105 protein-coding genes, 1 pseudogene and 1 riboswitch (2 of these 107 cut by a window edge) are annotated in these 115343 nt (G+C 50.0%); of the genes and pseudogenes, 51 read left to right on the top strand and 55 right to left on the bottom strand.

Annotated features, from left to right (window positions below):
- Positions 1 to 585, bottom strand: the 5' portion of a protein-coding gene (locus BWI93_RS02680; RefSeq protein ID WP_094808633.1) for an aldo/keto reductase. It extends 396 nt beyond the left edge of the window; only the first 585 of its 981 coding nucleotides appear in the window; the start codon lies at positions 583 to 585; the stop codon falls past the left edge of the window.
- Positions 586 to 715: 130 nt separating this feature from the next.
- Positions 716 to 1582 (bottom strand): AraC family transcriptional regulator, encoded by an 867-nt coding sequence (locus BWI93_RS02675; protein WP_094808621.1) that lies wholly within the window; start codon positions 1580 to 1582, stop codon positions 716 to 718.
- Between the two features lie 312 nt (positions 1583 to 1894).
- Between BWI93_RS02675 and BWI93_RS02670 the strand changes: the two genes are divergently transcribed.
- The 4 genes from BWI93_RS02670 to BWI93_RS02655 all read left to right on the top strand — a co-directional run bounded on the left by BWI93_RS02670 (position 1895) and on the right by BWI93_RS02655 (position 4190).
- Positions 1895 to 2521: a hypothetical protein gene (locus tag BWI93_RS02670; RefSeq protein ID WP_094808620.1), complete on the top strand. Its 627-nt coding sequence runs from the start codon at positions 1895 to 1897 to the stop codon at positions 2519 to 2521.
- Positions 2522 to 2606: 85 nt separating this feature from the next.
- A complete protein-coding gene (locus BWI93_RS02665) occupies positions 2607 to 3590 on the top strand; it encodes a S8 family serine peptidase (protein ID WP_141217328.1) in 984 nt (327 codons plus the stop codon).
- A gap of 77 nt (positions 3591 to 3667) precedes the next feature.
- The gene (locus BWI93_RS02660) at positions 3668 to 3922 is read left to right on the top strand and encodes a hypothetical protein (RefSeq protein WP_094808618.1); all 255 of its coding nucleotides are present in this window, start codon (positions 3668 to 3670) and stop codon (positions 3920 to 3922) included.
- Positions 3923 to 3929: 7 nt separating this feature from the next.
- A complete protein-coding gene (locus tag BWI93_RS02655; RefSeq protein WP_094808617.1) occupies positions 3930 to 4190 on the top strand; it encodes a hypothetical protein in 261 nt (86 codons plus the stop codon).
- Positions 4191 to 4454: 264 nt separating this feature from the next.
- Here the strand turns inward: BWI93_RS02655 and BWI93_RS02650 are convergent, their stop codons facing one another.
- Both BWI93_RS02650 and BWI93_RS02645 read right to left on the bottom strand, forming a co-directional pair.
- The gene (locus BWI93_RS02650) at positions 4455 to 4796 is read right to left on the bottom strand and encodes a hypothetical protein (protein WP_094808616.1); all 342 of its coding nucleotides are present in this window, start codon (positions 4794 to 4796) and stop codon (positions 4455 to 4457) included.
- Entirely contained in the window at positions 4772 to 5203 is a 432-nt protein-coding gene (locus tag BWI93_RS02645) for an alpha/beta fold hydrolase (protein WP_094808615.1), read from the bottom strand. The genes BWI93_RS02650 and BWI93_RS02645 overlap by 25 nt, the downstream gene beginning before the upstream one ends.
- A gap of 121 nt (positions 5204 to 5324) precedes the next feature.
- Here BWI93_RS02645 and BWI93_RS02640 point away from each other — a divergent pair, with 121 nt between their 5' ends.
- From BWI93_RS02640 to BWI93_RS02630, 3 genes are all read left to right on the top strand, one after another.
- Complete coding sequence (locus tag BWI93_RS02640) at positions 5325 to 5666, top strand: helix-turn-helix domain-containing protein (protein WP_094808614.1); 342 nt, start codon at positions 5325 to 5327, stop codon at positions 5664 to 5666.
- Positions 5667 to 5967: 301 nt separating this feature from the next.
- Positions 5968 to 6227: riboswitch (cobalamin riboswitch) on the top strand.
- Positions 6228 to 6568: 341 nt separating this feature from the next.
- Entirely contained in the window at positions 6569 to 8761 is a 2193-nt protein-coding gene (locus BWI93_RS02635) for a TonB-dependent receptor (protein WP_141217327.1), read from the top strand.
- Positions 8762 to 8807: 46 nt separating this feature from the next.
- Positions 8808 to 10346: a PepSY domain-containing protein gene (locus tag BWI93_RS02630; protein ID WP_217902216.1), complete on the top strand. Its 1539-nt coding sequence runs from the start codon at positions 8808 to 8810 to the stop codon at positions 10344 to 10346.
- Positions 10347 to 10418: 72 nt separating this feature from the next.
- Here the strand turns inward: BWI93_RS02630 and BWI93_RS02625 are convergent, their stop codons facing one another.
- On the bottom strand, positions 10419 to 11150 hold the full coding sequence (locus BWI93_RS02625; RefSeq protein ID WP_233207918.1) for a DUF1080 domain-containing protein: 732 nt from the start codon (positions 11148 to 11150) through the stop codon (positions 10419 to 10421).
- A gap of 406 nt (positions 11151 to 11556) precedes the next feature.
- On the opposite strand from BWI93_RS02625, the gene BWI93_RS02620 reads away from it, so the two are divergent.
- The 3 genes from BWI93_RS02620 to BWI93_RS27610 all read left to right on the top strand — a co-directional run bounded on the left by BWI93_RS02620 (position 11557) and on the right by BWI93_RS27610 (position 15117).
- Positions 11557 to 12516, top strand: a complete 960-nt coding sequence (locus BWI93_RS02620) for a DUF4421 family protein (RefSeq protein WP_094808611.1) — start codon at positions 11557 to 11559, stop codon at positions 12514 to 12516.
- Positions 12517 to 13933: 1417 nt separating this feature from the next.
- Positions 13934 to 14605, top strand: coding sequence for a response regulator transcription factor (locus BWI93_RS02615; protein ID WP_094808610.1), 672 nt, complete (start codon positions 13934 to 13936; stop codon positions 14603 to 14605).
- 335 nt (positions 14606 to 14940) lie between these two features.
- Positions 14941 to 15117, top strand: coding sequence for a hypothetical protein (locus tag BWI93_RS27610; protein WP_176454106.1), 177 nt, complete (start codon positions 14941 to 14943; stop codon positions 15115 to 15117).
- Positions 15118 to 15127: 10 nt separating this feature from the next.
- Here the strand turns inward: BWI93_RS27610 and BWI93_RS02610 are convergent, their stop codons facing one another.
- From BWI93_RS02610 to purL, 4 genes are all read right to left on the bottom strand, one after another.
- The gene (locus BWI93_RS02610) at positions 15128 to 15862 is read right to left on the bottom strand and encodes a LytTR family DNA-binding domain-containing protein (RefSeq protein ID WP_094808609.1); all 735 of its coding nucleotides are present in this window, start codon (positions 15860 to 15862) and stop codon (positions 15128 to 15130) included.
- Positions 15859 to 16647, bottom strand: a complete 789-nt coding sequence (locus tag BWI93_RS02605) for a sensor histidine kinase (RefSeq protein ID WP_176454105.1) — start codon at positions 16645 to 16647, stop codon at positions 15859 to 15861. The genes BWI93_RS02610 and BWI93_RS02605 overlap by 4 nt, the downstream gene beginning before the upstream one ends.
- A gap of 11 nt (positions 16648 to 16658) precedes the next feature.
- Entirely contained in the window at positions 16659 to 16883 is a 225-nt protein-coding gene (locus tag BWI93_RS02600) for a hypothetical protein (protein WP_141217326.1), read from the bottom strand.
- Positions 16884 to 17009: 126 nt separating this feature from the next.
- Complete coding sequence (gene purL, locus BWI93_RS02595; RefSeq protein WP_094808606.1) at positions 17010 to 20666, bottom strand: phosphoribosylformylglycinamidine synthase; 3657 nt, start codon at positions 20664 to 20666, stop codon at positions 17010 to 17012.
- A gap of 359 nt (positions 20667 to 21025) precedes the next feature.
- Between purL and BWI93_RS02585 the strand changes: the two genes are divergently transcribed.
- Entirely contained in the window at positions 21026 to 22882 is a 1857-nt protein-coding gene (locus BWI93_RS02585; RefSeq protein ID WP_094808604.1) for a glycosyl hydrolase family 65 protein, read from the top strand.
- A 63-nt stretch (positions 22883 to 22945) separates the two neighbouring features.
- On the opposite strand, the gene BWI93_RS02580 is transcribed toward BWI93_RS02585, so the two are convergent.
- The 5 genes from BWI93_RS02580 to BWI93_RS02560 all read right to left on the bottom strand — a co-directional run bounded on the left by BWI93_RS02580 (position 22946) and on the right by BWI93_RS02560 (position 25579).
- Complete coding sequence (locus tag BWI93_RS02580) at positions 22946 to 23551, bottom strand: MarR family winged helix-turn-helix transcriptional regulator (protein ID WP_094808603.1); 606 nt, start codon at positions 23549 to 23551, stop codon at positions 22946 to 22948.
- Entirely contained in the window at positions 23552 to 23818 is a 267-nt protein-coding gene (locus BWI93_RS02575; RefSeq protein ID WP_094808602.1) for a hypothetical protein, read from the bottom strand.
- A 78-nt stretch (positions 23819 to 23896) separates the two neighbouring features.
- Positions 23897 to 24664: a hypothetical protein gene (locus BWI93_RS02570; RefSeq protein WP_094808601.1), complete on the bottom strand. Its 768-nt coding sequence runs from the start codon at positions 24662 to 24664 to the stop codon at positions 23897 to 23899.
- A 41-nt stretch (positions 24665 to 24705) separates the two neighbouring features.
- Positions 24706 to 24969 carry a DUF2024 family protein gene (locus BWI93_RS02565; RefSeq protein ID WP_094808600.1) on the bottom strand — a complete coding sequence of 88 codons (264 nt, stop codon included), beginning with the start codon at positions 24967 to 24969 and terminating at the stop codon, positions 24706 to 24708.
- A gap of 22 nt (positions 24970 to 24991) precedes the next feature.
- A complete protein-coding gene (locus BWI93_RS02560) occupies positions 24992 to 25579 on the bottom strand; it encodes a protoglobin domain-containing protein (protein WP_094808599.1) in 588 nt (195 codons plus the stop codon).
- Between the two features lie 461 nt (positions 25580 to 26040).
- On the opposite strand from BWI93_RS02560, the gene BWI93_RS02555 reads away from it, so the two are divergent.
- From BWI93_RS02555 to BWI93_RS02545, 3 genes are all read left to right on the top strand, one after another.
- Positions 26041 to 26511 carry a cupin domain-containing protein gene (locus tag BWI93_RS02555; protein ID WP_233207919.1) on the top strand — a complete coding sequence of 157 codons (471 nt, stop codon included), beginning with the start codon at positions 26041 to 26043 and terminating at the stop codon, positions 26509 to 26511.
- A gap of 49 nt (positions 26512 to 26560) precedes the next feature.
- Positions 26561 to 27442: a dihydrodipicolinate synthase family protein gene (locus BWI93_RS02550; RefSeq protein WP_094808597.1), complete on the top strand. Its 882-nt coding sequence runs from the start codon at positions 26561 to 26563 to the stop codon at positions 27440 to 27442.
- Positions 27443 to 28063: 621 nt separating this feature from the next.
- A complete protein-coding gene (locus BWI93_RS02545) occupies positions 28064 to 28324 on the top strand; it encodes a hypothetical protein (protein ID WP_094808596.1) in 261 nt (86 codons plus the stop codon).
- Between the two features lie 4 nt (positions 28325 to 28328).
- On the opposite strand, the gene BWI93_RS02540 is transcribed toward BWI93_RS02545, so the two are convergent.
- Together BWI93_RS02540 and BWI93_RS02535 are read right to left on the bottom strand one after the other, a co-directional pair.
- Positions 28329 to 29102 (bottom strand): PLP-dependent aminotransferase family protein, encoded by a 774-nt coding sequence (locus tag BWI93_RS02540; protein WP_094808595.1) that lies wholly within the window; start codon positions 29100 to 29102, stop codon positions 28329 to 28331.
- Complete coding sequence (locus tag BWI93_RS02535; protein WP_094808594.1) at positions 29078 to 29773, bottom strand: PLP-dependent aminotransferase family protein; 696 nt, start codon at positions 29771 to 29773, stop codon at positions 29078 to 29080. Before BWI93_RS02535 ends, BWI93_RS02540 begins: the two co-directional genes overlap by 25 nt.
- A gap of 352 nt (positions 29774 to 30125) precedes the next feature.
- Between BWI93_RS02535 and BWI93_RS02530 the strand changes: the two genes are divergently transcribed.
- A complete protein-coding gene (locus BWI93_RS02530; RefSeq protein ID WP_094808593.1) occupies positions 30126 to 30845 on the top strand; it encodes a YggS family pyridoxal phosphate-dependent enzyme in 720 nt (239 codons plus the stop codon).
- A gap of 178 nt (positions 30846 to 31023) precedes the next feature.
- Positions 31024 to 31932: a hydrogen peroxide-inducible genes activator gene (locus BWI93_RS02525; protein WP_094808592.1), complete on the top strand. Its 909-nt coding sequence runs from the start codon at positions 31024 to 31026 to the stop codon at positions 31930 to 31932.
- A gap of 52 nt (positions 31933 to 31984) precedes the next feature.
- Here the strand turns inward: BWI93_RS02525 and BWI93_RS02520 are convergent, their stop codons facing one another.
- Positions 31985 to 33463, bottom strand: a complete 1479-nt coding sequence (locus tag BWI93_RS02520) for a catalase (RefSeq protein WP_094808591.1) — start codon at positions 33461 to 33463, stop codon at positions 31985 to 31987.
- A 267-nt stretch (positions 33464 to 33730) separates the two neighbouring features.
- On the opposite strand from BWI93_RS02520, the gene BWI93_RS02515 reads away from it, so the two are divergent.
- From BWI93_RS02515 to BWI93_RS02460, 12 genes and pseudogenes are all read left to right on the top strand, one after another.
- A complete protein-coding gene (locus tag BWI93_RS02515) occupies positions 33731 to 34342 on the top strand; it encodes an RNA polymerase sigma factor (protein ID WP_094808590.1) in 612 nt (203 codons plus the stop codon).
- A gap of 196 nt (positions 34343 to 34538) precedes the next feature.
- Positions 34539 to 35003 (top strand): FecR domain-containing protein, encoded by a 465-nt coding sequence (locus BWI93_RS02510; RefSeq protein WP_141217325.1) that lies wholly within the window; start codon positions 34539 to 34541, stop codon positions 35001 to 35003.
- Entirely contained in the window at positions 34985 to 35446 is a 462-nt protein-coding gene (locus tag BWI93_RS02505) for a FecR family protein (protein WP_094808588.1), read from the top strand. The genes BWI93_RS02510 and BWI93_RS02505 overlap by 19 nt, the downstream gene beginning before the upstream one ends.
- Before the next feature lie 75 nt (positions 35447 to 35521).
- Positions 35522 to 36166: pseudogene (locus BWI93_RS28450) on the top strand (carboxypeptidase-like regulatory domain-containing protein); the annotation flags it as partial.
- A 110-nt stretch (positions 36167 to 36276) separates the two neighbouring features.
- Complete coding sequence (locus BWI93_RS02495; protein ID WP_094808586.1) at positions 36277 to 38961, top strand: TonB-dependent receptor; 2685 nt, start codon at positions 36277 to 36279, stop codon at positions 38959 to 38961.
- A gap of 20 nt (positions 38962 to 38981) precedes the next feature.
- On the top strand, positions 38982 to 40454 hold the full coding sequence (locus BWI93_RS02490; protein WP_094808585.1) for a RagB/SusD family nutrient uptake outer membrane protein: 1473 nt from the start codon (positions 38982 to 38984) through the stop codon (positions 40452 to 40454).
- A gap of 83 nt (positions 40455 to 40537) precedes the next feature.
- Positions 40538 to 43246 (top strand): c-type cytochrome, encoded by a 2709-nt coding sequence (locus BWI93_RS02485; protein WP_255157687.1) that lies wholly within the window; start codon positions 40538 to 40540, stop codon positions 43244 to 43246.
- Between the two features lie 7 nt (positions 43247 to 43253).
- Positions 43254 to 44003 carry a DUF1080 domain-containing protein gene (locus BWI93_RS02480; RefSeq protein ID WP_094808584.1) on the top strand — a complete coding sequence of 250 codons (750 nt, stop codon included), beginning with the start codon at positions 43254 to 43256 and terminating at the stop codon, positions 44001 to 44003.
- A 3-nt stretch (positions 44004 to 44006) separates the two neighbouring features.
- Positions 44007 to 45068 (top strand): aldose 1-epimerase family protein, encoded by a 1062-nt coding sequence (locus BWI93_RS02475; RefSeq protein WP_094808583.1) that lies wholly within the window; start codon positions 44007 to 44009, stop codon positions 45066 to 45068.
- A 5-nt stretch (positions 45069 to 45073) separates the two neighbouring features.
- Positions 45074 to 46294: a class I mannose-6-phosphate isomerase gene (locus BWI93_RS02470; RefSeq protein WP_094808582.1), complete on the top strand. Its 1221-nt coding sequence runs from the start codon at positions 45074 to 45076 to the stop codon at positions 46292 to 46294.
- 32 nt (positions 46295 to 46326) lie between these two features.
- Entirely contained in the window at positions 46327 to 47355 is a 1029-nt protein-coding gene (locus tag BWI93_RS02465) for a sugar phosphate isomerase/epimerase (protein WP_094808581.1), read from the top strand.
- Positions 47356 to 47374: 19 nt separating this feature from the next.
- Positions 47375 to 48535, top strand: a complete 1161-nt coding sequence (locus BWI93_RS02460; RefSeq protein ID WP_094808580.1) for a Gfo/Idh/MocA family protein — start codon at positions 47375 to 47377, stop codon at positions 48533 to 48535.
- Between the two features lie 168 nt (positions 48536 to 48703).
- On the opposite strand, the gene BWI93_RS02455 is transcribed toward BWI93_RS02460, so the two are convergent.
- From BWI93_RS02455 to BWI93_RS02430, 6 genes are all read right to left on the bottom strand, one after another.
- Complete coding sequence (locus BWI93_RS02455) at positions 48704 to 51238, bottom strand: PAS domain-containing sensor histidine kinase (RefSeq protein WP_094808579.1); 2535 nt, start codon at positions 51236 to 51238, stop codon at positions 48704 to 48706.
- Positions 51239 to 51733: 495 nt separating this feature from the next.
- Complete coding sequence (locus tag BWI93_RS02450) at positions 51734 to 54130, bottom strand: penicillin acylase family protein (RefSeq protein WP_255157686.1); 2397 nt, start codon at positions 54128 to 54130, stop codon at positions 51734 to 51736.
- Positions 54131 to 54200: 70 nt separating this feature from the next.
- Positions 54201 to 55289, bottom strand: coding sequence for a S9 family peptidase (locus tag BWI93_RS02445; protein ID WP_094808578.1), 1089 nt, complete (start codon positions 55287 to 55289; stop codon positions 54201 to 54203).
- Positions 55290 to 55426: 137 nt separating this feature from the next.
- Entirely contained in the window at positions 55427 to 57571 is a 2145-nt protein-coding gene (locus BWI93_RS02440) for a penicillin acylase family protein (RefSeq protein ID WP_255157685.1), read from the bottom strand.
- Positions 57572 to 57960: 389 nt separating this feature from the next.
- Complete coding sequence (locus tag BWI93_RS02435) at positions 57961 to 58845, bottom strand: SDR family oxidoreductase (RefSeq protein ID WP_094808576.1); 885 nt, start codon at positions 58843 to 58845, stop codon at positions 57961 to 57963.
- A gap of 109 nt (positions 58846 to 58954) precedes the next feature.
- Positions 58955 to 59545 (bottom strand): Crp/Fnr family transcriptional regulator, encoded by a 591-nt coding sequence (locus BWI93_RS02430; RefSeq protein ID WP_094808630.1) that lies wholly within the window; start codon positions 59543 to 59545, stop codon positions 58955 to 58957.
- A gap of 233 nt (positions 59546 to 59778) precedes the next feature.
- Here BWI93_RS02430 and BWI93_RS02425 point away from each other — a divergent pair, with 233 nt between their 5' ends.
- Positions 59779 to 60171, top strand: a complete 393-nt coding sequence (locus BWI93_RS02425; protein ID WP_094808575.1) for a RidA family protein — start codon at positions 59779 to 59781, stop codon at positions 60169 to 60171.
- 90 nt (positions 60172 to 60261) lie between these two features.
- Here the strand turns inward: BWI93_RS02425 and BWI93_RS02420 are convergent, their stop codons facing one another.
- From BWI93_RS02420 to BWI93_RS02380, 9 genes are all read right to left on the bottom strand, one after another.
- Positions 60262 to 61320, bottom strand: a complete 1059-nt coding sequence (locus BWI93_RS02420; protein ID WP_094808574.1) for an acyltransferase — start codon at positions 61318 to 61320, stop codon at positions 60262 to 60264.
- A gap of 158 nt (positions 61321 to 61478) precedes the next feature.
- On the bottom strand, positions 61479 to 62357 hold the full coding sequence (locus BWI93_RS02415; protein ID WP_094808573.1) for a PHB depolymerase family esterase: 879 nt from the start codon (positions 62355 to 62357) through the stop codon (positions 61479 to 61481).
- Between the two features lie 84 nt (positions 62358 to 62441).
- Positions 62442 to 65594 (bottom strand): M1 family aminopeptidase, encoded by a 3153-nt coding sequence (locus BWI93_RS02410; RefSeq protein ID WP_094808572.1) that lies wholly within the window; start codon positions 65592 to 65594, stop codon positions 62442 to 62444.
- On the bottom strand, positions 65591 to 66463 hold the full coding sequence (locus BWI93_RS02405; RefSeq protein ID WP_094808571.1) for an ABC transporter ATP-binding protein: 873 nt from the start codon (positions 66461 to 66463) through the stop codon (positions 65591 to 65593). Before BWI93_RS02405 ends, BWI93_RS02410 begins: the two co-directional genes overlap by 4 nt.
- Positions 66464 to 66535: 72 nt before the next feature.
- The gene (locus BWI93_RS02400; RefSeq protein ID WP_094808570.1) at positions 66536 to 66745 is read right to left on the bottom strand and encodes a helix-turn-helix transcriptional regulator; all 210 of its coding nucleotides are present in this window, start codon (positions 66743 to 66745) and stop codon (positions 66536 to 66538) included.
- 1 nt (position 66746) lies between these two features.
- Positions 66747 to 67259, bottom strand: a complete 513-nt coding sequence (locus tag BWI93_RS02395; protein WP_094808569.1) for a DUF2975 domain-containing protein — start codon at positions 67257 to 67259, stop codon at positions 66747 to 66749.
- 105 nt (positions 67260 to 67364) lie between these two features.
- Positions 67365 to 67841 (bottom strand): RES family NAD+ phosphorylase, encoded by a 477-nt coding sequence (locus BWI93_RS02390; RefSeq protein WP_094808568.1) that lies wholly within the window; start codon positions 67839 to 67841, stop codon positions 67365 to 67367.
- A 4-nt stretch (positions 67842 to 67845) separates the two neighbouring features.
- On the bottom strand, positions 67846 to 68343 hold the full coding sequence (locus BWI93_RS02385) for an antitoxin Xre-like helix-turn-helix domain-containing protein (protein WP_094808567.1): 498 nt from the start codon (positions 68341 to 68343) through the stop codon (positions 67846 to 67848).
- Between the two features lie 181 nt (positions 68344 to 68524).
- Positions 68525 to 68890 carry a VOC family protein gene (locus BWI93_RS02380; protein ID WP_094808566.1) on the bottom strand — a complete coding sequence of 122 codons (366 nt, stop codon included), beginning with the start codon at positions 68888 to 68890 and terminating at the stop codon, positions 68525 to 68527.
- 327 nt (positions 68891 to 69217) lie between these two features.
- On the opposite strand from BWI93_RS02380, the gene BWI93_RS02375 reads away from it, so the two are divergent.
- From BWI93_RS02375 to BWI93_RS02365, 3 genes are all read left to right on the top strand, one after another.
- Positions 69218 to 70096 carry an AraC family transcriptional regulator gene (locus BWI93_RS02375; protein WP_094808565.1) on the top strand — a complete coding sequence of 293 codons (879 nt, stop codon included), beginning with the start codon at positions 69218 to 69220 and terminating at the stop codon, positions 70094 to 70096.
- A gap of 70 nt (positions 70097 to 70166) precedes the next feature.
- On the top strand, positions 70167 to 70904 hold the full coding sequence (locus BWI93_RS02370) for an SDR family oxidoreductase (protein ID WP_094808564.1): 738 nt from the start codon (positions 70167 to 70169) through the stop codon (positions 70902 to 70904).
- A gap of 204 nt (positions 70905 to 71108) precedes the next feature.
- Positions 71109 to 71519, top strand: a complete 411-nt coding sequence (locus BWI93_RS02365; protein WP_094808563.1) for a DUF1810 domain-containing protein — start codon at positions 71109 to 71111, stop codon at positions 71517 to 71519.
- A 299-nt stretch (positions 71520 to 71818) separates the two neighbouring features.
- Here BWI93_RS02365 and BWI93_RS02360 read toward each other — a convergent pair whose 3' ends face one another.
- A complete protein-coding gene (locus BWI93_RS02360) occupies positions 71819 to 72220 on the bottom strand; it encodes a DoxX family protein (RefSeq protein ID WP_094808562.1) in 402 nt (133 codons plus the stop codon).
- Between the two features lie 116 nt (positions 72221 to 72336).
- On the opposite strand from BWI93_RS02360, the gene BWI93_RS02355 reads away from it, so the two are divergent.
- Together BWI93_RS02355 and sugE are read left to right on the top strand one after the other, a co-directional pair.
- Complete coding sequence (locus BWI93_RS02355) at positions 72337 to 72678, top strand: helix-turn-helix domain-containing protein (RefSeq protein ID WP_094808561.1); 342 nt, start codon at positions 72337 to 72339, stop codon at positions 72676 to 72678.
- Between the two features lie 219 nt (positions 72679 to 72897).
- Positions 72898 to 73218 carry a quaternary ammonium compound efflux SMR transporter SugE gene (sugE, locus tag BWI93_RS02350; RefSeq protein ID WP_094808560.1) on the top strand — a complete coding sequence of 107 codons (321 nt, stop codon included), beginning with the start codon at positions 72898 to 72900 and terminating at the stop codon, positions 73216 to 73218.
- A 109-nt stretch (positions 73219 to 73327) separates the two neighbouring features.
- On the opposite strand, the gene BWI93_RS02345 is transcribed toward sugE, so the two are convergent.
- Together BWI93_RS02345 and BWI93_RS02340 are read right to left on the bottom strand one after the other, a co-directional pair.
- Positions 73328 to 74845, bottom strand: a complete 1518-nt coding sequence (locus tag BWI93_RS02345) for a T9SS type A sorting domain-containing protein (protein ID WP_094808559.1) — start codon at positions 74843 to 74845, stop codon at positions 73328 to 73330.
- A 45-nt stretch (positions 74846 to 74890) separates the two neighbouring features.
- On the bottom strand, positions 74891 to 76447 hold the full coding sequence (locus BWI93_RS02340) for a tail fiber domain-containing protein (RefSeq protein ID WP_094808558.1): 1557 nt from the start codon (positions 76445 to 76447) through the stop codon (positions 74891 to 74893).
- A gap of 424 nt (positions 76448 to 76871) precedes the next feature.
- Here BWI93_RS02340 and BWI93_RS02335 point away from each other — a divergent pair, with 424 nt between their 5' ends.
- Both BWI93_RS02335 and BWI93_RS29340 read left to right on the top strand, forming a co-directional pair.
- Positions 76872 to 77780 carry an LLM class flavin-dependent oxidoreductase gene (locus BWI93_RS02335; RefSeq protein WP_369679082.1) on the top strand — a complete coding sequence of 303 codons (909 nt, stop codon included), beginning with the start codon at positions 76872 to 76874 and terminating at the stop codon, positions 77778 to 77780.
- Positions 77759 to 77974: a hypothetical protein gene (locus BWI93_RS29340; RefSeq protein WP_369679081.1), complete on the top strand. Its 216-nt coding sequence runs from the start codon at positions 77759 to 77761 to the stop codon at positions 77972 to 77974. The genes BWI93_RS02335 and BWI93_RS29340 overlap by 22 nt, the downstream gene beginning before the upstream one ends.
- Positions 77975 to 78089: 115 nt before the next feature.
- Here the strand turns inward: BWI93_RS29340 and BWI93_RS02330 are convergent, their stop codons facing one another.
- Genes BWI93_RS02330 through BWI93_RS02320 form a run of 3 tightly spaced genes read right to left on the bottom strand, consistent with a single transcriptional unit; the run spans position 78090 to position 81716 of the window.
- The gene (locus BWI93_RS02330) at positions 78090 to 79328 is read right to left on the bottom strand and encodes a lipopolysaccharide assembly protein LapB (RefSeq protein WP_094808557.1); all 1239 of its coding nucleotides are present in this window, start codon (positions 79326 to 79328) and stop codon (positions 78090 to 78092) included.
- A gap of 23 nt (positions 79329 to 79351) precedes the next feature.
- Positions 79352 to 80383, bottom strand: a complete 1032-nt coding sequence (locus BWI93_RS02325; RefSeq protein WP_094808556.1) for a lipopolysaccharide assembly protein LapB — start codon at positions 80381 to 80383, stop codon at positions 79352 to 79354.
- Position 80384: 1 nt separating this feature from the next.
- Positions 80385 to 81716 (bottom strand): AAA family ATPase, encoded by a 1332-nt coding sequence (locus BWI93_RS02320; RefSeq protein WP_094808555.1) that lies wholly within the window; start codon positions 81714 to 81716, stop codon positions 80385 to 80387.
- 214 nt (positions 81717 to 81930) lie between these two features.
- On the opposite strand from BWI93_RS02320, the gene BWI93_RS02315 reads away from it, so the two are divergent.
- From BWI93_RS02315 to BWI93_RS02295, 5 genes are all read left to right on the top strand, one after another.
- Complete coding sequence (locus tag BWI93_RS02315) at positions 81931 to 82689, top strand: AraC family transcriptional regulator (protein WP_094808554.1); 759 nt, start codon at positions 81931 to 81933, stop codon at positions 82687 to 82689.
- Positions 82690 to 82718: 29 nt separating this feature from the next.
- Entirely contained in the window at positions 82719 to 83861 is a 1143-nt protein-coding gene (locus tag BWI93_RS02310) for an NAD(P)/FAD-dependent oxidoreductase (protein WP_094808553.1), read from the top strand.
- Positions 83862 to 84420: 559 nt separating this feature from the next.
- Positions 84421 to 85695, top strand: coding sequence for a sialidase family protein (locus tag BWI93_RS02305; RefSeq protein ID WP_094808552.1), 1275 nt, complete (start codon positions 84421 to 84423; stop codon positions 85693 to 85695).
- 111 nt (positions 85696 to 85806) lie between these two features.
- Positions 85807 to 86703, top strand: a complete 897-nt coding sequence (locus BWI93_RS02300; protein WP_094808551.1) for a hypothetical protein — start codon at positions 85807 to 85809, stop codon at positions 86701 to 86703.
- A gap of 98 nt (positions 86704 to 86801) precedes the next feature.
- Entirely contained in the window at positions 86802 to 87443 is a 642-nt protein-coding gene (locus BWI93_RS02295) for an HAD hydrolase-like protein (RefSeq protein WP_094808550.1), read from the top strand.
- Here the strand turns inward: BWI93_RS02295 and BWI93_RS02290 are convergent.
- The gene (locus BWI93_RS02290) at positions 87440 to 88135 is read right to left on the bottom strand and encodes a LytTR family DNA-binding domain-containing protein (RefSeq protein WP_094808549.1); all 696 of its coding nucleotides are present in this window, start codon (positions 88133 to 88135) and stop codon (positions 87440 to 87442) included. The two genes, BWI93_RS02295 and BWI93_RS02290, sit on opposite strands and share 4 nt — an antisense overlap.
- A gap of 1 nt (position 88136) precedes the next feature.
- Positions 88137 to 89159 (bottom strand): sensor histidine kinase, encoded by a 1023-nt coding sequence (locus BWI93_RS02285; RefSeq protein WP_176454102.1) that lies wholly within the window; start codon positions 89157 to 89159, stop codon positions 88137 to 88139.
- 221 nt (positions 89160 to 89380) lie between these two features.
- On the opposite strand from BWI93_RS02285, the gene BWI93_RS02280 reads away from it, so the two are divergent.
- Positions 89381 to 91798: a TonB-dependent receptor gene (locus tag BWI93_RS02280; RefSeq protein ID WP_094808547.1), complete on the top strand. Its 2418-nt coding sequence runs from the start codon at positions 89381 to 89383 to the stop codon at positions 91796 to 91798.
- 331 nt (positions 91799 to 92129) lie between these two features.
- Here BWI93_RS02280 and BWI93_RS02275 read toward each other — a convergent pair whose 3' ends face one another.
- The 3 genes from BWI93_RS02275 to BWI93_RS02265 all read right to left on the bottom strand — a co-directional run bounded on the left by BWI93_RS02275 (position 92130) and on the right by BWI93_RS02265 (position 95105).
- Positions 92130 to 92573 carry a hypothetical protein gene (locus BWI93_RS02275; protein WP_141217324.1) on the bottom strand — a complete coding sequence of 148 codons (444 nt, stop codon included), beginning with the start codon at positions 92571 to 92573 and terminating at the stop codon, positions 92130 to 92132.
- A gap of 193 nt (positions 92574 to 92766) precedes the next feature.
- Entirely contained in the window at positions 92767 to 93858 is a 1092-nt protein-coding gene (locus tag BWI93_RS02270; RefSeq protein WP_094808545.1) for a sensor histidine kinase, read from the bottom strand.
- A gap of 131 nt (positions 93859 to 93989) precedes the next feature.
- The gene (locus tag BWI93_RS02265) at positions 93990 to 95105 is read right to left on the bottom strand and encodes a sensor histidine kinase (protein ID WP_094808544.1); all 1116 of its coding nucleotides are present in this window, start codon (positions 95103 to 95105) and stop codon (positions 93990 to 93992) included.
- Positions 95106 to 95452: 347 nt separating this feature from the next.
- Here BWI93_RS02265 and BWI93_RS02260 point away from each other — a divergent pair, with 347 nt between their 5' ends.
- The 3 genes from BWI93_RS02260 (at position 95453) to BWI93_RS02250 (ending at position 97363) form a co-directional block, all read left to right on the top strand.
- The gene (locus BWI93_RS02260; protein WP_094808543.1) at positions 95453 to 95941 is read left to right on the top strand and encodes a MarR family winged helix-turn-helix transcriptional regulator; all 489 of its coding nucleotides are present in this window, start codon (positions 95453 to 95455) and stop codon (positions 95939 to 95941) included.
- Positions 95942 to 96173: 232 nt separating this feature from the next.
- Positions 96174 to 96404: a hypothetical protein gene (locus tag BWI93_RS02255; protein WP_094808542.1), complete on the top strand. Its 231-nt coding sequence runs from the start codon at positions 96174 to 96176 to the stop codon at positions 96402 to 96404.
- Between the two features lie 344 nt (positions 96405 to 96748).
- Positions 96749 to 97363 carry an outer membrane beta-barrel protein gene (locus tag BWI93_RS02250; protein WP_094808541.1) on the top strand — a complete coding sequence of 205 codons (615 nt, stop codon included), beginning with the start codon at positions 96749 to 96751 and terminating at the stop codon, positions 97361 to 97363.
- 76 nt (positions 97364 to 97439) lie between these two features.
- Here BWI93_RS02250 and BWI93_RS02245 read toward each other — a convergent pair whose 3' ends face one another.
- Both BWI93_RS02245 and BWI93_RS02240 read right to left on the bottom strand, forming a co-directional pair.
- Positions 97440 to 97880 carry a DUF2141 domain-containing protein gene (locus BWI93_RS02245; RefSeq protein WP_141217323.1) on the bottom strand — a complete coding sequence of 147 codons (441 nt, stop codon included), beginning with the start codon at positions 97878 to 97880 and terminating at the stop codon, positions 97440 to 97442.
- A gap of 196 nt (positions 97881 to 98076) precedes the next feature.
- On the bottom strand, positions 98077 to 98913 hold the full coding sequence (locus tag BWI93_RS02240) for an AraC family transcriptional regulator (protein ID WP_094808539.1): 837 nt from the start codon (positions 98911 to 98913) through the stop codon (positions 98077 to 98079).
- Between the two features lie 110 nt (positions 98914 to 99023).
- On the opposite strand from BWI93_RS02240, the gene BWI93_RS02235 reads away from it, so the two are divergent.
- Together BWI93_RS02235 and BWI93_RS02230 are read left to right on the top strand one after the other, a co-directional pair.
- Positions 99024 to 99893: a DUF1080 domain-containing protein gene (locus tag BWI93_RS02235; RefSeq protein ID WP_094808538.1), complete on the top strand. Its 870-nt coding sequence runs from the start codon at positions 99024 to 99026 to the stop codon at positions 99891 to 99893.
- 252 nt (positions 99894 to 100145) lie between these two features.
- Positions 100146 to 100853 carry an AAA family ATPase gene (locus BWI93_RS02230; RefSeq protein ID WP_094808537.1) on the top strand — a complete coding sequence of 236 codons (708 nt, stop codon included), beginning with the start codon at positions 100146 to 100148 and terminating at the stop codon, positions 100851 to 100853.
- Positions 100854 to 100989: 136 nt separating this feature from the next.
- On the opposite strand, the gene BWI93_RS02225 is transcribed toward BWI93_RS02230, so the two are convergent.
- The 4 genes from BWI93_RS02225 to BWI93_RS02210 form a co-directional block, all read right to left on the bottom strand.
- Positions 100990 to 101556, bottom strand: a complete 567-nt coding sequence (locus BWI93_RS02225; RefSeq protein ID WP_094808536.1) for a sugar O-acetyltransferase — start codon at positions 101554 to 101556, stop codon at positions 100990 to 100992.
- Between the two features lie 33 nt (positions 101557 to 101589).
- Positions 101590 to 102132, bottom strand: coding sequence for a DUF1349 domain-containing protein (locus tag BWI93_RS02220; protein WP_094808629.1), 543 nt, complete (start codon positions 102130 to 102132; stop codon positions 101590 to 101592).
- A 236-nt stretch (positions 102133 to 102368) separates the two neighbouring features.
- Complete coding sequence (locus BWI93_RS02215; RefSeq protein ID WP_094808535.1) at positions 102369 to 102956, bottom strand: Crp/Fnr family transcriptional regulator; 588 nt, start codon at positions 102954 to 102956, stop codon at positions 102369 to 102371.
- Positions 102957 to 103163: 207 nt separating this feature from the next.
- Complete coding sequence (locus BWI93_RS02210; RefSeq protein WP_094808534.1) at positions 103164 to 103376, bottom strand: hypothetical protein; 213 nt, start codon at positions 103374 to 103376, stop codon at positions 103164 to 103166.
- A 287-nt stretch (positions 103377 to 103663) separates the two neighbouring features.
- On the opposite strand from BWI93_RS02210, the gene BWI93_RS02205 reads away from it, so the two are divergent.
- The 3 genes from BWI93_RS02205 to BWI93_RS02195 all read left to right on the top strand — a co-directional run bounded on the left by BWI93_RS02205 (position 103664) and on the right by BWI93_RS02195 (position 106000).
- A complete protein-coding gene (locus BWI93_RS02205; RefSeq protein WP_094808533.1) occupies positions 103664 to 104107 on the top strand; it encodes a MarR family winged helix-turn-helix transcriptional regulator in 444 nt (147 codons plus the stop codon).
- Between the two features lie 13 nt (positions 104108 to 104120).
- Complete coding sequence (locus tag BWI93_RS02200) at positions 104121 to 105254, top strand: epoxide hydrolase family protein (protein ID WP_094808532.1); 1134 nt, start codon at positions 104121 to 104123, stop codon at positions 105252 to 105254.
- Positions 105255 to 105355: 101 nt separating this feature from the next.
- Positions 105356 to 106000, top strand: coding sequence for an antibiotic biosynthesis monooxygenase (locus tag BWI93_RS02195; protein WP_094808531.1), 645 nt, complete (start codon positions 105356 to 105358; stop codon positions 105998 to 106000).
- Here BWI93_RS02195 and BWI93_RS02190 read toward each other — a convergent pair.
- The 6 genes from BWI93_RS02190 to BWI93_RS02170 form a co-directional block, all read right to left on the bottom strand.
- Positions 105909 to 107051: a glycoside hydrolase family 88 protein gene (locus tag BWI93_RS02190; protein WP_094808530.1), complete on the bottom strand. Its 1143-nt coding sequence runs from the start codon at positions 107049 to 107051 to the stop codon at positions 105909 to 105911. The genes BWI93_RS02195 and BWI93_RS02190 overlap by 92 nt on opposite strands.
- Positions 107052 to 107096: 45 nt before the next feature.
- Positions 107097 to 108080, bottom strand: coding sequence for a glycoside hydrolase family 43 protein (locus BWI93_RS02185; RefSeq protein WP_094808529.1), 984 nt, complete (start codon positions 108078 to 108080; stop codon positions 107097 to 107099).
- A 74-nt stretch (positions 108081 to 108154) separates the two neighbouring features.
- On the bottom strand, positions 108155 to 109087 hold the full coding sequence (locus tag BWI93_RS28445; protein ID WP_255157684.1) for a RagB/SusD family nutrient uptake outer membrane protein: 933 nt from the start codon (positions 109085 to 109087) through the stop codon (positions 108155 to 108157).
- Positions 109018 to 109788: a RagB/SusD family nutrient uptake outer membrane protein gene (locus tag BWI93_RS28440; RefSeq protein WP_255157683.1), complete on the bottom strand. Its 771-nt coding sequence runs from the start codon at positions 109786 to 109788 to the stop codon at positions 109018 to 109020. Before BWI93_RS28440 ends, BWI93_RS28445 begins: the two co-directional genes overlap by 70 nt.
- Positions 109789 to 109812: 24 nt before the next feature.
- Positions 109813 to 112824: a TonB-dependent receptor gene (locus BWI93_RS02175; RefSeq protein WP_094808528.1), complete on the bottom strand. Its 3012-nt coding sequence runs from the start codon at positions 112822 to 112824 to the stop codon at positions 109813 to 109815.
- Between the two features lie 276 nt (positions 112825 to 113100).
- Positions 113101 to 115002, bottom strand: coding sequence for a family 43 glycosylhydrolase (locus tag BWI93_RS02170; RefSeq protein WP_094808527.1), 1902 nt, complete (start codon positions 115000 to 115002; stop codon positions 113101 to 113103).
- A gap of 186 nt (positions 115003 to 115188) precedes the next feature.
- On the opposite strand from BWI93_RS02170, the gene BWI93_RS02165 reads away from it, so the two are divergent.
- Positions 115189 to 115343 carry the 5' end (the start) of a two-component regulator propeller domain-containing protein gene (locus BWI93_RS02165; RefSeq protein ID WP_094808526.1) on the top strand. Its footprint extends 4039 nt past the window's final position, so the window shows 155 of its 4194 coding nt (coding positions 1-155); the start codon lies at positions 115189 to 115191; its stop codon lies off the right edge, out of view.

Raw genomic sequence — 115343 nt, 5'->3', positions numbered from 1 at the left:
ACCAATGCCCAATGCTTCGCATACGGGAATAACGTCCGGTTCAAACTTCCGCTCCATCATCGAGTACTCACTCTGAATGGCCGTCAGAGGGGTGATGGCGTGAGCCCGCCGGATTTCTTCGACTGTAGCCTGCGACTGACCCCAACCCCGTATTTTTCCTTCCTGGATGAATTCGCCCATGCAGTACGCAATGTCTTCCACCGGAATATCTTTATTGATGCGGTGCTGGTAGTACAATTCGACGTGATCCGTACCCAATCGCTTGAGGGAAGCTTCCAGACGGTTGCGTAACGCCTGCATCAAACGTTCCCGGGAATGGCCTTCCCAGTCTTTCTGCAGTAAAAACTTGGTTGCGATTGCCACCTGATTACGCAGGGGTTGCAAGGCTTCGCCAACCAGTCGCTCATTGGCTCCCATGGCGTAAATTTCAGCGGTATCGAAGAAAGTACAGCCCAGTTCAAAAGCCCGGCGAATCAGCTGGATCGCTTCTTGCGGGGCCGGGGCTGAACCATAGCCCATGCTCAAGCCCATACAGCCATAGCCAATGGCGGATACTTCCAATCGGTTTAGTGTTCTCTTTTCCATGATTTTCATTGACTTATCGTTCAATAGCAAGGGCTCGTAGGTGGGCTTCCCTGCTACTAGTTTGATAGGACAAATCTCCATTTAAAAGGGAGGAAATGAATAAAGAGAATCAAACCGAAAAGTATGATTTTCAAACTTTACGCGTTCGAAGGAGATTAGGCGTACGGCCGGTGATTCGTTTAAAGTAATTGTGAAAGTAGGTGGGGTATTCAAACCCGAGGCTGTACGCAATGTCCGCGACACTCCAGTCCGTGTGTTGTAAAAGGGCTTTGGCTTCCGCCGTGATTCGCTCGGCCAGGTGGACGGAAGTCGGCTTTCCAGTACTTTCCTTAACGGAACGATTAAGGTAGTTGACGTGTACCGAGAGGGCTTCGGCAAAATCCTGAGGCGTTCGGAAACGAAGCGGACTAACGGGACTTTCAATAGGGAACTGCCTTTCCAGCAGATCCAGAAAAAGCTGGGTCAGCCGCGTAGCTCCGTTCTTGGTTGAAAGCGTAGGCAGGGGCGGCTGAATGCGTAAAGCTTCCCGTAAAATCAGCTCCAGACAGGTTTTCAACAAGTCTTCCTTGTATTCGTAATCGCTGGTATAAACGGATCGCATTTTTTGAAATAGACTGCTCATGAATTCCGTCTGCTCAGAACTAAGCGAAAGAACGGGCGAACCATCGAACCGAAACAAGGGTGAGTGCTGGAGCAATTCCGTACGTTCCCGACCCGCCAGAAAAGTTTCCGTAAAGACGCAGGCGAATCCCTTTCGTTCCGTGCGGTGTTCTACCGCATGAGGCACCCGGGGGTTGAGCAGAATGAGGTTACTGCCGCTCAGATCGATCTTTTGTCCGCCGTAATTCAGCGTCATTTCCCCGCTGATCAAAACGATTTTATAAAAATCCCGCCGACCATGGGGTTGGGCAGGGTTGGCCACTCCGGCTATTGGGTAGACTTTAAAACCTTTGAAGTCTGTCGTAGTCGGGGTGGGTGAGGTCGAGGAAATGTTCATCCGGCAAAGGTAATAAAATCAAACCTTACCATTCGCTTCGCTGTGAATCAATAGAATGCGGTTTGAATCTTCTATTACAGCTTTTGCCGTACCTGTTCTCCTCACAAAAGCTGTATCAAACACCGGCAGGTAGAGAAAGCAAGTAATGCCCCTACTGAAAAGGACACTCCCTTTCGTACGCATTTCATATTCCTGAAAAGCAGGAGCGATGGTGTTACCATCCGTGGGTGCGGTTGCGACTAAGAGTTTGATTTTGCCAGCAAGTGTTTACAAGTCTGATACTATTCTTCAACCTTTTAACCTGTTTAACTGATGGCTAAAACAACCAAGCCTTTCCCGGGCGAACCGCCGACTGCCGGCGGCCCGGAAGGTCCGCAACGGACGCAGGTAGTCGTGATTGTCCGGCCCAGTTTCTCGCCGGAGCAGGGAGCCACCCTATTGGCGAATACCCCGGCAGCAGAATCCGTATCGTTCCGGCCTTTGTTCAACGATACCCCCGCAAGGCTATCCACCTTGGAAACCTCCGCGGAATCCGCTCCTGATTTAAGCGTATACTACGTTACGGAAGTGCCCGCTGAGCAGGCAGACCCTCTGATTCAGTCCTTATTGCAACGGGAAGAAGTTGAGGGAGCTTACGTACAGCCGCAGGCCACGTTGCCTTTCATTGAAACAGCGGTACGGTCCGCCGCTCCGGATCCTTCCGTACCGGTTACCCCTAGTTTTGTCGATCGACAGGGCTATTTGCAGGCATCGCCCCAGGGCGTTGATGCAGTGTTTGCTTGGACGTATCCGGGTGGACGGGGAGCGAATGTGCAGGTGATCGACATTGAAGGGGCTGGAATTTTACGCACGAAGATCTGGCTCAGAACTCGGGCGGATTACTCAGCGGCGTACAGCGAGCCGATTGGCAAAACCACGGAACAGCCGTACTGGGTGTAATCGGTGGAGATACCAATACGATTGGGGTAACGGGCATTAGCCGGATGCTAACCTGCGGGCTATTTCGGTGTACCGGGATGCGGCCATGACCTATAACCTACCCCAGGTGATCCAGCTGGCAGCCGATAGCCTCCGGCCGGGAGACATCATCCTGATTGAACAGCAGTATTCGCACCCAACCCTGGGCCTTACGACCGTGGAATGGTGGCCTGCCGATTTTGACGCCATTCGCTATGCCGTCAGTCGGGGTGTCATTGTGGTCGAAGCTGCCGGCAATGGCAACAACAACCTCGATGCGGCGGGCTATAATACGGCTTTGACGGGTTTTCCGGCGACCTGGCGGAATCCGTTTAACCGGGCCAACCGGGACTCGGGGGCCGTGGTAGTAGGAGCAGGAAATCCGCCTCCCGGTACGCACGGACGCAACGCCGAGACGGGTAGTGGAGAAGTATACACCGACCGGGCACGCTGCAATTTTTCCAACTTTGGTTCCATGATCGACGTGCAGGGATGGGGTTGGGAAGTGACGACCACGGGGTACGGGGATTTACAGGGAGGACCCGAAAACGAACAGTATACCGATACGTTCAACGGTACGTCGAGTGCTTCGCCGATCGTTGTCGGAACCCTGGCCTGTTTGCAGGGCATTCTTCGGGCTTACGGTCGCATCCCGCTGACGCCCGCCCGGGCCCGGGAAGTACTCCGCACGACGGGTTCTCCCCAACAGGCCGCAACCGGACGTCCGCTCACGCAACGGATCGGTAATCGTCCCAACTTACGCCAGTTGATTCCGCTCGTCTTACAAACCAATACCTGGTCGGGCGTGCAGTTTACGGGCAGTTTGGGGGCCAATGCTACAGGTCGCTGGTATACGTTCAATTGGCCCGCTCACTGGCACGTCGTATGGACGGCCGTTCCTACTACGCCGGTACCCGGTGCTCCGCAGCTTAAAATCAAAACGCAGGTAGAGCGGGCTTCGGATGGCTTCATTACCTATTGGCTCAATGTAACCAATCTCAGTAACCGGCCCCTGAATTTTGAAGGGAGGTTTACGGTACTGGGCTGGTAGTCTCAACCTGCTGAAACAATGGGGTCTGATAACCCGGATACAAATTTTTCTTAACCTTATTTCAAACCTTCACGATCATGAGAGTTGGTGTTCAATTTACGGGTACGGTAGCGGCCAATGCCTCCGCCCAGTGGTATACGTTCAACTGGCCGGCTAGCTGGCACGTCATCTGGCATGTGGTACCTACGTCACCACGGACTGGAGCCCCCCAGGTGGAATGGGAAACCCGCGTAGAACGGGCTAACGCCACGTACGTAACCTATTGGGTATTAATCAAAAATCTGACCAACGTACCCGTCAATATCGAGGCCCGGTACGCGGTTTTGAACTAGCATCGCCATGAAAATAACCATTGAAGTAGATCCCAAAACCGAAGTCGTTCCCGGCTCAGTAACGTCGGACTCAACGCCGAGTTACGCCGGCGGAGAGCCCCAGGGAACAGATCCCGCGAGCAGTAATACCGGTACGACTACGACCTCGGGCGACCAGCCAGCCGGGGAACCTCCCGTCTGGCTATTGGAGGCCATTGAAAACGCTCCCCGTCCGTCAACTGCGGAGGAGCCGATGGGGACCTCTGCGGGTACAGTCCGACTCGACTAAATTAGCGTTTTTGCGGATAGTACCTGAGTTTTTCAACGATTCTGTATGGTTCTTAGAATTCTGTCGAGAGCCGTAGGTTCGATCGGTTGGGCAGGAATGGATTGCATCCGTTCCTGCCCTCGTCGTTTAATAAAACACAACCTAAGACTCGATCTCTGAAAGGTTTTCCGGAGTACTTGACTCCTATATATTCCTGAGGAATTGAAGGAAATGCTTCATAACTGATTAATACTCAAGATACAGTTACGAACGAATCCTCAGCCATTACTTCCCCAGTACCAGCTCCAGTTTTTTTACCAGATTTTCGGGTTGTTCCCGCATGGAGTAATGGCCGCCTTCGAAGGGGTAAATCTTCCAGTTTCTGGCCCTGGCCCGACTTAGGCCCATGGCGTCCGTATGGCTATCACTTTTGCCGTTTTTCGTCATGACAATGAAAGCAGTTGGAATGTATTTAACCCGTGGATTGCTAATTCTTAGCGGCTCCGTATAAGTTTTAATGGGCTGAGGTACGTCCATGGGCGGCGTGGGTTTGGTAGGACCGAAGGGATAGGTCATCACGCTGTCTTTGATGTGCGATACCATCAGGCGTCCCAGATCGGACCACACACATCCCTGGCACTTTCCCCATCATTGGGTACCATTGCGTCCAGGTACACGAGTTGACGGATGCGGTCGGGTACCTGCTCCGCCACGCCCGCTATGACCATGCCGCCGTAACTATGTCCGACGAGAATTACGTTGTGCAGGTCTTCAAACCGGATCACATTGACAATATCGGAGATGTATGTACTGAGGTTGACGTTGGCATTGGACAAATGCACGCGTTCGCCCAAACCCGTAAGCGTTGGTCGGTAGACTTTATCCCCTTTAGCCGTTAGTAAGGCATCCACTTTAGCGTAATCCCATCCACCCGACCAGGCCCCGTGCACGAGCAGAAAGGTTCGTGGCGTACGTGACTGGGCCAGACTGACGGTGGATACTAGAAACGCGAGTAGAAAAAACAGATTTTTCATGAATGATCTTGTTCAATAATGTGAATGCGACAAAACTAGCTACATTCACTTTCGAAAAGATAGCTGTTACCTGTGGGTAAGTAGTTACCTGGGAGTAAGTACGTATGAACCATTACCAAACATGAAAAGCACCGAACCCGCTTGCCAGTATGAATTGAAAGTAGCCAAAGATGCCATGGAAGTCATTCAGGGCAAATGGCGGATTCCCATTATCATCTCCCTGACGTATGGCAACAAACGCTTCGGTGAAATCCAGCGGGATATTCCGGAGATCTCGCCCAAAATGCTTTCGCAGGAACTAAAGGCACTGGAAGAAAATCAGCTCATTACCCGTACGCTGTATGATAGTATGCCCGTCACGGTAGAATACGCTCTGACCCCTCTGGGCCTGTCCATGAAAGACCTGTTGGTCGAATTACGCAACTGGGGGAAGCATTTCAGAAAAGAGATTGTGGGCAAATAAGAAGCGTTACCTTCACTTCTATACTGAATCGTCTCTACCAATCCTTGGAGTCAGGGACGGGTTTAAGAGCTGAAAACAGGAGCGACACTGAAATGGCTGCAAACGCCTAAATTAGCCGCTCGGCGGGTAAAACGATAGAAGCCTTCCTATTGACTTTCCTCTTTTGCAGGGCCTGGCTAAACCGTAGTTAATCGGGCTAAACCTGAGTAAGGTTGAACAAGGACATTAGGTAATGTTACCTCTTCCTTCTTTAATCTATCATTTTTAGCCTACCTTCGCGGCCTCATTCAAGTTCTTTACTTCTTATTCCACGGAAAAAGGTTCTGTCGAAAGACAGATTAATAGGGAATCGTGTGTAAATCACGAGCTGTCGTGCAACTGTAAGTTCTACGCAGTTTGCGGTTGACCGTTTCCGTTTTCAATACTTGTATAATTGAAAACTGTAAACGGAAAACTGTACACTGCACACGTTTCAGACAACTGAGCCACTGTATCATTCGGTATGGGAAGGCGTCTGAAATGGAACAAGTCAGGAGACCTGCCTTTTTCTTAGCTGATCATGCTTTCACGGTTTAGAGCGTTATCAAGGGGAGCTTTGCTTTGTTGTAGGGGCACCACTGTGCCGATATGCGTATGCCCGTGCGTAAGCTTTCCTGATTTCCTCTGTATTCCTGTCTCATCATTAGCGAGAACGCAAGCGAAGAACTTTTAACCTTTTAGTTAAAAGTTATGCTCCCCATTTCTACTTCACGATTAAGTAGCAAAGCCCTTTTTACCACCTGGGTACTCCTCTGCGGTGTACTCTTAAAGGCATTCCCGCAACACAAAAACGGTTCGCTGGAAGGGCGAATTGAAACGGAAACCCAGGAACCCATACCCGGCATTTCTATTCGTCTGGACCTATGGGCCTGGGAGCAATCACCCAGGCCGACGGCAGTTTTAAGTTGCAGGCAATTCCGGCGGGAGCGTATACCCTCACGCTGAGCGGTATCGGGTACGAAGTGCGTCAGGTTCAGGTACAGGTCAAAGCCGGCGAAACCCTGCCCCTGCATTATCAGCTTAACCAGAAAACCCACGAGCTTTCGGTCGTGACGGTAACCAGTCAGCGAAACCGCTCCTTTTCGGCGATTAACAAAATCGATGTTCCGCTGCGGGATCTGCCTTTGTCTACCAGCTCGGTCAGCTCAAAAACCATCGAGCAACGCGGCATTGATGATCTGGGGGATGCCATGAAAAATACTACGGGCGTTCGTTCCAACAACACCTACGGCGGTTTTCAGCACTTCACCATTCGCGGGTTCAGCAATTTCGTGGTACTGATGGATGGCGTTCGGGATGAGCGACATAACATTTCCACCAGTGCCCCCAACACGAATTTAGCCAACGTCGAACGCATCGAAGTACTGAAAGGCCCGGCTTCCGTCCTCTTTGGGCACTCGGCTCTGGGTGGTATCATCAACATCGTGCGGAAACAGCCTACGGCCGATTTCAGGGCTAATTTTTCCGCGACTTACGGGAGTTTCAATACCCGTCGGATGCGGGCTGGTGCGGGTGGTTCGATCAACCCGAAGCTTCGGTACCGGATGGATTTCGGGGTGTCGAATACCGATGGTTTCCGGCAGGCGGGTATCTCTACTAACAATGCCTACGTGGCCCTGGAATATACACCCACCCGCAAGGACTACTTTTATTTGTCGTTAGGAGCCAATAAAGATGTGTACCGCACGGATTCGGGTATTCCCGTTTTGGCGGGCGGCGTGCTGGTTCCCGGCATGGATCTAATGACGCGTTACAACGACCCCGCTGATTTTTTAAAGCATACGCGAACGGATGTTCAGTTTCGCTACGTGCGGCAGCTTATGGCCAACCTGAAACTTTCCAATCAGCTCTCGTATTCGGACGATAACATCGATTATTTTTCAACGGAAGAACTGACGCTCAATACCCGGCGGGATTCCATTACCCGCTCGTTTCCCTACTACTTCAATCACCTCACCAAGCCCTTACAAAATCAGCTGGAGCTGACCTACGATCTCAACACCGCCAAGGTTTCGCAGAAGATTTTGCTGGGGTATTCGCTTAGCGTACTGGACCGTAAAACGTATAACGGTACGATTTTTGGTCCCGGCAAAGGAGCAACCATTCCCGTACAAAACCCGATTGAAAACCAGGGATATATCGATTACTACGATACCTATTACCGGGCTACGGATGAAACGGTACACGGAATATACTTACAGGATTTCATCCGGTTTTCCGAGAAAATCAAGGCATTAGTCGGGTTGCGTTACGATGTATTCAAAGGCGAATATTACACCGATCAGGTGGACAAAGACCGCCGGGTAACCAACTACGGAGCGAAATCAACCATAGCCCGGAATGCCCTGACCTATCGGCTGGGCCTAGTCTATCAGCCCATTGAACCTTTATCCGTTTACGCCTCGTACTCAACGTATTTCAAACCCTCTCGCCGGGTAGCTCCAAATGGGGAGACGTTCGATCCAGAAACGGGTTATCAGGCTGAAGTGGGCTCCCGACTGGAGCTGTCATCAAAATTTGCCGCTTCGGCTTCGGTGTACTACATGCGAAAAGACAATCAGGTGGAAGGTCTGCCCGGTGGCGTGTTCAAACGCGTAGGTTCGGCGGAATCGAGAGGCTTCGAAGTGGAGGCTCAGGGCAATCCCGTCGCGGGCCTTGATTTGACGGTGGGTTATACCTTCACCAAAGCCCAGTATTTACCCTACGCCAGTGCGGAGGTAAACCCCGTGGCGGGTAAAACGGCGGTACTGGCTCCGAAGCATCTGGTAAATGCCTGGCTAAACTACACGGTTCAGCAAAAAACCTTGAAAGGGCTGAATGCCGGGGTGGGCTTCAACTATCAAAGCGAAGCCTTCGCCAACTCGGCGAATACGTACGTTTTGCCGTCCTATCGAACCGTCGATGTGGCCCTTGGGTATCAGCTGAACCGCGTGGGCATTCGGGCGAATGTGAATAACCTGTTTAACGAACGCTATTTCACCAACGTGATCTTAACCCGGCAGTTTTATCCCGGAGCCACCCGTAATTACCTGCTGACGCTTAGTTACCAACTTTAACCTTTCAGCCGCGGACTTTTGGAGTCTGCGGCTTTGTATATCTTTCGTGAAAACAGTCATTAAAGCCATTCGGCTCGTTCATCGCTACCTGGGATTTGCCTTGAGTCTACTGTTTCTGGTCTGGTTTCTGTCGGGACTGATGATGATGTACGTGTCGTATCCGACGCTCAAATCACACCAGAAGCTGCAACAAACGCCTCCGATTGATTTGACAACCTGCCTGTTAACGCCGGCAGAAGCGATTACTAGAGCAGGAGTAACGGATTCCATCAAATCCATTCGCTTAGGTATGGTACTGAATCGGCCCGTATATCGGATCGTTACCCTACAAAACCGCCAGCTTAGTATCTACGCGGATAACCCGGCTATTTTGCCCTATGCCAGTGAAAGCTTTGCTCGTCAATTGGCTCAGCACTGGTCCCATGCGGGGGTACAGCAGGTTGAAAAATTAACAGAGATCGATCAGTGGATGGCGGCCCACCGCTCACAGGGCTACCTGCCCGAAGTATATCGAATGCAAATGGGCAACGAAGCGGGGACTTATGTGTATGTGTCTCCTTTTTCAAACGAAGTCGTTCAACAGGTTACGGCCCGGCAACGGTTGCTAGCCTGGCTGGGACCGATTCCGCACTGGATTTATCCGACGTTCCTCATCCGTAACCGACCCGTCTGGAGTCAGATAGTCATCTGGGTTTCCATAATCGGAACCCTGATGTGTCTGGCAGGATTGGCGATGGGCTTCATTCGCTACCAACGTAAACGGCCCGAATCGCTGGCGTTTAGTCCGTACAAGAAACGCTGGTTCCGCTGGCATCATTACACGGGTTTTATCTTTGGGCTTTTCGCGTTTACCTGGGTATTGAGCGGCTTGTTTTCCATGAGCCCTTTCAACTGGACACCCTCCGCCCGCCTTTCATCGCAAGCAACCGAACGCTGGATGGGTGGCCCGCTAAACCTGACCTTATTTAAAGTAAGTCCGGCGGCGGCTTATCAGAAGTTGTCGCGGGAACTGGTACTCAAAGAGATACAATTAATTCAGTGGAACGGCAGACCTTACTACCTGGCTCTGCAGGACGATCATCACACGCGTGTACTGGCGGCGGATGAAGTCGAAGCCAATCCGTTTCAGACCTTTGAAACTCAGGCAATCGAAGAAGCAATTCGGAAACTGGAACCGAAGGTAGCGGTGCTGGAATCGAAAGTCCTGGACCGTTATGACGCGTACTACTACGCGAAGAACGGCGAAAAACGTTTGCCCGTGTTACGAACCAAACTCGACACCCCCGAGCAAATCTGGTATTACGTGGATTTAAAAACGAGTCAGGTGGTATCTAAACACCAGACATTAACACGTGTCGAACGCTGGCTGTATCACGGGTTACACAGTCTGGACTTTGACTTTTTATTAAATCGAAGACCGCTTTGGGATATTACCCTGATCGTTTTATTACTCGGAGGAACCGCTACCAGCAGTACGGGCCTGGTACTAACCTGGCAGTGGCTGCGACGGAAAAAAGCTATGAAACGAAAGCAAACAACCGTCCGAAAAGGGGCTATCCAGCCCGTTTCCGAACGGTTGAAATGAAGGGTGACCGGAAAGAATAGTGAGTCACAGTACCCTGATTGAAAGAAGAGTAAGAAGACCGTTCAAGTCCTTTTACTCTTCTTTTAGTTTAAGGTTACGAAATGAAATCCCCTGCATCCAGTCCTGCAAGGCCAGGTGTCCTTTGGTAGCCTTGCCAAAAGCCGGGAAGTGTTGAAAATTCGTGTTTTTAATTTTTTGTTTCCATTCCGACGTAGTCAAATCCTGTTCGGCGGTTAAGACGCCGTTGAGGTAGAATTCGATTTTACCGTTTTTCTGCTTGATTTCGGATTGATTCCACTCACCCACGGGTTTGGTTACGGCTTCGTTTTTCTGGGGAGCAAATCCGTACAGACAACCCGCTCGTTTTTTCGGATCAGCGTTATAATCATAATGCGAAGGTTCCAGCAGTTGGTACTCCGGCCCCGAAGCCCAGGCGGTGGGAATGTCCTTGCGTTCAACCACATTGATAAAGACGCCACTGTTGCCAGCCTTGGAGATTTTCCATTCAAACTTCAAATCAAAATTACTGTACGTTTGATCAGTGACCAGGTCGCCGTGCTCCAAAGTTGATCCCGTACCGTTCGGAACACACTGTAGTTCACCCTTGTCCACCCGCCACACGGAAGGTTTGTTTCCCTGATTATAGAGATGCCAGCCCTGAAGCGTTTTGCCGTCGAACAACAGCTTCCAGCCCTCTTTTTTTTCCTGAGCAGAAAGTTGATTAACGGCTGGAACGTCCTCCGAAAACGCGGTAAGGATCAGTGAAGCGATACTGGCATAGGCCATCAGTGCTAAAAGTCGCATGTGCATAAAGGATTTATTCCGAATAAGATACTCCGGCAATCTAGCAAAGAAATTTGGCTTGTACAGGGGCAATGATCGAATACGTAGACGGAAGGAGCGGGCTGAAAGACCACAAAAGAAGCTGGTTTTGGAAAGCCCCTCGTCGGGACCAACTGCCTACGTGTACGACCAGTCCATGTTATAGAGCAGACTCGAATACCTGCCATCGGGACGCTTAGCAATGATCTTGTTTTGTTCTTTTCCGAATGTACTATATTCAAAAAATGAACAACTCGGAATGCTGCCCGTTGTAGTCCTTACATGGCTTGAATCGTTAGATCGCTGGTAATCGGTGGAGGGGATCCGTAGTTGAACGTATGAACTGAAGAAAGCGGTATAAAAGCACTATTTGTTGGTGATTACTACAATGAAAAAGTATGGTTTGTTGATCGGGTGTTTGGTCATGCAGGTATTAATGGCTGCGGCACAAGCCGTCGATACCACCTATATCCGACCTTTTTCGAAACCGAATACCCTTGAGGTCTACTCTGGTCTGTATAACATCAACTTCGATTTTTCGGATCGGTATTTTCAGAAGAATGACTTTCAGTTGCGGGTCAACCGGAGTGCGACGCTAGGGGCGGACCTGACCTATAAATGGCTGTACGTACAGTATGCCTTCAACCTGCCCGGCACGATGCTGGATAATCAGGCCCAATTCAATTACCGGCAACTAAAGGTCAGACTAGGCAACCGCAAATGGATTGTGCAGCCTTTCTACCAGTTTTACAACGGCTTGCTGATTCCCGAAGGCAAACACCGGGGGTTCGAAATTTTTCGCGGCATTACTTTTGAAAGTGCGGGAGCAGAAGTGATGTATTATGTTCATTCCCGTCAGTTCTCTCCGAAAGCCGCCTATGCTTTTTCCGAGCAGCAACGCCGTTCGTCGGGCTCGGCTTTTGTTACGGCGACGGGTCTGTGGCACGCGATCCGTTGGCCTGTTCCCTCGCCCGATTTAATCGAAGATCCCGGCACGTTTACCCTGTTATCCCGAAATCCGGCCTGGGTATCACTCCTGCTGAAGGGCGGGTACGCGTACAACCTGGTCATCCATAACTGGCTCATTGCACCTTCGGCTTCGATTGGCGTTGGAGGCTTGAAAGAAACGCAGGTAAAAGGAATGGCAATCAGGTCAGTAACTCAATTGCAGGGGAACCTGAATGCGGGTTACAACGGCAGTAACTGGTATACGTATCTAAGCGGCTCCTGGACCAATCTAAATACGAAGTTGCTCATCAAGGATATGCAACGCGTCAGCTGGACGCTTACCGCCACGGCGGGTTTTCGCTTCCGATCCAGTCGAAAGAAAATGCTTTCCATTCTGTAAGCGGTCGCAGTTGTTGATTAACGTGAGAATCCGATAGCGTAGCTGAGGGGAGTTGGGTATGATTCGATCACTAAGGATCTTACATCAACCCGTTAATTTGTGGTGAGATGAGGAAGCGTAGGTAAAAACCTTCAGATCCTACTGGTTGAGCTGTTCGTACAGGGCTGTGCGAAATGGGCCGTTTACGACAAACGGTTGAAGTACATGAGCGTGAACCCAGGGAGAGAGAAAGATGAACCAGTATAAAGAAATTTGAAGGCGGAGCCGGATTACTCGTACCACTGCAAAGGGTACGATTTACAAAGGCCGGAATCACCGAATCTGTAACCGCATACATCCAGAGGACTCCGTAGCGAACTTTGGCTGAGACCAGCTATTCACCGTTGTAGGTTGCCAAAAGAAGATAGTTTCGACCTGGTTGACTGCACTAACACACCCTTCTCCGAATACTACCTGAGTTAATTTAACGTATACTTAAAATCGTTAGAAACATTTCGTATTGACTCATGACCAATCATCCTATGCTTTGCTTCTGGAACAGGCGAAGTTCGGCATCCACCCCTTGGTTCTGGAAGAGGTTCATGAAAACGTCTTAATGGGTCTCAAAGGTCTGATTCACTGCAAATAAAGAAATGAGCGGTAGAGAAAACGAACGGTGATTGAACCTGCAAAGCAATCGTTAAAAACAAAAGTGGATTGAGAATAAAAAGAACAATGAAGATTTTAATACAGAAGATGGTCTGGAGATTCTCTGCTTCAACGGATCTTAAATAATAAGTTTTTATAAAAAAAGTATTTAATGGTTTGGTGATTATAAAATATTAATTTCAGTATCCGTAAAATAATTAATTAGAAAAGGATAGGCATGTAGCAAATATTTAAAAAACAAGTAGTAATACATTTATGTAATTGTAGTAATAATTACTACAAACCTTGAATTTATAAGTTAAAACGCAGAGTTGATAATCAGGTATTTATGCATTATTTGCTAAAATTAACTCATATATAAAAAAGAAAAAACCAAGAGTGGTATTTCGCTCAGGATTAGTAGTCTGGTTCAAAAATCAGTTCTAGTGATAGATGCAAGCAGTTGATTATTAGTATGTTAACTTAGTATGTGTGATTTTGTAAGCAAGAGATTTGTAGAAATATGAAAATGTATCAACCAGTCATGTAAAGCTGTGATATCTAAAAAGTAATGCTTAAGATAAGAACTATAAAGTATACCTGTAAAGTAACTTGCTGTTTGATGCTACGGTAATTACCGAGATTTGTAAAGCGGGAATTCAATCAATAAATGCAAAAGCTGAAAGCAACGACAGGATTTGGTATAGAGTCGTTTAATAATTTTATGAGATAAATTACTTCCATTCATGTGTAGATTTAAGCTCAAACTTAAACTATTCATGTCATACGTATGTCAACGAAAAATGTACTTATTTGCGAAGATCATCCCGTTGTTAATTTTGGGATGAAGATGCTTTTAGAGGTAAATTTTTCTGAATTTACTCTTTATCAAAGCTTTACTTACCTGGAAGCTTTAGACTATTTTAACAAGATGCCCATCGACTTGTTGATTTTAGACCTTAATATACCGGGCGGAAATTCTATTAAAATGCTGGATTCTTTTCTACGTAAGCAGCCCAATGTCCGTATTCTGATTTTTTCAGCTTATGATGAAAAAATATACGCCATTCCCTGTTTAAGATCTGGAGCGAAAGGGTACATCAGCAAAGACGCCCACAAGGATGAAGTAATTCAGGCCGTACACACCGTTAGCAGGAATGAAAAATACCTTAGTCCCGGAATGAAGCAGATGAGTATTGACAAGCTAATCAATCAGCTGTTTTTGCCTTCCAATCCCATTGAAAACCTTTCAGTGCGTGAAAAAGAAGTATTGCATTACATTGTGGAAGGTTTCAAGCCTACCCAGATAGCCAATCTACTGAATTTGCACATTTCTTCCATCAGCACAATCAAAACCAGATTGTACAGGAAGCTGGGTGTAGATAGTCTGGCTTCACTTTTTCAGGCCGTGCAGCTTATTCAGGATACGCACCAGGAGAAGCCCAATGATCGCCCCTTCTAGCAGGATCCAGGCATTGGCTGGCCTGATGAAAAATGTCTATTGATTCAGAAAGTAATACTGAATGATAAAAATGGTGTAGGCTAGCTAAAATTTTCCAACAATGTATTGGCGAAAAATGCGGTAGTGGTTCGCATACCAGCCAGAATAGTACCTGTTACGAATTAACCCACACTTTGAACGTTTTCCATACCTCCTCGCTGGGGAATCCTTCTTTAGCACCGGGCCAGGGCCTGAATTGAGTAGGCTGTGAAATGGGAAGGTACCTGTTGAATTTAACTTACTAGGCTTGGTGTTGCCCGACCTTATCTATTCTTTCCGGGCTATTTTGCTCCAGCATGCCAGGAGATTCGGGTCGTTTCTTTTTTGATCGGGATAACAAACCTAATATGCTCAATGTAGCCGTTTCACGGGCGAAGGATAGCTTCATTGTCTTCACCAATCGAGCCATTTTGAACCCTAAAACGTCTACTCCATCGGGCGTACTGGCCAATTTTCTGGATTTTGATTCCTGATTACTGCAGCTTAGGAATTAATCCATTCCTTAAAGGCCTGTACCCGGTCGCGGCTTACGTACACCTCTTCTTCATCGGCGGGAATCAGCTCCAGCTTGAGGCGACCGTTGAAGTGCGGGTGAATTTTCTGGATGCTGTCAATACAAACGAGACGATTGCGGCTGATGCGATTGAATCGTCGGGCATCGACCTGCTCGGTAAGTTCTTCCAGTGTCGCATCAACCAGTAATTTCTGTCCATCAAACGTGATTAGAAAGCTAAGTTTCTGGTCGCTTTTGAAGTAAGCAATGTCCTGAGCTTTGACGACCGTAAATCCATTTCCCTTCCGAACCATGAACCGTTCTTTGGGATCGGATTTAGGTGTTTCCGAGCCCTTCACAAGGAACCGCTGGGAAAGGTATTCGTACTTTTTTAACGCCGCCCGCAGCTCCTCCGGATTAATGGGTTTCAGCAGATAGTCAATACTGTTTTGCTTGAACGCCTGAATGGCATACTGGTCGTAAGCCGTGGTATAAATGATGGGAGCATCGATGGCTAATCGCTCGAAGAGGGCAAAACTTTCCTGATCTTCCAACTGAATATCCGAAAAAATCAGATCGGGTTCGGGATGCGTACTGAACCAGCTTACCGCCTTTTCAACCGAAGGCAGTACGGCCATGACCTCTAGTGAAGGATCAATTTGCTGAAGCAGAATACGAAGCTTTTCGGCCGAAAAAAACTCGTCTTCAATGATGACTACGTTCATAAGGAATCGTTCAAAAGGGGTAAACCCACGCGAAACGTGTCCGCCGTTTCTTCTATTCGAATGGACTGTCCGGAAAAGTAGCGATAGCGGGCTTCCAGGTTTTGCAGACCAATCCCACTACTGGGGACTTTTACCGTTTTCCGGCGTAAACTATTTTCTACCCATACGACCTGCTCTTCCGTATAAATGGACAGACTCAGGGGATGTTCCTCGGAAATGTAATTGTGCTTCACCGCGTTTTCGACCAGCAGTTGAATAGACAGGGGTAAAACCTGAGCCGAGGGTGTCGCAATCCGCAGGTGCATCTGGATTTTATTGTAGAACCGCACGTTCAGCAGAAAGCAGTACGCTTCCACTACGGCCATCTCCGCCGACAAGGGAACCTGTTTTTCCTCGGTATGGTCCAGCACGTAACGGTACACCTGAGCCAGCTTGGAAATGTAGCGGTCAGCCAGAGCGGGATCCTGATACACAACGCCACTGAGTACGCTCAAACTGTTGAAAAGGAAATGCGGATCGAGCTGCTTTTTCAACCCTTCGACGCGGGCTACTAGGTTTTCCTGCCGTAGTTTTTCCTGTTCCAAAAGCGATTGTTTCCACTGATTGAACAGAAAAGCTCCTTCGTTAAAGGCAATGAATAAAAGGGCCAATAGAAAAGAGACAAAGCCATTCTGAATGATAACGCCCGCCGTAATAAGCACCGAAGAGACCAGTCGGCTGTACAGTAAAATCCCGCAGATCAGGATCAGGGAGGAGAACAGGAAAATGCCCAGTACCTCATACACCAGATGCTGGGTCAGACTTTTCTCCCAGGGGAAAAATACAGCGTCAGGGCCTGAATGAACTTACTGCCTTCCCAGATGACGTAACTGGTCACGGTAGCTACCAGAATGGAAAGCAGGTGAGCGGTCGAGCCCAGTTCCATGGGCACGTAAAAGGTGGGCACTACCACGCCAAAGCAGCAGGCTCCGAGGACCGCCGTTATCTTAACCCGAAACCGATACGAAAAACGTTCTTTCAACTTCTCGTGCAATTAAAATCGAAATCTACGGCAGTCCGGCGTTTCCACGCAAGCAAGATCTAAAGTTCCAGCCGGGAGTAGGGGTTCCAACGAAAAACGGGCTCCGTTTCCAGAGCCCGTTTCGCATTACTTGTGATTTAAAAGCCAGTTGCGTGCGTTGACGAAGGCTTCCATCCAGGGCGATACCTCGTCGGTACGGCCCGCCGGGTAGTAGGGCCACTGCCATTGCAGAGCCGAACGCTCGGCGTGGGGCATCATCACCAGGTGACGACCCGTTTGATCGCTCATCATGGCCGTATGGAACGACGATCCATTGGGGCTGGCCGGATACGTTTCATAAGCGTACTTGGCCGTGATGTGGTACTCGCTCTCGGCGTAGGGCATTTCAAAACGTCCCTCCCCGTGGGAAATCCATACCCCCAGTGTACTGCCCGCCAGTGACGAAAGCATTACGGAGTTGTTTTCCTGAATTGTTACCGTAGTAAACAGACTTTCGTGTTTGTGCGAATCATTGTGCCGCATTTTGGGCTTTTCGGCGTGCTCGGGGTTAATCAGGCCCAGTTCAATGAAGAGCTGGCAGCCATTGCAAATGCCTACCGAAAGCGTATCCTCACGACCAAAGAATTGCTCGATGGCCTGCTTGGCTTTTTCATTGTACAGGAAGGCACCCGCCCAGCCTTTGGCCGAACCGAGTACATCGGAGTTGGAGAAGCCACCGACGGCACCCAGGAACTGGATGTCTTCGAGGGTTTCGCGACCCGAGATCAAATCCGTCATATGTACGTCTTTGACATCGAATCCGGCCATGTACAGGGCATTCGCCAGTTCCCGCTCGGAGTTACTGCCTTTTTCCCGCAACACGGCGGCTTTGGGACGGAAGGCTCCGGCTTCGGGCTTCTGACCCGTAAAATGAGTCGGGAAGCTGTACTGGAGCAGGTGGTTTTTGTAGTTTTCGTACCGCTCCCGGGCCAGTTTGGGACCGCTTTGTTTCTGATCCAGCAGGTAAGAAGTCTTGAACCAGACGTCCCGCAGGTGATCAATGTCCAGCGTATACGTAGCCTGCTGATCCTGAATCGTCAGTGTGGCTTGCGACGTTACCTCGCCTAGTTTATGGAAGGCAACGCCTTTTTCCTGCAGTACGGCTTCTACGGAAGCATCGGCCTGGAAGACAATACTGATGTTTTCGGCAAACAGCTTCGCTACGCTATCCTGCTCACCCAGGCTGCTCAGGTCGAGCGTGGCTCCGAGGTTGCGGTCGGCAAAGCAAAGTTCCAGCAGCGTCGTAATCAAACCACCGCTTCCTACGTCGTGACCCGCCTGGATTTTACCGGCCTTGATCAGTTCCTGAATGGTATTGAAAGCCGTTTTGAAGGCTTCGGCGTCGATCACGTCGGGCGTTTCATTACCAATGCGGTTGAGTACCTGAGCCAGCGATGAACCGCCCAGCTTGTACTGATCGCCGGAAAGGTTGATGTAGTAAATCGATCCACCGTCCTTCTGTAATACGGGTTCCACAACACCGCGTACATTATCGCAGGGACCTGCCGCCGAGATAATGACCGTTCCGGGGGCAATGACGTCTTTGTCGGGGTACTTTTGTTTCATCGACAAGGAATCCTTACCCGTAGGAATATTGATACCCAGGCTAATCGCAAAATCCGAACAGGCTTGCACGGCCTGGTACAGACGAGCGTCTTCGCCAGGGTTTTTGCTGGCCCACATCCAGTTGGCCGAAAGCGAGACGCTTTTCAGCCCTTCTTCGAGCGGTGCCCAGACGAGATTCGAAAGCGATTCAGCAATGGCATTCCGACTACCCGCTGCCGGATCAATCAGAGCGGAAATCGGAGCGTGACCAATCGAAGTGGCAATCCCGTCTTTCCCCTGGAAGTCCAGTGCCATGACACCCACGTTATTCAGGGGCAGGTGCAGCGGTCCGACGTTTTGTTGCTTGGCTACGCGGCCACCTACGCAACGGTCGACCTTATTGGTCAACCAGTCTTTACAGGCGACGGCTTCCAGTTGTAGTACCGCTTCCAGATACGTTTCCAGCTGGTTTACGTCATAGCTGACGGGCTGGTAGGTACGTTCCAGACGGGTATCGTTCATAACCGTCTTGGGAGCACTGCCAAACATATCGGCCAGTGCCAGATCCATGGGTTTGGAATCGGTCGTGTGGGAAGCAATCGTAAAGCGATGATCGGCCGTTACTTCGCCCACGGCGTACATAGGAGCCCGCTCGCGGTCGGCAATGCGTTGCAGCGTTTCCAGGTCTTCGGTACCAATGACCAGACCCATGCGTTCCTGCGATTCGTTCCCGATGATTTCCTTGGCCGAAAGGGTAGGATCGCCCACGGGGAGTTTATCCAGGTCAATCGATCCGCCGGTTTCTTCGATGAGTTCGGACAAACAGTTCAGGTGACCACCCGCACCGTGATCGTGAATCGATACGATGGGGTTCTGATCGCTTTCTACCATACCACGCACGGCGTTCGCCACGCGTTTCTGCATTTCGGGGTTCGAACGTTGTACGGCGTTCAACTCAATACCCGAACCGAATTTACCCGTATCAGCCGAAGATACGGCCGCTCCCCCCAATCCGATGCGGTAGTTATCCCCACCCATCACCACGATCTGATCGCCCGGTTTGGGTTCGTGTTTTTTCGCCTGTTCGGCTTTGCCGTAGCCGATACCACCGGCCTGCATAATGACTTTATCGTAACCCAGCGTGCGGCCTTCTTCCTCGTGTTCGAAGGTTAAGACCGAACCCGTAATCAGCGGCTGACCGAATTTATTACCGAAATCCGTAGCTCCGTTGGACGCTTTAATCAGGATGTCCATCGGCGTTTGATACAACCATTTGCGTTCGGCCACGGCTTTTTCCCAGGGGCGATCCTGTTCCAGACGCGACAGGGCCGTCATGTACACCGCCGTACCCGCCAGCGGAATGGAACCCTGACCCCCGGCCAGACGGTCGCGGATTTCGCCACCCGAACCCGTGGCGGCTCCACTGAAGGGCTCCACCGTGGTAGGGAAGTTATGCGTCTCCGCTTTAATCGAAATCACCGAGTCGAACTCGCTGACCTGATAAAATTCGGGTACGTCGGGCCGCTTGGGAGCAAATTGCTGCACGCGGGGGCCTTTGAGGAAGGCCACGTTATCTTTATACGCAGAAACAATCCCATTGGGGTTGGTTTCTGACGTTTTGCGAATCAGTTTGAATAGTGAGGTCGGCTGAGCTTCTCCATCAATGACGAAGGTACCATTGAAGATTTTGTGACGGCAGTGCTCGGAGTTTACCTGCGAAAAGCCAAAAACTTCCGCGTCAGTAAGCTTGCGACCGATTTTCTGGGACAAATTATTCAGGTACGCTACCTCCTCCTCACTCAAGGAAAGGCCTTCCTGCTGGTTATAGGCGGCAATATCGTCGAGTTCCAGAATGGGTTCAGGCGTACTATCAATCGTGAAAATAGCCTGATTCAGCTCAGTGTATTTTTGCGAAACCATCGGATCAAAGTCCGTGAAGTCCGCTTCTACCTGCGTAAATTCTTCAATTCGGCTGATGCCCTGAATATTCATATTCTGGGTAATCTCTACCGCGTTGGTACTCCAGGGGGTAATCATGGCCGCCCGGGGACCCGTAAACACCTGGCTCAGGGTGGTTTCAGCAAGGACGGGGGCATCGCCAAACAGCCAGCTTAACTTAGAAAGGTCCGAATCCGTAAGAGACTGCTGGGTTTCCACTGCATAAACAGTAACCCGATCCGCAGAAAAGAAATAAATCATGATGGGAGTCTTGTGATATAAGCTCGGTACTTACCCGCAAAGGTAGCGTGATATAAGCGTTTCTTCGTGAAAAAACATGAATAAGGCAACGGTTAATTCCCTAATTCGAATCAGTAGGGCTATTTAAACCTTTGTTGACCCCCTATAAAACGGGCAACCGCGTGCCTTACCTGTTCACTATTCTCTAGAGAGGTAACTCCGTTTTATGATGGTCCGTTCCTTACCTAAGATCAAGAAATACGCGTTTCTCACCGGATAGAATAGGGTCAAAATCCTTTTTTGAAGCTTCAAGAGTTGAAACCTTCCGTTTTCCGCTACTACCTTAGACCAGCCTTCGGGCCTAACCTCATAAACCAACGATGAATCAACCTCGACTCCTTCCATTCCTACGTCGCTATTTCTCCGGGGTTTGTTGGCTGGGCTGGCTTCTCCTGACGGCCTGTACCAGTCAAAAATCAACCTTGTATACCCTTGAATTACAGCGATTAAAAGATGCCTCCAAACAAACCTTGTCCGCTCACGTGGATGAGTTCAACCAATATGCCAATCGTCCGGCGTCCGATGGCCCCTTTAACGCTGGTAACAATAAAGCGTTTTTACTGGCAAATGTGCCTTTGTTTCGTAGCTCCGCTGACAGTCTGACCAAGGTTTATAATTACCGCTGGTGGATGATTAGCAAACACCTGAAAGAATACGACGATCCCGAAGACCACAAAAAATACTGGGTGGTGACCGAGTTTTTCGGCGTGAAACCCTGGGCTTCCCTCAGCGGAGCCATTACCTGCCCCGCCGGGCATCAGTTTTATGACGTACGCTGGCTGAGGGATGATACCTTTCTCAAGTCCTACGCGGATTATTTCATGCGGGGCTCGGCTTCCCGGCTACCGCAGCGGGAAAACGGGAATTTCCTGACGTATCTGAGTCGACCGGAAAGTCACCATTTTTCGAGCTGGATGGTGAACGGCGTGGAGGCTTTTCAGAAAATTCATCCCGATCCGCAATGGCTGCACGCGGTATTGCCTGCAATGGAAAAGCATCAACAGGTCTGGGATTCATTGTTTACGGTGCACACGCCCCGGTCCAAAACAGCGGGCATGTACAAAATACTCGACCTGTACGATGGCATGGAATTTAGCCTTTCGGCCGTTCTGGGTCTGATTGAAAGTCAGGGGCCGTATAGTCTGTACACAAAAGACAACTGGCGGAAATACTACCTGGGTTGGGAAACGACGGGTAATGCCGCCCAATCGCAACAGGCCAAAGACTATCCCACGGCTTTCCGAAAAGGGTACCCGGACTATTACCTGGTTCGACCTTCCGTGAATAGCTACGCCTACGGCAATCTCAAGTCGCTGGCTGATCTGTACCGATGGGATCAGGTCCGGTATACAAACAAGCATACGAAAGCAGAGGCGTATACGGCCAAAGCTCAGGCCCTTCAACAAAAGGTACTGAACGTGCTCTGGAACACGCAGGATCAATTTTTCAATACGCTGAGTGCCGGAGACAATGCCTTTGGTGTCGGCGATTTTGAGGCACGGGTCCGGGAGTCGGTGGGATACACGCCCTGGTATTTTCAGTTGATTCCGAAGCAGAACTACCAGACCTACGCGAAAGCCTGGGACCTGTTTGCTTCGCGGAAAGGCTTTTACAATGCGGCGGGTATGACGACGGCGGAGCAGCAGCATCCCTACTATAATGAACAGGCCTACGCCTGGAATGGCCGGGGCTGGCCTTTTGAAAATTCAGTCGTATACAAAGGATACGCCAACTACCTGCGATCGTATCAGGGAAATAGTTCGTCCGCCCAGAAACAACTCTTGTACGACTACATCGAGAAGCTCGCCCAGATGCATGGTACGAAAGAACTGAACATTGGCGAATGGTATATTCCGAGTAATGGAAAGACGTTCGGCGGCGAGTCCGATTACTTCCACTCCACATTTCCGGATATTATCATCGAAGACCTGATTGGGTTTACCTCCTTTCATGACAATAAATTCTCCGTATCACCCCTGGTACCCGAGCAGCAGTGGGACTATTTCTACCTGGGTAATATCCGCTATCATGGACACGATATTGACATCGTCTGGAAAAAAGACTGGGATTCAGCCACGCCGGGTAATCAAAGTAAACTTTGCATCTGGGTGGATCAGAAGCTCAAAGCGAGCCGCGATCAGCTTCACGGAGAAATTACGGTTCAATTACCAAAGTGAAAGCAGGAGCTAATGCGGGTTAATGAAGCGAAAGGCGGATTAAATCGACTACAACAGAAACGATTAAAGTACCTGCTCGTGCTCAGGGCAATCCAGCCGTAACAGTCCGGCTTCCAGGGGAATTTGTAGTAATCCGCAGTAATGAATCTGCCCATCAAACCGGTAATGACGGCAGGTTTTGCACATGCGTTGAACCTGGATTAAGCCGCGTTGGGTGAGTTCAAAAATGAGCTTGAATAGACTTTCGTAGAGTACCGTTTTCTGCTCTTCTGGGAAGGACTTCACCACCCCTTGTAAAACGTTGGCAAACGAACTGGTCTGATCGACCATTTGCTTTCCGGCGGGCGTCAGTTCCAGATGGTGACTGCGACTGTCCAGCGGGTCCGTGATACGATCGACCAGAGTCTTCTGAACCAGTACTTTTACGGCATCGCTAATGGTAGGCTTGGTCAGGTTAAATTCCTTTGCCAGATACCCAACTTTGCACTGCGTAGGTTCGTGGAAAGCCAGAAAAAGCAGTACTTGAATCTGAATGGGACTGAGTCCCGTATCCCGGCTTTGTTGCCAGAGCAACACCCGAAATACTTCCCCCACCCGTTCCAGCCCCGCTACAATCTTGGCGTCTACGGAGCTGTTTTGTTGTTCTAAATTGAATATGGAATCCGTCATTCAAAAATCGCAGGTTTCGCAGTACAGCTCATAACCCCAATACGCAGGGGCGAACCTTCCTCCGGCACTGACCAGCTGGGATACCGCAATCTGCTCACCCGAAGAAAGAAGGGCAACCGGACCATCTCCCGGATCGGTAAGCGTTACAAAAAGTGCATCAAGCGTAATCAGTTCGTGAAGTTCGCTAAAATACTGGACTTTCACGTACTGACGCTGTTGAATGAGGTCCTCCAGGTAGGACGCGAAGGGAAGGCAGGTAGTTTCCATCGTAAGCTAATAAGGGATGAGTGAATGCCTTTTTTGTGATACGGGATGGGGCTTTGTAAACCCATCCCGTATCAACCGTTACTTCTTCGTTACCGTATACGGCAGGGATAACTTACCCGATAACACGCCATACACGGCGTACACACCCAGCAGGGGTTTATCTTCTGCTTCATGATGCGATGCGGTATCGCCGTGGGTTGGGTGATACATTTGCAGGTAGCACGTTACCGCATCAAAACGGAAATCCGTGCGGTTATGAATGCGGTTTGCCGGGATAGCCACTCGAATTGTGGGTCCGGAAGTAACTACGTTGTAGCCCGGCGAATCAAAATAAATGGGAACACCCGGGGCCGTTTTGGGCAGTACGACGGTCTTGTCATCCTTACGAAAGGCTTTTACGCTCAGTCCGCCGGGTACGCGTTTATCTTCCTGTAATACCACCCAGTGCGGGTGCCAAACGAGGCCGTCGTTATCAAAATTACCGTCGTTGTTTTCGTCCCACAGTGGCGTATCATCCATATCGGGGTGTGATGTCAGGGCCAGGGCTACGATGCCCTCGGTGGGCGAAAAGCCGACGTCCTCTGGCTTGAGCGTAGTCGGAAATACGTAGGCAAGCACGGGAGCATTGGCCATACTGCCCGAGGGTTTGGGCACGGTACGCCCGGCCTGCCCGCTTACTTTCATCGACATAACCACCAGATCCAGATCGGATTGATAGACGGCCTGCGTCGAAGTAACTTTAAAATCGACGTTGTTGTAGGTGGCTCCGGGCTGCGTAGTCTGGGCCAGAGCAAGTCCCGAAGAAACAACAAGCGTAGTGAATGTGAGGACAAGGGAACGATTCATGATTAGTCGTGTCAAAAGGATGATGGAATCAAAGGGGAATGTTAGTAACAACCCTGCATTTCAATGATGTGAAAACCCTGGTTGGTGATGCTGGTCTGTACTTCTTCCGTAGCCTGTTCAATGTGGCAGAACTGACATTCCTTCGCGGTTAAAGGTTGTCCGGCCTGGCCTTTGGTTGCCAGGTAGGTTTGTCCGTACTGGTGGATGGTATCCGTACAGGTTACGTTGGAGGGCACCAGAATGTCGAAGTGCATAAGCGTACCATCGGTGCGGGTAACGTAGGTATCAAAAACAGAAACTTGCATGGCTTTGAAAGGAATAAAGTGATTAAAATTCGTTGGTGTGAACGTAAGGATAGCTCCAGAGTACGGCGGTGAGGGTGACGGCTTTGAACCAGGCCGCGTGCATACCGGCTACAGTTTCGGCGTCGTGTCCCTTGGCTGCCAGAAACTCCTTAATGGTCAAGGTCAGGGGAACGATAAAGGCCAGGATGTACCGCAGGTGAATAATGGGTTCGGCCCTGGCCTTGTCGGTGAGGTTCTTCTTGGCCGTATGATGACGCAGGGCAATTTCCTGCTGATAGGCCAGCCAGGCAGTGTCGTAGGGACGCGTGCAGGTGTCAATGATCCACTGACCAAACCGCTTCCGGACCGCCGACAGGTAATGGGCGTCGGGCTGGCCTTGTAAACTGAAATAGTGCAGGAGATGCGGGTGGCTCCCCACGTAACCGTACCAGACGTCCAGTACTGCTTCTGTCTGGTCGCCCAGTACATCACCCGCCAGTTGCAGAAAACGCTCGTCTTCCGGGCTAAACAAAACCGTTTGTTTGAGTAAGTCCAGTTCCTCTAGCGAAAGGGGAGTAGTTTGGGATACGTCGCCGTACGTGTATCCAGGAATGGCATGTGATTCGCTCATCGTTGCTTGCTTGGTAAAAGGTTCGTGACAAATGTAGTTAGGATTCCTAACTATTATATTTTTGACGCTTTTTCTTTTATCAATAGACCCATTAATAAAATCTATCGTGTTTACTGAAGTATTCGTGTCACGTTCTGATTGAGTTATAGTATCCCGCTTATGTATAGAAGAACATAGGTTCAGTTTAGCAGCGAGCAGACGGGTGGGGTCAGCTAGGGTTATGTAAGGATCAGATAAGAGGGATGGTCTTATAAGGGATCCCTCAACACTGGTTCGTATCTACGCCTCAATACTTGGGGGGATTTACTGATCAGCCTGAAGAACGTAACAGCCCTAATAAACAATATTCAATCTGGACCAGTAGTATTTGTGGAAACTGGATGATTCGTAGGGTCCAAACTACCTGCACTTTTGTCACGTCAATCAACGAAACGATGACTGTTAACGAATCAAGAAGGCCTATGGAAACTGCATCACCCAAAGACGAAAAGTTCACGTCTAACGATTTTCACAAAACCTACGCACGTCCCGTGTTTCGGCGTCCCGAAAAATTGATTCACCGGAACGTCGAGCAGGCCGGTGCCCATGATCAGTTCTCTTCCGAGCGGAAGCATCCGGTTTTCTTCGTCGATCTGCCCACGCAGAATGTCAGCATGACCATCGGTGGATTGCTACCCGATCAGCTTACCAACCGCCACCGGCACACCTACGAGACGGTGCTATATGTACTGGAAGGACAGGGCTGGACGGAAGTGGAAGGCGAACGCGTGGAGTGGAAGGCGGGCGACGCCGTCTACATTCCTTCCTGGGCCTGGCATCGGCACCAGAACACGAGTGCTACCGAACCAGCCCGGTATCTGGCCTGTGAAAACGCTCCCCAACTGCAAAATCTAGGCGTGGCCCTACGCGAAGAAGAAGGTCGTGACCTTTAAACCCACCCGGCCGGGGCGTTCGGTCCCGGCCTTACCTGACTGACTACCTATGACGAATGTACCCTTTCACGGCGTTATCGCCTATCCAATTACTCCCTTCGACACCGCTGGAAAGGTCGATCTGGGCTTATTTAAATCACTGGTGGAACGGCTGCTGGTGAATGGCTCTCACGGCATCGCTCCGCTGGGAAGCACGGGTGTGTTACCCTATTTGACGGACGAAGAAAAAGAAGCCCTGACGGAAGCAACCATCCATCAGGTCGGTGGACGGGTTCCGGTACTGGTGGGCGTTTCGAACCTGACGACCGAACGGACCGTGTACCACGCCAAATTTGCCGAAAAGGCCGGAGCAACGGCCGTTATGATTATTCCCATGAGTTACTGGCGGCTGACCGACGACGAGATAGTGGCCCATTACGACACGGTAGCCCAGTCCCTTTCCATTCCCATTATGGCTTACAACAATCCGGCTACGGGAGGAGTGGACATGTCACCCGCTTTGTTGAAGCGACTGCTCCGGATTCCGAACGTGACCATGATCAAGGAAAGTACTGGGGATGTGCAGCGGATGCACTACTTGCGTCGACACCTGGGCGAAGAGGTTGCCTTTTTCAACGGCTCTAATCCGCTGGCTTTGTCAGCCCTGGCGGCGGGTGCCCGGGGCTGGTGTACGGCGGCTCCTAATCTCATACCAAAGCTGAACCTTCAACTTTTTGACTCCTTCCAGCAAGGGCAATGGACAGAAGCCCAGCAGGCTTTCTACCAACAATTTGATTTGCTTCAATTTATCGTACAAAAGGGACTGCCGCGGGCCATTCAGGCCGGATTGGAATTGCAGGGCGTAAGCGGTGGCGAACTACGGGCTCCCCTGGCTAAACTGACCATCGAGGAAAAAGCCCAACTTAATTCCATTCTGGCGACGTGTTTCTAGGAACGCAGCGTCAGGTTAGCCCTGACGCTGCGTTTTATATAGAATAATAGGAGGTTTGTTTTATAGAGTATGATGTCGATTGTACCAGGGCTGTTTTTTATCCTGCTACGAAGGCTGGTCAGCAGCCTTTGCCCATTTCTTGGAAGAACATCTGCTAGTTTTACTCTTATGGGGTTTCGTTATTCACCTAGACTGGATTCGTCCAGCAGGCAGGGCTGTTCGGTAGCCTATCAGCCACTCCACGCCTAACGATAGCCTGCTTAGGGCCACCGCATTGCAGCTATCGTAGGTCGTTCCGCGGCTGACAGGCGGGAGAGGTTTTCTTCTTCTGAAAGTTGATCAATATTTGACTAATTGTCAGAAGTTGATGGTTGTTGAATTTCAATCAAAACTCTTCATGGACGGCATAAACCCAATCCCCGTCCTATCGCGATAAGCCGCCTTTTTTATCCGCAATGCGGTGGCCTTGAGCAGGATGAAAAGAGCGGCATTCGCGATACGGACTGAAAAATCAGCCGCATCTACGGGGCGAAAAACAGCCTTAGTACAATCGACCTCTTACTCTACTGGTACAATCGACATCATACTCTATAAAATAAACCACCATTTTCCCGTAAAGCCATGAAAAGTATACCCAACATTACGGGCGATCTGGAAGCGATTGTACGACTTTCCGGGGCTTCCTTTCTGGTTCCCTTTATGCTCTATACGGAATGGATGCTATTCGTACGGCTACCGTTTGATAGGCTGATACCTGTACTTACTGGATATGATCCGCTGAAAGCCTTAGTACGGAAGCTTTTTTCGAGGAAAGCCGCTTGCCACTTTCGGACGATGGGTTTCCTCTGTAATGCGATGCACACTGGCCTGGCTAAATCCTAATCGCTTAAAGCGTTTTTTGCAACACCTGTAGTACCTGTTCCATTTCCGGACTGGTCAGGGAAGCAAAACCGATGCGGAGGGCATTCAGGCCCGCACCCTCGTACGAAAAGGCATCCGTATCGATAACGCTGACGCCCTGCTGTTGTAACTGTTTGGTCAGTTCAGGAATATTTCGGCTCTGATTGAAACGAATCCAGTAAGCGAGGCCCCCTTCCGGTACGCGATAGGTAACAGCATCGGCCAGATACTGCTGCAAAAACTGGTGGGTTTGAGCGTGCCTTTGGCGGTACACATTCAGGGCCCGGCGGGCGTGTTTCTGAATTTCTCCCGCCTGCATCAACTCCGCCACCGCCTGTTCCAGCACATTGTCTCCCTGTCGGTCGATAATGGAACGAAGGGTGGCAGCCGCCTGAATAAAAGCCGGTGGACCCGTTACAAAACCAATGCGAACCGCCGGAGCAATGAGCTTACTCAGGGAACTAATGTAAAGGATAGGTCCGCCATGGGCATAACTTGCCAGTGGCAAAGGAACCTTGGTGCCGTAATGGAATTCATGGTCGTAATCATCCTCGATGATCGTGAAACCGTACTGATGCGACAACTCCAGCAGGGCCATACGCCGATCCGCTTTGAGGGTAACGGTGGTGGGAAACTGGTGCTGGGGTGTCGTCAGCAGGGCTTTGACGGAAGTACGCCGACAAACGCTTTCTACGGCTTCGATCTGAATCCCTTCGTCGTCCACCGGAATCGGGATCAGCTGTGCCCCCGCCTGCCGCAAAACCTGCCAGGCCGGAGCATAACCCGGGTTTCAATCAGTACCACATCGCCCGGCTGAATCAGAGACAAAGCGGTTAAGTACAGGGCCATCTGGCTTCCCCGGGTAATGAGAATTTCGTCGGCCTGCACCGGAATGCCCCGGTACTGTGAAAGCATGTGAGCGATATTTTCCCGAAGCAGCTCATTGCCCAGCTCACTGCTGTACCCCATCAATCGCCAGCGGGCTTTTTGGTTGAAAATACGCCGGTAAGCCCTCGACAACTCATCCAGCGGAGCCAGTCGAACATCCGGAATGCCATCGGATACTGCGATTACGGGAAGTTTGGGGGAGACGGTGGTCGCCGCTACCGAAGAACGGCTGGCCGCAGCCTTCCGGGCAACCCGACCCTGATCCGCCCGTTTTTGCGGGAGTTGCGGGGAAACGTACGTACCGCTTTTATGCCGACTTTCCAGCCAGCCTTCGGCCAGGAGCTGTTCGTAGGCTTCCACAACGGTTTTGCGATTGACCTGAAGTTGCTCCGCCAGACTACGACTGCCCGGCAAAGCCGTGTTGGGGAGTAGTCGGCCTTTCTGAATTTCCTGCCTGAGGTAATCCGCAATTTGTAGGTAAATGGCTTTTGAATCCTCCCAATTAAGGGATAAACCAAGTGTCCATGGTCTTAACTGGCCCATGTGTATTTGTTAAAACTGGAGGAGATAGCTAGGCCAAATATACGCAACCTTTGTTGCGGTAGTAAAAAGACCTGCTCCAACGCATATTATCAATAGTGAAGAATTGCCATGCTAGTGAACCCATGGATGAATACCAGCAAGTAGGCCCGCAGAAACGTAAAGGATCGAGTGGCGGCTCAGCATCCTCCTTACTATACCGCTGGGTACTACTTGCTTATTCATCGAAAGATTAACCTTTTAAGCTATTGGTAGAAGGCGTTACCACCCGTAAAGGCTAAACCAGTGGTTTCAGTGCGGGTAGTCAGGTGAAGGTTTATACGCATTTGATCCTATCTCGAAGAATTCTATAACTATGCATACGTCCATTGTCGAAAACCTGCAAACGGTTCATCAGCGAATCCAGAAAGCCTGTCAGGAATCGGGCCGGTCCGTAGCTGAAGTTCGTCTCTTGCTGGCCACCAAAACAGTACCCGCCGATCAGATTCGAGCGGCGATTGCAGCCGGTGAAACACTTATCGGTGAAAACAAAGTCCAGGAATTACGGGACAAACAGGCAGAGTTAGAGCATCTCCCCGTCGAGCGGCATTTCATCGGTCATTTACAAACCAATAAAATCAAAGAGGTGCTTAAGTACGTCTCCTGCATTCAGTCATTGGATCGGGTGGCCGTTGCTCAGCAACTCGACCAGCAGCTGCAAAAACTGGGTAAATCGCTGGAGGTGTACATTCAGGTCAATACTTCCTACGAAACCAGCAAATACGGACTAAACCCCGCGGAGGTTCTGAGTTTCATCAAAGCGATCCGACCCCTCGATACGCTCCGAATTAAAGGTTTAATGACCATTGGACTGCTGGATGTTGAAAAGGAAAAGATGCGTCCTTCCCTGGCCTTACTTCGTCAAACCAGAGATCAACTCCTGGCGGAAGGGCTGGATGGTATCTCGTCCCTGGAACTGTCTATGGGTATGAGCCAGGATCTGGAATTAGCCATTGCCGAAGGCTCCAACCTAGTACGCATCGGTACGGCCGTATTTGGGAATCGTTTTCTAGGTAAGGAAATCTGGAAGGAGTGAGAGGGGCATGGCATCTGTTCAACGAACAGTGGTAACGTACCGCTTGCTTTTGAAATCTCCCCAATCTGTCATCTCCCCGGTGTAGTGCGTTTCTCCAGCTTATTTACGACTCCTCCGTTGCCACCGATTCATTCATTTTTCGGCGTAATACCCGTTCATCCTCAAGTCGTTTATTCCCATGACAATCGTTCAGCTCGAATACCTGGTGGCCGTAGATACCTACCGGAGTTTCAATAAAGCCGCTACCCATTGTTTTGTAACACAGCCGACGCTCAGTCTTCAGCTTCAAAAGCTGGAAGACGTACTGGGCGTGAAGCTTTTTGAAAGAAATCCCGTGGTTCCCACCAAAATTGGTACGGAAATCATCGAAAAAGCTCGTTTGCTGCTGGACGATTACTATCGGATCAGAGAAGTGGCTCAGCAGGAACAACGGGCCTTAGCGGGCGAGTTGCACATCGGTGTCATCACGACGCTGGCTCCGTACCTGATTCCTGGCCTGATGAGCCGGTTTCGCAATAAACATCCGGGAGTTAAACTCGTGGTTTGGGAAGAAACCACGGCCCAGATTATTCATAAAGTTAAACAGGGCGTAATTGACTGCGGGATTGTCTCTACGCCGCTTAACGAAAGCCAGTTGCTGGAACATCCGCTATTTACGGAAAAATTAGTGGCGTATGTGGACACTACCAGTCCATTGGCCCAGAAGAAAACATTGAAACCGGAAGACATTGATCCGGCTGAAATCTGGGTACTTAACGAAGGCCACTGCCTGCGGGATGAAGTATTGAAGATGTGCCAGAAAAAGAGGGAACAGCCCGAGGAGCCCACCTATGCATTTCATACGGGCAGTCTGGAAACCTTACGACGACTGGTGGATGAAAACGGCGGAGCTACCATTCTTCCCGAGCTGGCTTTAACCCAGTTGAGTAAGGAACAACAACGGAAAATCCGACCCTTTAAAGCCCCGGAACCTACCCGCTCAATCGGCATCATCACGCCCAAAACGTTTGTCAAGCGACGCATGATTGAATCACTAAAACAGGAAATAGTAGAGGTGTATGAGACGGCTATTCAAGCCAAACTTTAATCACTTGTGACAGGATTACAAAAAGCCAGTCGTAGCTACGACTGGCTTTTTTTTATAACTGAGGATGCGTAAACTGGTTAACCTCCTCCATCGTCAGCCCCAGAGCCTGAGCTACGCCCGTACCGTAAGCCGGGTCGGCCTGATAACAATTGCGGATGTGGCGTACCTGAATGAATCGCTGGGCTTTACCCACGGCGGCGGCCGTATTACTGAAGAGTACCTGTTTCTGGGCTTCAGTCATCTTTCTGAACAGATTGCCGGGTTGGGAGAAGTAATCCGTATCGTCTTGCCGAAACTCGTATGCATCCACGTCGCCGTTCAGTTTCAGGGGAGGTTCCTTGAATGCGGGTTGCTCCTGCCACTGACCAAAGCTGTTGGGTTGATATGCGATCGTTGACCCGTGGTTGCCGTCGGTACGCATGGCTCCGTCGCGGTGAAAAGCGTGGAACGGACACTTCGGGGCATTCACTGGAATATGGGCATGATTCACGCCCAGACGGTACCGTTGAGCATCGCCGTACGAGAACAATCGCCCCTGCAACATCTTATCGGGCGAATAGCCAATGCCGGGGACAATATTGGCCGGATTAAAAGCGGCCTGTTCTACTTCCGCGAAGTAATTAGCGGGATTCCGGTTCAATTCAAACGCACCGACGGGAATCAGCGGATAATCGGCGTGCGGCCAGACTTTGGTGAGATCGAAGGGATGAATGGCGTACGTGTGGGCCTCGGCTTCCGGCATGATCTGTACCAGGAACTGCCATTTGGGGTAGTTCCCCTGCTCGATGTTGTCGTACAGGTCGCGTTGGTGCGATTCCCGGTCCTGACCAATGAGTTCAGCCGCCTGTTCATTCGTCAGGTTTTCAATGCCCTGCTGACTTCTGAAATGAAACTTCACCCAGAAACGCTCATTTTGATGGTTGATGAAGCTGTAGGTGTGACTGCCGAAGCCGTGCATGTGCCGGTACGTGCGGGGAATACCCCGATCACTCATCACAATCGTAACCTGATGCAGGGCCTCGGGCAACAGGGTCCAGAAATCCCAGTTGCTGTCGGCATTGTGCATATTCGTTCGGGGATCACGCTTGACCACGTGATTCAGGTCGGCAAACTTCATCGGGTCGCGGAAAAAGAAAACGGGCGTATTGTTTCCGACCAGATCCCAGTTTCCCTGCTGCGTATAAAATTTCAGGGCAAAACCCCGAATATCGCGTTCGGCATCGGCGGCTCCCCGTTCGCCAGCTACGGTCGAAAAGCGAATGAATAGCTCAGTTTTCTTCCCAATTTCGGAAAAGAGATCGGCTTTGGTATAGGCCGTAATGTCGTGTGTGACGGTAAACGTGCCGTACGCTCCCGAGCCTTTGGCGTGCATGCGACGCTCGGGAATAACTTCACGGTCGAAGTGAGCCATTTTTTCCAGAAACCAAAAGTCCTGTAGCAAGAGCGGGCCCCGCCGCCCCGCCGTCAGTACATTTTGATTGTCCGGAACGGGCGTTCCCGTAGCCGTAGTTAATTTGTTCTGGTTTTCCATGCGTAAAACAAGGGGTTAAATTGGTTTTCCGAACAAAAGTGACCACGCCCGATGGTTAAGAAAAATTGATAGTTTTAATCGAAAAATTGATTTTGTCAATGCTGGGAAGAAACGCCCAACACCCCTCTGAACGTGTGAGGACTAAAGGAGAGGAGAACGTCTTTTACAGAAAATCAAGAAAATTTAGTACTGGATATAAATTGCACTTTATGGTGTTTTTTTGTTAATTATAGTAACTTGCCGCGAAATCATAACCCTGTTTAAGCCTTGATTTCCCAGCATCCCCACTCCTTAGAGGCCCAGCACGTATGGCTACAGCTTTGCCAGGGGGATTCGGCTGCCTTAAATCAGGTAGCGGAGTGGTATTATGCGGCTCTGCTGAATTACGGGCTAAAGCTGGAACGTGATCGGGAGCTCGTCAAAGATTTACTACAGGAGCTTTTCCTGGAACTCTGGACCCGACGCGAGTCACTGCCCCGACCCGAGGACATTAAAGCTTACCTGTTTGCCATTCTGCGAAACAAAATCTACCGATCTTACCGGCAGCATTCGGGGTATTCCTACGAAGCGTATCCGGAATCCTTAGGCAGTGAGGAGCTGGGGGTAGAATCGCTGCTCATCCATCAGGAAACCCAGGAAGAATACCACCTGCGTCTGACCAAAGCTCTGGAATCGCTGTCTCCCCGGCAGCGGGAAATTATTTTTCTACACTATTACGAAGGTCTCTCGCACGATCAGATTGCGGAGATCATGCAACTCAACCACCAGAGCGTCTATAATCTGCTGTCCCGTTCGCTCAAGGAACTCCGCAATGCCTGGGTCGTGGGAGGTGTCCTTTGGGTAGCGAATGCGTTGAGTTTTCCTTTCCCCGAAAATTAATTCAAAAAATTTTCATCGTTTTTGGTTAGGTTCTGCGGCTACCGCACACTCTACTATTGAAACGTGCACTGTTTTATTTTTTCATGAAAAATACCAGAATTTTGAAGCCCGTGATTTTATTCAGGACGAATCCTTTCGTCACTGGGTACGTGATCCGGCCGGATCACAGGCTTTGTTCTGGCAGGAGTACCTTACGATGCATCCGGAACAGGAGGACGTAATTCGTCAGGCCCGCCTGTTTCTGGAGGAGATTTACGCCCATTACGCCGAACCCGTTCCGCAGGCGGAGGTACAGCTGGAACTGGAAAAGCTGAGGGAACGCGTGGCGGTACAACCCCTGCGTCGATTGCGAGCGTTTACCTGGGTTCGGTGGGCAGCGGTGCTGCTCATATTGGCAGGGCTGGGATGGTGGAGCTGGCCGGAAAAACCCGCGACGCCCGAACCTGCTTCCCTGCATTGGGCCTTGAAAACCAATTCAGGAAAAGAACCCGTCACGGTACTGTTACCGGACGGCAGTATGGTAACGCTGGAAAAGAATAGTCGTTTGTGGTATCCGGTGCAGTTTCCGAAGGATAAACGGGCAGTACAGCTCTACGGCGATGCTTTCTTTGACATTACTAAAACCCGAATCATCCGTTCGTCGTGTACACGTCTGAATTGAGTACAAAAGTGTTAGGTACGAGTTTCTGGATTTACGCCCGGCCCCAAACCCAGAAAACGGTGGTTCAGGTACGCAGTGGCCGGGTCGGGGTACGGGTACGAACGAGTATCGCTGTGCCGACGATTCTGAATCCGCAGGAACAGCTTACGTACGACAAACGGCTGGACCGTCTGGACAAAATCACGCTGGTTAAAAAACGAGCCGTGTTCCGGGAACAGACGTTTGACAACGCTCCGGTGCCCCGGGTACTGGCAGAACTGCAACGTCAGTTTGGTGTCAAAATCAATTACAATGCCGAACAGCTTCGCAACTGTTCCATTAATACCTCTTTTAAAGAAGAAAATCTTCAGGAACGTTTAAGTGCCATTTGTCAGGCCATCGGGGCCACTTACCAGGTGAAAGGGGGACAGGTATTTATCCAGAGCGACGGCTGTACACCGTAGTGCGGGTTAAAACCTTCGATAGACCTCGAACCCAGCTTCAGTTCATTTTTCGTCTCCAGTACATCCCTTGCCGGGATGCAGGGAAGTATTGTGTCTACTCTAAACCGTAAAACAGTACCTATTATGAAAAAATGGCTTACTTCTACCTGTCTTGTTTTGTGGGTATTCGCCGGCTATTGCAGAGCGTACGCGAATGATTCTGCCGATCAGGAAGTGCTGCAACGCAGGATTTCACTGAATCTCGTGAATCAGGATGTGAAAGTGGTACTGCAACAGCTGAGCAAACTGGCCGAAGTACGGTTTACCTACCAATCCTCTTTGTTCGGCTCCACTCCAAAAGTTTCCGTACAGGCTCAAAACCTGCCTTTGTCTAAAGTACTTGACCAGTTGCTTCGCCCGCTACAGGTGGAGTATAAGGTGGAAGCTCAGCAAATTATTCTGATCAAACAATCGCCTGCGGCTCCCCGTACGGCCGTGGATACGGAAGTTTCCGGAACGGTAACGGATGAAAAAGGCGAACCCCTGCCCGGCGTAAATATTCTGGTCAAAGGCACCCAGCGGGGTGTCGCTACGGACGTGAAGGGGCAGTATCGCCTCCGCGTAGCGGATGAAAACGCCGTCTTGGTCTTTTCTTTCGTCGGCTTTACCCCGCAGGAAATTACGGTAGGGAGTCGTACCAGTCTGAATGTCGTGCTGAAAGCCGATGCCAGTGCTCTCAATGAAGTGGTGGTCGTGGGCTACGGTACCCAGCGGGCTCAGGATGTAACAGGTTCCGTGGCGTCCATTTCCATGAAAAACGTGAAGGAAATGCCCGTCGCGGGCCTGGATCAATCCCTGTCCGGACAAATCGCCGGGGTGCAGATCAGCTCTTCCAACGGGGTGCCGGGGGGGGGGCACAGATTCAGGTACGCGGGATCGGAGCCGTTGGAGGGGGCAGTCAGCCGCTGTACGTGGTCGACGGGTTTCCCCTTTCTACAACTTCCAATCAAACGTCCAATCCCATCAATGACATTCCCCCGCAGGATATTGAATCCATCACCGTACTGAAAGATGCCTCGGCTACGGCCATCTACGGTTCCCGGGGAGCCAATGGCGTCATTTTGATTACGACCAAACGGGGAAAGACCGGAAAAACCAACGTACAAGTGGGCGTATATACGGGCTTACAGCAAATTCCCAATAAAGGGAAGCCGGATTTGATGAACGCTCAGGAATTCGCTCAGTTTCGTAAGGAAGCCATTTCGGATCGGATTCGGGCGGAACAAAACCGGGAAGCTACCGATGCCGATATTCCGGAGCAGTACCGTAATCCAGAGCGGCTGGGCAAAGGTACCAACTGGTTTGAAGCCATGACCCGCGTAGCACCGATGACGGACGTGAACCTGAGTTTGAGTGGTGGCAATGAAAACCTGAATACCTACGTATCGGCTGGCTTTTTTCAGCAGGACGGTGTCGTGACGGGTACGAGCTTTCAGCGGTTTTCCCTGCGAGCCAACATTGATGGTAGGCTGAGCGATAAACTGCGGGTCGGGGTGAATCTGGCTCCCACCTTTACCCGTCGGCAACGCGGTATTTTTGGCGGTGCCGGTCGGGGGGAACAGGGCTTCGGCGAAGGCTTGGTGGCGAGTCCCTTACCACCCGTGTACCTGTCGGATGGTTCTTACAATCCCATGATTCAGAGTGATGGAACGTTTAATTATCCAAACCCGGTAATGGTGCTTAATGAAGTGGACGATCGCTCGAACAGTACGCGGGTGCTCATCAACGCCTACGCCGAATACGAACCCGTGAAAAATCTGAAGTTCAAAACGACGTTCAATACGGATTGGCAGGACGGACGGGCCGAGTACTTCCACCCCTCCACGATTGGGTACCTCAACCAGAACCCGCCCACCATTCCTACGGCCCGCTATAACCGGAATTCATACCAGAACTGGCTTAACGAAAATACGCTGACGTATCAGACTACCTTCAACGAAGTCCACTCCCTGACGGCCCTGCTGGGTTTCACCATTCAGCAGCAGACCAATAAAGGAGCCTCGTTTACCGGTGAAAATTTCCCCGATGATGATGTAAAAACCTTTAACGCCGCCGCTCGCATTACGGGCAGTACGGGTCAGGAAGACTGGTCGTTACTTTCCTATCTCGCCCGCCTGAACTACGCCTACCGCGACAAGTACCTGCTGACGGCCACCCTTCGGAGAGACGGTTCCTCCCGCTTTGGGCAGGATAACCGCTGGGGTATTTTCCCTTCGGCGGCTCTGGGCTGGCGAATTTCGCAGGAGGAATTTTTAAAACCCGTCAACTGGATTAGTGACCTGAAACTGCGGGCTTCTTACGGCGTTTCGGGAAATTTCGAAATCGGTAATTACACCTACCTGAGCCAGATGATTTCCAATAACTACGTGTTGGGCGGAACGCTGGTGGGCGGCCGTCAGATGGAAACGCTGGGAAATCCCCGACTGGGCTGGGAACGGATGCACGAGCTGAACGTCGGCTTTGATTTCGGCTTGCTGAGTGATCGTTTTTACATCACGGCGGATTTTTACCGCCGCAATACGGAAGACCTGTTACTGAATGTAGAGATTCCGCAGTCCTCGGGGTTTGGCTCGGTAATGGAAAACCGGGGCAACGTACAGAACAAGGGCGTCGAGCTGGCTATTACGTCCCGAAACATTTCGCGGGGTTCTTTGGGCTGGACGACGAATTTCAACATTGCCTTCAACCGCAATAAAGTACTCGCTCTGGGTCGTAGCGACCGTCCGATTCTGTCCGGCGTAAGTGGTGAGGGCAATCCGACCAACATCACCATGCTGGGCCGACCGCTGGGACTTTTCTACGGCTACGTATTTGATGGCCTGTACCAGAATCAGGAAGAAATCAATGCGGGACCAGCCTTTCCCGGTGCCGTACCCGGCAACATGCGGGTAAAAGATGTCAATGGCGATGGCGTCATTACGCCGGTGGATGATTTCGATGTTATTGGCAATCCCTATCCCAAGTTTACCTGGGGTCTGACCAATACGCTCAATTATCGAAACTTTGATCTACGCGTCCTCGTCACCGGTTCCGTGGGCGGGCAACGGCTGCATACGGCTTATGAATACCTGCACAACATTGATGGCGTCTTTAACGTCACCCGCGACATTAAAGACCGCTGGCGATCGCCCGAACAGCCCGGCAATGGTCGTATTCCGACGACCAACGGCTCGGGACGGGGCCGGGTGATGTTCCGGGATGTCAGCTCGTTGTGGGTGGAAGACAATGATTACGCCTGGGTAAAAAATATCACCCTGGGTTATAACCTGAGCAAAGGCATCGGGAAAGTCATTCGCAGTGCTCGCTTTTACGTATCGGCCCAGAACGCCATCCTGATTACCAATTATACGGGCAACCCCGAAGTGCAGAACTATGGTAATTCTGGGACTAAATCCGGCACGCTGGTACCCGGCGTAGACTACTCCAGCTATCCCGTTCCCCGCATTTTCACCGTAGGTACGAATCTTAGTTTCTAACGATCTGACGCTCTAAACCGATGAAAACATACCTTTTGTTCGCAGCCCTTTTGTTGAGCCTGACGGCCTGCCAGCAAGCACTCGATGTCAACCCGCACAGCTTTACGAGTGGTGACAAGTACTATAGCACGGAAGATCAGGTGTTAAAAGCCGTCAACGGAGCCTACGGGCAGCTCCAGGGTTTATACACGGGAGATCTGTACGCGATGGCTGAAATGCGATCGGATAACACCACGTACCAGTTCAACGAAAGTGATCGCGGGGTGCAGCAGCGGGAGGAAATTGACGAGTTCCTGATCAATTCTTCTAATAATTACGTGCAAAATGTCTGGGCTGCCTTGTACAAGGGTGTCATGCAGTCCAACGTCATCCTGAGCCGGATCGATGCGGTTCCGTTTAAGGACGAAAGTCTCAAGGCCCAGTACGTGGGCGAGGCTAAATTTCTGCGGGCAGTGCACTACTTTTATCTGGTACGTTTATTCGGTTCCGTTCCCCTGATTACGAAGGAAATTGCCGGACCCGAACAGGCCTTTACGGCGGAAAAAGCCAGCGTCGACAATATTTACCAGCAAATTATCAGCGACGTGCAGGACGCGGTCAATCAGTTGCCGCAAACGTATACGGGCCAAAACGTCGGTCGGGCTACGAAGGGGGCCGCTCATACCTTACTGGGACACGTGTACCTGACGCGAAAAGATTACGCGAAAGCCATCGCCTCCTTCGAACAGGTCAAGGGCTATACACTGGTCAGCGATTACGCCAGCGTATTTGCGACGACAAATAAAAACCATTCCGAATCGGTCTTTGAAGTGCAGTACAACGCCGATATGGAAGGGGAGAGTAGCAACTTTATCTACTCCTTTGGACCGTATAACGCCGGTGTGCCACTTACGACTTTTCAGGGCAATCTGGGTGGTATGAACATTCCCACGCGGAATATTTTTCAGACCTACGAAAAAGGAGACAAACGGCGGGACGCTTCCATTGGGTACTACATTGATGCCGGTAATGACAAGTATTCGGAAGCGTTTGGCCAGGATTCGCTGCCTTACATCAAAAAATTCTTTCATCCACCCTTCAAGCTACAGGGCCGAACGGACGACAACTGGCCCGTATATCGCTATAGTCATGTGATGCTCATGCTGGCGGAAGCTCTGAATGAAACGGGACAAACGGCTGCGGCGTACCAGTACCTGAATCCCGTTCGTCAACGGGCGGGGCTGGCTCCGCTGGCGGGTCTGAGTCAGACGGCCTTTCGTGAAGCAGTGTATCACGAGCAACGGGTAGAGGTGGCTTTTGAAAACCACCGCTGGTTTGACCTCCTGCGAACCGGACGGGCACAGACGGTAATGAATGCTCACGGTGTCGAGGAGAAAAAGCGACTACCCCGCCTGAGTGCGGCTGCCTTCAATGTGCAGGATTACATGCTGCTATATCCGATTCCCCAGCGGGAAATCCGGCTCAATGGTTTTGAGCAGAATCCGGGCTGGTAATTCATTTGATGTTACGCAGGCAAGGCCTCCTTTCCGACCTATGGAAAGGGAGGGAGACCTTGCCCTAATCTTCCGAAACCGTCATGGCTTTACCCTCTTTTTTCACCAGACAGATGCTCGTGTATGGACTGCTGCTGTTGGGTATCCTGGGCTCGACTGCCTGGATCGTTCAGGCCCCGGAGCCTGAACATCCGAAAGTCAAAAAACTCAAATTACCCGCCGGATTCAAAGCGGAACACCTCTACAGCCCTTCGGAGCAGAAGCAGGGTTCATGGGTAGCGATGACCTTTGATGGAAAAGGCCGACTCATTACTGCCGATCAGTATGGTTACCTCTATCGCCTGGAAATCCCGCCGCTGGGAGCCCCGGATGCGAAGCCAAAGGTGGAACCCCTGCCGATTCAATTACCGGACGCCAACGTACTACCCGACTCAGTCAAGACAAAAGTTCGGATGGGCTACGCTCAGGGTTTACTCTGGGCTTTCAACAGCCTGTATGTCATGGTAAACCACGAGCGTGACAAGAATTTCGACAAAGGCAGCGGCCTGTATCGGCTTCAGGATACCAATGGTGATGATCAGTTTGATAAAATTACGTTGCTGAAATCCCTGAAAGGGGAAGGTGAACACGGTCCGCATAGCTTGGTATTGGCTCCGGACAAACAGTCCATTTACGTCATTGCGGGGAATCATACCGACGTGCCCGAAATGAATAGCTACCGACTGCCCAAAAATTGGCAGGAAGATAACCTGCTGCCCACGATCAAAGATCCCAGAGGGCACGCCGTAGACCGGATGGCACCGGGGGGGTGGATTGCTCACATCGATTCGCTGGGTTCGAACTGGGAACTCGTCGCGGCGGGTTTTCGTAACCCCTTCGATCTGGCCTTCAACGAAGCGGGCGAACTGTTCACTTACGACTCGGATATGGAATGGGATTTCGGACTGCCCTGGTACCGGCCCACCCGCATCTGCCACGTAACGAGTGGGGCGGAGTTTGGCTGGCGAACGGGCAATGGCAAATGGCTGCCGGCGTATCCGGATAATTTACCGCCCGTTGTGAACGTTGGACAAGGCTCGCCTACGAACCTCATCCACGGAGGTTCCGCCCGTTTTCCCGAAAAATACCGGAACGCTTTATTTGCTTTCGACTGGAGTTTCGGCATCATCTACGCCGTACAGCTCAAGCCGAAAGGAGCCAGCTACGAGGCTCAACTGGAAGAATTTATTTCCGGACCGGCTCTGCCCCTGACGGATGGACTTATTGGGCCGGATGGTGCTCTGTATTTCCTAACGGGCGGACGTCGGCTCGAATCTGATCTGTACCGGGTGTCCTATCAGGGGTCTGTGGAGGAACCTAAAGCCGTAACCGCTTCGCTAACTTCCGAACAGCAGCTCCGCCGCCAGCTGGAGGCCTTTCACGAAAAGGCTCAGCCGCAGGCCGTAGACCTGGCCTGGCCCCATCTTAACCATCCGGATCGATTTGTCCGGTACGCGGCCCGTCTGGCTCTGGAGCATCAGCCCGTCGCCCAATGGCAGGAAAAAGCCCTGCAGGAATCCGATCCGCAACGTTCGCTTCAGGCCCTGCTGGCCCTGACCCGACAGGCCCCGGCTACGCTGAAAAGCCAAGTACTGGAAGCTCTGGCAAAAATCAAATTCGAGCGGCTTAACGAAGCTCAGCAGGTAGACTGGCTTCGGGTGCATGAACTGGTACTGCTACGCCTGGGCACGCCAACGGCTCCGGAAAAAACTCGCTTACTGGCTACGCTAGAACCGCTGTACCCGGCCCGCAGTGCCGTACTTAACCGGGGCTTGAGCAAGCTACTGATCGCCCTGGAATCCCCGCAGGCGGCCCCCAAAACGCTGGCCCTGATGCGTCAGAAAGAAGAACCCGGCAGTCAGACCCTGGGCGGTATTGCCGCTACCAGTTCTTCCGATCTGATTTTGCGTAATCCGCAATATGGACTGGACATCGCCAAGATGCTGGAAAAAATGCCCCCCGCCCAGCAGACTTTTTATGCCGTAATGCTTAGTCGCCAGCAAACGGGCTGGACGCCGGAACTACGGTCGCAGTACTTCGAATGGTTTGCCCAGGCGTTTCAATACCAGGGTGGTCGCAGTTACATTGGTTTCATCGATAAGGCCCGGAAAATGGCCCTATCCCAAGTACCCAAAGAGCAGTTTGATCGCTACAACAAACTTTCGGGGGAAGGGCTGATCGGTCGGTCGGGGAATGAATTAGCCAGCAATTATACCTTACAGGGACCAGGTCGAAACTGGAAGACGAGCGACGCCCTGGCGGTAGTAGATAGTGGCCTGAACCGTCGCAATTTCGATCGGGGTAAAAACATCTACTCGGCCATTCTGTGCAGTCGGTGCCATACCCTGCGGGGCGAAGGCGGTGACATTGGTCCGGATTTAACTCAGCTGGGCACTCGCTTTTCCAACAAAGATATTTTAGAAGCCATCATTGACCCGGACAAAACCGTTTCCGATCAGTACGCTTCGACCATCTTTTCCCTGAAAAATGGCAAGTCGCTGGTGGGACGGCTGGTGAACGAAGATAAGACCAGCTATACCATCTCGCAGAATCCCTTCGCTCCGGAGCAGGTTCAGAAGATTCCCAAGAAGAACGTTACCTCTACTAAATATTCCTCCGTGTCGATGATGCTTCCGGGCTTGATCAATGGGCTTAATGCGGAGGAACTCAAAGATCTGATGGCGTTTTTAAAGTCTTCCGGCAATCCACAACACGAAGTATATCAACCCAAAACGGCGGGGGGTAACGAATAATCGACCTATGAAACGACACGCACGAATTACGCTCCTACTCTTCTTCGGACTTTGGATCGGTAGCCCCGAAGGCTGGGCCCAGACCACCGAATCCGGTTTTGTACCCCTGTTGAACGGATCATCGCTGGAAGGTTGGGAAGGTGATCCCACCTACTGGCGGATCGAAAACGGTACGCTGGTGGGCGAGGTAACGCCGAGTACCCTTCTGAAAACCAATACTTTCCTGATCTGGCAGCAACAGCAACCGGCGGATTTTGAATTGAAGGGTACCTTTCGAATTACGAAGGATGGGAATTCAGGCATCAATTACCGCAGTGAACGCGTCCCGGAGGTACCCTACGCCCTGAAAGGCTATCAGGCAGATATCGATGGCCAAAACAAATACACGGGGCAGAATTACGAGGAACGAGGTCGCACGACGCTCGCGTACCGGGGTCAGCAAACCCGCATCCAGCCCTTTACGCAGGGAAACGTCCGCGATCTGATTAAAAACAATGCCTGGACAATGCTGACGGTTGAGAAATCGCTGGGGGAAGCGGAAGCTCTGCAAAGCCGTATCAAAACCGAGGATTGGAACGAATTTCACCTGATTGTGAAAGGGAATCGCCTGCAACATTTTATCAATGGGGTACTGATGAGTGACGTGACCGATCTGGATAAGGTACATGGCAAAAAAGCGGGTTTCCTAGGGGTGCAGGTACACGTAGGTCCGCCCATGAAAGTTGAATACCGGAATCTCCGGCTAAAAACCTTGTAAACCATGGCAGGAATCGATCAGCGGAGCCGGGACAAAATTTCCAATCCCGCCCAACTGGGGGGCATCGAAACGTCGGTACTCGATAACGGACCCGGACGGGGCAATCGAATCGCCTGGGTGAATACCGGAGCGGGACTTCGGTACAAAGTAGTACTGGATCGGGGAATGGACATTGCCGAGGCTTTTTATCAGCAACACAGTCTGGCCTGGCTGAGTCACGGGGGCATTACCACGCCGCAGCCCTTTTCTAACCGGGGTTTGGGCTGGCTGCGAACTTTCGGAGGCGGCCTGCTGACTACCTGTGGATTGACGCACGTAGGTGGTCCGGAAAGCGACGAATGGGGGGAACGCGGTCTGCACGATACGTTCAGCAATACACCCGCAGAACTCGAATGTATCACGCAACCCGATCCATTCACGGGTCAGCTGGTTATGAGCGTACGCGGGCGGATTCGTCAAAGTCAGGCCTTAGGTACGCGGTTGGAACTAAGCCGTACCCTTTCGTCAACGTTGGGGAAAGCCAGTCTTCGCTTACGGGACGAAATAGTCAATCGGGGTAATACTACGGCTCCGCACATGCTGCTGTACCACATCAACCTGGGTTGGCCGCTCATCGATGAGGGTACCCGCCTCCTCTGGCGGGGTTCCTGGGAGGCGGGTTCAGATCACCCGCAATTGTTTCGGCCCGAACATGATTTTCGTACCTGTCCCGCCCCCCTGGACGCCCACGCCGGGGCGGGGGAGGAAGTAGCCTTTATTAATCTGGAAGCGGATGACGCAGGACAGTGTCAATGTGGCGTATATAATGAAACGTTAGGATTGGCACTTGTCATTCGCTTTTATAAACAGCAGCTTCCCTGGCTGACCAACTGGCAACATTGGGGAAAGGGCGAGTACGTGACGGGCCTTGAACCCGGAACCCATCCGCCGATGGGTCAGGCCCAGGCCCGAGCAACCCGGCAACTGATTTGGCTCGAACCCGGTGAACGTCGTGTGTACGAACTGGAAATAGAGGTGCTGACGGATCCTCAGGCTCTGGAAACGCTTTTCATGCCATACCACTAAACCTTATTATGACAATGACATCAGCAAGCATGGCCGCCCGGGCCTTAGAGCAGGGACAAGGCATTCTACGACTGGCTCCCACCTGGGTACCCCGCTCTTTTTGCGTACCGGGTCGGCGAATCAAACTGCATCCCGATGACTACTACGTACTCGGGGGTGAGCGGGGTGGTATCGATGAACGCTGGCTGGCTTCGACGACACCCGCCAAAAACGGACCCTTAACGGGCCAGGACGAAGGCCTTAGTCAGATTGTGTTCGAAGCAGACGGAACCTGTCACCAGTTTCTTCTTAGGGACGCCGTGGCGGAGTTGAAGGGAGCGTTAATCGGCGATCGACTTTGGAATGAATACCAGAGCTGGCCGATGTATTCCAAGTTTTTCGACAACATGGGCCCCTTGCCGCATCACATCCACCACAACGACGAACACGCCCGGCTCATCGGGCAGTTGGGTAAACCAGAGGCTTATTACTTTCCACCACAACTAAATAACCACGGCGGAGACTTTCCCTATACGTTCTTTGGACTGACGCCGGGTACCACGCACTCGCAGGTCCGCCAATGCCTGGAAAATTTTACCAAAGGCGATAACAAAATCACCAACCTTTCGCAGGCGTACCGGCTCGAACCCGGTACCGGCTGGGACGTGCCGCCCGGCTTACTGCACGCTCCCGGTAGCCTGTGTACGTACGAACCGCAAAAGGCTTCGGACGTTTTCGCCATGTACCAGTCCCTGGTCAATGAAGCGATTATTCCGGAAGAACTACTCTGGAATGGGACGCCACCCGAGCGTCGCGGGGATGTGGAACATCTCCTGGAAGTGATTGACTGGGACCTGAATCTGGACCCGGAAATGATGCAAAACCGATTCATGGCTCCTAAACCCGTACGCGATCCGGAAGCAATGCAGGGTTACCAGGAAAGCTGGGTATGTTATAAATCCGAAGCCTTCAGTGCTAAAGAATTGACCGTCCTGCCCGGCCAGACCGTAACCATTCAGGATGGGGCAGCGTACGGACTCATTCTCATGCAAGGGCACGGGAAACTGGGGGTCTGGAACATCGAAACGCCCAGTCTGATTCGCTACGGGCAGTTGACCAGCGATGAATTTTTTGTCAGCGAAAAAGCAGCTCTTGCGGGTGTTGTAATTACCAATGCTTCCGCCACGGAGCCGCTGGTGATGCTCAAACACTTCGGTCCCAACAATCCCGATCTGGTGCTTGACTAGATTTTTTCACGTATCCTCTGAACCTATTTACGATGCATACATTCCCTAAACTTCATAACGCTACCTGGCCCGGCATTGTCGGCAAGGGGGCTGACTCGGAACCTATTCTTTCCCTCGATACCATGCTTGAACTGACGGCTGGGGCCGAAGTCAACGGGATCACCTTCGATGGCGTAGATCTGGGCCTCTTCGAGCAGCACGTCAATCTGGATGCCGACGATCAGGAGATTCAGGCACTCGCTGACAAAATTAGCGGCTTTGGTCTGGAGGTCGGTAGTCTGGTGGCTCCCATCTGGGGCGGCCCGGCCCTGGGTTCTGCATCAGAGCAGGCCTTTTTTCTGGAACAGGTTCGTAAATCCTGTCGCTTTGGGCAGAAGTTACGGCAGATCGGGATCCGTCCCGGCGGCGTCATTCGCATTGATTCGGCCAGCTCGCCGGAGCAGTGGGCCACGGACCCGCAAGGGAATACGCAAAAAATTGCCGATACCTTTCGCCGGGCCTGTGACATTGCCGCCGAGTACGGAGAAACGCTGGCGGCGGAGGGGGAAGTCTGCTGGGGGGGGATGCACAGCTGGAAAACCATGCTCGAAACGCTGGAAGCCGTCGATCGACCTAACCTGGGTTTTCAGGCGGATATGTCGCATACGCTTCTGTATCTGCTGGGAACGAACCGGCCCGAAGATCGCATCTTACCGCCCGATTTCGACTGGAGTGACCGCGATACCCTGCAAGAGGCCCTTCAAACACTAACGGCAGCTTTACGGCCCTGGACGGTCGATTTTCACGTGGCCCAAAACGATGGAACCGTGTACGGAACGGGCTCGCACGATAAAACCGGACGGCATTGTTTACCCACGGACCCCGCGGGTAAACTCGACATTGTACACGATGCGGGCTACTGGCTGCGGGATGAAAAGGGGCAGCTCACCAAAGCCTTCCGCCACATTTGCTGGGATGGCTGTATGTTTCCCAACGAAGTAATGCAACGGCAGCAAACCTGGAACGACATTCTGGCGGTGATGATTCAGGTACGCGAAGCTCACGGCTGGTCAGAAGCTTAACTTTTTCCTACCTACACACATGAACGCATCCAAAGAACTCCGCATTGGTTTAATTGGTACGGGCTTTATGGGCCGTACGCATTCAAACGGCTATAAACGGGTTGGTGATTTTTTCCCGAAACTGGCCTATCGTCCGGTTCTGCAGGCCGTCTGCTCGCGAAACCTCGAAAAGGTAACAGATTTTGCTCAGCAATGGGGCTACGCCTCGGTCGAAACGGACTGGCAGGCCCTGATCGGTCGGGACGACATTGATGCCATCGACATCTGTACACCCAATGAGTGGCACGCGGAAATAGCACTAGCAGCAGCGGCAGCCGGAAAAATGATTCTCTGTGAAAAGCCCCTGGCCCGAACCTTACCCGAAGCCGAAGCGATGGTAGCGGCGGTAGAAAAAGCCGGGGTTCGCAATACGGTCTGGTACAATTACCGCCGCCTGCCCGCGGTCACGCTGGCCAAGCAAATCATCGATTCGGGGCAGCTGGGCCGTATCTTTCATTACCGGGCCAATTTTTTGCAGGACTGGACCATAAATGCTAATCTATCACAGGGGGGAGGAAACTGGCGAATGGACGTTGCCTCGGCGGGGTCGGGGGTTACGGGCGATTTACTCGCCCACTGCATTGATACGGCTTTGTGGCTGAACGGGTCGATTCGGGACGTATCAGCGGTAACCGAAACGTTCATCAAAGAGCGGGTTCATGAACAAACTGGAGAACTTACGACCGTCGGTATTGACGATGCCTGCCTGTTTCACTGTCATTTTGAAAACGGTTCGCTCGGTTTGTTCGAATCCACGCGATACGCCCGGGGCCACAAAGCGTTGTATACCTTTGAAATCAATGGTGAACACGCGTCCATCCGCTGGGATCTGCATGATTTGAACCGACTGGAATACTTTGATCACCGCGATGCATCGGCCTTGCGGGGCTGGCGATCCATTCACGTTACGGATGGCGAACATCCCTACCTGAGTCAGTGGTGGGTACCCGGTTTAGGGCTGGGCTACGAACACAGCTTCGTGCATCAGGTCGCCGATTTTCTGAAGAGTCTGGAAACGGATGAACCTTGCCATCCTACCTTTCTCGATGCTCTGCAAACGCAACGGGTGTGCCAGGCGGTGCTGGATTCAGCGGCCACCCGAAGCTGGCAGAACACGGGCATTCACGAAGCGGTACAGTGAGAAACGATCATTCAAGCCATGAAAACAAGCTTTTTCCGTTGATCTGTAAGGTAGTTTTATGGGACAAATAGTTAGTGAATTGCGGTGCTTTACTTAAAAAACAGGGGTTAGGAACATCGGTTTTGTAACCCCTGTTTCCGTTTCATAGTCTACTTAGTATGCCTTTTATCAGGTCGGGAAAAAAACGTGGAAGGTGGCTCCCTGTCCGGGTTCACTTTCGGCAGTAATGGCTCCCTGATGATTTTCCATGACTCGCTGACAAATGGCCAGTCCAATGCCCGTTCCCTTGTACTGCTGTCGGGTATGCAGTCGCTGAAAAACTTCGAATAAACGCTCGGCGTATTGCGGTTCAAAACCAATACCCTGATCGGCTACACTGATGCGATAATACCGCGGAGCCTTCAACACGGTTTGGAGTTCAGGGGGTAAATCAGCGGATGGAATCAGCTGCGAATACACGTGAATACGCGGCATCTCTCCGGCTTTGACAAACTTCAAGGCATTGGAAAGCAGGTTCTGAAACAATTGCCGAAGCTGACTCTCATCCCCCAGCAAAGCCGGTAACGGATCAATCTGTAAGTCCGCTTTCGTTTCCTGTAGACGTATTTCCAGCGATTCCAGTACGCGGGCTAATACTCGCTGTAACGAAACAATCATTTTTTCGTCCTGATCGACGGCCAGCCGTGAAAAGGCCAGTAGGTCCTGAATCAGGGTGGACATTTGTTCGCCGGATTTGGTAATTTTTGACAGGATGGTCAGACCCTGTTCATCCAGTCGGTCCGCGTATTTCTTTTCAATGAGTGTACTAAACGCCTGAATTTTTCGCAGCGGTTCCTGTAAATCGTGACTGGCCACGTAAGCGAACTGCTTCAAACGATCATTGGAAAGATGCAGGAGGCGATTCAGCTGCGTCATTTCCTCCAAATGCATCGATAGGATTTCATTGCTTTTCACTACTTCTTCGCTACTGGCCTGCAACTCTTCATTCACGGCGGCTAATTCCTCAGTGCGTTTTTGCACTTCGTTTTCCAGCGTGTTTTGTAACTCCCGTTCGAGGGTAATGTCACGGGCTGTACCTAGAAAACGATGGACCTCGCCTTTTGAATTCCTGTAGTGCTGACCGATGACCTGAATGGCCTGGAGCTGACCCGTTTGAGCGTTCAGGATTCGGTACTCGGTCTCTAACCGACCGTTGGATTCAGGACTTAAGGATTGTTCCCATAACCGGGTGAGATGACTCCGATCATCAGGATGCACCATAGACCAGGCTTCTTCCAGGGAAATTTCAGTATGAGGTAGTCCAAACTTACGGGCGTACTTCTCAGAAGTGTACATCTGGCCTTTCGTAAGATCAATAGTCCAGGTGGTCAATTCCGCCAGCTCAATGGCATCACGCAAGGCCGCTTCACTTTCTTCGAGTGCTTGGCGGCTAATAACCGTCGGCGTAACATCCTGAATGATACCCGAAATCGAAACGGGTTTCCCTTTTTCCGTCAGGACCTGTCCCATGGAATGCAGGTAACGCAAGTGGCCATTCTGGCGACTGATAACCCGGTAGGTGACATCATGATAGCCACCCTGTTTACCCGCGATGGAATCTTCAATGGCCTGGATCGTCGTTGCACGATCTTGCTCATGAATGAGCTGAAAGACTTCATCGAGTGGATACTCTTGGCTAGGAATCTCAAACCAGTCCAAGATTTGTTGGGAGTGCATGGACAGGCGACTGGCTAAGTCTACCTTAAAACTACCGAGGTTTGCAATGGTGAGAGCCAGCTCCAGATTACGACTTTTATTTAAAAGTTCCTGCTGGGCTTGCACCTGCGAAGTGACGTCCTGACAAAAGACAATGACACCCGTGATCGTACCATCCTGCTCCCGATAGGGCTGATAAATCAGATTTAAAAAGCCCTGCCTGGTTCCGCTTTCAACCTGTACCTGATACGGTTGTTCGTAGAGGTACATGGGTTCGCCAGATTGGATAACCCCCTCAATAATCGACTGAAAAGGGTCAGCCGCTTCGGGGATAATCTCAAATAAAGGATGATGCAGAAGCTCTTCAACCGTACGGTTCACCAATCGGGCATAAGCTTCGTTGACAATCGTTACCTGCAGTGATTCCCCGGTCAGAACAATGATACCCGCCGTAGCCTGGCGAATCAGATTTTGAAAACGTTGCTCGGAAACGGCCAACTGTTGGGTCGTTAGTACTTTCTGCGTAGTCTCCGTACACGCCACAAATATGCCTCGTACCAGCCCCCTTTCGTCTTTAACCGGACTGTAACTATACGTCCAGTAGACGGGTTCCATTTTTCCGTTCCGATAGATGGGCAGGAGCTGATCTTCTTCCCAGGTTGCTTCGCCACCCGCCATGATGGCATTGAGTCGGGGGCGGTTAAACTCCCACACTTCCGGCCAGATGTCTTCCCCCCGGCTGCCGAGTACGGCTGGATGTTTACCCGTAACGCCCAGACTAGGTCGGTAAGCATCGTTGTAAAAACAGATATAGTCGGATCCCCAGTAAAGGAACATAGGAAACTTGGAATTCAGCAGAATGCCCAGACTGATACACAGGCTGGCTGGCCAGGTATCGGGTGTTCCGAGCGAGGTCCTCGACCAGTCGAACTGGCGGGTGAGATGACCCATTTCACCACCTCCTTGCAAAAATGGGAAAGGTTCAGCGTTATCGTGGGGTAAGGTCATAGTTACGAAAAACAAGCAATACCGTTGGGGTAGGAAAAAAGGAATGCCTCGTACCGAATGCCGTTCCGTTGAATCCTAGTTTTGAAAACAAATATTCTCTCAAGAATGATTTGTTTCTTGAGCGAAGTCAACCACTAAAAAACTGTACGGGGGCGAATTCTTTATTGAAGCAGTTATGCTTTTACGCACCTTTCCAGTGTGGGGCAGGGAATAAACGAGAGGTAATCGATAGCGGATAAATACTTTACTTAGATCATGGAAGAACGTAGAACAAAACTTCGGTAGCTCTTGAAGTAAACGATCGTTCAGTAATCGATGTAATCTTGCATCAACTGGTAAGCCCCGTAAACCAAAAGCTAACCTTGGGTTAGGCTTTTGGTTTACGGGGCTTGTTTTAAACTTCAAACAAGTGACTGAAGGAGTATTCTTTTCCAGGAATGGAGCCAATAGTAACTGTAACACCTACTATTGTTTCATTTGGAAAGTTAGGTACGATTAAGGCGTAAGCAAAGTCGTTTGATCGGCCACACTTTTGATTTTTTCCTTGCTGAAATACACCGGGAAGTACTCCCCCCGATTCCATTTGTCGAACAAATCCCGGTAATGCGGATCTTCGAGATTTTCGGATTGCCCGGGACTATTCACGCCCAGCGTTTTATCCCAGTTTTCGGTATCTACCAGAATTCGGAACGAAGCTCCGTGGGTCTGATTCAACGTATTGCCCGAATTATTGATTGTCTCCGCATTGCCACCCCGGGCCATCGGACCCAGGTTGATTTTCTGTTGCATCGCGGGACTTACCCAATCACTAAAGGCGTGCGTAATCGTAATGTGTTTGTTAGTAGTCTGCCCATACGCCCAGTTCTTGGAATCTTTGCCTAACCGTTTGGTCAATACCGTCAGGGCTTCCTGCAAGGCCGTGGTTACTACCTGATTCCGGGTTTCGAGGGGTGTAGAGCCAAAAACTTCCGGCGGCGGCGTGAGCAGATAGTCGATCAGAACTTTCGTAGAAAGCCTTCGGAAGTGAGCCTGAGCGGCTTTGGGTACTGCTTTTTCGTACACGTAGTCCCGCAGTTGGTTTTCCCATTCGACGTAGATGGCCGCTTCTATTGATTCCGGGTTCAACCGGAAATCCCAGTTTTGCAGTAGGCTTACGGCTTTCTGAACCGATTCCTCGTTCGAAGGAAGGGCAAATTTCAGCAGCGGTACCAGCGTGCGGGCGGGAATGGATAGGACGTCATTCTGCAACTGCGAAAAATCACTCAGATTGAACCGTTTACTACTGCCCAATACTTCTTCCAGCCGATCGGTTCGGTACGAGGTTGACCATTCCCAACCGAGGGCCGTACGGGGTTGGTAGTCAGGCGAGGTAAGGTTACTATTGGCCGAGGCAATGAAGCCTTTGGCGGGGTCGCTCAGGTGCGGTAACTGCTGGATGGGCAGATAACCCTCCCATTCAAATCGTCCGTCGCCGGGGACGGGTACCAGTCCGGACCAGTTGGGGCGAATGGGTGCTAACGTTGAAACCTGCCAGCCGATATGCCCTTTACGATCGGCCCAGATCATGTTGAGCGACGGAAGCCGGGCGAAGGAGCAAGCCTCGCGAAACTCGTCCCAGCTTTTCGACTGATTCATACGAAGACTTGCCAGATAAGGGGCACAACCCACGTCCATCCAGCCCGCTCGCACGGCGTAAGCTTTATTGGCTTTTGCGTCTTCGAACACCACCGGACCGTGACGGGTGTATTTCAACTGTACCACCTGCGGTTGCTGACCTTTAACGGGGATCGTATCCGTCACGATTTTCATCGCCACCCACTGCCCTTTGTATCGATATTGATTCGGGTTTTGCGGGTTGAGATCGTACACGTACAGATCCTCGCAGTCCGATCCCGAGATGGTCAGTCCCCAGGCTCCGTAGTCATTATGACCGATGGATACGCCGGGTAACGTCGGTTCGCCGGCTCCTACCACATTCCAGCCCGGAGCGTTGAGGTGAATCCAGTACCGCAGGGAAGGCGTAGACTGCGTACGGTGCGGATCATTGGCTAACATCGGGAAATGACTTTGCGACTTTTCGCCGCTCAGCGTCCAGTTGTTCGATCCCACGTATTCTTTTTCCGTTTCGTACCAGTCCAGAAAGTCAAAGGTCTTTCCTACATCAGAGCCCGGTTTTTTAAAGCGTAAGGGAGCCCGGAAGGCATTGTACAGGCCCAGAATATCCTGCATTAGGGCGGCACCGTCTACTCCCTTCTCCAGTGTAAGTTTCGGTTCGGACGCGGGCGTACGCGTGGGGTGAAACCAGTTGAGTTCCCGGGTTTTTTCTTCCCCCATGACGTGAACCTGCCGCCCAAAACTCAACTCACTTGTGAGGTTGGCAATCAGGCCCTGGTGGCGACTGATAACGACCTCCGGCGTCCAGAATCCGGGTACGCTTTTCAGTAATTTAAACTCGAAGGAAAGCTTGCTCGTATCCTTCCGGACCTCAGCTATCCGGGCATTCACACCCGCGGTGTAGGCGGTAATGATGAGTTTACCCCTGGGATGATAATGAGCGAATTCCTGGTCGAGGTTCTGACGAAACTTAAACAATCGCGTACCCAGATCCCGTTTCAACTCCGAAGGTCCCAGCCACTCGGCGACGGTACCCGTGGCCTGCCTCCGCCAAAGCTCCAGCTGAAACAGGCGGTCCGTAGCGGCGACGTAGCCCTGGGCAAAAAAGAGATCATGGTCATTTTTAGCGTAAATGTGCGATACCCCCCATTGGTCCCGAATGATCTCCACGGACTGTTGCAGACCGGGCATTTTCAGCGTCTGGGTTGCCGACTGGCCCATCGCCTGTAGCGTGCCGAGTATCCAGATGATGCCCAATAGTAAACGTTTACAATGCATACGCAGGAAGGATTACAGCGGAAAGAATGGAAGAGAGGCCGGGAAAGCCCCTCTCTTCCGAAGGGGTAATTTATTTAGTTTTCGGGAAATAACTGACCTCGATCAGTTCCTTTACATTCCTGAATTTCTTGTTGGGTTTGAGGTACTGGGCCAGAAAGTCGTAAATCTTCAGGCGGCTTTCCTTGGCACCGTAGGAATCGATACGGTTGAAGGTATGTCCACCGGGAGCGTCCTTGTAGATTTCGTATTCAAATTTCTTCCCATCGGCTTTGAGGGCTTTGATCAGGTGCTCGACTTCCAGTACGTTCACGTCCTCATCGTTGGTATTGGTGTGAATCAGGAGTGGAGTCTGAAGTTTGTGCGTGTTCCAGGCGGGCGAGCGTTTGCGGTATTCTTCCACGTTTTCATCCGCTGATTTCCCTAAGTGAAAATCCGCTGAATAGGCATCCCGGTAGCCCTGACTTTTATAACCCATCCGGGCAATCAGGTCACTCACGGGAACACCCGCGTAACCGACGGCGTAGGCGTTGGGATAATTGAAGAGATTCAGTAAAGTAATCATTCCGCCGTGGCTCCAGCCCAGAATACCCACCCGACTTTTGTCAATGAAATCGTAGTTTTCGAGCATGTAATCCCGACAACTTTTGGTGTCATCCACTTCCAGTCCGCCGTAATCAATCAATTCGTAAAAGCCTCGGCCGTAACCTGTACTACCCCGGTAATCGGGGGCAATGACTACGTATTCCTGAGCCGTTAATTCCTTGACAATATGGGCATACGCCGTGTTGAAATTGCTATGGACTCCGCCGTGCGGAAGCACCAGTAAGGGATACTTTTTGCTCGGATCGAGTTTCCTGGGAATGAAGACGTATGCTGAAAAACGAACGGGATTTTTAGCTCCCTGTCCCGTAGGATTCTTAACGACGGCTGGGGGTGGCCCCGTAAGAATTACTTTGTCTACCAGGGCTACATCGCCTACTTTCTGCTCCCAGCTCAGGTCATCAATGCCTTTATCCAGAGCATCGAAGCTGTGCTGGAGATTGGATAACTGCTTTTGTAAAGTCGCAATCTGGGCTTCGGGGCTGGCGGGTGTTTTACTTTGGCCCAGGGCCAGGGAGCTGACTAAACAGGCCAGAGCGATTCCAGTAATTTTTTTCATCGATCGCAAAGAGTTGTTAAGTGGTTTTAAAAGCACCTAAAGCTTGTAGGATACAATCCCTTACAAGCTTTAGGTGTCGATATAAATCCTGAACACTACGGCTTGCCTGGATACCATCCGGACAAGCCGCCTGTTTACTAATCGCCGGGGTGGTATTTCTTCTCCATGTGTTTCAGGACATCTGCCTTGTAGAAGTAAATCTCCTTGTACGTCCCGTCGATGTACCCCCTGACCTGATCGGTGTAATGCGGGGACTTCGGGTCACTGCTAGCCCCGCCCGTCAAAATCGTTTTGGCCCGTAGTCGATCCCCAAACTCAACGGCGGCGACAAAGGTATTGCCCGTAACCCCGTAACGTTTGTGCGTTTGGGGTGCTTTGCGACTCACATAGGCATTGAGCGAACCCATGAATCCGGGCGTGGCAGGAACGGCCCAGCTTGGTTTTTGGTCACTCGGCTCGCCTTCGGTGCGTTGAAAACGATTTGCCGTACCCCAGGGTACTTCCCAGGTGCCGTAGTCCTTTTTCAACTCGCTGACCACCTGAGCCAGTGCCAGTACCTGCTCCCTCGCGGAAAGAAATTCAGTAGTCAGGGCGGCTCCGTTGGTCAGGGAATACTGCTCTTCCGTCGTCAGGGGACGGGGCAGTCGGGCCATGTCCAGCTGGATGATTTTTTCCAGCCAGTGCACCGTCAGGGTAGTTGCCACCGATTGCGTATCCGTTTTAAAATTCCACTGTTTCAGTACCTCAATCGGACCTTTGACGATGGATTTCAGGGAATCTGAAGTCAGGGACTGATAAGCGGCGATCAAACTGGGTACGTAACGCTCGCCGCTGGGCAAGTAGGCATCGTAGGAAGCCCGAACCACATCATCCATCGTAGCGTCTTTGAGGGGTGTCAGTACTTTCACCGCATGGACCGCCCGTGGCGTATGCCCATCGGGGTGCATGTAGGCGGGAAGTTTCAGAATCTCCTGCGATAATTCCCCGGCTCCGTACAAGGGCGTCGAATTGCAGTTTTGCAGCCAGCCATTAGCGGGGTTAATGTAGTGAGGAATTTCCGAGAGCTCGTGCGTACCCTGCCATTCCGTAGCTGCCGTGGTACCATCCACGGGCCGTTTCCAGTCGAGGAGCGGGTTCTTTCGGGGTACGAAGTTGCCGTGCCAATACGCAATGTTTCCATCTTTATCGGCGTAGAGTACGTTACTGCCCACCATGGCCCGTTTGTTCAGGGCTTCGGTAAATTCTCTCATGTTTTTCGCCTTCATCTTCAGCCAGTGCATGGCCAGCAGGTCGATGTTCGGTTCGTGCGTTTTTAGGGCAATCCAACGGGTTGCCGTCGCGTAGACGATGGGGCCGTGGTGCGTTCGGTACGTGACCACCTGGCGGGTAGCTATCCCATCCGCTTTCTTGTAGCGAATTTCGTGAACGGTGCTGTCGACGTTTTTCCAGGTACCCTCGTAGCGGTACATGAGTCTTCCATTTTTCCGTTGCACTTCTTCGGCGTACAGGTCTTTGGCATCGGAAAGCGAGACGGGGTGCATCCAGCCACAAGATTCGTTGAAGCCCTGAAAAATGGGGAATTGGCCCAGGAAAGGAGCCCCGTACGAGTTCAGTCCTTCCTCACTGACCACCTGTATTTCAATTCGGCCGTAGTATTCGGAATGGGGATTGATCAGGAGAATGGGCTTTTTACTTTTCGTTCGCGAAGGACCCAATACCCAGCCATTGGAGCCGTCGTTTTTGGGCGGTTCAGCCGTAAAACTCCGTCCCGGAATGGCATGCGTATCGTTCAGGTAAAACGCCTTGAAATCCGACTCAGCAACGTTACTGCCCCCCATGGCGGGCACGTTGTTCATCAGATTCATCCAAGGTTCTACCCGGGTAATGAGTTTGGGCTTTACGGCGGGATGCGTAGCCAGGTAGTAGTTAATCCCGGCGGCGTGGGCATCGCAGAGCTTTCGTAACCACTCAGGCGATTGCTGATAGTAGGCTTTGGCCTGCGTCGAGTCAATAAACAGATTAGACCAAAGGTCGCGGAGTAGGGCCGCTTCGCCTTCTACTTCTGCCAGTCGCCCCGTCCGGCTGATCAGGGAATTTTCTACTTTATCGAAGAACTGTTCACACTGTACGTACATCATGCCAAACACGGCATCGGCGTCGGTCTTCGCGTACACGTGGGGCACGCCGTAGGTATCCTTGATAATTTCGATGCGTTTGGCCTGCGTCCGCATGGCCTTTACTTCCTGGGGCGAAAAGGGGCTTTGAGCCAGAACTGGACTCATGCTTAAACCCAAACCAATATAGAGGAGAGAAATCTTCGACAGCATTTTACAACCATTGGTTAGTATGGCTGGTAAAATAAGGTTCGTAAGGCAAAAGCTGTGATGACTAGAGTACTATTTTGTAATACTTCCTGTTATTGAAATATTATATGGTATTTTAGTTATATCGGACTGATTTCTGTCAAACAAAAATAGGCTTTCGGGGAAGAATTTCACGAGTAAGGCTTACTCGTAATTTGAAGGGAAGAGTTAAATAGAAGTACTGTGCTGGAAGAGCCAGAAAGCAATTGGAAAGCTTAGGTAAGTAAGTATGGGTATACGATAAAGCGAATAAAAATCGGGTTTCCTGAACACAAAGATTAATCCTTATAGTCAGGAAACCCGATGATTTATCGATTGAAATAATGACCCATCCGTAGGTCCTCAATCAGCCCGGCATGGACGGGTTCCCAGCCCAAAGCTGCTCGGGTCTGGGTAGCCGTTGCCGGACTATCGAAGGTGATAAACCGACTCATCCAGTCAAAATGATTAATGGCCTCTTCGGGCGATACGGAGACCACGGGTACTTGCAGTTCCTGTCCGATTAATTCCGCAATTTCCCGAACCGGAATACCTTCGTCCCCAATGGCATTGTACCGCTGACCCATAGCGGCTTTTTCCAGGGCCAGTCGGTATAAGCGGGCTGCATCTAATCGGTGTACGGCGGGCCAGCGATTGCTGCCATCTCCTACGTACGCCGAAACGCCCTTCTTCCGGGCCAAATCAATCAGGAACGGTACGAACCCGCCATCGCCCTCATCATGAACGGAGGGCGGAAGTCGGATCACCGAAGCCTGTACGCCCGCCTCGGCCAAGGCCATAGCCGTAGCTTCGGAGGCCCGGTGCGTGGCCGGAGCCGCGTCCGTTTCCGTAATGATCCCTCCCTCGCTGGGCACAATCAGAATACCTCCGGTCACGATCAACGGACGATCCGTACCGACTAACGCCGAGCCGAGGGCTTCAATGGCTCGCTTGTCCGTTGCCGCCGCCGCCGCATACTGCGAAAAGTCGTGAATAAAGGCCGTATGAATCACGCCATCCGCTGCCGAGGCTCCCGCTGTCAATACCTCCGGATCTTCCAGGCTACCCCTGAGTATGTCCACACCAATTTCCTGAAGGGACTGGGCGGAGGCATCGGAACGGGCCAGGCCTAACACCTGATGCCCGGCCGCTAGCAATTCCTGTACAATGGCGGAGCCTACAAAGCCCGTGGCTCCCGTTACAAATACTCGCATGGTCGTGTATGTTTGTGAGGCGAGTGTTCGAACGAACCGCTTGCTCACTCGCCTGTGATTACAAGGCAAAATTGAACAATCAGGACAGGCAAAAAGAGGACATTTGTCCCTATTTTACCGGATGCCTGAGCTGAGCCTGTCGGATTCGCGTCAGCGTTTTCAAAGAAACGCCGAGGTAAGAGGCCACCATCCGCAAAGGTACGCGGGAGAGAATACCGGGATAGGCTTGAAGAAAATCCTCGTACTTCTCGGCGGGCGTGGCACTGAAGGTCTGGTAGAGGCGATTGCGACTGAGGTGCAGATGCCGGGAAATCAGTTGTTCGGAATAGGTTCTAAGGTTGGGGATCGTTTGGAGTAAGGTATCAAACCGATCGCGGTTCCAGATCATCAGCTGACTGTCTTCCAGGGCCTCAATGATGTAGGTCGAAGGCGTACGGTGGGTGTAACTTTCGCCATCGGTGGTCCAGTTCAGTTCCGGGGAAAACTGCATGATGTGTTCCGTACCATCCGCTCCAATTCGATAAGTTCGCAAAAAGCCCTTAGTAATGAAGATTTTATGCCGGCAGATGTCCCCAGCCTGTAATAAAATAGTTTTTCTGGAAACCGTCCGCTCCACCGCCGCGGCCGTAATCATCTGAATCTGTTCCTCCGTCAGATCGATGTGCTGGGCTTTCATATAGTTTTCAAAAATGGCTAACATTTTCTGCTGGGGTAAAAAGGGATAAAGCAATCGATGAATGACTGGCGTTTTGTCAACTCTTTTACACTAAGGTAATACACAAAAAAGCTTGAATTTCCTGGGATCGTCAAAATCCTGAAGACGCCTTCGTTTACGCAATTATTTTTTCGCGTTCCAAAAAAGGTATGACATAAGGCTGTCGCTAGAGGCAGTGATTTTTGTACGGTCAAATCAATTCTAACATCGTTACCCGCATGGAAAAGCGAACCATTGATCCCTGGAAATGGGGAGAGTACACCAATTCCGTACAAGCCGTTGAAATCAAACAGCCCGCCGGCACGCTCTATTGCTCCGGGCAGGCCGCCATCGATGCTCAGGGGCAGCCCAGTACAGCTGACATGCGAACCCAGTTACAACAAACCTTCGCTAATCTGGAGCAACTCATCACGGAGGCTGGTTACAGCTGTCAGGGCATCGTGCGGCTGAATGTGTATACGACATCCACGACTGAATTTTTTACAACCTGTGGGGATTTGTACCAGTCCTGGATCGTCCAACACGGTATCAAACAGGCCACTAGCTTACTGGAAGTGAAAGGCCTTTTTCAGGGGCTAACGATTGAGCTGGAAGCGACTGTAGTAAAGTAAACAGGATACGTCTGATCGTAGAAAAGGTTCGGTAATTTACCGAACCTTTTTGTTGTACTATGAAAATATAATTATTTGGAATAGAGGTATTTATCTTCGATTGAAGTAAGTGCGAATCGGCTCATCCAAAAATTTCAGGACGATATACGCAAACAGGATTAGTAAGACCACGCCGACGATCATGATCCCAACCAACTCACTCACGGGCGGCTTTTTTGCCTCGATGTAACTCAGCACAATCCACAAAAAAGGATAATGCGTCATGTACAGCGGATAGGAAATATCGCCCGAAAATGTACAAATCCGTTGTAATGTGGGCTCGACGGGCGTACCCGCTCCCAGGGCAATCAGGAAAGGAAAATAGAACACCACGAGCAGCGGATCGACCAACCAGTTGATTCCTTTCGAAAAAGGTACTAAAAACGTCAGCAGTAATAAAAGGCCTACTACGCCAAAACCCAGTCGCGTACGAATGATCCAGCGACTCCGATACACGAGCATACCCGCCAGAAAAGAATAGAAAACCCGGCTTCCGCCGCCCCAAAAGTTATCCCCACCAAATCCCACGGCCAGGTACGTGGATCGGTGAGCTTCGTAGAACAGCGTACCCGCGGCAATCAGGGTTAAGATTGCCAGAACTCTGGTGGGTAGTTTGACCAGTACTAACGCATAGAGCACATTGGCCAGGTACTCCCAAAACAGCGTCCAGGTGGGCGGATTGAGGTGAAACAGATTGAAATACCGTTCCCGCACCAGCGGAAAGGGAATCATCAGACAGGAGGTGAGAAACATGCCCAGCGTCTGACTGGCGTATACGGAATAGAGTTTGCTAAACGGATCAAAAACGAAGGTCAGTAAGCCAATGATCGAACCGATTACCACCAGCGGGTGTAAACGAATCAGTCGTCTTTTTAGAAAAGTAAGCACGCCCATCGATCCCAATTTATCATCGTACGCGTAGGCGATGACAAAACCCGACAAGCAGAAGAAAAAATCGACGGCCAGGTACGCGTGGGCAATGAAACTGTCGTGGTAATCCGGAGTGATAAACTCCATGAAATGGAAAATAACCACGGCTACGGCAGCAATGCCCCGTAGTCCATCGAGCACTTGAAAATGAGGTTTGGTCGGTACAGAAGAGGTCAGCATACGGGCTGTTAGGGTACTGGATACGGAGAAGAATTCCTGTCGTAAGCTGTTCAGCTACTCACCTCAGGAGCTAAAATGATGCGGAGAACGGTACGTACTAATCAAGCCTCCAGATACGGGAATACCCAGAGGCTTGAAAAAATACAGCGATTCGCCGTCTAGCGAAGCTGGCGTTGGAAAAAACGCAACGCTTCTACGTGTACGTCAATATCCTTGGGGTAATCGTGCTTGCCACCGATCACTTTCAGCAGAACTACTTCGGGCTTTCCTTTAGCCTGATACGTATGTCGTTCTACGGTCCGACCATCGCTGGGGTCTGTATCGGGCAGTTTTTCCATCGTTGGTTTGCCGCGATACCCCGCCAGCTCGGCCCAGTAGGCAAAGGTGCGGTCGGTGGAGCGTACGCGGCCCATGTTCATGTTCGGCCCCAGATCAACGACACCGCCCTGATACGGGTTTACGTTATCTTCCGTACCGTTGATGATCAGCATGGGTACGGGTTTGCCCGCGGGCGTACAGTCCAGATTATCGGTATCGGGCAGATTGGCGATGATGGCCGTTACGGCCCGGAAGCGATCCGGCATGGTCAGGGCTAGTTTATACGCCATGTGACCACCCCCGGAGGTGCCCACGGCAAAAACCTGCTTTGGCTGAATGCCGTAATGCCGCTCAAAGTATTCGATCATGCCCGCAAAGAAAGCCTGCTCGTTGACGTCCTCCTTGTTCGCCAGGGCGGGCGAAGCTTTCCGGCATTCATTCCAGTAGCGTTTATAACCATCGGGGTATACCAGCAGCGTGCGGGTGGCCTGGGCCTCCTGTTCCGCTTTTTCGGTGCCCCGCATCATGCCTTTGCCATCGCCGCCCGATCCGTGCATGACGAAAGCCAGACTTTGCGGTTGCTGACCCACGGCGGGTTTATGAAAATGGAAGACGCGATAATTTCCTTCAATCTGTAGGGAATCGGTCAGCACCTGAGCGTGTAATCCACTGAAGGATAACCAACCCAGCACGCTGGTCAGGACAATACGTTTCAACATTACAATAGATTTAGCATGCAAGAAGGAACGAAGATCGGAGGCACCACGCTCGGATTCAACAATTGATGAAAATTTTCCTGGAATTCATCGTTGAACCTGCTTGAAAAGGGCGTCGATTTTCGGGTGAGTGGCAGGTGGACTGACGCGGTACAGTTCGTCCAGCAAATCCGTCGAAACCGGAGCCGCATTCGGATAGGCGTGGGCCGCCAGCAGCCGTCGCAGGGCCTGATTGACGCGTTTTTCACCGATTAACTCGCTCAATTGATACATCGCTACCAGCCCTTTCGAGTAATGCAGGTGATCGTTTTCGGGTTTGACCCGATACAGGGGTTCTTCCGTGGTGAATCCCCTTTCCTGCTCGTAAATCGCCCGGTGTAGAGCCACGTGTTCTAAGACCTTTTCGTAGCCGAGCGTATGCTTGACCAGCATTAGCTCGGTATACATGGCCAGTGTTTCGGTCAGTAACTTACTGCCCTCGCGTTCGTCCGGCACCAATTGATTAGCACCCCACCACTGGTGCGAGAGTTCGTGGGCGGCTAGTTCGTTGATCACGTCCTGCTGCCGATCTCCGGCCAGATTGGCGTGAAAGAGGAGGTCTTCCGTCATGAAAATACTGGCTGGATACGCCGTGCCCGCGAAGCCCGAAGTAAAGGAGGAAACTTCAGCAAAACGAATGACCGGAAAGGGATACGGCCCAAATTCCCGCTGGCAGTAATCGAGTGCCCGCTGCGTCCGTTGGATCAAATGATTCACATTTTCCGGATGTTTCGGGTCGTAATACACCTCGATACGCGTACCCCGATGATTCACCCGCCGAAGCTGATACTGAGCCGAGGAAACAGCAAAACGAAACGGGACCGGAGTGGGCGTCTGAAAATGAAAATACCGGCGGTCCTGCTGCGTCCACTGCCCAACCAGTGATCCAACACCTACAACGGTCTGAGCGGCGGACGTCGAAACGAGCATATCCAGTCGAATAAAATCCGTTGGATTGCGGGGAGCTTCCAGCGGTCGTAAAGGACTGGCGGGGTCTAATCCTCTGTTTCGCCGCTCTTTCGGCGAGCTAATTTCTACATCGGTCTGATAGCCAATTTGCGGAAAATAATTACTGAGTCGGAGAAACGTTCCATTTTGCACGATGGCATTAAACGATTCATGGCCCGAGAAACCGTTCCATCCCGAATGAAAGGAGAAATGCAACTGAGCCGTATCGCCGGGCCGTAAGGGTTTTGCCAAACGAATAAGATGCGTCTGATGCGGCAGAACTTTACGCAGTTGCCCACGTACCCATACCAGCGAATCCAGTTCAATTCCTTCGGGGAGGGTCCACAAAACCTGATCAAGGGTCTGGGATGATTGGTTAACGAGCTGATACGTACCCCGTACCCGGTACCTGTGTTGCTCCGGAAATAAATCGACCTGCGTTCGAATGTCCGTTACCCGCGGCTTCGGCTGATCGCGGAATCGACGAAACTGCTGTTCATACCACTGCCGCTCCGCGAGCCGATCGCCACGTTTGGGAACTTTGGCGTGAATGGTCAGGCCCAGCGTAAGACTGCCAACGAGCAATAAAACCAGGACTGGTATACTCCGCAGGTGGGGACTTCTTCGCTGTACCGTAAACGTGAGCAGGAGCAACACAACGCTCCACCCGTAGGCCAGTCGCCAGCTAAAGCTTTCCACGTACGCGTCCCAACCATTCATTTCGCTATAACGCCCGCTGTACGGTGCGGCCAGGCGAATCAGTGGATGCGTGAGTCCCAGAAATTTACCCAGGGACGTGGAAACGAGTAGCACTACGACGGTCGCCACCAGCAGGCTAAGTCCTTTTTGTGGAATGAGCCAGTATAGGCATAAAGCCAGTCCACTACTGATGCTCACCGGCAAACCAATGAACGCATACAGAGCTGCGTAAGCTGACCAGTCAACGGTGGGGTATTGGTACACCCACTGGAAGACCAGAGCCACCCCAATCACCAGCGTAAGCATCAGCACGTGAAGTAAGCTTAGGCTGAGCCACTGTGCTACTAATTGCGTCACCTGCTCGGCGGGCGTGGAACGTTCCAGCAGGCTAAAACCTTCGTTGCGGCTCCGATAAAAGAGTTCATGGCTATAGAATAGTACGATGCAGACCTGCAAGCCCGGTACGTTGGCCAGAATCCGGTTGACAAAAACGGCCGTAGTCGCGTAGCGTTCGGGCAGACGAATGCCCTGATCCAGCGTGCCGTAGTATTCCATGGCCATATAAAACACAAGACTCAAGGCCAGCACCGCAAAAGGAATGCTTCGGATGATCCAGAGCAGACTAAGGCGAACTTCGCTGATGAGGACGGAATAATGGTAAGCAATTCCCTGAGCAAAACCCGTCAGAAGTCGGTATTGTCCCTGAAAGGAATGAGCTGAGGATGTAGGCGAACGACGACTTTTCGTAGGGATCTGAAACCGATAGCGAAGTAAACTGAAACCGATGACCAGTCCGGAAAATAATAGGTACCCGCATCGGTTGAGGAGCAATACCCCGCTGAGTTGTAGGAGTTGACTGTTTTTCTGTACTAGATTCCAGTGATTCGTCTGCTGATAAAAGGCGGACAGTCCCAACGGATCCAGCAAGGCAGCCCCATACTGGGCCTGTTCCGACGCAGGTAAAGCGGCAGACATGAGCGGCGAGCCCGCATACAGCATCACGACCAGATAAGTCATGTACAGCAGCAGGGCGACCATGTATACGATCAATTTTCGGGAGCTGAACCAGGCTACGCCGCTCAGCAGAGCCACGTACAGGAAAAGGTTCGGTACGCTGAACAGGAAAAAAGGCTGGGCGTAATACGTCCATTGAAAAGTGCCATTGTATTCGGTCTGCGTGAATTGGGAAAGCAGTACGCCCGTGCTGAGACTCAGCATGAGCAAAGCACTCAGCAGGAAAACCGCCGTGAACCGTCCCATCAGAAAGGGAACCTTCCTTAGCGGCAGGGCGTACAGAACCGTCTCCAGGTTGGCGTCTTTTTCCCGAAAAAATACCTGAGCTGAAAAAAAAGCGGTAATAAAGATGCCGGCCAGATTGAATAAACCCGTAAGGTGCGTAAGAGCGTAGCTGCCGTACCGGGTCAATTCTCTACTGGGACTAAACGTAAGCTGTGAGCCAATGAAATAGCCGATCAACAATGCGAGTGCCAGACTTAGATAAAAACCGGGTTTTCGGAGGTACGAGTGGACTTCGAAGGTAAACGTCGCTTTCATAACGCAGGTTGATTGAGGGTATGAAAATAAACGTCTTCCAGACTAGCCGCCAAGGGCTGATAATCGGGTCCGGGACAGCTAGTTGCGTAGTAGTGGGCCACGTGCGTACCGCCGACCAACTGCATCGAAAGCAGACCCGGCTGCGGGGAGGCGAGTTCCGCTTTAGCGACGCGTCGCTGCCAGAGCTTGCCTTCCAGGTTTTGAATGAAAGCTTCGGGTTTGCCGCGAGCGATGAGTTGACCCCGATTCATAATGGCAATATCGGTACACAAGTGCCGCACATCTTCGACCAAGTGCGTAGACAGGATGACGATTCGTTCTGCACTGATTTCACTGAGCAGATTATTGAATCGCAGGCGTTCTTCGGGGTCGAGGCCCGCCGTAGGTTCGTCCACAATCAGTACTTTGGGGTCCCCGAGTAAGGCTTGGGCAATCCCGAATCGCTGTAGCATGCCCCCCGAAAACCGGTGAGCTTCCTGATGCCGTACGGCGTAGAGGTTCGTTTTTTCGAGTAAGGCCAGTACCTGTTCCGTTCGGGACGCCCGGTGGGTAAGGCCTTTCAGAATCGCCAGGTGTTGGAGTAGTTCGTAGGCCGATACCTTCGGGTAGACGCCAAAGCCCTGGGGTAGAAAACCCAGGTGTTGTTTGAAGAGCCGGGGCTGTTGCCGAACGTCGAGGTCATTCCAGTGGATTTCCCCCTGATCGGCGGTTTGCAGGCCCGCCAGCGTTTTCATGAGTGACGATTTACCGGCTCCGTTGGGCCCCAGTAAGCCAAACATACCCGGACCGAGATCGAGCGAAACATCGTTCAGGGCTTTCACGCCATTGGCGTAGGTTTTGCTAAGGTGCTGAATGCGTAAGCGTTGCATGGTTGAAAAGGCATAGCGATTTCCGCTCTCGCTGAAAGCGGGAGTACAAGAAAAGAGGAAAGGAAGAAGGGCTTAGGGCTCGGCTACGTATTCAAGAATGTCGCCGGGTTGGCAGTCCAGAATCTGACATAGGGCTTCCAGCGTATCGAAACGAACGCCCTTAGCTTTGCCCGTTTTGAGGATAGACAAGTTGGCTGGTGTAATGCCCAGCCGCTCGGCCAGTTCTTTGCTCTGCATTTTCCGGCGGGCGAGCATGACATCCACGTTGACAATGATGGGCATACTAAATAATTAAGTCCTGTTCATTTTGAAGCGTAAGCCCCTGTTGAAAAATAACAGCTAGAAAATACGTAAACACGCCGAGCAGGAAATGCAGGCTGATAAGTACCTCTACCGGCGAACCAAGGGGATAAACCAGCGAGATCAGCACGGTTACCAGGGTGGGTAATAGCAGATTCCCCCGGTAAAACCACTGCAATTGCCGGATGCCGTAGGGGGTAAACAGTCGGGTTTGGGTAAAAACCGTAAAAACCCGGCTCACCAGATAAAAGAACAGCGTATACATGCCCAGTAATAACAGAAACATACACAGATAGCCGGGATTGTATTCTCCCAGTAGGTACGGCTTCGTCGTGAAGGGATAATAAATTTCAAATCGGCTTTGCTGCTCATTTACATGTAATGACCAGCCCGTGGCAAAAGCCAGGGCAGAAAGTACAAAGGAAAGTCCATAGCCCAGGGCCGCCAGGCGGGTGAGGACAAACAGGATGCGGGAGATAAAACGAACGGTTGCCATCGGTAAGAATCGTTAGACCTTACAAAGCAACAATTAATTATCGTAAAACAATAATTAATTAAGAAAAATAATAATCTCTTGGGAGGAGACCCCATGTCTTTGCACTTAAGCCGTACCGCTTCGCAGCCGGGTGTCCAGCGGCAATACCCGTTGATGAATCAGTTGAACGTCAATGTAGGCCGGGTGACGCGGATGCAACAAAAGGTTGTACGATTCAGGCATGATGACCGAGGGTACGCCTACGGCCAGACAAAAGGGATCTTTCAGCCATTCTTTCAAAATCGTCTGGCTGGCGAAGAGGGAGGGAGCGTTCCAGTATGCGGGCAACTGACTGGGATTTAGCCAGAAAACGGTCTGCGGATCTTCAGGGAGGCGGAGCGTACTAAGCCACAAACGGGGCAACTCGCTCGTGAGCAGGGGCGGCAGGTGGACCAGCGTTTCGAGCAGAGCCAGTTCCGGCGTTCGGCTGGTGTACAGAATACCAATTCCTTTGGGGTTCCAGCGACCTCCGTATTTATAACTTCCCACCGTCGACAAAGGGTCCGTGTGGTAAGGTTCTTTGTTGATACGAAATACGTCCATGTACTTAACTAATGATTCCCCATTCAATCCGGCCGAGTACGTCTTCGGCTAAGGCAAAGCCTGAAACGGTATCCAGTACGGCGAGCGGTGACTGGGCTTCCTGTTCGCTGGTGGCGGGGCTGCTGTACGCTTCGGCAACCGGGGCCTCGAATGAGCCCATACTTCGTAGCGGTAGCGTAGGCTCGGGTTCCTCGGTTCGCTCGGCGTAGGCTAATTCGGGCAGGGGTGTATGCAACCAGCGACTGACCAGGTCCGACCGACCATCGAAAACGTTTAGACTGTGCCGGAGTAAGCGTTCCAGTAAGAGCAAACGCTCGCTGGCGGCCAGGGAAAGTACCTCCGAGGGAGTTTTCCCGTGCAGACCCCGCACGGACATATTCAGTACATGAGCCATTTCCTTGTCACTCAGTCCGGCAAGGGCGGCCACTTCGTCCACCCGGGCACGCAGTACGCCTTGCCGGGCTTGTTGGATCAGATGCGTTACGGGCAGAACAGCTTGCATAGATTGATTTCACTAGTGTATGGTAAATATACACACATAGAAGTGAAAAAATTCCATTTTGTTGCTATTCTTTTCCTGCAAAGGTAAAATCCTTACGTTTGGACGAACAAAAAGCAACGAAAGGACAAGTCCATACAGTGAAATTTCCAGTTGAAAAGCCCTTGAGAAATTCTACAAGAGATTATTCCAATCGAAAATGCGGATTGTAAATAACTCCCAGCGTGTTGCCGAAGGGGTCCTGTACCGTGGCCACGAAAATGCCGCCACCTACTTCCTGGGGTTCTTCCAGCGATTTCGCTCCCTTTTCCAGCAGCGATTGATACACCTCGTTGATGTGCTCTACGCCCCAGTACGTAACGGGCGAACCCAGGGCAGGTGCCAGATGCGGGTCCAGCCCTAATTCATAACCGCCGACATTGTAGCCCACGTAAAAAGGCTCATCGAAATATGGAGCGATTCCTAAAAAATCGGTGTACCAGGCTTTGGTTTGCTCCAGATCAGGAGCGGCATAAATGGTGGTTCGGAGGCCTAATAGCGGAGATGCCATGCGTTAGCAGTTAAATTCGTTGAAGAGGAAATAAACCAGAATGAGCTGCCAAGATAGCAAACCTGCCTTTTAATGAATGATACTCTCTCGAAACGTTTGCACGAAAAAGTGCATCGTCTACTCGCTTTAATGTAGAGAAGAACCAGGCAAGATGAAACTTTCTGAAAGCAATCTGAATTTCTTCGGATGGCGATTAGATACAGGAAAGGATGTCAAAAAAGATGCATACGCTCCACGATTAAACGGAGAGCCTGTATCCAACGCAAGTAATTATGAATGGAACGGGGCAGGTCGCTCGTATAGAGGAATGCGAATAAAAGCCAGGCTATGAAAGATACAAAAGGCTTAATACAAGAGATTAGGCATCACGATACGCTGGTGTTAACCGTCAACGAGAACTGTACGAAACCGCCACCGGAACGAGTTCTACAGACGCTGCTGCAACCCCATAAGTTGTCCTACTACTATTTTGTGTTCATGGATCAGGGAGCTGCCACGTATAGAACGGATTTACAAAACGTGATCCTGTCGGATAGCCAATTGTTGATGGGATTGCCTAATCAGGTTTTCGCCAATTCGTATTCCCACGCCCGGACTCAACATTTTAAGATTGGTTTTGATGAAACTACGCTGGCCCTGTTGCCGCAATCCTATTCCTTTCTGGTCAATCCTAATAATCTAAGTACCCTCACGTTCGATCCCGTGGCCAAGCAGCGGGTCAAGGCGATATTGGCCATGTTGTTTCAATTGCTTCATGCGTCGGAACGACGGGCCGATGTACCGATCCTTTTAGCCTATTTAAACGCCTTGTTAACGGAATTCAACAGTGCCTACTTCGAGCAGAGCCAGCAGGAGGTACGTTCAAATCCCAGACTGGCCAAATACGCGGCTTTCAAACAAGTAGTGGAAAACTATTTAACCGAACAACCGGAAATCCATACCATCGCGGAAGAATTGTCCCTGACCCCGAGCGGCTTGTACAGTGTAGTGAAGGAATTTTCGGGGGTTTCGCCCAAAGAATGGATTACTAGCCGATTAATACTGGAAGCCCAACGCAAACTACAGTATTCCAGCGTTTCGGTCAAAGAACTAGCCTACGAGCTGGGTTTCAATGATCCCGATTATTTTTCGAGGGTATTCAAAAAAAGAACCGGCAAAAGCGTCCGTTCCTTTTTGACGGAAGGGCACGATTTGTCCGGTAAATAACACGATTAGTCCAGAAGCTCTGGATAGGGACTCGCTACTTTCGCCCCGTAAGTTTTAAACGGTTTAAACAATGAAAGTAGCATTAGTAACAGGAGCTAACAAAGGCATTGGGCTGGAAGTAGCCAAACAGCTCGCTCAAAAAGGATTTCAGGTGTATCTCGGAAGCCGTGACCTGGCTAAAGGCGTACAGGCCGTAGAAAAACTCCAGGCAGAAGGATTCAGCAACGTCGAAGCGATCGCCCTGGATGTGACGGACGAAGCCTCGGTTCAGGCCGCCCGCGAGCGTATCGGTCAGCAAACGGAGGTTTTGGATGTACTGGTCAACAACGCCGGTATTTCGGGTGGATTTGAACAGTCGGCCCTCGGGTCACCCATTGAGCAGTTTCAAACCGTGTACGATACCAATCTGTTCGGCGTAATCCGAGTGACGCAGGCATTCATTGATTTGCTAGAGAAAGCAACGGAGCCGCGAATTGTTAATGTTAGTACCAGCATGGCTTCCCTTACGCTGGCCGCTGACCTGACTTCGGAGAGCTATCCCACCCGTTTTGTGGCGTATCAATCTTCGAAGACAGCCCTGAATATGTACACGATCAATCTGGCGTACGAGCTTCGCCATACGTCCTTCAAGGTAAATGCCGTTTGTCCCGGTTATACGCAGACCGATTTTACCAATCATCACGGGACCAGTACGGTTGCCCAGGCCGGCGAACGCATCGTTAAATACGCAACGATCGGATCGGATGGACCAACGGGTAAATTTTTCAGTGAAGAATACTTTCCGGAACCGGCCAACTGTCCCTGGTAAAGTCGAAACCCCACTAGGTACTCCCTGGTGGGGTTTTCAGTACTTCTTTTGCACCGCAAGAGAACGATGCGGAGTTGAGAAACATGGATAGCGGATTTTCGCCTGGCCAGTAGGCGAAGGTGTGGGGGCGGAGCATTGCCAGCCAGAAGGATAACTAGGCTAGGCACAACTCTTTTTATACCGGTTGGAGCTAAAATTACTGCAATGGACCTCAATCGATTTATAGAAGCTCAGGAAGAAGAGTATGCTCAGGCTTTGTCTGAAATTAAAAACGGACGGAAGCGGAGTCACTGGATGTGGTACATTTTCCCGCAGTTGAAAGGACTCGGTTACAGTCACATGGCCCAGCACTATGGTATTGCGGACCGGGCGGAGGCTCAGGCTTATGTACAACATCCCGTGCTTGGGCCTCGTCTTATCGAAATTTCCCAGGCCCTGCTGGATCTGCCGATAGCCAATGCTACAGTCATATTGGGAAGTCCCGATGACCTGAAATTACGGTCCTCCATGACCCTGTTTGCTACGCTCGAAGCAAGTGATCCCGTATTTCAGCGGGTACTGGATAAATTCTATCAGGGAGAAGCGGATGCCCAGACGCTACGTTTACTGGGTTAATCAGCTGATAATCGGACACTGGTATTCCATTGATTAGAATCGACGATACGTCCCAGACCCTTCTGAGACGTATTCTGAATCGTTCGTTTTGATGGCTGTAAACGGCGATAAATTCCGCTGAAAGAAGCCATCGGCAGGTCTTCCACTTACTACAAAAGGGAATAATTCATCCCCTGTCAGGGTCATAAACTGCCGATGACCGAACCGCCTGGCGTAGGTCAGAAGTAAGTCCAGGTAGGATACACAACACAGGTACGGCACACAACAATGGATGTAATTCGGTGCGGCGTCTTCATATCTTACAAAAATGAACGCATGGGTGCGTTCGTCCATCGACCCCAGGCGACCCCGGCGGCCAGTAGTGCAAAGACAACATTTACACCAATAAGCGAGGCCTCCCCGCGGGCAATGTGAAAAATACTGGCGGTGATCATCAGCAGAATTACCCCCACGGCTGCGAGCGGCGTCAGTGCAGGTTTGACGTTAAGTAGCATCGGTACTACCAGACCCAGGGCTCCCAGCACATCGACCATTCCGGTAAGCGTGACCACCGATCGGGGAACCTGATTCGTCCAGGGCCACATCGCCGCTAATTGATCCAGAGGTTGAAATAATTTCATACTGGCGGCCCAGAGCAGACTGGCAGCCAGCAAGAGTTGAATAAGCCAAAGGGTTACGTGCAGGATTCGGTTCTTTTTCATGCCATAGTTGATTTGTAATGGCACGAAACTAGGTAAGTTTGCTATCCCCTAGAAAGCACTATCCACTGGGATAGCACTTTCCAGTTGGATAGTAACGTACCCTAAAATCCTGTGTGATGCTCACGAGCGAAGGTTGCCCCAGTACGATGTTATCGATCAAAGATGCCCTGGAGGCTCTGGAAGGAAAATGGAAATTGCTGATTTTGTTTGCTTTATCCTCTTCAGGGCCTAAACGCTTTAAACAGATTTCCAAAGAGGTCGCCGGGATTACCGATAAGACATTGTCGAAAGAATTGAAATTGCTCGAATCGAACCAACTCGTAAAACGCGAAGTACACGATACGTTTCCGCCAACGGTTGAGTACTCGATCACGCCGCACGGGCTGTCGCTGGAAAAAGTAATCGCAGAACTGCATTACTGGGGACTGGCCCACCGGAAGCAGATTATTGGAAAGTAAAGAATGATTCGATTAATGAAAAGGGCTTTGGGTAGCATAGCGACCTACTTTACCGCATAGCCATTACTGCCAGAATTTAAAAAATGAACCCAAACGGGAATTTTTGAAGGCCTGGGGAAGTTTAGACAGCACGATCTACGTTAAGTCACTGGAGGACGACCTCCCCCACGCAGGGAATCGCATTCGGGACGGCCCGGCTTATTTTAAAAAAGCTAAACCATGGCCTGGATCTATTTGATTTTCGCTGGACTGCTGGAAGTCGTCTGGGCGTACTTCATGAAACAATCCGAAGGATTTTCCCGCCTTACCCCCTCAATACTTACGCTCGTAGCCATGCTGGCCAGTTTTGGACTGCTATCCGTAGCCATGCGAACGTTACCCTTAGGAACCGCTTATTCAATCTGGACGGGAATTGGGGCCGTTGGAGCTTTTCTGGTGGGAATCATTCTGCTGGGTGAAGCAGTGAATTTTACCCGCATCCTGGCCGCTGTGTTGATTATCGCGGGGCTGGTATTGATGAAAGTTTCTTCTTCGCATTAATAGCTGAGCCTTGTAGGAGGCAGTCTCCGGTGAGTACTAGTAACGCAAAAAACAGGCCCATTCCTTGTATAAGAAATGGGCCTGTTTCTCTGCTGTCAAGGACAGCGTATTACTGCTTGAGCACTTTAAAGGTTTCTACCGTGCCGTTCGCAAACTGTAATCGGACCACGTACAAACCCTTGGTTAATCCCTGCATAGGAAGCTGGCTACCGGGATTTGAAGTACGGTACACGGTAGTTCCCATGGAAGAAAGGACCTGTATAGCCTGTAATTTACTCAGATCTTTTATCTTCAGCGTTAATACATCGGCTACCGGATTGGGATACACGCTGGCCAGGGCGGCTACTTCGAAAGCGATACTTTGGGAACGCGTGAGTTCAGTGTGACCATCAAAATCAACGATTCGCAGGCGGTAGTAATTGATGCCATTAGCGGGGTCCGGGTCCAGGAAGCTATAACGTTGCTCCGAAGTACTATTACCCTTCGCAGCTACTGAGCCAATGCTTCGCCAGGTACGGCCATCCAGGCTGTGTTCGATTGCAAAGCTTTTCGTATTTTTCTCCTGTACGGTAAGCCAGGTCAGCTGGGCGGCATCTCCCTCTTTGCTTACTTCAAAACGGGCTAAGGTTACGGGCAAAGCCGAAGCTACGGAGCCAATGGCCAGAGCCGTAATGGCGGTTCCTGCCGGAATAGTACCCGTAATGGGGCTATCTTCTTGGTTGCTGGTAGCGGTAGCTCCACCACTTAGGTCAATCCATTGTGTACCGTTCCAGCCCACTACCCGTAGATTCTGAGCGGAGGCAAAGCCACTCATGTCAGGCATGGCTACGCGAAAGTTCACCGCGTCGGCTGTTCCCTGTACCGTAATCCAGTCCCATTGGCCGGCCGGACTTACACTGGTAATGCCCGAACCTACGGCGGTGGTGGGGTGCAGACTGCCGCCATCAGAAGGGTCGGGTGTGCTGGTTGGATCGCCCGTAATCCAGGCGACGGCGTATTCATTGTCTCCGGCGGGAACGCTCAGCGTTTGCAGGGGCCGGTAGTCCGTACCACTGCCGATGGGGAAGAAAAAAGGCGTGTTTCCGCGTTTGCTAACGTACCCATTGACGTGCTTGGTATCACTGGCGTTGTTGTCCCCATAAACTCCTGCCGTGCCAAAATGAATAGCCCCCTGATCGGTAGCACTTCGAACAGTGGTCGTAATCCCATTATGAAAGTTTAGGGTACCCGCTACGTTGATGCCCTGACTGTTGGTGATAGCCATCACGTTGGGGCCAATGTTGAAGCGGAGGTTCGCAAAATTGGGAGCAATCGTACCGGCAATGGTGCCGTTGCCCTGGGCTGAAAACAAGTCCAGACTGCCCGTACTGAGCCAGGAGCCTCTAGTATCGAAAAGCGAATTGCCGTGCTCAAAGGTACTGGTATTGAGGAGGGTCATACGTCCATCTGCCAGCACAAAAAGCCCGTCGGGACTATAGTCAGAAACCGTACCTCCGTCGATGGTAACCGGAGAACTACCCCCACCCAGGGTAGTGGATTGGGCCATCCCCGCCAGTGGACTTAGCAGCAAAGCGAAGGCCGCACTGATCCAGGGGGTGACCAGGTATCGTTTAGAAGTTGAATGCATAGCGATCAGAATAAAGATTGAAAAACACGCTGAAAAGCCTACGGCTTACTTGGCCGCCTGAGCCTGGGTTTTGCTCACGCCCAGCAGTTGTTGTAATTCCTTGATCTGATCGGAGAGACTGGCCACGGCTTTCTCGGCGTTTTCTGCTTTGGTCGCACTCAAACGCAATTTTACATTTTCAGCTTTTAAGGCTTCAATCTGAGCTTGCTGTTCCTGAACGGCCTTCGTAAGTACTACCGTCATTTCAGCGTAATTGACGCCTAACGTTTTTAAGGAATCATCGGCAGTGGTTACTAGCTCTGGCAGAACCGCTTTTACTTCCTGAGCTACAAACCCAATTTTGTGGTCTTTGCTCAAGGTTACATCCTTGTATCGGTATCCAATCGTACGGAGACGCATAATTTCCTTCAATCCATACGCATTGTCCGTGATGTCTTTTTTGATGCGAAGGTCAGAAGGCGTAATTGTGCCCGAAGCCAGGATATTACCGATTACGTGCAATTTTTGAGTGGGAGCCAAGGTGCCAATCCCCACATTACCCTCTTCATTGACGAGCAGACGAGCCGCACCACTGGTATGGAGTCGTAAGTTTGAAGCATTCGTAGTTCCGTCCCCTACGTATTGGGAGATAATGCTACTCATGATAGAACTTCCTCCATTCACCTGTCCTCTGAAGACGATGCCTCCCAGGGTTGCATTGGTAGCTAAATTACCCGGGGTTGCTCTTGAACCAGTCGCTGAGTAAAAACTGAATCCAGGTCCAGTTGCCGCTCCATAGGATTGAATGGCGATATCATCCGTTCCTCCATCGCCCAGGCCGTCACTTAATAAGTTTAAACGTGATCCTGGATTTTCCGTACCAATCCCTACAAAACCCGTACTGGGAGCAATGGTCATGCGAAGAATGTTATCTTCACTGCCCGGTTCCAGTGAGCTTCCGGTTCCATTACCGCCCGTAAAAAAGCCAATACTTTTGGCCGAACCCGCTACAATCTTAGGGCCAATCGCACCCGTTGTACCAAATGAGCCATAACCGAAGAAAGCTCCACCGCCACTATTGCGGAAACTAATGCCTCGATCCGTGCTAATATCTCCGCCATTATCAAACATAGCTATCACGGGTTGGCTGGATTGCGGTTCTCTCACACTGAACTGATACGTTGGATTATTCGTACCAATTCCCACCTTACCTAATTGATAAATATCTTGCGTGTTGGCCGTTGCCGGAGTCCGTGTAGCTACATTATACCAGGGTTCTATGTAGGCCGCCGCCGCGGTTTTCTTACTTACCCAGCCCGTTCCATCATAGTAATATTCACCCGTACCCGCGGCTGGATAGGAGGCGTTTGAGCTAGTTAGATTGGTATTAGTGTTATAGACACTCATACCGGCTATGGGTGTAGTTCCTGCCAATCCCCAGGTTGTAGTGGTAGAGAGGGATACCCGAGGCATCAAAAGACCTTTATTTGTGCTATTGAGTTCAAGAATAGCACTCGCGTCAGGAGCACCCGTACCGCCGATTTTCATCTGGGCCTGGAGTGAAGGAGCCGCCGACAGAGCCGCCAAAAAGCAAGCAGTAGTAAGTAGTTGTTTAGTCTTCATAGTGTAAAGGAATTGGATGAAAAAATTGATTAGTAATAAATCAAGGATTACCTGACGGGTGAAACCACCAGGCCTAACAAACCGTCAAATAGAAATCAGGGAACGTTCAGGTAAAGTGAACAAACCGCGTAGTGATGGGGCTGTAAAAAAGAAAGGTTCAGTGGATAGATAGGAATCATTTTAGCGGAAACGATTTGGAATATCTAATGTGAGCGTTGCGGATCGGGGGGCAAAGGAATTGAGTATCCCATTGATAAACTATAGTAATACTTGAATCCTGGTGTAGTAGTACTTGTATTCTTCGATAAGTATCGAATTTGGATTTGGTATGATGTGCTTAAGTGAAACGTAAGTATAAAAAGGTTTTATTTTGACGAAAAAGGCTTAAAATGAAAGCTCCTTTTGGGAAAGAATTGACAAATGAATCATTTGCTGGAAATTTCCATTAAGACAACAAGTCGAATCCTATCTAGCTTTAACGCATGGAACTTGGTATTTCCAGTTTGGTGAAATCCATCCCGATCACGTTTCGGGTGGAGCACGCAATGCCCACGAACGAGTACAGCAGTTGCTCGAAGAAATTAAACTCGCCGATGAAGTCGGTCTGGACGTCTTTGCCCTGGGTGAGCACCACCGGCCTGATTTTGTGGTGTCGGCACCGGAGGTCATCCTTTCAGCGGCGGCGGCTCTGACGAAAAACATCAAACTTTCCAGTTCGGTAACCGTATTAAGTTCCGCCGATCCGGTACGGGTCTTTCAGAATTTTGCGACGCTGGATTTAGTCTCAAATGGACGGGCCGAGATCATGGCGGGGCGGGGGTCGTTTATTGAATCTTTCCCCTTGTTTGGGTACGACCTCAATGATTACGATGGCTTGTTTACGGAAAAACTGGAATTGCTGCTAGCCATTAATCAGAGCGAGAAGGTTAGCTGGGAGGGACAGTTTCGAGCAGCCATTCAGAACTTGGGTGTGTATCCAAGACCTTTACAGGAGGCTTTGCCTATATGGTTAGCCGTTGGTGGTACGCCGGCTTCGGCGGCTCGGGCTGGCTCACTGAATATACCCATGACGGTAGCCATTATTGGGGGAACGCCTGATCGTTTTGTACCTTTCGTCAAGCTCTTTCGGCAGGCGGCCGCTCAGGCGGGTCACGATGTAAGTAAACTCCCACTGGCCATCAACTCTCATTTTTACGCCGCCGATACGCCTCAACAGGCCATCGACGACTTTTTCCCACCTTATGAACTCATCATGAACCGGGTAGGACGGGAGCGGGCTGGTCACCCATTGGCCGGGATTATGTCGAATTTATGCAGAAAAGTGGCCCCTTGATGGTGGGCAGCCCCCAACAGATCATTGATAAAATCATGTACTTCTACGAGTTGTTCCAGCAAACGCGGTACCTGGCTCAACTCATCGGCGGGCATTTGGTTCCGCACAAGAAAATACTCAGAGCCATTGAATTATTCGGTACGGAAGTGGCCCCGGTGATTCGTAAGGAAATGGCTTCCCGGCAAACGGTATAAAAAGATAGAATCCTCTAAGAACTCCAGTCAGTAGAAGAGATTGCCTATAAAAAACCCGAGTTGAGATGCCTCAGCTCGGGTTTTATTCTTTTCAAGTACTCAAGAAATTGGTACTTTAAGCTCCTCGCATCGAGGCAAAGTTGTACAACCAACTGTAAATTAATACTCCGAAAAAGGCCAGATAACCCAGGAGAAGACCCAGGCCGAGGTAGACAAATCCAACCAGAACCGCTAACGCTCCCAAGCCAATAATCAACCAACTTACGACTTTAAGCCAGGTTGGAATACGTTTGGGGTGATCAAGCAATCGGGATAGCGGAATAATAACCAGCAGTCCGTACATACCTAACAGAAACAAAGGACCGTAATCCAGCCAATAATGAACGGCTAACGATAGGACCCCTACGCAAAGAGCGATACCCGTAATCCAGGCCAGCCGCTTTTGATTTTTTTCCAGAGCCATTCTTCCGTACGAATCCAGCTGTAGAATCAGGTAACCAACCGGCATCATGACCCAGGTAAAATACAGAAAGCCGATGATGAGGACCAGTAGTACATTCAAAACAGGAAAACGTTCAGCGTACTGGCGAACCAGATTCTGCCCCAGTAGTACACCCAAAATGATCGACCACTGCATGCTCGACTGGTGACGGCTCATCCAGAAGGAATAGTTGAGATAAGCCCGGTACAGAGGATTTTTGGCTTTTACGGCTTCTTTCATACCCTCCTGAGCAAACTCATACGTCGGCTTCATCCGTAAGGCTTCGGCAAAATGCTGCCGGGCCTCCGAAATATTCCCCCGTTCCAGTTTACTCCAGCCGACGGTGGCCTGCGTGTAGGCGTTATGTGGGTCGGCAGCCAGGGTTTCTTCAATGGTACTTTGCATTTCGTCCAGTCGTCCCAATTTGGTTAGGGCTTCGGTACGCGTGTTCAGACACTGCACGTGTTCGGGGTCAATGGCCAGGCCCTGGTCAGCGTAAAACAACGCTTTTTCCCAATGCTTCTGCAGGTTATGTAGCGTGCCGAGCATATTGAAATAGTCCGCATCCCAGGGATCCAGCTCAACGGCTTCCAGCAAAGCCTGTTCGGCGTCAGTATATCGTTTGACAAGGAGTAAAGTTACGCCGTGGAAATAGTGAGCAATGGAATAGTCGGGTGCCTGGCTCAGGAGTTCTTCGGCCGTTTCCAGTGCCTTTGGATACTCGTGCGTATTGATGTAAGCCTGTACGAGCAGAACCAGGGCTTCTAAATCTTCGGGTTGTTGCAACAGCCACTGCCGTAATTCCTGAATCGCTTCCGCGGTGCGGTTGAGATTCATCAGCAAACGGGCTTTATCAAGGGCATTTGATTCCAAACGAAAGAATGGTTTATGTACAGTTAATACAAAAAGTAGGCGATCAGAACAAGACAGAATCCTACGGAAAATAGAGCCGCTCTTTTCTCACGTTTCTCCAGACACATTTTTCCGAAAGGATGTAAAAGTAAGGCTGCGTTGGATAGCGGTTTCAGAAATAGATTTAGAAACAGTAAACTGACTAGGGCTACGGGAATGGCAAAGAGGAAGGCGAAGACCCGGTTTAGACTGCTTAGCCACTGCCACTCTCTAGGTACATGCTTGGGTACCCAGATGATGAATACTACGCAACATACGATTATCCAGCCTAAACGTAAGCCTCGGGCCACATCGTCATTTACATTGCCATCCCTGCAATCCATCAAAAATCGATATACGACACTATTAGCCTTAATGGACTCCAGTAGGCCGTCTCTGGGGCTCTTGACCATCGGGTCAATTCTCAGCGACGTTTTAAAATGATATTGAGCTTCCTTGATCCGATGAGCGTACAAATGTACCCAGCCTACAATGGCGTGCGTCATCGGATCTTCGGGCGTAAGGGTTAACAGATGAAAAGCTTCCGATGAATAATCATATTCCAGTAGTGAAAGTGCCGCAATCTGTATTTTCAGACACCCAACATGCTCAGCATCGATGGCTAAGCCCTGACGGCTTACATCCCAGCTTTCTTTGTACGATTTACTGGTTAGTAAAAGCTCCGCGTACAGGCAATAGTAATCCGGCTGATCGGTTTGTAATGTCAGGGCTTGATGAATGGATTCCCGGGCCTGCCCGTACTCTCCTTGGCTAGCCAGTAACATACTACGCAAGAAATACACGCGGCTATTGAAAGGCAAGGTTTTTTCCCAACGCAGAGACGTGTCCCAGGCGTTCTCGAAATCTTCCATGGCTAGATACGTCTGCATTAAGCCTTCCCATACTTCAGCAGTTTGCACTTGCTGGTGAAGCAATTGCCGATAAATGCCAAGAGCATCCCTCCACAATTTTCGATCCTGTAAAAGTTGGGCTTTGATAAGCAGGCCATTTACTTCGGCTGAAGCATCTTTATACATGCTACTTTAGCTTCAGATAAGTCAAAATATCATCGTACAGACCACTTTCATTGGAATACAAAGCGTAATTTTTAGCCGTTGCAAACCATTCTTTGGTCGTAGGGCGATGCCTGCGAAGAGCTTCCTTGAAGTCAGCCATCGTTAGGGGTAGTACCCGACCTTGCCGAAGTGATTCGGGTAATTTCTGCTCAATGGCGAGATCAACCAGAGCCCGTAAATCTGCCCCCGAATAGCCGTCGGACTGTTTGGCAATGGACTGGTAATCGATTCCTTCGAGCGGTTTATCAGCCAGCAGGATTCGCAGAATTTCTACCCGGGCCGCTACGTCGGGCGGACTCACAAACACAATACGATCAAAACGACCCGGGCGGCGGAAGGCGGTATCCAGGTACCAGGGCGTATTGGTAGCTCCCAGAATCAGGATACCTTCGTTGCTGTACTTCACCCCATCGAGTTCATCCAGAAATTGGTTGATGAGGGTACGGCCCGCCGCTTTGCGTAAATCGGTCCGGCTGGCACCCAGGGCATCAATTTCGTCGAAAAACAGAACGCAGGGCGTATGCATCCGGGCCTGCTGGAAGAGATCGTGCAGGTTTTTTTCGGAGTTACCCATCCACATATCCAGCACTTCATTGATGCCTACTGAAATAAAATTCGCTTTGATTTCACCGGCCGTAGCCCGGGCCAACAGCGTTTTCCCACAACCGGGAGGGCCGTACAGCAGGATACCGCCGCCAATTTTCTTGCCGAAGGCTTTATAAATTTCCGGGTTATTAAGTGGGTGAATCACTTTTAGAGCAATTTCCTCCTTGACGGCCGAAAGTCCTCCGACTTCGGCGAAGGTGACGCGGGGCTTTTCGATAAGCCCTGAACCTTCCGCTTCGAGGCGGTCAATCACCTCGTCAAAACTACTGGTTTGACCCAAACCCGAATCCCGAATGGCCTTATTGAGTTGCTCTTCAAATTCTGCCTGCGTTAAGGTATGATCCTGAGCGGTGGCCTGCTTGTAGTACGCATTGGCCATCTGTAGATCACCAGACGCCAGGGCAATACGAGCGAGCAGAAACAGAACCTGAGGGGAGGGAGCCGTATCCAGTAATTCTTCGGCAATGACGTGAGCCGTTGAGAAACTGGCTAGTTGCAGGTAACATTCGGCCAGTTTGAATTTTAAATCCAGGTCAGCACTGAGTTGTAGGGCCGCTTTATAGGCTTCGAGAGCTTCTTCATACCGAGCGAGCTGGTAATAAGCATCGGCCAGCATTCGCCAAAGGGGTACATTCTGCGGCGAAACCTGAAGAGCTTCGCGAAGGGCATCGAGTTGGGACTGATTCATGCCCAAAAATACGGGATCGGCTTGTTACTCGGCCTTTTTGACAAATTCAATTTTAATGGGTCGTTGTATACATCGTTAAGGCTACAGGTATGCAAAGAAGAAGGATATAGTATTTAAAATCTGGTTTTTCGTTATAGATAAAGGCTTGTTCCGCGTATTGTCTTTACGGGTACGCACTACCTTTGGGTAATCATTTGCTTACACTGGTGCCGCTATGTCAACCCACGGTCTAACTTATCAATTACGAAAGCCAGATGGCCCCCTTTCGACCTTTGTGGAGGGTTTCTGGATGCTCGAACAGTCATCCGAACAGAAGCTGCCCGTCATCGTGGTGCCCGACGGACGCGTGGATATTCTCTTTTCAAAGACTTCGACAGGGACGATACAGGCGATGTTACGCGGACTGGATACGGAACCCGGCAAGGGGGACCTTTCACCGGGTACGCGGATGTTTGCGGTGAGTTTAAACCTATTGGCTGTGGAATATGTATTGGGCGAAAGCGTAGCTACCCTGCTGAATACAGGTCGCTCCTTACCGGCAGGATTTTGGGAAATCCAGCCAGAGGATCTCCTGGATTTTACAGCCTTTTGTTCCCGCGTTAGTGAGTTCATCGAACGTCGTATTCACCCCAATCCCGATACCCGAAAGCGGCAGTTGTTTGAATTATTATACGAGTCCCGAGGCGATCTATCCGTAGAAGAACTGGCCCGGCGGGTAACGTGGAATCGTCGGCAGATCAACCGTTATTTTACCCAGTGGTTTGGCTTGCCTTTGAAAACCTACAGTACCATTCTGCGTTTTCGGGCTTCGTTTGAGCACCTTCGTCAGGGAAAACTCTTTCCGGAAGAGAACTTCACCGATCAGGCTCATTTCATTCGGGAAGTGAAAAAGTTTGCCGGTGTCGTACCCAAAGAGTTAAGCAAAAATGTCGAGGACCGATTTATACAATTTTCAACCCTCCCTGCTGTCTAGGTTTGCTGCGTACTTAAACGCAAAAAGCCATGACTATACAAGGTAAAACAATCGCCATCGTCGGCGGAGGACCGGGGGGCCTGACCCTCGCCCGTTTGTTACAACTACAAGGAGCCGAGGTAAAGGTATACGAACGGGATGTGAATGAAAAGGCCCGCGTTCAGGGAGCCACCCTGGATTTACACGAAGAGTCGGGTCTGGAAGCCCTCCGCCAGGCAGGATTAATGGAAGCTTTCTTGGTGAATTACCGACCCGATGCCGGTAAGTTACGAGTCGTAGATGCGAAGGGTACGATCTACTGGGATGATCATGTACAGGATTCGTATCAGGACGACCGTCCGGAAATTGACCGTGGGCCCTTACGAAACCTGTTGCTGGATTCATTACAGCCGGGTACGGTGGTTTGGGATCGTCAATTGATAACGATGCGACCGAAACAGGAAGGATGGGAACTGACTTTTCAAAACGGCACTTCCGTACAAGCCGATCTAGTGATTGGAGCCGACGGAGCTCGTTCCCGCATTCGAACGTTTTTAACGGAAATCAAACCCTTTTATAGTGGGATTACGGTATTGGAAGGAGCCGTTCCGAATGCCGAAACAGCCAGTCCATCCATTTATAAGCTGTTAAAAGGAGGCAAGATCTTTGCTTTAGGAAACAGTCAGTCACTGATTGTGAGTTCGAAAGGGGATGGTAGTATGTCTTTCTACGCAGGATTCAGAACGGAAGAAGACTGGGCACGGACGTCAAGGATTGACTTCACCCAAAAAGAGCAGGTACTGGCCTGGTTCCAATCGGAATTTGCGGCGTGGGATGATCACTGGTCTGAACTGTTTACCCAAGCCGAAACGCCCTTTATCCCTCGCCCGCAGTACTGCATGCCCTTAGACCAAACCTGGGAAGCACAAGCTAACCTGACTCTGCTGGGTGACGCGGCTCACCTGATGCCCCCTTACGCCGGGGAAGGCGTGAATATGGCCATGGCGGATGCTCTTGAATTGAGCCAGTGCTTGACGAATCCCACTTATACGACTATGCTGGAAGCCATTGCAGCCTATGAACAGCAGATGCGATCCCGGGCCTCGCAAGTGGCTAAAGCTACTCTCGAATCTACTGAAATGCTGCACGCTCCGGGAGCTTTGGAAGCCTTAGTAGCGGTATTTCAGGGATAGTGCTGGTTTATGTGATTAGAGAACGGGCTTGGCTTACCCCATGGGTAGGGCAGGCCTTCTCGTTCGAGAAAAGTTACCAATGATTAGGAACTGGTTCCAATCTCCGCTGCTGTTAGGGGTAAGGTAAAACCCAACCTTAGGCAATGGGTCGAGCCCAAAGCTCCTTTTGTAGTTTCCACTGGACGAACTAGAGTTCTAGGTTTACCTTATTGTTTAGTAGCGTATTAAGGGCTGTCCTGGTGGGCAGAGACAATAATGGAAATTTTAAATTATTATAACGTTTTTTTTACGTTATAATAATTTAATTAAATTTAATCTTCTTTGGATTTCTACTCTTCATTAGCTCAACGTTTATCCCACTCATAGCTATTCCATACCTACTAACCATTCACCTCTCCTTTCTTTTACATCTCATTTATTATCGATTGAGTCTCATTTAATTGTATTTTGAGCTAATTGCTATTTAGACTAGTTCTTAATCGTTATGTTTGTTCCTACATTCCCAGCACCTTCCCAACAACTATAGCTGGCCTTGATCATATCTAAACTTTATCCGATTATGGTACGTCTTACGTATTTTCTCCTGCTTTGGTGCTTGAGCCTGGGAGCCTTCGCGGCCCATCCATTGTTTAGTGATACGACTAAAGTATACGGTCTTCCACTCCTGACTAAAACGCCCAAAGGGGATGTAATTTTATCCTGGACCGAGAAGGATAACCAAAGTGTAGTGGGTTACTACTTTGCAACGTCTACCGATCAGGGTCAGCATTTTTCCGACAAACAACTGATCTTTTCAGCACCCGGCATTGGAACAGGTCAGCTGATGCGGCCCAAACTCATTTTCAAAGGAGACGGAACCTGGGTGGCCGTTTTCACCTATAATCCCAAAATGACGGCTAAACCGATGGTGGCAACTACCACCCCGGCCGCTGCTCCACAAGGGGGTGGCCATGAAGGTCATGGTACCCGGCCAACCGGTGGCGGAGGTCGTCCCAACATGGGTGATCGGAAAGCCATGCAGGTCGTGTATACGTTTTCCAAAAATGCTGGCAAAAGCTGGTCTACGCCCCAGCCCGTGTACCAGGATGTAGACGTACCTGCTCTGCGGGGCTTTTTCGACGCTACGGTCATGGCCAATGGTGAAGTAGCCGTTGCTTATCTGAAAGATGTGGTCGGCAGTACCAAACACGAAGAGCGTGATTTACGCCTGGTTGTATCGAAAGGAGATCGCTTTGAACCCGAACAATTGCTGGACCCTACACCCTGCGATTGCTGCCCCATTAGTTTGCTGACTGATACCGATGGCAAGCTTAACGTATACTATCGCGATAACCGTGACAACATTCGTGACATTGCCCGACTGGTTTCCAAAGACAATGGCAAAACGTTTTCGCAATCCGAGATTCTGCACGATGATAACTGGCAGATCAACGGTTGCCCGCATTCAGGTGCCGTTTCCGTACGTTCGGGTAAAAGCGGACTAGTATCGTGGTTTTCGGCGGGTAAGAACGAACCCGGTCTTCGTCTGGTAACGACCGAAGGCAAAAAACTGCTCGTTATTACGGATCCATCGGCTAAAAATGCCGCCCTGGTGGGTTCGAAAGACGGCGGGGTTTTACTCTGGGACCAGAACAAACAGGATGGTGCCGGTAAAAGCATTGCGTACCGGACAGTTAAAGGCACTGCCGTTTCTGATACAAAATGGCTCAATGAAACCGCCAGTACCATGAATCCGAGTGGTTTGATGGTGGGCAACAACCAACTTCTGATCGCTAGTGAAGTGGCTACGCCCCAAGGGAAAAATTCCATTCAACTCACGAAGGCGTCTTTGTAAATACTTGTATTACGCATAAAAAAAGACCAGTCTGCACAAGGCTGGTCTTTTTTATGGCTAGTTGATCTATTTTCCGTACTTTCAATTCCCGTACGTATCGCTCCCTTCTGCATGAAATCATTCAGCCTGCTCAGTTTTCTTTTCGTAGTTTGCTTAAAATCCTGGGGTCAGGAGAAACCCGTCCGCATCCCCTTTCAACTGACTCCCGCCAATAACATCTCGGTACGGGTTCTCATCAATCGGATCGATACCTTACAGCTCATGTTCCACACGGCATCGGGTGGACTCACGCTTACGGAAGACGCTACGCGAAACGTGCGAAGTCTGCAATTTGCCCGAACCGATACGGTCAAAAGCTGGGGTGGTGAGGGAAATGCCTCCCGGTATAGTCCAAACAATACCTTGCAACTGGGCGATCTTACCTATGAACAGGTTTCCATTTGGGAAAACAAATATTCGGGGCCTGGTACCGATGGAAAATTTGGCCTTGATTTTTTCGCGGGCCGGGTGGTTGAGATCAATTTTGACGAGAAAGTCCTTGTCATTCATCAGCATCTTCCCAAGGCCATGCGGGGATACGAGAAACTTCCGCTGAAGGTTCAGCAGGATATGCTTTATCTGGAGGGAGGGCTGGTTATCGGAACGGACACGCTGCGTCATTCTTTTCTCATGCATTCGGGGTATGCGGGTAGCTTGTTACTGGATGATGCATGGGTGGCTCAGCACGCTCAGATTCAACATTTGCCCGTTATCAGTGGCCAGGAGTTAAAGGATTCGTACGGCAATCGTTTAAAGACCAAGAAATCCAGTCTGTCGGCTTTTTTGCTGGGAAAGGCTAAGCTCCAGCAGGTTCCGGTCAGTTTTTTTGAGGGAGCGATCGGCCGACAGAAAATCAGTGTATTGGGCGGTGATGTGCTGAAACGATTCAATTGGATCATTGACGTTACCGGAGGATATGTGTACGTGAAGCCGAACCGTTTACAAAAAGCTCCATTTAGTACAACGTAACCTCAATACATCCGGCAGATTAGCTGATTCATTCATTACTAGCAGGATTACCATCGGTAACGCTACTATCTTTGTAATCACCTGAAACCACCGCCCCCATGCCTTATAAACTGGTCATTTTTGATTTTGACGGTACCCTGGCCGATTCCTTTCCGTACTTCCTGCGTACGGTAAATACGCTGGCTCTTACCTATAAGTTTCCCGTCATTCAACCCGAAGACGTGGATCACTTACGGGGTATGGATGCCCGACAAATGATGAAACGAGCCAAGCTACCCGCCTGGAAAATGCCGCTGATTGCCCGCTCGTTTATCCGCCTCATGGCCCGAGATATTGATCAAATTCAGTTGTTTGAAGGCATTCCGGTTGTGTTACACCAACTTGCCGAACAGGGCGTTCGGTTAGCCATCGTCAGTTCCAATAGTGAAGCCAATATACGCCGCGTACTGGGGCCAGCCTGTGCTTCGCTCATTTCCTATTACGGATGCGGGGCTTCCCTGTTTGGGAAGCGGAGAAAGTTTACCAAAGCCATGAAGCGAAACGGCGTTCTAGCCCACGAAACCATCTGCATCGGGGATGAACTTCGGGATCTGGAAGCAGCCCGTCAGGTAGCTACGGCGTTTGGAGGCGTCGCCTGGGGGTATACCCGGGCGGATGTACTAGCTTCGCACCCTGACGTTACGCTGTTTCATACCTCCACGGATTTGTTACAGAAAGTGCTAGGTGTACCGCAACCTTAAGCTAAGCCCACCTCCCGAAGAAACTGCTCGCGGTAATTGGCTCCAATCGGAATCTCGTAGCCATCCAGGAAAATGCGATTTCCTTCAATATGCGAGATCTTGGACTTGTTGACTAAAAAGGAACGATGTACCCGCAGAAATACCGTACCCGGCAAAAGTTCTTCCACCCGCGTAAACGTCATCGCTGGTAGAATCATCTGCTTTGGTGTAACGATCTTCGTATTATTTCCACTGGCCTCGGCAAAGAGGATTTCTTCGTGTAGGAGTTTATAGATACGACCTTCGGATTTAAGAAAGACAAAGCTTTCCGACTTGTCAGGCAGAGCTACGGGCGTAGGCCGTAAAGCGGCCAGAGCCTTGTCAACGGCTACGATGAAACGTTCCAAGGAAAAGGGTTTCAATAAGTAATCGCAAGCAGCCAGATCGAAGGCGTCTACGGCGTATTCTTTGTAGGCTGTGGTGAAAATAACCTGCGGGGGCTGGCGAAGCGTTTTCAGAAAGGCAATGCCATCCAGCACGGGCATGTTGATGTCGAGAAACAGAATCGATACGGCTTGCTGTTGCAGGATCGCCTTGGCTTCCAGAGCATTACCGCAACTGGCCATGACCCGAAGCTGGGGTAAATGACTACAATACGTCTCGATGATTTGCCGGGCAATCGGCTCGTCATCCACAATCAGGCAGGGCACCATGTTACTTCTTCTTTAACTGTAAAAGAACCTGATAAAACGTCGGCTGGGCGTTGATCGTTAAGGTATGTTCGCCGGGATACAAAAGCTCTAACCGTTTCCGGGCATTCTCCAGACCCAGGCCACTGTTTTTATTGAGCGTCTGAGCTTCTAGTTTCTCGTACGAATTTCGAACGGAAAACAAAATGGAATCGGCCCAGCGTTTCAGTTCAATTTCAATGGTAATCTTCGATTCAACCGTGTTTTTAGAATGTTTGAAGGCATTTTCAACAAACACAATCAACAACATCGGGGCAATTTGCACGCTAGGATCATGAATGCTTTCCCACTGTACCCGTAAATTGAGCCGATCTCCTAACCTGATCTTTTCAAAAGCAATGTAGTTATCCAGGTACGAAAGTTCATCGACCAAGGGCACCCATAGGACTTTGGTTTCGTAGACAGAATAGCGTAAAAGATCCGAAAGTTTTAACAGCAGGGGCGGGACTTTCTCGTGATCGGTCAATGACAATCCGTATAGATTGTTAAGCGTATTGAATAAGAAGTGTGGACTTAACTGGGACTGTAACAATTGCAACTCACTCTGACTTTGTTCCGCCGATACCTGAGCATCCTTCAACTGTAAAGTGATGGCGGTACGGATGTGCTTGACAAACATACCCACCAGAATACTTAAAGCCGTAAAGGGCGTGATGAAGATAACGAGATTCAAGAAAGAGGGTAAGGTATTAATAAGTAATAAAGCAATACAGCAAAAGAGAATTAGAATAAGCAGAATGATTAATTGTCGATTGGGAATGCGGGTTTGGTTAACCGTCAAAAGCTGTGAAAAGGTCCGACCGAGGTAGATCCCCCCCACAAAGTACACGCCCGCCAGCAACGCAACCTGGTCTTCGTGCTTACCCGCCAGGACCCGTTCGAAATACGGTTCTAACAGGAAATAGACGACGAAAACGACCGCCGCCGCGATCAACAGATGCAGAATCCGACTCGTCTGAAAAAGGTTTATAGAGCTTGTTGCTTTCATTATACTTAAGTTTTGCCGAAAACTACGGGATCGACCATAGGCTTGAAAACTTTCCGGTTGAACAGGCTGCCTTTCCTTACCAATACTGTTTAAAAGCGGACGAATGGGTTTAACCCCTGAAATGCTCATTCTGTCCGTCTCCTTATGCCCTCCATCCGGATCATTAGGGCTACCGATCGAGTCACTGCACTTTCGCCGACGAAACAATTCGCTCGTCTGTTATGAAACGCTTACTGACCGTACTCGTCTTTTTGCCACTGTTCGTCTGGGCTCAGGATTCCACCTATACCTTACAGGGCAGGATTCAGAATGAACAGGCTCGCCCCATTCCCGGAGCAACGATTCTACTTTTGAAACATACAAAAGTACTGCAAGGGGTAGTTGCCGATAGTACCGGACATTTTGAGTTACATCGGCTGGCGAAGGAAACTTATCAGGTACAGGTGACCGCTTTGGGATACGAAAGCTACACCAGCCCATCCTTTTTCCTGAATCGCAGCCCCTGGAATCTTTCGGTCATTAAGCTTCAGCCTTCAAAGAATACGGACTTAAAGGAAGTAAAGATTACGGGTAAACGTCCGTTGATTGAGCACGATCTGGATAAAACGATTGTGAATGTCGAAAATCTGCTGAGTAGTGCAACCAGTCACGTGCTGGAAACGCTTGAAAAGGTACCGGGAATCACGGTGGACACGGATGGCACGATTCGCTTAAATGGCATGAGCAGTGTCACCGTACTCATGGATGGGAAGCCGACGTATTTGTCCGGTCGCGATCTGGCCGATTATCTGCGGTCGTTACCCGCTTCGTCCCTTGACCGACTGGAACTGATGACGAATCCATCCACTAAATACGATGCTGCCGGTAGTGCTTTGCTGAATATCAAACGCAAGAAAGAACGCTTGCAGGGCCTGAATGGTAGCCTGAATGCCAATTACAGTCAGGGTTGGAAAAGTCGAACGAACCAAAGTGTATCGCTTCAGTATACCCAGCAAAAATTACGACTGTCCGGGCTATTTTCTCATAGTAAGGATGGCAATCAAACCCGTGAACAAGTGGACCGAACCTTTACCGAGGCATCCGGTCAGTCGGAGGCTTTTGTCAATCTGATGAATCGCTCCTGGCTCAGCGGTCATAGTCTGACGGGTAAACTGGAAATCGAGTACGCGTTTACGAAAAAAACTTCGCTCAGTCTGGAGCTGGATTATACGCACGCCCCCAAACGGGAAGGGTTATCCTACCTGAGTAAGCGTTTTGCCCCAGAGCTGGATTCTACCGGACGTGGCTCGATTGATGCTCATTCGCAACGAAACAATCGCGGCCTCTCCCTCCATTTACAGCGGGAATTTGACCGCAAAGGGCAGGAATGGACCGTAGACCTTACACACTGGTCGTACGGTAATCAAAGCACGCAATTCCTGCAAAATCAAAGTTATGATCCCCATGAAGTGTTAGTAACTGACCAGCGATTTAGGTATGATCTTCCTTCCTCACTACTGATCAGTACGGCTAAAACGGACTTTACCCGTCCATTCGCTAGCGGTGGTAAGCTCGAAGCGGGTTTAAAATGGAGTCACGTAACCAACGATCTTGATTCCCGGTACTATCAACGCGTAGACAACGAGTTCATCCCTAATTACCGACAGTCCAATCATTTCATCTATCAGGAATCGATTCGTTCGGTATATATTAATGCTCGCAAAAATGGCAAACGCTGGCAGGCCCAGGCGGGGCTGCGGCTCGAACAAACGGGGCTAAAGGGTGAGCAGCGGGAAAATCCGGAAGTACCCGAATCCAGTTTTTCCCGACAATACACCAATGTGTTTCCCAGTATCTTTCTGAGTTATAAACTCGATAGTGCGGGTACGCGATCACTAACGCTGAGTGCCAGTCGCCGGATCAACCGACCGAATTACCAGCAGTTAAATCCCTTCCTATTTTATCTCGATAACTATACGTATACCTCAGGAAATCCCCAGCTTTTACCGGCCTATCCCCAGCAATTCGAGCTTAAGTATCAACACAATACCATTTGGGGTCTGAGTTTTCAGTATAACCAGTTTCGTAATATCATTTTTCAAACAACTCAGGCCGTGGGAGATATTTTCATTACACGTCCCGGAAACATTGCCAACGGCAAACTCCTTTCGCTTTCAGCTTACGCCTCCTATAATCCCTTTCCCATTTGGACATTCATGGCGTCTGGCGGGTTCGTGCATCTGACTATTTTACCGACTGAACTCTACGGACAAGCCCTCGATGCCCAGTTGCTAACGGGTCGTATCAACGTAACGAATCAATTGAAACTGGGTAAAACCTGGCGAGCGGAATGCACCATCAGTTATACGGGTCCCAGTATCAATGGTCAACGCAGGAGTCAATCCCTGTATCGAATCAACGCTGGAATTCAAAAGTCACTTTGGTCCAATAAAGCAAGCATCAATCTGATGGTGGAAGACTGGCTTCGAAGCTGGGTACAGCGTGAACAAACCGGCAGTCTGCAAGGGGCTACGGAGTTTCGGACCAGTCGAACCGACACACGTCGGATAGGTCTGGCCTTTGCGTATCGTTTTGGCAAACAAACCCGTAATCGTTCCTATAGTGATGCTACCCAGGAGGAAAAAGGACGGGTTAATTAAGCGGATGAACCTTGCGATCTTTCACGAGATTTCAGTATTCACTATTCCTTTCAGATCAGTCTCGTTCTACACGATTCTCAACCATCCATCAGATTTAGTACTGAATTTTTCTAAAGTATTGATAACTAAGCTTCTACTTGGTTGTTTTACATTTCTTGAATGGACGTCTAACAAATGTAAAATCAGTCGACGCTAGCTCGTTTTTAGGGCGTGGAACACTTGAAAATCTCGAAAGACAATTTGTCAGGCCTTTTTAAAGCCCGCGAGAATTAAACAGAAAGATTTTTCCAGAGTACGTTCGGAAGGATCAAAATCTCAGAATGGTGCAGCGTTAGGGTTGTCGGGTGTAGATATAAGCTTGGGCATCTACTTCCCGTCCGTAGTCCAGGATAAGTTCCTCCTCACAGATGTACATCCTGGATTTTCCCAATTGTCGCAAGTACGAAGTTTCGACACTATCCATAACCGACAATTGAAGGGGGCGATCCGCTAGAGAAATTTCATAAGGCATTCGGGGAGAAGTACGGCCTTGAGCAGTAACCTGGCACGTGTAGTTAGCAAAGAAATGAACTACTTGGTTGGGTATTGTATCGTGCTTTACAAACCCACCTTTAACGGTCTTTAGTCGCCAGGTTCCTAGTAACCGACGGGACCCTTCTTCCACGGAAGTCACATATGCTTGCGAAGCATCGCAATCCACTGGCCTGGGAGAAGAAGGTGTTTTTTTACAGCTAACTAAAACGAGCAGTGATACAAAAACAAGTAGATAGTTCATAGCCATTAGGTTTTACGAATAAGACCCGAATGGATTAACGAACGTTGGAAAGGTTAAGGAAAAAGTAAATCCTGAAGCTAGTTACTAACTCAGCTTTATTTGAATGGAACAGCTTCAAAATTTATCAATCCTGCCAATCGATTGATCTTTATACATACAGAAAGACTTTATCTCTAACCTTCAATACCGTAGTTTATTTATAAGAAGAAGTGCTATCTACTAGTAAAGGAGCTTTCGCAGTAAAATAATTATCCTGTTGAGCGATAACAATAGAGCGGTCGGCCAGCAATTGATAACGTTCCTGTATATTTTTTAAACCAATACCTGATCCAGTCTGGAAGTCATTTTCAAAATCGACTTTGGGCTGATAGTTATTTCTGACTACGATATAATCCTGTTCGTCAAAGATTTCAACGGATAATGGTTTGCCAGAGGACATAATGTTATGTTTGATTGCATTCTCCACTAAGGTTTGCAAGGCATACGGCGGAATTTTGGCTTGTCTAGCCTGTTCACTGACACGAAAGGCAATGCGTAAGGCTCCTTCAAAACGTTCCTGTAAGATATAGACATAAGATTCCACAAACTGTAATTCATCCGCAACAGAAATCAAACTATTCTGATCGTGATCTTGAAGCTGATAACTAACTACTTTGTTTAATTCTGCAATGTATTTTTTGGTCCAGTCATCACCATTACCTGATCCCAACACCTGCAATGAATTGTACAGAAAGTGGGGTGTCATCTGCTGTTGTAATACTATCAGTTGAGCAGTAAGCTTTTCATTTTTAGCTTGCTCTATTTGAATCTTAGCCAGCATCACATCTCTACGCTTCACGTAAAAATAAGCGAACGGTAGGAGAAAAGAAACCATCATTAGGCCTCTAAGTGACAACCGAAATAAGGCCCATGGCAAGGGGTAGCTTTCCAAAGATCTTGCTGTGTAAATCTCACCTAGGGAATGGAAAGCGTAATGGAAACCAATGGAAATAAATAGGCAGGCTAAAGCACTAGCTAAAATTTTCTGCCAGACTTGGGGTATACTTTGTTCATGAAGAATGTACAGAATGGCCAACCAGCTGCTGCAACACATCAGGAAAAGAAAAAACTGTGAAACCAGCAAATTTACGGGGTCACGCTGCCAATCGTGAGGAAAACGCAGGGGCAATGCATAAACGTAAATTAAAAGAAAACAGAAGATAATTCCCGGCTTAATCAGTTCACGGGCAGAACCATCCTTTATATACTTGTTATCTCTGAAGAAGGAGAGAAATGAACTTTCCATACTGATGTATTGTAAAATTACAGCTACTTAAAACCCCTTTCGTATGTGCTTGCTTGGTAAGTAAAAATGACAGAGCCGTCTGGAAGGAATGACCTATTTTTTAAATGAAAATATAAAACCTTTTAATCACCCTAACTACCATTATCAATCAAGGATTCGTGTATTAAAGGTTCGAAAATCAGAGGAGCTTTAGCTATAAAACGGTCATTTTGCTGAGTAATCTCCAGAGTGCGATCATGTATCAATTGGTATCGCTCCTGAATATTTTCAAGAGCGGTGTCGGCGATCGTTTGACGAGCCTTTTCTGAATCTTCCTTGTACTGGTAATCACTCGTTACAATAATGTAATCTAACTCATCATAAATCTCAATGCGTAAGGGTTGCTTGCTGGACATACTATAAGGCTTCATCGCATTTTCTACCAGAGTTTGCAACGTATAAGGAGGAATTTTTGCTTTCCAGACCTCCTCACTTATCCGCATAGTTACTTCCAGCTTTCCTTCAAAACGCTCTTTCAATAGGTAGATGTAGGACTCAACGAATTGCAACTCCTGAAGCAGAGTAATCAGACTCTGTTTATGACTGTTTCCGTATAGTTGATAACGAATAATTTTACTTAATTCGACAATATATTTTTTAGTCCAGTCGTCCTTATTCCCTGATTTCAATACATTTAATGAATTAAATAAAAAGTGGGGTGTCATCTGCTGTTGTAACAGCTTGATCTGAGCGGTAAGCTGTTGACTCTTCACGGCTTCAATTTGTAAGTTTGAATCCAGCCATTCTTTCTGCTTCATATAAAAATAGGCAAGTGGATAAAAAAACAGCCAAATCGCCAGGCCGCGATTAAACAAACGAAATAAAGCCCAATACAGCGGATAAGTACTTAAGGGTTTTAAAGGGTAATCCTCAGCCAGACCATTAAAAGTATAGTAGAACAAGATAGAAGTGAGTCCACTTCCCACGAAACTAACCACAGCTTTTTGCCAGGTTTTGGGAATTTTTGGCTCATGAAAAATAATCAATATGAGAACCCACACTGAACTACAGAGCAGCAGCAGAAAAATCTGGGAGAGGACCAGGTTAACGGGATTCATCTTCCATTGACCTTCCATGATGCGGGCAGTCAGAATATAACCATTAATCAAAAAAAAGGATAAAATAAGTCCCGGCTTGATGAGTTCACGAACGGACCTGTCTTCGAAGTAAGCGTTTTTTCTAAGGTTAGAAAAGAGAATATGATTCATTAATTCGACCCGATAACACGTAAAGAAGGGTTAAATATAAGGGATATAGAACCTTTTTGCCAAGTCATTGACATTGATTAAGACAATAAAGCGTTTACTATGGTTTTGAAACGAACAGGGTAGGAGTAAGGCCCGATTTCGTAGACTATACTCCATTTCTTATCAATTCTGCTTAACATAAGCATAATTATGAAACATATATTTATCTTATTTTATACTCAATGTTACTATAATCATTATCTAGACAACAATAGTTATTTTAACAGATACTGAGTCAGTAAGTTGTAGCTTCTGAGCGGTACAACCGTAACATATTCTATTAATTTTGACGAAACGAGCCTGCTTACATGAAAAAGCTTACTGAAGATATAATCGTTACCAACCTAGAATCTCAATTAGGAAATTCCGTCGCCATTTCATTCAATATGGTCAATATGCTCATGGTAAGGTTGCTGGACCGTGAGTACATTCGTAGAGGCTTTACTTTCCAGTTTGATCAGGTTCCTGTATTAGCTATTGTTCATCTGGCGGGTGATTCCCTTTTGTCGCAGCAGGACATTGCAACCCTCATCAAACGGGATAAATCCAGTGTACGCCGCTCCCTACAGGTACTGGAACGAGATGGGTACGTACAGACACTCGCAGATACCGCAGATAAACGTAAGAAATTGATCAGGCTAACTGATAAGGGCAAACTGGTTGTTGAAATGGCTTTTAGCACTGCCAGCCGATTCGATGATTTCCTGGCTAAAGAATTGAGTACAGACGAACTCGATCAGCTGAATCAGACGCTCAAGAAGATGCACGCATTGTACGAACGACAGTTAGCGGATTAGAACTTCACTCTACCCATTTCAGCAAGTTGAGTAGATATATTCCCAAAATCCACTTATTTATTTGAAGCCATCGTCGATATTTTAATATCGGGGATATATCTACCAAATGGACCGTTATTTTTGCAGCATAGCTCTGTACAAAGTCGTATCCAACGGAACTGCGGTACTCGAATGATCGGGTTTGAAAGATCTAGGGTTTACTACATGTGAGAAGCAGCGTAATCTTAAGGCGATGTATTTGTATATCTTTTCAACAACTATTCAAACCGAGGCCGATCAGCAGAACTTGCATCGGTTTCTCAAAAACAGTACGCTCATTTGCCGCTGGACGCTGGATCAGAACGATCCTGAATGCGTATTAAGGCTTTTTACCCGGCAGGAACAGACGCTGGAAGTATTACAAATCCTGGGAAAAACGCCCTTTATGTACAACTATTTAGATAGCGTTTATATTCATTCCTAAATTCCCCGTACTTTTTTGTAGCACTCATCCTAATCCAACCTACTTCTACAACAATTAGTAGATATATCTCCTAATGACGTAGCCATCCAACTGCCCCTTTTCGTACGACCATGAAAACAGATCAAAAAAAAAGGCAATCTCCATTGTATCGAAAAGTACGATCCCATGAGCATCGCCTGAAGATCAAACCCATTACGATTGCAAGTCTTTGGAAGAGCGATCCCTGGGCTGATTTTTTCTACCATCTTGCTTTCGAGAAGCCTGACCGAAAATGAGGCTAACGTTCTTTTTCAGTATAATCCACCTGCCATCCCAGTGATTTATTCAATCTACCCGTCAAATCCATGAAAACCCAATCACTATTTTACGGCCTGTTCCTCAGCTTATTTCTTCTAAGTCTGAGTCAAAGATCCCATGCTCAGGTAGCCTTTTCCATTCACGGTACTGGCGTCACTTCTACGCTCGATGATGCCAAGGTAAAACCCGGCGTAGGGATAGCGGCCAAAATGTATTTTAGTCCCAGAGTGGCCCTGGGCGTCTCGGCGAAATACCTGGGGCTGGCTTACGACGAACACCAGTCGCTGGGTGTGAACCTCAGAAACAAGGGATCCATTGTTCCCTTAACTGGTATGTTTGAATATTACCTGACGGATGGGTTCATTCGCCCCTACCTGGGCGTGGAAGCCGGAGCCTATCTAAGAACGGTAAAAGTTGATTTTCAGGGAGAACAGGTGGCTAAGCAGAAAGATACGCGTTTTGGAGCAGCCCCGAAGGCAGGCGTTGCTTTGTCTTTTGGAGGAATCGGCGTATTTGCCGAAGGAAGTTATCATCTCTTGTTCGGTAATAAAAATGGCCGTACAACCATTGGTTCAACCACTAATATCAACTGGCAGAACCCTAACCGACTCTGGGCGGTGAATGTGGGCCTGACTTTTGGTTTCCCAAGAACGAATGAATAAGTGTTTTCCTAATCAAAGCGGGTAGTTGGTATAAACCGGCTACCCGCTTTTTTGTATCCCCTACTCTACTGAGTGTTCAGAAGTTTCGCATTTTACAGTTCAGATTCATCGAGGCACCTTTTACCTCAAATTTGAAGTCATCGAACGTAGGCTTGCTCATACCGGAGAGATAAAAATTAGAGAAGGCTACCCCCTCTTTGGGTATACCGAGCATATTTTTATCCATTTTCCCGTTTTTATTGGCATCATCAACCAAGGCTAATCCATAAGTACCCGGTGGCAAGTCCAGGGATACTTTGAGCGTGCCGTTCGTCAGCGAGGACTTGGGGAAGCGGTGCCGCGAAACCGGTTTTTCATCTTTAAAACCCTGCTGGTCCTTAAATACTGCCAATAGAATCTGTCCATCGGTCGATTTAAGATTCGTAATCGTAAGCTGTACGGTTTGAGCCTCAGTGGTGAGGAAACTGGTGGAGCCTACTAACAACAACGTTTTCAGCCAGAGATGTAAATGTTTCATAGGAACGATGAAGCAGGAATCAGGTACGAATTGGAATTGGCAATAAATAAACTCAAACAACTGTTTCAGAACTTTACTATAAAAAGTAATCCAAGCTGGTACTTGGGTAGATATATCCCTGAGTTTGGATCATGAGGTCCCTTTTACTAGTGCAGATTTTCAAAAAGAACATGCGTGCACGGTAATCATTCTCTGGTCAGTCCCGCTTCCGAAACAGCGTTGGCGTTGTTCCGGTGTATTTTCTAAACTGTTTACAAAAATGGCTTTCATCAGTATAGCCAAACTCATCCGCAATTTCTTTCAGACTAAGCTGACTGTACAGCAGGCGGGCCTCGATGAGCTTGATCTTGTGCTTGACAATGTATTGTTTGAGTGATTCTCCCGTTTGTTTCTTAAATAAAAGACTGATGTACGCGGGAGCATAATGAAACGTCCGGGCGAGATGCTCGATACTCAGGTTTTCGGGCTGATAGATATGTTGTTTAATGTAGCCGAGAATGGCCTCCACCGAATCTTTCAGTACTGGTTTGGCGGGGGTCTCCCTGAATAAGTTACGAGCCAGAATCATCAGCATACTTCGCATTAAACTATCCCGAATGATCTCAAAATAAGGCAATTGATCGTTCGCCGATTCGGCTTCCAATACCGCCAGTAACTGGTGTAACTTCTGTTTCTCCTGCTTATCCACGACCAGCGACCCCCGACTTTGCGAGGAGGTCGTCAGTAACGTTCGAATCACGGGTTGCCACGGACGATCTTTGTCGGAAGGATGTTCTTTGTGAATCGATTCATTGAAACGGACAAAACTGAATTCGGTCAACGCCTCGATTTCAAACGAATGGAAATCCTCCGGCCCCAACAGGAAAACGTCGCCGTCCTGATAGGGAAAGGTGTTGCCATTGATGTGATGAATGCCCTTTCCTTTCAATACGAAAATGATTTCAAAGTACGTGTGCTTATGGACGGAGTGCATCCAGGTGTGAGCTTCGAAGTGATAGATACTAAAGGGCGTGTGTAAAATGTAGCGTTTCATAAAGCCAGAGCCTGCCGGTAAATCTACCGATAGATAATGGATTTTTACAATTACGGGCTAAAAGCAGACCTGTACTTTTGTTTCTGTAACGGACTAAACATCCTATCCTTATGAAACAGATCTTCCTACAGATAACGTGCTTTACACTCCTGATTCTATTTTCATCCCTGAAAATGGCAGACGAATGGACTCCACTTTTAGATAAAAATCTATCCCAATGGCAAAGCTATCTGAGCTACGCACATAAGCCTGGTTATAATGGAAAAGTACCGAAAGATGCGGCTGGTAATCCGATCGCTCCGGTTGGGTATGACAAGGATTCATTGAAGGTATTTTCGGTGATTAATGAAAAGGGCGGTCCGGTATTAAGGGTTAGTGGAGAGCTGTATGGCTGCCTGATTTCGCGGCAGTCCTACGAAAACTATCACTTGAAACTTCAGGTGAAATGGGGCCAGAAGAAGTACGTGCCGCGTATGAATTTGCTCAAAGATTCCGGTATCCTTTACCATTCCATTGGAGAAGCGGGGGCTGATTATTGGCGAACCTGGATGCTCTCCCAGGAATTTCAGATTATGGAAGGACACATGGGCGATTTCTGGTGTCAGGCCAACTCCGCCATTGATATCCGTTCGTATCCATCGGAAGGGAGTATGAGCCGGATTGCCGACGAAAAACAACCCTTTGGCACGCTAAAACAAGGGGGCGATGGCTTTTGCATGCGTTCGGGTAATTACGAAAGTCCCAACAATGAATGGACGACGCTTGAATTAATTTGTTTCGAAGGTAAAAGCCTTCATATCGTAAATGGCCACGTGGTGATGATCCTTCAAAATTCCCGTTACATAACGCCTGAAGGAAAGGAAGTTCCGATGACGAAGGGTAAACTGCAGCTACAGAGTGAGGCCGCTGAGGTTTTCTTCCGGGATATTCGCATCAAACCGCTTACTAAAATGCCACCGGCTTACGAGCGTTTGTTCTAAAGACCTTTGCTTTCAGAGAGCCCCCGTTCTCCAGGTTGTGCATACGGTGCAGCCTGGAGATTTTTTTCGGACGACAAACCTGCAAACGGTTACACGCTGCCCCTGTATGACTTGGTTTTCCTTCAACCTGCTACTTATAACGTTAAACTATTCAAACCTTAAACCTTTTCAAACGTATTCTCCTCAATAAGGAAGTACCTTCGCGAAACAGAAACAAGGGTAAGCTAAGGCCCCGAACACAAGCGTTACGGCATGAATGCATGGGATGTACTGATTCACGACAAAGAAAAAATTGATTGGCAGGATATTCGACTGGATGAAACGAACCGCAAGTACCTTCAGCAAGTCATTAAAGAATACAAGTATGTGGAGGAACTCCGCAAGTACAACCTTCCGGTGACCAACAAGCTGATGCTGGCGGGCAGCACCGGGTGTGGAAAAACCAGCACGGCCAAAGCCATGGCTTCCGCCCTGCATAAACCCCTGTATATTCTGGATTTGAGTACGGTTGTCTCCGCCAAAATTGGTGAGACGGCGGGGCATGTCAAGGCGGCCTTTGACCGGGCCTTACGGGATAAGGCTATTCTGTTCCTCGACGAATTTGATCACCTGGGCAAAATCCGGGATGATAAGGATGTCGGGGAGATGAGACGGCTGGTTAACTCGCTCATTCAATTGATCGACTACCTGCCCGACACAGCCTTGCTCGTGGCCGCTACCAATCACCTGGAAGTAATCGATCCGGCCCTCAGAAGACGTTTTCAGCTGACCTTACGCTACCAGATGCCGGGACCGGAGGAACTGGATGCGTATTACGAACGCTTACTCGAAGCTTTTCCTGAAACGTTGCATCACGTGGATCGTAAGTACGGGGTGTCTTACGCCGAAGCGAAAGATCATTTGCTCACGGGACTTAAATCGCTCATTATTCAATCGCTGGAATCGCAAGAGGTTCAATAAACTGGATGCCTTTTTAGTCGAACGCCACCGAATAGGGGCTAGACCAGATCCAAGAAGTCAGAACCTGAACAGGCTTATTTTTTAATTAAAAAAGCAGTGGAATGATCCACTGCTTTTCAATATTTCTAACGTTTTTTTAAACCGGTGCATCCAGAGGTCGGATGACCCGACAGGGATTCCCGGCGGCAAACACGTCGGAAGGAATGTCACGCGTAACTACGCTACCCGCTCCAATAACCGAACGATCGCCAATGTGCACACCGGGGCAAATGACCACGCTACCACCCACCCAGACATCTTCTCCAATGGAAATGGGCTTGCCACTTTCCAGTCCTTCCGCCCGTACCCGAGCGTCCATGGGATGCGTGGCCGCGTAAATCTGTACGTTAGGGCCAAATAGGGTACGGGCTCCGATGCGAACCGGGGTTACATCCAGTACGGTGCAATCGAAGTTAAAAAATACGTTTTCACCGATCTCAATGTTCGTTCCGTAATCGCAGTAGAATGGCGGCTGAATATTGAGTCCGGGGCCCGCCTGGGGCAACAATTCCTGCATAATTTGGGCTCGCGATTCGGGTTCATCTTCCCGTGATTCATTGAGGGCTTTCAGTAACAGCCGGGCTCGCGTTCGTTCCGCCGTTAATTCGGGGTCCAGAGCGTTGTACAGCTCTCCCGCCAGCATTTTTTCTTTTTCTGTTTTCATGACTTTTTGTACTTAGCACGCTCGCTGTTACCCCTATTTCTGAACGGGTTTAACCACGAAATTTTCAAAGACGACTGGAAAGCTCTCTTTACCCGGGGCCGCTGCTACCATACCAATCTGAGCTTTAACACCGGGAGGAAAATACGCCAATCGGAGCATTTCAAACTTCTGATTATCAAAGGAGTATTCGATTTGAACGTAATCCCCTTTGCGGAGTAATTTTAACCAAAGGGAGGCTGGGCTGTCGTGCCGCGGTACCACTGACCAGTCTGAAAACTCACGGGTTACCACTGCACTGACATTCTGTACCCCATCGACGTACTCAATGCCCGTTTTGATCCAGTTTTTTGCGTCGATACGCACCATCAGTCCGGCCTGGTGAAAAAGCTCCCGGTACTGCCCGGTGACTTTCACGCTGGCCTCAAAATCGCCCGTTAGTTCCTGATAATAAAAAGGTCCGGAATCGCGGATGAAATCATAATGGGTGATCCGCCAGAAATCGGTGTTTGGTTCCACCGTCAGGGATAATTTCTGAGCATCACCGCTCCACTGTTTGGGGGGATTAAGCCATTGCATAGAAGATTTCGTTTGGGCAGAAACCAGCAGTGAGGAAAATAAAAAAAGGCTACTAACCAGCAGTTGCTTCATGGGAAATATAAAGAAGGTACATAAAACACCTTTTCGGGGTGTAACCGCAAAACTAGAAGCTGGCCATGATTAAACTTTTTTACAAATGTTAAAAAAAGCGGGTTGGGTTGAAGACCCACTGTACGAAGAAATTTTTCTAGGTTGGGTCGAAACCGTTCCTTCCGTCACCCTCTGGGAGAAGAAGTTAATCCCACTGGCTTCATACGAATTCGGCTCAAGCTAACCTGCGAGATGCCCAGGTACGATGCGATATAGCCTAACTGTACCCGTTGAAGCAGTCCGGGGTAATTATTGAGAAAATCCTCGTACCGCTCCCGGGCAGTTTTGAATTGACGAGCCGTAAAACGTTCCTCCGCCAGTCGTAATTCGGATTCCGCAAATTTTCTGCCCCAGTTGGCCAGGTGAATATCCTGACGGTACAAGTCCTGCAATGTTTCAATAGAAATGGCGTATACCTCCGTACTTTCCAAGGCTTCGAGAAATTCAAAAGCTGCTTTACGAATGGTAAAGCTGTTCATCGACATGGCAATATCTCCCTCCTGTCCGAACCAGAACGTAACTTCCCGTTCCTGATGCAGCACATACGCCCGTACTACGCCTTTTTTTATAAAATACACCTGATCGGCTAGTCGATCGGCACTCATCAGCAAATGCCCTTTCGGTACAGTGATTAGTTTTAGCTCCTGAATAAGTTTTTGCTGGAAAGGCTGCGGCATGGGATCAATCCGATCCAGTATTTCTTCAATCTCCACGGTACGCGTTTTAGTAAAATACGAAGGTAGCGAAGGTTTGCCTAGTGGCTTCGCTTTTTCAATACTACAAACCTCAATCTACCAGAATCACTTTTGATTCCTTAGCAATACACAAGTTCATAAAACAAAAAAAGTGGTAGCGTCTTCCGATGCTACCACTTTTTCTTACCTGCAAGGGCGTTACTCGTGCAGGCAATGACTGCTTCCTTACGCTCTACGTCTGGACATTGCAAATACGGCAATGCCTCCCACGACCAAAACTGCTCCGATGTAAGGAGGCCAGTTGACCGTTTCTTTTTTATCAGCCGATACTTCCAGCGGACCAATATCCAGTACTTTTTCTTTTTTGGTGAAGGAGAACCCGGTCCATACTAACATGATGGCACCAACAACGATTAAAAGGAGTCCAGCGGTTTTCATAGATATGCAAAGGTTGTTTTCGTTTGATTACTAAAAACAAGTGCCAATACCGCTGCAACGGTCTAAGTAAGGAGAAGAAAGGCAGGCACACGTATCTGAATTTATCAAAAGCCAGGCAAAAAATCCTCACCGATCTTAATGAAGGCATTGCATCCAATGGCGGTACATCTTTTATTTCTTATGCTGCGTAAATCAGACTTATCGATTCTCCAGCATAAAATAATATATGTGGCTCTATGCTATTCATTTATCAAAGTTAATTTTGCAAAGTTTACTTTGATAAATAAATGAATTCAGACGAAAATTTAGCCCATGACCTTCGAAAGCTGGTCGTTAGCCTGTATCGGCAGTTGCAAAAACAGATTAGTAACGAAGAACAACTATCAGTCGCTGCCCAAAATGTGCTGTATCAGTTGACCTTACAAGCGGAACTACTGCCTTCTGAACTCTGTACGCGACTCAATATCTCTTCGCAGTACATTTCTCAAGTGTTTCATCAATTGGAAACCCTGCACTACATTTCCCGCAAACCATCACCTACGGACGGTCGGAAGACCCTGATATCGCTGACGGAAACGGGTCGAAAAAAAGTTCTGGATTCGCGACGGGAACGGGAAACCTGGCTAGCAAATCAGATGAACGAACGCTTTTCGGCGGCGGATAAAGAAGTAGTACGCCAAGCCATCGATGTTTTAGCGACCTTAATGGATACGCCCCCGTCTTACCTGTAATCAACGCAACCGTATGCACCTTCAACCCTACCGTATTGAAATTCCCGAGGAAGACCTTCAGGACTTGAAACGACGTCTGGTCCATACCCGCCTACCCACTCCCCTGCAGAATGCCAGTTGGACGGAAGGTACTGATCCTACTTACTTACGAAATCTGCTGAACTATTGGGCAGACGGTTACGACTGGCGGCAACGCGAACAGTGGTTTAATTCCTTTCCTCATTATCGGGCTGAAGTGGATGGGGTCACTCTTCATTTCATTCATGCTAAAGCTGCCTCTCCCAATGCCGTACCGCTCCTCCTGATGCAGGGCTGGCCGAGTAGCTTTGTGCAGGTACTCGACTTTATTCCCTTGCTCACGCATCCCGCCCGAGCAGATGCCTTGCATTTTGATGTTATTGCCGTGAGTTTGCCCGGTTATGCCTTTTCGGAACTACCTACGGAACACGGAATGAATTTTGCCCGCGTGGCCGATCTGGTCGTGAAGCTGATGGTTGAGGTACTGGGCTATGAACGTTTTGCCGCCCGAGGCTCCGACCAGGGTGCGTTGGTACAGCAACAGATTGGACTCAAATACCCCGAACGTCTGATTGGGTTGCATCGCAGCGGGATTACGCCCTTTCTGAATCCATTACCAGGTGATCTGACGGAAGAAGAAAAAACGTATCAGCAGCAGGTGGCTATCTGGGCTCAAAGGGAAACGGCGTATGCTCGCCTGCAGGCCCAACGCCCGGAAACGCTGTTGCCCGCCTTAACTGATTCTCCAGCGGGACTAGCCAGCTGGATCCTTGAAAAGTTTCAGCGGTGGGGTGATACGGAAGATCTGGATCAACACTTTGGCCGGGATAAGCTGTTGGACACCATTACCCTGCACTGGTTTGCTCAGGGCGGAGCGGGCTCCATTCGACTCTACCACGAAGCCGCCCGCGATCCGGGCCTGTCGGGACGGGTGCAGGTACCTACCGCCATTGCCATGCCGCTTCGGGATGGCATCACCGTACCCGCACCGCGTCGCTGGGCGGAACGTTTCTATGATGTTCAACAGTGGACGGTGATGGAAAGGGGTGGTCATTTTCCCGAATGGGAAATTCCCGAAGCCCTGGCAGAAGACATACGAAGCTTTTTCAGCCATTTGTTGAGTCAATAAACGAAGGAAACTGCTGCCGGAAAAGATAGGCTTTGCCCGTATTTTTGTGTACAACGTTTATCTTAACGTTCGCTAAAGCCCTCAATTCCTACCGAAACCCGATGCCTATCCACGTTGCCATTACCCGTAAAGTACGTCCGGGAAAAGAAGCCGAATTTCGCGAATCGTTACGCCGTTTTTTAGGTGAATCTTTTTCACACGGGGGCGTTCACGGAGCCGCCATGCTTACCTCCTTACCCGACACTGGTGAAATCGGCATTTTGCGAACCTTCGCCGATGAAGCAGAACGCGATGCCTTTTACAGCTCCCAACGGTTTAAAGACTGGGAAGCCTATGCCTCTACGTTAACCGAAGATCCCGTGTACCGACAACTCAACGGCCTGGAGGCGTGGTTTCGGTCACCGGGTGCCCCACCCCGCTGGAAAATGGCCCTGGCTACCCTGTGTGGGGTGTTTCCCACGAGTCTGTTTCTAGCCTTCACCGTCGGTCCTTTTGTTAAAGATTTCCCTATCGTACTTCGATTATTGATCACGGCGGCCTGTATGGTCGGTTTACTTACGTGGGTAGTGATGCCTTTCGTCACTAAAGTGCTAAAAAATGGCTTCACCCGCGTCGGTAAAGCCATTGGAAACTATTTATCGGTACTACTCAAAATCAGTGAGCGATGGCGTCTGGTTTTTTCGAGAGTAAACGATGGAGTTCGCAACCCGCGAGCAGGAAAGCTCCTACGCCAAAATTGGCCGTAGAATTGGCATCTACCACCTGTCCCGGTATAGCTTTTTCGCCAATGGGCTGTACATAACCCACTTTCCCATCGGTTTGCAGGGCTACGTTCGACAGATACTGCCAGCCTTTGAGGGCCGCAGGCAGATAGGTTTTCTTCGGTAAATAGCCGTGGTTGATTCCCCAGCACAAGCCGTAGGTGAAGAAGGCCGTACCACTGGTTTCGGGACCGGGAGCGTGAGCCGGATCGAGCATACTTCGCGTCCAGTATCCTTCGGGTTGCTGGGTTTTCAGAATAGCCTGGGCCATTTCCTGAAAACGGGTCAGGTACGCCTGGCGATGGGGATCATCCTTAGGTAAATCCTGTAATACTTTAGCCAGTCCGGCAAAAACCCAGCCATCTCCCCGAGCCCAGAAATCTTTTTTACCGTTCGTACTCCGGTGTTTGGGGTACACGTATTTGGCGTCGCGGTAATAGAGTTTTTCCGCGGGATCATACATGATGCCGTTAGCGTAGGTGAAGTATTCGTATAGCTTGGAGAGGTACTGCGGATTGCCCGTTACCTGATACAGCTTGGTCATCACCGGCATCACCATATACAACCCATCGGCCCACCACCAGTAATCCGACTGGGGTGTGTTCATTTCGTACGTCATCACTTCCTTGGCCCGGGCAATTTTATGCGGCTCCGGCTTCAGTCGGTATAGATCAATGTAGGTCTGGAAGCAGATTTGCCAGTCGCCAAACAGTACGTAGTCATCCGTTTCTCCGTACGAATATTTCCATTGGGTCGAATCGGCCGATTTAGCTCCCTTCCATTCATTGTGCTCAGCCCAGTCTTCCGAATACTGACGGTACACTTCCTTACCCGTGCGGAAATACGCTTCCATGTTTCCGGTATGATAAGCCGCGTTGTCCCAGAAGGCCCGGCCGTGTTTGGGATGCGTGGACTGCCAGTATTGATTCGCTTTTTCGATGGATGCGAGTACCTGGTCTGCCGTGGGGCGTTGCTGGGACCAGCCCGTACAGGCCAACCCAATCAAACCCAGACTTAATAGAATAGATTTAAACATGTGCTTTCTCTGACTCAATAGGCCTTTAGTTTCTGAAAACGTTGATTAGTTCGGAAAGGTCGAACGCAGATTCCAGCGATCCGTCCAGGTAATGACCGGCTGACCTTTTTCAAACTGAATGGGAAGCCACAGGTAGCGGCTGTCTTTAAGATCCTTGGGATTCCAGCGATCGGCCATAAAAATAAAAGCGTCCTTTTTACCCGGCACGGGCAGGATGTACGTGGATTGTCCATCAAAGGTTAGTTTGGCCTTTGGTCCACGCATCGGGTCACCCAACAGTTGCCAGGGGCCCATCAGCGACGAGGCGACGTGTACACTGGCCGCGTTGGGTTTCCAGCCCGTACAGCCGCTAGTGATGAGGTAGTACTTGCCTTCTTTTTTAAACAGGGCCGGTGCCTCCCGGTGTTTGCTGAAAAGCAGGGTATCCTGGGTCGTCACGGAAAGGAAATCGTCCGTGAGTTTGGCCATTCGCAGGTCATAATTATCCCGGGCAGCGTATACGTGATAGGCAGATCCGTCGTCATCCACAAACAAGGTCATATCCCGCGACATGTGCCCATTGGGCCGAAAACTCTTCACGTAGCGATACGGACCCGTGACTTTGTCGCTAACCGCCACGCCAGCCCGGGCGGCGTCATAGCCTTTGCCCGGCAGCTCCAGGTGAAACCACATGACGTACTGTTTCGTCTTCGGGTTATAAATCACCTTGGGTCGCTCCATGAGTCCACCCACGGCGATTTCGCTGGCGGGGTCGGACGATTTAGGCAGGGCCACGCCCTGATTTTTCCAGTGATACAGGTCTTTAGACGTGTATACGCTGACGCCTTCGGAAGCTTTGGTGCCGCGAATTTCACCAAACCAGTAGTAGGTGCCACGATCGTAAAGCAAGCCGCCCCCGTGGGCGTTAATCAGCTCGCCGCTTTCGTCATACCAGCGTTCACCCGGCGTGAATGCGTCTTTTTTCTGCTGGCTAAAGCCGGAGGCAGCCAGACCGGTTAGTAAACTGAAGGTCAGCAGTAGCTTTTTCATGGATTTAGAGCGTATCGTTAAAAAAGCGTCCGGACTGGGAAAACCCCATCCGGACGCTAACGTACTGGTATTCCTTAATACCCTGGATTTTGCTTTAACTCAGCATCTTTATTCAACTGAATTTCCGTTAAAGGAATCGGCATCAGCAAATGCGTATTGGTCAGACCACGCGTGGGGTTGAAGCCATTGTTACTGTTCAGACGAGTAGCCCGCTCTACCAGCGTTTTCGTACGCATGAGCGTCATCCGGCGGTTTTCTTCGCCCACCAGTTCCCGAACGCGTTCATCCAGCACAAAATTAAGCGTCATGTCCGAAGCAGAAACTCTACCCACCGTAGGATAGCCTGGGAAGGCCCGCTCCCGAAGTGTGTTGATGCTGGCCGCCGCCGCGTCGAGCTTACCCTGTTTCACCTGAGCTTCGGCTAAAAGCAGGTAGGTTTCACCGAGACGCATCAGCACCATGTCTTTAATCATCGCGTAGCCAAACGTATCGTTGGGATCAAACTGGTACCATTTGGTCGTATGCGGGGCCAGGTTAAATACCGTATCTGCTCCGGCATAAGGGACGGGTTTTCCAAAAGTCGCCGGCCTGCTGGCATCGTTATAGATGTACCGACGGCGGATGTTGTACTGCGAGTTACGCATATCGCCCGGTTTGTAGAGTTCGTAAAGAACCCAGTTGCTCAGTCGCAAACGCCCCAGGGCCCGGCCTCCCGTAGAATCGGAAAGAGACATACCCGGTACGTTGTGGTAAGCCGCTCCCCATACCCGGCGATGCTGCGGGTTATCGGTGATACCGCCAACTACCGTGCTGGGATTTTCCTGCTCCAGTACCCAGATGGCTTCGGTGTTACCCTGCACGCGTCGCTGGTTTCCGTAGATGAACATGTCATGGTAGTAGTCACCTGGCTGCGTAGACTGAATGCCGTACCGACTCTTCACCAGCTTGAACCGGCCACTGTTGAGGATGCCCTGTAACTGAGCTTCCGCCAGATCGGGTTTGTCCATTCGCAGGTAGCTTCTGCCAGCAGTTGCATGGCCATGAACTTATTCGCCCGACCGTACAGCTTCCCTTTGGTGTTGCTACCCACGCTTTCAATGTCGGGTAAGTTATTGACCGCAAAAGTCAAATCCTCCACGATAAGCTTGTTTACTTCATCGAGCGAAGCCCGCACGAAATCCGTTTTAGGGCCCGTCAACGCCGTCGTAATCACGGGAACGCCGCCAAAACAGGTAGCCAGATTATTGTAGGCATATGCTCTGAAAAACTTGGCTTCGGCACTGATTCGATTCTTGCCTCCCTGACTGATTCCCGTTAAGCTCGGATTATCGACGGAATTGATGATTGTATTGGTGAGATTCACCATGATGTAATTCCGGTTCCAGAAATAACTTGCTGCTCCATCCGTAGGCGTCAGCAGGGTATAGTTGTAATACGGAATTTCAATGCCCTGCTGATTCGGTGTTGCATTGGCAACGTCTGTTCCTACCTGCCATACGCTAAGCCAGCCTTGCTGACCAGACCAGGAGTAATACGTACTGGTATGGTTGTACAGTCCGACCAGTGAGGAATTAAGCCCCAGCGAATCGTTTAAGGTAACGGGCGTGTAAGCGGAATAGGGTTTTTCGTCGAGAAAGCTTTTTTGGCAGGACGAAGTTGCCAGAGCTACTGCCGCCAGAGCCGCCAGCTTTAGATATATTTTTTTCATTGTGTGCAAGAGTAAAATCGCGTATTAACGAAGCGAAACATTTAAGCCCAGTACCAGTGAACGGGTCAGGGGATAGTTGTTAGTCCAATCGCCTGAACCACGACTGCTTTGTACGGCCTCGGGATCCCAGCCAATCCAGTTGGTGAAGGTGTACAGGTTCCGGCCACTGGCGTATACGGTCAGGCTACCCAGGCCCAGTTTATTCGCCAGATTCTGGTTCAGATTGTAGCTCAGCGTTACGTCTTTAATCCGGGTATAACTGGCGTCCGAAGCATATCCATAGCCCCGCGTGTTGCGGTAAGCGAGCGAAGGCCGGGTATTGCTTTTGTTTTCAGCCGTCCAGTAACCTACTTCAATGGGTGTATTCCGCTTGCCCGTTTCGTCGGCGTAGGTCAAATCCGCGTTGTTACGGGTTATTCCCTGTACGGTTTGAATGAATACACTCAGGTGCAGATTCTTATAATGGAAGGTGTTGGTTAAACCGCCCGTCCATTTAGGAGCCGTTTGTCCGAGGATAATCCGGTCGCCATCGGGTGTAATTTTTCCATCCCCGTTGATGTCGGCAAATTTCAAATCTCCCGCAACGGCTCCGGGATCCTGATCGGCCGCACTTTCGCCCTGTTGCCAAACCCCGATCATTTTGTAATCGTAAATCACACTGATGGGCTTACCAATAAACCAGCGATTGCCTAAATCATCTTTCTTATCGCCGTACAGATCCACAATGCGGTTACGGTTAGAAGCAAAGACGAGGGTGGTCTCCCACTTGAAATCCGAAGCCGTGAGGTTACGCGTGTTCAGCGTTACTTCAACCCCGGTGTTCGAGGTTTCGCCCAGGTTGTCGAACACGCTGGAGTAACCCGTCATGATGGGAAGGCTACGCAACAACAGGAGGCCTTTCGTGCGGTTTTTATACAACTCCACACTACCGTTGATACGGTCGTTGAAGAGTCCAAAATCCACACCTAAGTTCTGGCTTACCGTCGTTTCCCATTGCAGATTGTTGTTACCCAGGTTGCCCGGGAAGGTTCCGATGGTACTAATGCCGTTGAAAGGCGAGCGGCCCGTGTTGGATGTCGTAATCGTCCGGTATACGCTGATGGCTTCGTTACCCGTTTTTCCGTACGAGAACCGCAGTTTCAGGTTGTTGACAATGCTCTGATTTTTCATGAAAGCTTCGTTGCTGATATTCCAGCCCAAAGCCGCCGAGGGGAACAGACCATATTTCGTCGTGTTGCCTCCAAAAACCGATGATCCGTCATTACGGGCCGTAACGGTCAGCAAATAGCGACTGTCATACGAATAGTTCACCCGACCCATTTGAGAATTCAGGGCATAGCGGTCAGCGTACGAACTACTCGACTGCGTAGCTCCGGCTCCCAGGTTATTGAACGAAAGCTGGTCATTCACAAAACCCGTAGAGGAACCCGACGTAGTACCGTACTTACGTTGCTGGGCACTGTACAGACCCGTAAAATCGAAGTGGTGCTTGCCAAAATCCTTGGTATAGGAGATGATGTTTTCCAGCGTGAAACTGTTGGTTTCCGAGAAGAACGTATTTGCCGTTCCCAACAGGTCATTCGCTGCCCGTCCGGTATAGCTGCCCGTACGTGAAGGAATGTAGGAGTAACCGATGTTCATGCGGTACTTCAAACCGTCCAGTTTACCAGGCAACTTTACTTCCACGTAACCGTTACCGTTCAGGTTCGTACTCCGATCCAGTCGATCCGTAGTTAAACCCAGTAGGGGGTTCGAAAACAATTGCTCGGGGAACATAGGGAAAATCTTATAGGTCCCGTTTGCATTGTACATCTGGCCGTAAGGGCTCATGGCTGAGGCATTCAGCAGGTTGGCCCGGCCACCATCGCGGTTATTATTGGCAATAAAGAGCGACGTTCCAACCGTTAGAAAATCCGTCAGCGTCACATCGAGGTTCGAGCGGAAACTGGCCCGCTTATAGTTGTAGCCCTTTACCAGACCTTTCTGATCAAGAAATTCGCCGGAAACGAAGTACCGAACGTTGGGAGAACCGCCGGAAATACTCAGGTTATGATCCTGCAGAACGCCCGTCTGGGTCGATTCCTTGATCCAGTCAGTCGTGATCCCGGCGTTGTAATTGGGAAGCTCGTCATAGTTCGGAACGGGGAAAGGTGCTTTCTGACCCGTTTGTGCAATAAAATCGGCGTATTTCTGAACGTACTCCGCTCCGTTTCTGGGGCGAAGAACGTGCGAAAACTCTTCAATCCCTACGTAGTTATTGTAGCGAATGGTAGGCTTGCCAGTACTTCCGCGTTTGGTCGTAATCAGGATTACCCCGTTGGCTCCGTTCGTACCGTAAATGGCTACAGCAGAGGCATCCTTCAGAATTTCCATCGACTCGATGTCATTCGGGTTGATGTCGTTGAGCGAACCGCCGGTCTTACTCAGCGGAATACCATCCACCACCACGAACGGTCCCGAATTGGCATTGATCGAGTTCTGGCCCCGAATGGTCGTAGAAGGTGTAGCACCGGGTACGGAAGAAGGCTGTGAGATATTTACCCCCGCCACGGATCCCTGTACGGCCTGCAATACGTTGGTCACGGGCAATTGCGACAGACGTGCTTTCGGCACGGAGGCCACTGAGCCCGTAATGTCCGAACGTTTTTGGGTACCATAGCCCACAACGACCACCTCGCTCAAGGCCCGGCTATCGTCTTTCATCTGGACATTAACGGTGGTCTGTGAGCCTACTGCTATTTCCTGCGTGGCATACCCTACGTAAGAGAAAACCAGGGTAGGGTTGGACGTACCCTCGGGAATCTGGAGTCTGAAATTCCCGTCGGTGTCAGTATTGGTTCCCAGCGTTGTTCCTTTTAAGGAAACGCTGGTACCGGGAATTCCCTGTCCGTTGCCGTCGGTTACTTTCCCGGTGATGATAATGGCTTGACGGGAAGTCTTCGCTGAGGCGTGTAAAGGACTTCCAGTCCAGGGCTGGGCGAATCCACCTCGCAGGGGTAACATCGCTCCACAAATAAGTAGCCATTTAAATTTCATAGAAGTAAAAAAAGGTGTCTAACTATTGGTAGAATTAATATTCAATCGATAGCGGTCGGTTAAACTATTTACTTGAATAGTCCAAAAGTAGAGCTCCTCAGGCAAAACAAACGGGGACGATTTCGTCAAAAAGCGGGGGTAAATTTGACTTTGCCCTATTCAGTATCAGTGAGTTACCCGAACGTTCTTCCAAAGGCGATTGGAAGTACTACTCAGGCCATAAAAAAACAGCTGATGCTCAGAGCACCAGCTGTTTTGAGGTATGAATAGCCAGGTTTACTTCTTCAGCGACACGGGAGCAATCCCTTCCAGCGTGGGCTTCGTCGGAGCAATGCTGCCGTCCGCATTGAAGGTCAGCCGATCGATACAGGTTTCGCGATTATACCCCGCCGCATCGCCCAGCGTAATGCCATCGGGGTAGCGGAAGCGGTGATAGACGATGTACCATTCATCCTTGCCCGGCACCTGAATGACGGAGTTGTGCCCCGTACCGTAAATCCCCCGACTCTTGTCTTTTTCGATGACAAGGTTATTGGCTGGAATGGTCAGAGGACCCAGCGGAGACTTCGCCGTAGCGTAGCGTACCCGGTAATTTTCGCTGCGGGTGTCGTCTTCCGACCAGAAGAAGTAATACGTTCCTTTCCGATAAATGACGTAGGTACCTTCGCGGAAGGTCCGATCCGGCGTTAGAATTTTCTGCGTTTCGGGTTTGAGTGAACGCATATCTTCGCTCAGCTCCGCCGCGGCCAGATAGCCATTCCCCCAGTACAGGTAGCTTTTGTTCGTTTGCGGATCGGTAAACACATCCGGATCAATTTCCTGACCGTTTTTAATGCCTTCCGGGTGTTTATCAATGAAGGGTTTACCAATGTCGGTAAACGGTCCCGTCGGTTCATCGGCGATCGCCAGTCCAATTTTTTGGGCTCCCGAGTAGTAATAAAAGTACTGATACTTGCCGCCGATTTTCTTCTCCACGATGCACGGTGCCCAGGCATTGCGGTTGGCCCAGGTGGTTTGCTTGGGCAAATCCAGAATAACGCCTTCGTCGTGCCAGTCTACCAGATTCGTGGACGAAAAGGTTTTGAAGTACGTACCTCCCCAATTATCAAAACCATCACTGGTGGGATAGAGATAAAACTTACCCGTTTTCTCCGCATACAGCACTTCCGGATCCGCAAAATGGCCACCCAGTACGGGATTATTCGCCAGCGGCCATTGCTTCGTCAGAGCCTGATACTCGGCCTGCGTAATCGGCAGAATGGTACCGTGCCGGGGGAGGAAATTCATAGAAATTTCGTGGTCTACTTTCGTAAAGTGCTCCAGGTCTTTGCTGGTCGTAAATTCGTAGCGGCCTTTGGTGTAGACATCGTACATAAGAATGTACTGGTCGGAATGGTTGAGTTTAAAAATTCCGGAGCCTTCCACCGGATCCTTGGTCTGTTGCAGGTAGGCGTCGTGCTGGGTGTAAGGACCCGTCAATTGTTTGGCGGTAGACTGCTTGATGCCATTACCGTTGCCTTCCGTTTTATAGAATAGGTGGTATACCCCATCTTTCCGGATAATATCCGCATCGATACAGGAACCGCCCTGAGGGTTGGTGAAGAGCAACTGGGGCGTACTTTCCAAGGCCGTGAAATCCGCGTTGGCGTAGGCATAGTAGATTTTATCAGCATCTTGCCCGAATCGCATGGACCAGTAAATCATATACTTTTTCGCGACGGGATCGTAGATGGTTTGCGGAGCCCATACCCGGTTTACTTCCTTGAAGGCCGGATACGTTTGCGTAATGTCAATTTTACTGGATTGCCAGTGCAGTAGATCCTTCGAACGCAGCAGCACCATGCCGTGATTAGGACCCCAGCTATTTTTGACGGTATGCATGTCCGTGGCTACCATGTAAAACGACTTGCCGTCTTCACTACGCAGAATATGCGGATCGCGAACGCCGCCCGTGGCACTTATCTCGGCCGAGGGAATAACCGGCTGATTGAAGTTGAGTGCCTTGTAGTTGTAACCATCTTTACTGACGGCAAAACGTATGGCTTCCTGATTAGCTCCTTTACCCGTAAAATAAACAAAAAGGTACGCCGAATAGGGTTCTTTCCGAAGGGGTTTAGCCCATCCGGAGGAAACAAAACCCACGAAAAGCCATAGACAAAAAAGAATACGATAGGACATAAAGGTTTTGAAAAGGAATTGAAAAAATACTTGCGAATAAGAGAAAAATAAGTAAACTTATGATCTTTTTAAGTTGATTTTCGAGTGGATTATTTCTCTTACACCACGCGTACAACAAAGTTAGAACCTGCGTAATGGCCGGGGAGGCTTTTTTTCGTCAAAACAGAGGGGCATATTAGCCAATCTATGAAGTTCTTTTTCTTAAGCTGTCTTTTCTGGATGAGTTGCTGCCTGATACCGGCGATGGCTCAATCCGCACCTTTTCGGTTCGAACATATTACGGTCAACGAAGGCCTCTCCCACAGCGATGCCATGTGCGTCGCTCAGGATCGGCTGGGTTT

Source organism: Siphonobacter sp. BAB-5385 (assembly GCF_002261125.1).
Lineage (GTDB): Bacteria > Bacteroidota > Bacteroidia > Cytophagales > Spirosomataceae > Siphonobacter.
Note: the sequence above shows the minus strand (reverse complement) of the source record. Positions and strands in the feature narration are given on the sequence as shown.

What these genes read in the sequence shown, in the direction of transcription:
- BWI93_RS02565 (WP_094808600.1), bottom strand. Translation starts at nt 24,969, where the DNA reads ATGCAAGTTTCTGTTTTTGATACCTACGTTACCCGCACCGATGGTACG.
- BWI93_RS02645 (WP_094808615.1), bottom strand. Translation starts at nt 5,203, where the DNA reads ATGAAAAATCTGTTTTTTCTACTCGCGTTTCTAGTATCCACCGTCAGT.
- BWI93_RS02235 (WP_094808538.1), top strand. Translation starts at nt 99,024, where the DNA reads ATGAAACAGATCTTCCTACAGATAACGTGCTTTACACTCCTGATTCTA.
- BWI93_RS02410 (WP_094808572.1), bottom strand. Translation starts at nt 65,594, where the DNA reads ATGAAAGCGACGTTTACCTTCGAAGTCCACTCGTACCTCCGAAAACCC.
- BWI93_RS02455 (WP_094808579.1), bottom strand. Translation starts at nt 51,238, where the DNA reads ATGACCTTACCCCACGATAACGCTGAACCTTTCCCATTTTTGCAAGGA.
- BWI93_RS02325 (WP_094808556.1), bottom strand. Translation starts at nt 80,383, where the DNA reads ATGTATAAAGATGCTTCAGCCGAAGTAAATGGCCTGCTTATCAAAGCC.
- BWI93_RS02400 (WP_094808570.1), bottom strand. Translation starts at nt 66,745, where the DNA reads ATGCCCATCATTGTCAACGTGGATGTCATGCTCGCCCGCCGGAAAATG.
- BWI93_RS02405 (WP_094808571.1), bottom strand. Translation starts at nt 66,463, where the DNA reads ATGCAACGCTTACGCATTCAGCACCTTAGCAAAACCTACGCCAATGGC.
- BWI93_RS02640 (WP_094808614.1), top strand. Translation starts at nt 5,325, where the DNA reads ATGAAAAGCACCGAACCCGCTTGCCAGTATGAATTGAAAGTAGCCAAA.
- BWI93_RS02450 (WP_255157686.1), bottom strand. Translation starts at nt 54,130, where the DNA reads ATGCATTGTAAACGTTTACTATTGGGCATCATCTGGATACTCGGCACG.
- BWI93_RS02570 (WP_094808601.1), bottom strand. Translation starts at nt 24,664, where the DNA reads ATGAATCGTTCCCTTGTCCTCACATTCACTACGCTTGTTGTTTCTTCG.
- BWI93_RS02480 (WP_094808584.1), top strand. Translation starts at nt 43,254, where the DNA reads ATGAAACGACACGCACGAATTACGCTCCTACTCTTCTTCGGACTTTGG.
- BWI93_RS02610 (WP_094808609.1), bottom strand. Translation starts at nt 15,862, where the DNA reads ATGAACGTAGTCATCATTGAAGACGAGTTTTTTTCGGCCGAAAAGCTT.
- BWI93_RS02435 (WP_094808576.1), bottom strand. Translation starts at nt 58,845, where the DNA reads ATGCGAGTATTTGTAACGGGAGCCACGGGCTTTGTAGGCTCCGCCATT.
- BWI93_RS02195 (WP_094808531.1), top strand. Translation starts at nt 105,356, where the DNA reads ATGCCTATCCACGTTGCCATTACCCGTAAAGTACGTCCGGGAAAAGAA.
- BWI93_RS02200 (WP_094808532.1), top strand. Translation starts at nt 104,121, where the DNA reads ATGCACCTTCAACCCTACCGTATTGAAATTCCCGAGGAAGACCTTCAG.
- BWI93_RS02250 (WP_094808541.1), top strand. Translation starts at nt 96,749, where the DNA reads ATGAAAACCCAATCACTATTTTACGGCCTGTTCCTCAGCTTATTTCTT.
- BWI93_RS28445 (WP_255157684.1), bottom strand. Translation starts at nt 109,087, where the DNA reads ATGGACAAACCCGATCTGGCGGAAGCTCAGTTACAGGGCATCCTCAAC.
- BWI93_RS02440 (WP_255157685.1), bottom strand. Translation starts at nt 57,571, where the DNA reads ATGAGTCCAGTTCTGGCTCAAAGCCCCTTTTCGCCCCAGGAAGTAAAG.
- BWI93_RS02275 (WP_141217324.1), bottom strand. Translation starts at nt 92,573, where the DNA reads ATGAACTATCTACTTGTTTTTGTATCACTGCTCGTTTTAGTTAGCTGT.
- BWI93_RS02485 (WP_255157687.1), top strand. Translation starts at nt 40,538, where the DNA reads ATGGCTTTACCCTCTTTTTTCACCAGACAGATGCTCGTGTATGGACTG.
- BWI93_RS02460 (WP_094808580.1), top strand. Translation starts at nt 47,375, where the DNA reads ATGAACGCATCCAAAGAACTCCGCATTGGTTTAATTGGTACGGGCTTT.
- BWI93_RS02390 (WP_094808568.1), bottom strand. Translation starts at nt 67,841, where the DNA reads ATGGACGTATTTCGTATCAACAAAGAACCTTACCACACGGACCCTTTG.
- BWI93_RS02555 (WP_233207919.1), top strand. Translation starts at nt 26,041, where the DNA reads ATGGAAACTGCATCACCCAAAGACGAAAAGTTCACGTCTAACGATTTT.
- BWI93_RS02635 (WP_141217327.1), top strand. Translation starts at nt 6,569, where the DNA reads ATGGGCCTGGGAGCAATCACCCAGGCCGACGGCAGTTTTAAGTTGCAG.
- BWI93_RS02560 (WP_094808599.1), bottom strand. Translation starts at nt 25,579, where the DNA reads ATGAGCGAATCACATGCCATTCCTGGATACACGTACGGCGACGTATCC.
- BWI93_RS02305 (WP_094808552.1), top strand. Translation starts at nt 84,421, where the DNA reads ATGGTACGTCTTACGTATTTTCTCCTGCTTTGGTGCTTGAGCCTGGGA.
- BWI93_RS02260 (WP_094808543.1), top strand. Translation starts at nt 95,453, where the DNA reads ATGAAAAAGCTTACTGAAGATATAATCGTTACCAACCTAGAATCTCAA.
- BWI93_RS02380 (WP_094808566.1), bottom strand. Translation starts at nt 68,890, where the DNA reads ATGGCATCTCCGCTATTAGGCCTCCGAACCACCATTTATGCCGCTCCT.
- BWI93_RS28440 (WP_255157683.1), bottom strand. Translation starts at nt 109,788, where the DNA reads ATGAAAAAAATATATCTAAAGCTGGCGGCTCTGGCGGCAGTAGCTCTG.
- BWI93_RS02510 (WP_141217325.1), top strand. Translation starts at nt 34,539, where the DNA reads ATGCATCCGGAACAGGAGGACGTAATTCGTCAGGCCCGCCTGTTTCTG.
- BWI93_RS02270 (WP_094808545.1), bottom strand. Translation starts at nt 93,858, where the DNA reads ATGGAAAGTTCATTTCTCTCCTTCTTCAGAGATAACAAGTATATAAAG.
- BWI93_RS02585 (WP_094808604.1), top strand. Translation starts at nt 21,026, where the DNA reads ATGAATCAACCTCGACTCCTTCCATTCCTACGTCGCTATTTCTCCGGG.
- BWI93_RS02575 (WP_094808602.1), bottom strand. Translation starts at nt 23,818, where the DNA reads ATGGAAACTACCTGCCTTCCCTTCGCGTCCTACCTGGAGGACCTCATT.
- BWI93_RS02525 (WP_094808592.1), top strand. Translation starts at nt 31,024, where the DNA reads ATGACAATCGTTCAGCTCGAATACCTGGTGGCCGTAGATACCTACCGG.
- BWI93_RS02395 (WP_094808569.1), bottom strand. Translation starts at nt 67,259, where the DNA reads ATGGCAACCGTTCGTTTTATCTCCCGCATCCTGTTTGTCCTCACCCGC.
- BWI93_RS02665 (WP_141217328.1), top strand. Translation starts at nt 2,607, where the DNA reads ATGACCTATAACCTACCCCAGGTGATCCAGCTGGCAGCCGATAGCCTC.
- BWI93_RS02545 (WP_094808596.1), top strand. Translation starts at nt 28,064, where the DNA reads ATGAAAAGTATACCCAACATTACGGGCGATCTGGAAGCGATTGTACGA.
- BWI93_RS02190 (WP_094808530.1), bottom strand. Translation starts at nt 107,051, where the DNA reads ATGTTTAAATCTATTCTATTAAGTCTGGGTTTGATTGGGTTGGCCTGT.
- BWI93_RS02615 (WP_094808610.1), top strand. Translation starts at nt 13,934, where the DNA reads ATGTCAACGAAAAATGTACTTATTTGCGAAGATCATCCCGTTGTTAAT.
- BWI93_RS02670 (WP_094808620.1), top strand. Translation starts at nt 1,895, where the DNA reads ATGGCTAAAACAACCAAGCCTTTCCCGGGCGAACCGCCGACTGCCGGC.
- BWI93_RS02230 (WP_094808537.1), top strand. Translation starts at nt 100,146, where the DNA reads ATGAATGCATGGGATGTACTGATTCACGACAAAGAAAAAATTGATTGG.
- BWI93_RS02185 (WP_094808529.1), bottom strand. Translation starts at nt 108,080, where the DNA reads ATGAAAAAGCTACTGCTGACCTTCAGTTTACTAACCGGTCTGGCTGCC.
- BWI93_RS02170 (WP_094808527.1), bottom strand. Translation starts at nt 115,002, where the DNA reads ATGTCCTATCGTATTCTTTTTTGTCTATGGCTTTTCGTGGGTTTTGTT.
- BWI93_RS02175 (WP_094808528.1), bottom strand. Translation starts at nt 112,824, where the DNA reads ATGAAATTTAAATGGCTACTTATTTGTGGAGCGATGTTACCCCTGCGA.
- BWI93_RS02205 (WP_094808533.1), top strand. Translation starts at nt 103,664, where the DNA reads ATGAATTCAGACGAAAATTTAGCCCATGACCTTCGAAAGCTGGTCGTT.
- BWI93_RS02385 (WP_094808567.1), bottom strand. Translation starts at nt 68,343, where the DNA reads ATGCAAGCTGTTCTGCCCGTAACGCATCTGATCCAACAAGCCCGGCAA.
- BWI93_RS02345 (WP_094808559.1), bottom strand. Translation starts at nt 74,845, where the DNA reads ATGCATTCAACTTCTAAACGATACCTGGTCACCCCCTGGATCAGTGCG.
- BWI93_RS02530 (WP_094808593.1), top strand. Translation starts at nt 30,126, where the DNA reads ATGCATACGTCCATTGTCGAAAACCTGCAAACGGTTCATCAGCGAATC.
- BWI93_RS02475 (WP_094808583.1), top strand. Translation starts at nt 44,007, where the DNA reads ATGGCAGGAATCGATCAGCGGAGCCGGGACAAAATTTCCAATCCCGCC.
- BWI93_RS02415 (WP_094808573.1), bottom strand. Translation starts at nt 62,357, where the DNA reads ATGTTGAAACGTATTGTCCTGACCAGCGTGCTGGGTTGGTTATCCTTC.
- BWI93_RS02370 (WP_094808564.1), top strand. Translation starts at nt 70,167, where the DNA reads ATGAAAGTAGCATTAGTAACAGGAGCTAACAAAGGCATTGGGCTGGAA.
- BWI93_RS02255 (WP_094808542.1), top strand. Translation starts at nt 96,174, where the DNA reads ATGTATTTGTATATCTTTTCAACAACTATTCAAACCGAGGCCGATCAG.
- BWI93_RS02285 (WP_176454102.1), bottom strand. Translation starts at nt 89,159, where the DNA reads ATGAAAGCAACAAGCTCTATAAACCTTTTTCAGACGAGTCGGATTCTG.
- BWI93_RS02360 (WP_094808562.1), bottom strand. Translation starts at nt 72,220, where the DNA reads ATGAAAAAGAACCGAATCCTGCACGTAACCCTTTGGCTTATTCAACTC.
- BWI93_RS27610 (WP_176454106.1), top strand. Translation starts at nt 14,941, where the DNA reads ATGCCAGGAGATTCGGGTCGTTTCTTTTTTGATCGGGATAACAAACCT.
- BWI93_RS02300 (WP_094808551.1), top strand. Translation starts at nt 85,807, where the DNA reads ATGAAATCATTCAGCCTGCTCAGTTTTCTTTTCGTAGTTTGCTTAAAA.
- BWI93_RS02465 (WP_094808581.1), top strand. Translation starts at nt 46,327, where the DNA reads ATGCATACATTCCCTAAACTTCATAACGCTACCTGGCCCGGCATTGTC.
- BWI93_RS02620 (WP_094808611.1), top strand. Translation starts at nt 11,557, where the DNA reads ATGAAAAAGTATGGTTTGTTGATCGGGTGTTTGGTCATGCAGGTATTA.
- sugE (WP_094808560.1), top strand. Translation starts at nt 72,898, where the DNA reads ATGGCCTGGATCTATTTGATTTTCGCTGGACTGCTGGAAGTCGTCTGG.
- BWI93_RS02580 (WP_094808603.1), bottom strand. Translation starts at nt 23,551, where the DNA reads ATGACGGATTCCATATTCAATTTAGAACAACAAAACAGCTCCGTAGAC.
- BWI93_RS02550 (WP_094808597.1), top strand. Translation starts at nt 26,561, where the DNA reads ATGACGAATGTACCCTTTCACGGCGTTATCGCCTATCCAATTACTCCC.
- BWI93_RS02675 (WP_094808621.1), bottom strand. Translation starts at nt 1,582, where the DNA reads ATGAACATTTCCTCGACCTCACCCACCCCGACTACGACAGACTTCAAA.
- BWI93_RS02430 (WP_094808630.1), bottom strand. Translation starts at nt 59,545, where the DNA reads ATGTTAGCCATTTTTGAAAACTATATGAAAGCCCAGCACATCGATCTG.
- BWI93_RS02220 (WP_094808629.1), bottom strand. Translation starts at nt 102,132, where the DNA reads ATGCAATGGCTTAATCCCCCCAAACAGTGGAGCGGTGATGCTCAGAAA.
- BWI93_RS02625 (WP_233207918.1), bottom strand. Translation starts at nt 11,150, where the DNA reads ATGCGACTTTTAGCACTGATGGCCTATGCCAGTATCGCTTCACTGATC.
- purL (WP_094808606.1), bottom strand. Translation starts at nt 20,666, where the DNA reads ATGATTTATTTCTTTTCTGCGGATCGGGTTACTGTTTATGCAGTGGAA.
- BWI93_RS02320 (WP_094808555.1), bottom strand. Translation starts at nt 81,716, where the DNA reads ATGAATCAGTCCCAACTCGATGCCCTTCGCGAAGCTCTTCAGGTTTCG.
- BWI93_RS02490 (WP_094808585.1), top strand. Translation starts at nt 38,982, where the DNA reads ATGAAAACATACCTTTTGTTCGCAGCCCTTTTGTTGAGCCTGACGGCC.
- BWI93_RS02445 (WP_094808578.1), bottom strand. Translation starts at nt 55,289, where the DNA reads ATGAAAAAAATTACTGGAATCGCTCTGGCCTGTTTAGTCAGCTCCCTG.
- BWI93_RS02420 (WP_094808574.1), bottom strand. Translation starts at nt 61,320, where the DNA reads ATGCTGACCTCTTCTGTACCGACCAAACCTCATTTTCAAGTGCTCGAT.
- BWI93_RS02280 (WP_094808547.1), top strand. Translation starts at nt 89,381, where the DNA reads ATGAAACGCTTACTGACCGTACTCGTCTTTTTGCCACTGTTCGTCTGG.
- BWI93_RS02375 (WP_094808565.1), top strand. Translation starts at nt 69,218, where the DNA reads ATGAAAGATACAAAAGGCTTAATACAAGAGATTAGGCATCACGATACG.
- BWI93_RS02520 (WP_094808591.1), bottom strand. Translation starts at nt 33,463, where the DNA reads ATGGAAAACCAGAACAAATTAACTACGGCTACGGGAACGCCCGTTCCG.
- BWI93_RS02365 (WP_094808563.1), top strand. Translation starts at nt 71,109, where the DNA reads ATGGACCTCAATCGATTTATAGAAGCTCAGGAAGAAGAGTATGCTCAG.
- BWI93_RS02425 (WP_094808575.1), top strand. Translation starts at nt 59,779, where the DNA reads ATGGAAAAGCGAACCATTGATCCCTGGAAATGGGGAGAGTACACCAAT.
- BWI93_RS02310 (WP_094808553.1), top strand. Translation starts at nt 82,719, where the DNA reads ATGACTATACAAGGTAAAACAATCGCCATCGTCGGCGGAGGACCGGGG.
- BWI93_RS02290 (WP_094808549.1), bottom strand. Translation starts at nt 88,135, where the DNA reads ATGGTGCCCTGCCTGATTGTGGATGACGAGCCGATTGCCCGGCAAATC.
- BWI93_RS02245 (WP_141217323.1), bottom strand. Translation starts at nt 97,880, where the DNA reads ATGAAACATTTACATCTCTGGCTGAAAACGTTGTTGTTAGTAGGCTCC.
- BWI93_RS02660 (WP_094808618.1), top strand. Translation starts at nt 3,668, where the DNA reads ATGAGAGTTGGTGTTCAATTTACGGGTACGGTAGCGGCCAATGCCTCC.
- BWI93_RS02355 (WP_094808561.1), top strand. Translation starts at nt 72,337, where the DNA reads ATGCTCACGAGCGAAGGTTGCCCCAGTACGATGTTATCGATCAAAGAT.
- BWI93_RS02225 (WP_094808536.1), bottom strand. Translation starts at nt 101,556, where the DNA reads ATGAAAACAGAAAAAGAAAAAATGCTGGCGGGAGAGCTGTACAACGCT.
- BWI93_RS02295 (WP_094808550.1), top strand. Translation starts at nt 86,802, where the DNA reads ATGCCTTATAAACTGGTCATTTTTGATTTTGACGGTACCCTGGCCGAT.
- BWI93_RS02655 (WP_094808617.1), top strand. Translation starts at nt 3,930, where the DNA reads ATGAAAATAACCATTGAAGTAGATCCCAAAACCGAAGTCGTTCCCGGC.
- BWI93_RS02210 (WP_094808534.1), bottom strand. Translation starts at nt 103,376, where the DNA reads ATGAAAACCGCTGGACTCCTTTTAATCGTTGTTGGTGCCATCATGTTA.
- BWI93_RS02315 (WP_094808554.1), top strand. Translation starts at nt 81,931, where the DNA reads ATGTCAACCCACGGTCTAACTTATCAATTACGAAAGCCAGATGGCCCC.
- BWI93_RS02265 (WP_094808544.1), bottom strand. Translation starts at nt 95,105, where the DNA reads ATGAATCATATTCTCTTTTCTAACCTTAGAAAAAACGCTTACTTCGAA.
- BWI93_RS02535 (WP_094808594.1), bottom strand. Translation starts at nt 29,773, where the DNA reads ATGGGCCAGTTAAGACCATGGACACTTGGTTTATCCCTTAATTGGGAG.
- BWI93_RS02240 (WP_094808539.1), bottom strand. Translation starts at nt 98,913, where the DNA reads ATGAAACGCTACATTTTACACACGCCCTTTAGTATCTATCACTTCGAA.
- BWI93_RS02340 (WP_094808558.1), bottom strand. Translation starts at nt 76,447, where the DNA reads ATGAAGACTAAACAACTACTTACTACTGCTTGCTTTTTGGCGGCTCTG.
- BWI93_RS29340 (WP_369679081.1), top strand. Translation starts at nt 77,759, where the DNA reads ATGCAGAAAAGTGGCCCCTTGATGGTGGGCAGCCCCCAACAGATCATT.